Source organism: Mesorhizobium sp. KACC 23794 (assembly GCF_052180275.1).
Lineage (GTDB): Bacteria > Pseudomonadota > Alphaproteobacteria > Rhizobiales > Rhizobiaceae > Kumtagia.
In genome coordinates this window covers 6,160,642-6,274,531 of record NZ_CP197465.1, presented here as the reverse complement: position 1 = coordinate 6,274,531, position 113,890 = coordinate 6,160,642, and the positions used below count along the sequence as shown (strand labels likewise).

General features: G+C 65.0%; 103 protein-coding genes (1 of these 103 cut by a window edge). 36 read left to right on the top strand and 67 right to left on the bottom strand.

Going from position 1 to position 113,890, the window contains the following annotated elements; genetic code table 11:
* Positions 1-1,070: the 5' portion of a hypothetical protein gene (locus tag ACSBOB_RS30350; protein WP_442579740.1), read on the bottom strand. It extends 760 nt beyond the left edge of the window; only the first 1,070 of its 1,830 coding nucleotides appear in the window; its start codon is at positions 1,068-1,070; its stop codon lies off the left edge, out of view.
* Positions 1,060-1,842: a hypothetical protein gene (locus tag ACSBOB_RS30345; protein WP_442579739.1), complete on the bottom strand. Its 783-nt coding sequence runs from the start codon at positions 1,840-1,842 to the stop codon at positions 1,060-1,062. Before ACSBOB_RS30345 ends, ACSBOB_RS30350 begins: the two co-directional genes overlap by 11 nt.
* Before the next feature lie 145 nt (positions 1,843-1,987).
* Between ACSBOB_RS30345 and ACSBOB_RS30340 the strand changes: the two genes are divergently transcribed.
* From ACSBOB_RS30340 to ACSBOB_RS30320, 5 genes are all read left to right on the top strand, one after another.
* The gene (locus ACSBOB_RS30340) at positions 1,988-2,632 is read left to right on the top strand and encodes a hypothetical protein (protein WP_442579738.1); all 645 of its coding nucleotides are present in this window, start codon (positions 1,988-1,990) and stop codon (positions 2,630-2,632) included.
* Positions 2,629-4,629: an MFS transporter gene (locus ACSBOB_RS30335; RefSeq protein ID WP_442579737.1), complete on the top strand. Its 2,001-nt coding sequence runs from the start codon at positions 2,629-2,631 to the stop codon at positions 4,627-4,629. Before ACSBOB_RS30340 ends, ACSBOB_RS30335 begins: the two co-directional genes overlap by 4 nt.
* A 1-nt stretch (position 4,630) precedes the next feature.
* Positions 4,631-5,641: an ABC transporter substrate-binding protein gene (locus ACSBOB_RS30330; RefSeq protein ID WP_442579736.1), complete on the top strand. Its 1,011-nt coding sequence runs from the start codon at positions 4,631-4,633 to the stop codon at positions 5,639-5,641.
* Positions 5,642-5,750: 109 nt separating this feature from the next.
* A complete protein-coding gene (locus tag ACSBOB_RS30325) occupies positions 5,751-6,428 on the top strand; it encodes a GNAT family N-acetyltransferase (RefSeq protein WP_442579735.1) in 678 nt (225 codons plus the stop codon).
* Complete coding sequence (locus tag ACSBOB_RS30320) at positions 6,425-7,564, top strand: alanine racemase (protein ID WP_442579734.1); 1,140 nt, start codon at positions 6,425-6,427, stop codon at positions 7,562-7,564. Before ACSBOB_RS30325 ends, ACSBOB_RS30320 begins: the two co-directional genes overlap by 4 nt.
* A 9-nt stretch (positions 7,565-7,573) precedes the next feature.
* On the opposite strand, the gene ACSBOB_RS30315 is transcribed toward ACSBOB_RS30320, so the two are convergent.
* The 4 genes from ACSBOB_RS30315 to ACSBOB_RS30300 form a co-directional block, all read right to left on the bottom strand.
* Positions 7,574-7,909 carry an STAS domain-containing protein gene (locus tag ACSBOB_RS30315; protein ID WP_442579733.1) on the bottom strand — a complete coding sequence of 112 codons (336 nt, stop codon included), beginning with the start codon at positions 7,907-7,909 and terminating at the stop codon, positions 7,574-7,576.
* A 25-nt stretch (positions 7,910-7,934) separates the two neighbouring features.
* Positions 7,935-8,360, bottom strand: a complete 426-nt coding sequence (locus ACSBOB_RS30310; protein ID WP_442579732.1) for an ATP-binding protein — start codon at positions 8,358-8,360, stop codon at positions 7,935-7,937.
* Positions 8,361-8,370: 10 nt separating this feature from the next.
* Positions 8,371-9,585, bottom strand: coding sequence for an adenylate/guanylate cyclase domain-containing protein (locus tag ACSBOB_RS30305; protein WP_442579731.1), 1,215 nt, complete (start codon positions 9,583-9,585; stop codon positions 8,371-8,373).
* A gap of 283 nt (positions 9,586-9,868) precedes the next feature.
* Complete coding sequence (locus tag ACSBOB_RS30300) at positions 9,869-10,141, bottom strand: DUF4242 domain-containing protein (protein WP_442579730.1); 273 nt, start codon at positions 10,139-10,141, stop codon at positions 9,869-9,871.
* A gap of 135 nt (positions 10,142-10,276) precedes the next feature.
* On the opposite strand from ACSBOB_RS30300, the gene ACSBOB_RS30295 reads away from it, so the two are divergent.
* A complete protein-coding gene (locus ACSBOB_RS30295) occupies positions 10,277-12,805 on the top strand; it encodes an ATP-binding protein (RefSeq protein ID WP_442579729.1) in 2,529 nt (842 codons plus the stop codon).
* Between the two features lie 257 nt (positions 12,806-13,062).
* On the opposite strand, the gene ACSBOB_RS30290 is transcribed toward ACSBOB_RS30295, so the two are convergent.
* Positions 13,063-14,520 (bottom strand): TrkH family potassium uptake protein, encoded by a 1,458-nt coding sequence (locus tag ACSBOB_RS30290; RefSeq protein WP_442579728.1) that lies wholly within the window; start codon positions 14,518-14,520, stop codon positions 13,063-13,065.
* A gap of 460 nt (positions 14,521-14,980) precedes the next feature.
* Between ACSBOB_RS30290 and ACSBOB_RS30285 the strand changes: the two genes are divergently transcribed.
* The 5 genes from ACSBOB_RS30285 to ACSBOB_RS30265 all read left to right on the top strand — a co-directional run bounded on the left by ACSBOB_RS30285 (position 14,981) and on the right by ACSBOB_RS30265 (position 19,606).
* Positions 14,981-16,015 carry a sulfate ABC transporter substrate-binding protein gene (locus ACSBOB_RS30285; protein ID WP_442579727.1) on the top strand — a complete coding sequence of 345 codons (1,035 nt, stop codon included), beginning with the start codon at positions 14,981-14,983 and terminating at the stop codon, positions 16,013-16,015.
* Positions 16,015-16,878: a sulfate ABC transporter permease subunit CysT gene (gene cysT / locus ACSBOB_RS30280; RefSeq protein WP_442579726.1), complete on the top strand. Its 864-nt coding sequence runs from the start codon at positions 16,015-16,017 to the stop codon at positions 16,876-16,878. Before ACSBOB_RS30285 ends, cysT begins: the two co-directional genes overlap by 1 nt.
* Positions 16,868-17,779: a sulfate ABC transporter permease subunit CysW gene (cysW, locus tag ACSBOB_RS30275; protein ID WP_442583877.1), complete on the top strand. Its 912-nt coding sequence runs from the start codon at positions 16,868-16,870 to the stop codon at positions 17,777-17,779. Before cysT ends, cysW begins: the two co-directional genes overlap by 11 nt.
* A 67-nt stretch (positions 17,780-17,846) precedes the next feature.
* On the top strand, positions 17,847-18,959 hold the full coding sequence (locus ACSBOB_RS30270; RefSeq protein ID WP_442579725.1) for a sulfate/molybdate ABC transporter ATP-binding protein: 1,113 nt from the start codon (positions 17,847-17,849) through the stop codon (positions 18,957-18,959).
* Between the two features lie 200 nt (positions 18,960-19,159).
* Positions 19,160-19,606, top strand: a complete 447-nt coding sequence (locus ACSBOB_RS30265) for a hypothetical protein (protein WP_442579724.1) — start codon at positions 19,160-19,162, stop codon at positions 19,604-19,606.
* Between the two features lie 178 nt (positions 19,607-19,784).
* On the opposite strand, the gene ACSBOB_RS30260 is transcribed toward ACSBOB_RS30265, so the two are convergent.
* The 6 genes from ACSBOB_RS30260 to ACSBOB_RS30235 form a co-directional block, all read right to left on the bottom strand.
* Entirely contained in the window at positions 19,785-20,336 is a 552-nt protein-coding gene (locus ACSBOB_RS30260; RefSeq protein WP_442579723.1) for a gluconokinase, read from the bottom strand.
* Positions 20,337-20,339: 3 nt separating this feature from the next.
* Positions 20,340-21,323 (bottom strand): ABC transporter permease, encoded by a 984-nt coding sequence (locus ACSBOB_RS30255; RefSeq protein ID WP_442579722.1) that lies wholly within the window; start codon positions 21,321-21,323, stop codon positions 20,340-20,342.
* Entirely contained in the window at positions 21,320-22,324 is a 1,005-nt protein-coding gene (locus ACSBOB_RS30250) for an ABC transporter permease (protein ID WP_442579721.1), read from the bottom strand. The genes ACSBOB_RS30255 and ACSBOB_RS30250 overlap by 4 nt, the downstream gene beginning before the upstream one ends.
* The gene (locus ACSBOB_RS30245; protein WP_442579720.1) at positions 22,321-23,874 is read right to left on the bottom strand and encodes a sugar ABC transporter ATP-binding protein; all 1,554 of its coding nucleotides are present in this window, start codon (positions 23,872-23,874) and stop codon (positions 22,321-22,323) included. Before ACSBOB_RS30245 ends, ACSBOB_RS30250 begins: the two co-directional genes overlap by 4 nt.
* 69 nt (positions 23,875-23,943) lie before the next feature.
* The gene (locus ACSBOB_RS30240; RefSeq protein WP_442579719.1) at positions 23,944-25,068 is read right to left on the bottom strand and encodes a sugar ABC transporter substrate-binding protein; all 1,125 of its coding nucleotides are present in this window, start codon (positions 25,066-25,068) and stop codon (positions 23,944-23,946) included.
* Positions 25,069-25,293: 225 nt separating this feature from the next.
* On the bottom strand, positions 25,294-26,325 hold the full coding sequence (locus tag ACSBOB_RS30235; RefSeq protein ID WP_442579718.1) for a LacI family DNA-binding transcriptional regulator: 1,032 nt from the start codon (positions 26,323-26,325) through the stop codon (positions 25,294-25,296).
* Between the two features lie 400 nt (positions 26,326-26,725).
* On the opposite strand from ACSBOB_RS30235, the gene rpsO reads away from it, so the two are divergent.
* Positions 26,726-26,995, top strand: coding sequence for a 30S ribosomal protein S15 (gene rpsO, locus ACSBOB_RS30230; protein WP_442579717.1), 270 nt, complete (start codon positions 26,726-26,728; stop codon positions 26,993-26,995).
* Positions 26,996-27,323: 328 nt separating this feature from the next.
* The gene (gene pnp, locus ACSBOB_RS30225; protein WP_442579716.1) at positions 27,324-29,465 is read left to right on the top strand and encodes a polyribonucleotide nucleotidyltransferase; all 2,142 of its coding nucleotides are present in this window, start codon (positions 27,324-27,326) and stop codon (positions 29,463-29,465) included.
* 202 nt (positions 29,466-29,667) lie between these two features.
* Here the strand turns inward: pnp and ACSBOB_RS30220 are convergent, their stop codons facing one another.
* The gene (locus ACSBOB_RS30220) at positions 29,668-29,967 is read right to left on the bottom strand and encodes a hypothetical protein (protein ID WP_442579715.1); all 300 of its coding nucleotides are present in this window, start codon (positions 29,965-29,967) and stop codon (positions 29,668-29,670) included.
* A gap of 75 nt (positions 29,968-30,042) precedes the next feature.
* Here ACSBOB_RS30220 and ACSBOB_RS30215 point away from each other — a divergent pair, with 75 nt between their 5' ends.
* Entirely contained in the window at positions 30,043-30,576 is a 534-nt protein-coding gene (locus ACSBOB_RS30215) for a class I SAM-dependent methyltransferase (protein WP_442579714.1), read from the top strand.
* 7 nt (positions 30,577-30,583) lie between these two features.
* Here ACSBOB_RS30215 and ACSBOB_RS30210 read toward each other — a convergent pair whose 3' ends face one another.
* The 4 genes from ACSBOB_RS30210 to fabA all read right to left on the bottom strand — a co-directional run bounded on the left by ACSBOB_RS30210 (position 30,584) and on the right by fabA (position 34,933).
* Positions 30,584-32,128 (bottom strand): putative bifunctional diguanylate cyclase/phosphodiesterase, encoded by a 1,545-nt coding sequence (locus ACSBOB_RS30210; protein ID WP_442579713.1) that lies wholly within the window; start codon positions 32,126-32,128, stop codon positions 30,584-30,586.
* 118 nt (positions 32,129-32,246) lie between these two features.
* Positions 32,247-33,059, bottom strand: coding sequence for an enoyl-ACP reductase FabI (gene fabI, locus ACSBOB_RS30205; RefSeq protein WP_442579712.1), 813 nt, complete (start codon positions 33,057-33,059; stop codon positions 32,247-32,249).
* A 101-nt stretch (positions 33,060-33,160) separates the two neighbouring features.
* Positions 33,161-34,378, bottom strand: a complete 1,218-nt coding sequence (gene fabB / locus ACSBOB_RS30200) for a beta-ketoacyl-ACP synthase I (protein ID WP_442579711.1) — start codon at positions 34,376-34,378, stop codon at positions 33,161-33,163.
* Between the two features lie 36 nt (positions 34,379-34,414).
* Positions 34,415-34,933: a 3-hydroxyacyl-[acyl-carrier-protein] dehydratase FabA gene (gene fabA, locus ACSBOB_RS30195; RefSeq protein WP_442579710.1), complete on the bottom strand. Its 519-nt coding sequence runs from the start codon at positions 34,931-34,933 to the stop codon at positions 34,415-34,417.
* Positions 34,934-35,173: 240 nt separating this feature from the next.
* Here fabA and irrA point away from each other — a divergent pair, with 240 nt between their 5' ends.
* Together irrA and ACSBOB_RS30185 are read left to right on the top strand one after the other, a co-directional pair.
* Positions 35,174-35,599 carry an iron response transcriptional regulator IrrA gene (gene irrA / locus ACSBOB_RS30190; protein ID WP_442579709.1) on the top strand — a complete coding sequence of 142 codons (426 nt, stop codon included), beginning with the start codon at positions 35,174-35,176 and terminating at the stop codon, positions 35,597-35,599.
* Positions 35,600-35,658: 59 nt separating this feature from the next.
* Entirely contained in the window at positions 35,659-35,979 is a 321-nt protein-coding gene (locus ACSBOB_RS30185; protein ID WP_442579708.1) for a DUF4260 domain-containing protein, read from the top strand.
* 9 nt (positions 35,980-35,988) lie between these two features.
* Here the strand turns inward: ACSBOB_RS30185 and ACSBOB_RS30180 are convergent, their stop codons facing one another.
* Entirely contained in the window at positions 35,989-36,549 is a 561-nt protein-coding gene (locus tag ACSBOB_RS30180; protein WP_442579707.1) for an SH3 domain-containing protein, read from the bottom strand.
* Between the two features lie 162 nt (positions 36,550-36,711).
* On the opposite strand from ACSBOB_RS30180, the gene ACSBOB_RS30175 reads away from it, so the two are divergent.
* Both ACSBOB_RS30175 and ACSBOB_RS30170 read left to right on the top strand, forming a co-directional pair.
* Positions 36,712-37,713 (top strand): 2-hydroxyacid dehydrogenase, encoded by a 1,002-nt coding sequence (locus ACSBOB_RS30175; protein WP_442579706.1) that lies wholly within the window; start codon positions 36,712-36,714, stop codon positions 37,711-37,713.
* 85 nt (positions 37,714-37,798) lie between these two features.
* Complete coding sequence (locus tag ACSBOB_RS30170) at positions 37,799-38,788, top strand: MBL fold metallo-hydrolase (RefSeq protein WP_442579705.1); 990 nt, start codon at positions 37,799-37,801, stop codon at positions 38,786-38,788.
* Positions 38,789-38,839: 51 nt separating this feature from the next.
* On the opposite strand, the gene ACSBOB_RS30165 is transcribed toward ACSBOB_RS30170, so the two are convergent.
* The 24 genes from ACSBOB_RS30165 to rimP form a co-directional block, all read right to left on the bottom strand.
* Positions 38,840-39,268 carry an aconitase X swivel domain-containing protein gene (locus ACSBOB_RS30165; protein WP_442579704.1) on the bottom strand — a complete coding sequence of 143 codons (429 nt, stop codon included), beginning with the start codon at positions 39,266-39,268 and terminating at the stop codon, positions 38,840-38,842.
* Positions 39,265-40,521, bottom strand: coding sequence for an aconitase X (locus ACSBOB_RS30160; protein ID WP_442579703.1), 1,257 nt, complete (start codon positions 40,519-40,521; stop codon positions 39,265-39,267). Before ACSBOB_RS30160 ends, ACSBOB_RS30165 begins: the two co-directional genes overlap by 4 nt.
* Entirely contained in the window at positions 40,518-41,000 is a 483-nt protein-coding gene (locus tag ACSBOB_RS30155; protein ID WP_442579702.1) for a GNAT family N-acetyltransferase, read from the bottom strand. The genes ACSBOB_RS30160 and ACSBOB_RS30155 overlap by 4 nt, the downstream gene beginning before the upstream one ends.
* Positions 40,997-41,755 (bottom strand): molybdopterin-synthase adenylyltransferase MoeB, encoded by a 759-nt coding sequence (locus ACSBOB_RS30150; protein ID WP_442579701.1) that lies wholly within the window; start codon positions 41,753-41,755, stop codon positions 40,997-40,999. Before ACSBOB_RS30150 ends, ACSBOB_RS30155 begins: the two co-directional genes overlap by 4 nt.
* 43 nt (positions 41,756-41,798) lie before the next feature.
* Positions 41,799-42,863, bottom strand: a complete 1,065-nt coding sequence (locus tag ACSBOB_RS30145) for a hemolysin family protein (RefSeq protein ID WP_442579700.1) — start codon at positions 42,861-42,863, stop codon at positions 41,799-41,801.
* Between the two features lie 27 nt (positions 42,864-42,890).
* On the bottom strand, positions 42,891-43,397 hold the full coding sequence (ybeY, locus tag ACSBOB_RS30140; RefSeq protein ID WP_442579699.1) for an rRNA maturation RNase YbeY: 507 nt from the start codon (positions 43,395-43,397) through the stop codon (positions 42,891-42,893).
* 18 nt (positions 43,398-43,415) lie between these two features.
* Entirely contained in the window at positions 43,416-44,411 is a 996-nt protein-coding gene (locus ACSBOB_RS30135) for a PhoH family protein (protein ID WP_442583876.1), read from the bottom strand.
* A gap of 68 nt (positions 44,412-44,479) precedes the next feature.
* Positions 44,480-45,883, bottom strand: coding sequence for a tRNA (N6-isopentenyl adenosine(37)-C2)-methylthiotransferase MiaB (gene miaB / locus ACSBOB_RS30130; protein ID WP_442579698.1), 1,404 nt, complete (start codon positions 45,881-45,883; stop codon positions 44,480-44,482).
* 55 nt (positions 45,884-45,938) lie between these two features.
* On the bottom strand, positions 45,939-46,739 hold the full coding sequence (locus ACSBOB_RS30125) for a lysophospholipid acyltransferase family protein (RefSeq protein WP_442579697.1): 801 nt from the start codon (positions 46,737-46,739) through the stop codon (positions 45,939-45,941).
* A 304-nt stretch (positions 46,740-47,043) separates the two neighbouring features.
* Complete coding sequence (gene rimI / locus ACSBOB_RS30120) at positions 47,044-47,538, bottom strand: ribosomal protein S18-alanine N-acetyltransferase (protein ID WP_442579696.1); 495 nt, start codon at positions 47,536-47,538, stop codon at positions 47,044-47,046.
* Positions 47,538-48,230, bottom strand: coding sequence for a tRNA (adenosine(37)-N6)-threonylcarbamoyltransferase complex dimerization subunit type 1 TsaB (tsaB, locus tag ACSBOB_RS30115; RefSeq protein ID WP_442579695.1), 693 nt, complete (start codon positions 48,228-48,230; stop codon positions 47,538-47,540). Before tsaB ends, rimI begins: the two co-directional genes overlap by 1 nt.
* Positions 48,231-48,516: 286 nt before the next feature.
* Positions 48,517-50,691 (bottom strand): malate synthase G, encoded by a 2,175-nt coding sequence (locus ACSBOB_RS30110; protein WP_442579694.1) that lies wholly within the window; start codon positions 50,689-50,691, stop codon positions 48,517-48,519.
* A 105-nt stretch (positions 50,692-50,796) separates the two neighbouring features.
* Positions 50,797-51,117 carry a hypothetical protein gene (locus ACSBOB_RS30105; protein ID WP_442579693.1) on the bottom strand — a complete coding sequence of 107 codons (321 nt, stop codon included), beginning with the start codon at positions 51,115-51,117 and terminating at the stop codon, positions 50,797-50,799.
* A gap of 34 nt (positions 51,118-51,151) precedes the next feature.
* On the bottom strand, positions 51,152-53,164 hold the full coding sequence (locus tag ACSBOB_RS30100; protein ID WP_442579692.1) for a hydantoinase/oxoprolinase N-terminal domain-containing protein: 2,013 nt from the start codon (positions 53,162-53,164) through the stop codon (positions 51,152-51,154).
* On the bottom strand, positions 53,161-53,367 hold the full coding sequence (locus ACSBOB_RS30095; RefSeq protein WP_442579691.1) for a hypothetical protein: 207 nt from the start codon (positions 53,365-53,367) through the stop codon (positions 53,161-53,163). Before ACSBOB_RS30095 ends, ACSBOB_RS30100 begins: the two co-directional genes overlap by 4 nt.
* 121 nt (positions 53,368-53,488) lie before the next feature.
* Complete coding sequence (corA, locus tag ACSBOB_RS30090; RefSeq protein WP_442579690.1) at positions 53,489-54,577, bottom strand: magnesium/cobalt transporter CorA; 1,089 nt, start codon at positions 54,575-54,577, stop codon at positions 53,489-53,491.
* Positions 54,578-54,598: 21 nt separating this feature from the next.
* On the bottom strand, positions 54,599-55,570 hold the full coding sequence (gene truB, locus ACSBOB_RS30085) for a tRNA pseudouridine(55) synthase TruB (protein ID WP_442579689.1): 972 nt from the start codon (positions 55,568-55,570) through the stop codon (positions 54,599-54,601).
* Positions 55,570-55,977 (bottom strand): 30S ribosome-binding factor RbfA, encoded by a 408-nt coding sequence (rbfA, locus tag ACSBOB_RS30080; RefSeq protein ID WP_442579688.1) that lies wholly within the window; start codon positions 55,975-55,977, stop codon positions 55,570-55,572. Before rbfA ends, truB begins: the two co-directional genes overlap by 1 nt.
* 121 nt (positions 55,978-56,098) lie before the next feature.
* Positions 56,099-56,410: a YcxB family protein gene (locus tag ACSBOB_RS30075; protein ID WP_442579687.1), complete on the bottom strand. Its 312-nt coding sequence runs from the start codon at positions 56,408-56,410 to the stop codon at positions 56,099-56,101.
* Between the two features lie 275 nt (positions 56,411-56,685).
* Positions 56,686-57,246: a hypothetical protein gene (locus ACSBOB_RS30070; RefSeq protein WP_442579686.1), complete on the bottom strand. Its 561-nt coding sequence runs from the start codon at positions 57,244-57,246 to the stop codon at positions 56,686-56,688.
* 12 nt (positions 57,247-57,258) lie between these two features.
* Complete coding sequence (infB, locus tag ACSBOB_RS30065; RefSeq protein ID WP_442579685.1) at positions 57,259-60,066, bottom strand: translation initiation factor IF-2; 2,808 nt, start codon at positions 60,064-60,066, stop codon at positions 57,259-57,261.
* Positions 60,063-60,713, bottom strand: a complete 651-nt coding sequence (locus tag ACSBOB_RS30060) for an RNA-binding protein (RefSeq protein WP_442579684.1) — start codon at positions 60,711-60,713, stop codon at positions 60,063-60,065. The genes infB and ACSBOB_RS30060 overlap by 4 nt, the downstream gene beginning before the upstream one ends.
* A 35-nt stretch (positions 60,714-60,748) precedes the next feature.
* Complete coding sequence (gene nusA, locus ACSBOB_RS30055) at positions 60,749-62,338, bottom strand: transcription termination factor NusA (protein WP_442579683.1); 1,590 nt, start codon at positions 62,336-62,338, stop codon at positions 60,749-60,751.
* A gap of 37 nt (positions 62,339-62,375) precedes the next feature.
* Entirely contained in the window at positions 62,376-62,996 is a 621-nt protein-coding gene (gene rimP / locus ACSBOB_RS30050; RefSeq protein ID WP_442579682.1) for a ribosome maturation factor RimP, read from the bottom strand.
* Positions 62,997-63,343: 347 nt separating this feature from the next.
* On the opposite strand from rimP, the gene ACSBOB_RS30045 reads away from it, so the two are divergent.
* Together ACSBOB_RS30045 and ACSBOB_RS30040 are read left to right on the top strand one after the other, a co-directional pair.
* A complete protein-coding gene (locus ACSBOB_RS30045; RefSeq protein WP_442579681.1) occupies positions 63,344-63,847 on the top strand; it encodes a hypothetical protein in 504 nt (167 codons plus the stop codon).
* Between the two features lie 199 nt (positions 63,848-64,046).
* A complete protein-coding gene (locus ACSBOB_RS30040) occupies positions 64,047-64,205 on the top strand; it encodes a hypothetical protein (RefSeq protein ID WP_442579680.1) in 159 nt (52 codons plus the stop codon).
* Positions 64,206-64,235: 30 nt separating this feature from the next.
* Here the strand turns inward: ACSBOB_RS30040 and ACSBOB_RS30035 are convergent, their stop codons facing one another.
* The 4 genes from ACSBOB_RS30035 to ACSBOB_RS30020 all read right to left on the bottom strand — a co-directional run bounded on the left by ACSBOB_RS30035 (position 64,236) and on the right by ACSBOB_RS30020 (position 68,602).
* On the bottom strand, positions 64,236-65,780 hold the full coding sequence (locus tag ACSBOB_RS30035) for a tripartite tricarboxylate transporter permease (RefSeq protein WP_442579679.1): 1,545 nt from the start codon (positions 65,778-65,780) through the stop codon (positions 64,236-64,238).
* A 7-nt stretch (positions 65,781-65,787) separates the two neighbouring features.
* A complete protein-coding gene (locus tag ACSBOB_RS30030; RefSeq protein WP_442579678.1) occupies positions 65,788-66,276 on the bottom strand; it encodes a tripartite tricarboxylate transporter TctB family protein in 489 nt (162 codons plus the stop codon).
* Complete coding sequence (locus ACSBOB_RS30025; protein WP_442579677.1) at positions 66,273-67,217, bottom strand: Bug family tripartite tricarboxylate transporter substrate binding protein; 945 nt, start codon at positions 67,215-67,217, stop codon at positions 66,273-66,275. Before ACSBOB_RS30025 ends, ACSBOB_RS30030 begins: the two co-directional genes overlap by 4 nt.
* Before the next feature lie 317 nt (positions 67,218-67,534).
* On the bottom strand, positions 67,535-68,602 hold the full coding sequence (locus ACSBOB_RS30020) for an ABC transporter substrate-binding protein (protein WP_442579676.1): 1,068 nt from the start codon (positions 68,600-68,602) through the stop codon (positions 67,535-67,537).
* Between the two features lie 74 nt (positions 68,603-68,676).
* Between ACSBOB_RS30020 and ACSBOB_RS30015 the strand changes: the two genes are divergently transcribed.
* Entirely contained in the window at positions 68,677-69,354 is a 678-nt protein-coding gene (locus ACSBOB_RS30015; RefSeq protein ID WP_442579675.1) for a response regulator transcription factor, read from the top strand.
* A complete protein-coding gene (locus ACSBOB_RS30010; protein ID WP_442579674.1) occupies positions 69,351-70,778 on the top strand; it encodes a sensor histidine kinase in 1,428 nt (475 codons plus the stop codon). Before ACSBOB_RS30015 ends, ACSBOB_RS30010 begins: the two co-directional genes overlap by 4 nt.
* A gap of 195 nt (positions 70,779-70,973) precedes the next feature.
* Here the strand turns inward: ACSBOB_RS30010 and trmB are convergent, their stop codons facing one another.
* Entirely contained in the window at positions 70,974-71,675 is a 702-nt protein-coding gene (gene trmB, locus ACSBOB_RS30005) for a tRNA (guanine(46)-N(7))-methyltransferase TrmB (RefSeq protein ID WP_442579673.1), read from the bottom strand.
* Positions 71,676-71,691: 16 nt separating this feature from the next.
* Positions 71,692-72,957 (bottom strand): methionine adenosyltransferase, encoded by a 1,266-nt coding sequence (gene metK, locus ACSBOB_RS30000; RefSeq protein WP_442579672.1) that lies wholly within the window; start codon positions 72,955-72,957, stop codon positions 71,692-71,694.
* 646 nt (positions 72,958-73,603) lie between these two features.
* Between metK and ACSBOB_RS29995 the strand changes: the two genes are divergently transcribed.
* On the top strand, positions 73,604-78,202 hold the full coding sequence (locus ACSBOB_RS29995; RefSeq protein ID WP_442579671.1) for a beta strand repeat-containing protein: 4,599 nt from the start codon (positions 73,604-73,606) through the stop codon (positions 78,200-78,202).
* A 116-nt stretch (positions 78,203-78,318) separates the two neighbouring features.
* Here ACSBOB_RS29995 and ACSBOB_RS29990 read toward each other — a convergent pair whose 3' ends face one another.
* The 3 genes from ACSBOB_RS29990 to lnt all read right to left on the bottom strand — a co-directional run bounded on the left by ACSBOB_RS29990 (position 78,319) and on the right by lnt (position 81,011).
* Positions 78,319-78,735 (bottom strand): hypothetical protein, encoded by a 417-nt coding sequence (locus ACSBOB_RS29990; protein WP_442579670.1) that lies wholly within the window; start codon positions 78,733-78,735, stop codon positions 78,319-78,321.
* A 155-nt stretch (positions 78,736-78,890) separates the two neighbouring features.
* Positions 78,891-79,310, bottom strand: a complete 420-nt coding sequence (locus tag ACSBOB_RS29985; RefSeq protein WP_442579669.1) for a helix-turn-helix domain-containing protein — start codon at positions 79,308-79,310, stop codon at positions 78,891-78,893.
* Between the two features lie 111 nt (positions 79,311-79,421).
* The gene (gene lnt / locus ACSBOB_RS29980; RefSeq protein ID WP_442579668.1) at positions 79,422-81,011 is read right to left on the bottom strand and encodes an apolipoprotein N-acyltransferase; all 1,590 of its coding nucleotides are present in this window, start codon (positions 81,009-81,011) and stop codon (positions 79,422-79,424) included.
* A 222-nt stretch (positions 81,012-81,233) separates the two neighbouring features.
* Between lnt and ACSBOB_RS29975 the strand changes: the two genes are divergently transcribed.
* Together ACSBOB_RS29975 and ACSBOB_RS29970 are read left to right on the top strand one after the other, a co-directional pair.
* Positions 81,234-83,330 (top strand): oxidoreductase, encoded by a 2,097-nt coding sequence (locus ACSBOB_RS29975; RefSeq protein ID WP_442579667.1) that lies wholly within the window; start codon positions 81,234-81,236, stop codon positions 83,328-83,330.
* 9 nt (positions 83,331-83,339) lie between these two features.
* Positions 83,340-84,878: a trimethylamine methyltransferase family protein gene (locus ACSBOB_RS29970; protein ID WP_442579666.1), complete on the top strand. Its 1,539-nt coding sequence runs from the start codon at positions 83,340-83,342 to the stop codon at positions 84,876-84,878.
* Between the two features lie 22 nt (positions 84,879-84,900).
* Here ACSBOB_RS29970 and ACSBOB_RS29965 read toward each other — a convergent pair whose 3' ends face one another.
* From ACSBOB_RS29965 to ACSBOB_RS29935, 7 genes are all read right to left on the bottom strand, one after another.
* Positions 84,901-85,575, bottom strand: a complete 675-nt coding sequence (locus ACSBOB_RS29965) for a TetR/AcrR family transcriptional regulator (protein ID WP_442579665.1) — start codon at positions 85,573-85,575, stop codon at positions 84,901-84,903.
* A 43-nt stretch (positions 85,576-85,618) separates the two neighbouring features.
* On the bottom strand, positions 85,619-87,181 hold the full coding sequence (locus tag ACSBOB_RS29960) for an ABC transporter substrate-binding protein (protein ID WP_442579664.1): 1,563 nt from the start codon (positions 87,179-87,181) through the stop codon (positions 85,619-85,621).
* Complete coding sequence (locus ACSBOB_RS29955) at positions 87,153-88,211, bottom strand: oligopeptide/dipeptide ABC transporter ATP-binding protein (RefSeq protein WP_442579663.1); 1,059 nt, start codon at positions 88,209-88,211, stop codon at positions 87,153-87,155. Before ACSBOB_RS29955 ends, ACSBOB_RS29960 begins: the two co-directional genes overlap by 29 nt.
* 163 nt (positions 88,212-88,374) lie before the next feature.
* Positions 88,375-89,340 (bottom strand): ABC transporter ATP-binding protein, encoded by a 966-nt coding sequence (locus ACSBOB_RS29950; protein ID WP_442579662.1) that lies wholly within the window; start codon positions 89,338-89,340, stop codon positions 88,375-88,377.
* A complete protein-coding gene (locus tag ACSBOB_RS29945) occupies positions 89,337-90,224 on the bottom strand; it encodes an ABC transporter permease (RefSeq protein ID WP_442579661.1) in 888 nt (295 codons plus the stop codon). Before ACSBOB_RS29945 ends, ACSBOB_RS29950 begins: the two co-directional genes overlap by 4 nt.
* Positions 90,208-91,158, bottom strand: coding sequence for an ABC transporter permease (locus ACSBOB_RS29940; protein WP_442579660.1), 951 nt, complete (start codon positions 91,156-91,158; stop codon positions 90,208-90,210). The genes ACSBOB_RS29945 and ACSBOB_RS29940 overlap by 17 nt, the downstream gene beginning before the upstream one ends.
* Before the next feature lie 15 nt (positions 91,159-91,173).
* Positions 91,174-93,180 carry a CocE/NonD family hydrolase gene (locus tag ACSBOB_RS29935; RefSeq protein WP_442579659.1) on the bottom strand — a complete coding sequence of 669 codons (2,007 nt, stop codon included), beginning with the start codon at positions 93,178-93,180 and terminating at the stop codon, positions 91,174-91,176.
* Between the two features lie 302 nt (positions 93,181-93,482).
* Between ACSBOB_RS29935 and ACSBOB_RS29930 the strand changes: the two genes are divergently transcribed.
* Complete coding sequence (locus ACSBOB_RS29930) at positions 93,483-94,433, top strand: GGDEF domain-containing protein (protein ID WP_442579658.1); 951 nt, start codon at positions 93,483-93,485, stop codon at positions 94,431-94,433.
* A 29-nt stretch (positions 94,434-94,462) separates the two neighbouring features.
* On the opposite strand, the gene ACSBOB_RS29925 is transcribed toward ACSBOB_RS29930, so the two are convergent.
* Both ACSBOB_RS29925 and ACSBOB_RS29920 read right to left on the bottom strand, forming a co-directional pair.
* Complete coding sequence (locus ACSBOB_RS29925) at positions 94,463-95,380, bottom strand: SMP-30/gluconolactonase/LRE family protein (RefSeq protein WP_442579657.1); 918 nt, start codon at positions 95,378-95,380, stop codon at positions 94,463-94,465.
* 230 nt (positions 95,381-95,610) lie between these two features.
* Positions 95,611-95,757, bottom strand: coding sequence for a hypothetical protein (locus tag ACSBOB_RS29920; protein WP_442579656.1), 147 nt, complete (start codon positions 95,755-95,757; stop codon positions 95,611-95,613).
* A 229-nt stretch (positions 95,758-95,986) separates the two neighbouring features.
* Here ACSBOB_RS29920 and ACSBOB_RS29915 point away from each other — a divergent pair, with 229 nt between their 5' ends.
* From ACSBOB_RS29915 to recF, 7 genes are all read left to right on the top strand, one after another.
* Complete coding sequence (locus ACSBOB_RS29915; RefSeq protein WP_442579655.1) at positions 95,987-97,231, top strand: phosphopentomutase; 1,245 nt, start codon at positions 95,987-95,989, stop codon at positions 97,229-97,231.
* Positions 97,224-98,117 carry a bifunctional DNA-formamidopyrimidine glycosylase/DNA-(apurinic or apyrimidinic site) lyase gene (gene mutM, locus ACSBOB_RS29910; RefSeq protein WP_442579654.1) on the top strand — a complete coding sequence of 298 codons (894 nt, stop codon included), beginning with the start codon at positions 97,224-97,226 and terminating at the stop codon, positions 98,115-98,117. The genes ACSBOB_RS29915 and mutM overlap by 8 nt, the downstream gene beginning before the upstream one ends.
* Before the next feature lie 29 nt (positions 98,118-98,146).
* Positions 98,147-98,920, top strand: a complete 774-nt coding sequence (locus ACSBOB_RS29905) for an enoyl-CoA hydratase (protein ID WP_442579653.1) — start codon at positions 98,147-98,149, stop codon at positions 98,918-98,920.
* A 169-nt stretch (positions 98,921-99,089) separates the two neighbouring features.
* Positions 99,090-99,356 (top strand): 30S ribosomal protein S20, encoded by a 267-nt coding sequence (rpsT, locus tag ACSBOB_RS29900; RefSeq protein ID WP_442579652.1) that lies wholly within the window; start codon positions 99,090-99,092, stop codon positions 99,354-99,356.
* An 868-nt stretch (positions 99,357-100,224) separates the two neighbouring features.
* Positions 100,225-101,685 carry a chromosomal replication initiator protein DnaA gene (gene dnaA / locus ACSBOB_RS29895; protein WP_442579651.1) on the top strand — a complete coding sequence of 487 codons (1,461 nt, stop codon included), beginning with the start codon at positions 100,225-100,227 and terminating at the stop codon, positions 101,683-101,685.
* Between the two features lie 186 nt (positions 101,686-101,871).
* Entirely contained in the window at positions 101,872-102,990 is a 1,119-nt protein-coding gene (gene dnaN, locus ACSBOB_RS29890; RefSeq protein WP_442579650.1) for a DNA polymerase III subunit beta, read from the top strand.
* Between the two features lie 22 nt (positions 102,991-103,012).
* Complete coding sequence (gene recF / locus ACSBOB_RS29885; protein ID WP_442579649.1) at positions 103,013-104,161, top strand: DNA replication/repair protein RecF; 1,149 nt, start codon at positions 103,013-103,015, stop codon at positions 104,159-104,161.
* A 132-nt stretch (positions 104,162-104,293) separates the two neighbouring features.
* On the opposite strand, the gene ACSBOB_RS29880 is transcribed toward recF, so the two are convergent.
* The 3 genes from ACSBOB_RS29880 to ACSBOB_RS29870 all read right to left on the bottom strand — a co-directional run bounded on the left by ACSBOB_RS29880 (position 104,294) and on the right by ACSBOB_RS29870 (position 107,785).
* Entirely contained in the window at positions 104,294-105,859 is a 1,566-nt protein-coding gene (locus ACSBOB_RS29880) for a DHA2 family efflux MFS transporter permease subunit (protein ID WP_442579648.1), read from the bottom strand.
* Positions 105,860-105,873: 14 nt separating this feature from the next.
* Complete coding sequence (locus ACSBOB_RS29875; protein ID WP_442579647.1) at positions 105,874-107,004, bottom strand: HlyD family secretion protein; 1,131 nt, start codon at positions 107,002-107,004, stop codon at positions 105,874-105,876.
* 61 nt (positions 107,005-107,065) lie between these two features.
* The gene (locus tag ACSBOB_RS29870; protein WP_442579646.1) at positions 107,066-107,785 is read right to left on the bottom strand and encodes a helix-turn-helix domain-containing protein; all 720 of its coding nucleotides are present in this window, start codon (positions 107,783-107,785) and stop codon (positions 107,066-107,068) included.
* Between the two features lie 442 nt (positions 107,786-108,227).
* On the opposite strand from ACSBOB_RS29870, the gene ACSBOB_RS29865 reads away from it, so the two are divergent.
* The 3 genes from ACSBOB_RS29865 (at position 108,228) to ACSBOB_RS29855 (ending at position 110,801) form a co-directional block, all read left to right on the top strand.
* Positions 108,228-109,664, top strand: a complete 1,437-nt coding sequence (locus tag ACSBOB_RS29865) for an ATP-binding protein (RefSeq protein WP_442579645.1) — start codon at positions 108,228-108,230, stop codon at positions 109,662-109,664.
* A complete protein-coding gene (locus tag ACSBOB_RS29860; protein WP_442579644.1) occupies positions 109,664-110,314 on the top strand; it encodes a response regulator transcription factor in 651 nt (216 codons plus the stop codon). The genes ACSBOB_RS29865 and ACSBOB_RS29860 overlap by 1 nt, the downstream gene beginning before the upstream one ends.
* Positions 110,315-110,432: 118 nt before the next feature.
* A complete protein-coding gene (locus ACSBOB_RS29855) occupies positions 110,433-110,801 on the top strand; it encodes a response regulator transcription factor (protein WP_442579643.1) in 369 nt (122 codons plus the stop codon).
* A 138-nt stretch (positions 110,802-110,939) separates the two neighbouring features.
* Here the strand turns inward: ACSBOB_RS29855 and ACSBOB_RS29850 are convergent, their stop codons facing one another.
* From ACSBOB_RS29850 to ACSBOB_RS29840, 3 genes are read right to left on the bottom strand one after another with little or no spacing between them, the layout of a single operon-like run.
* A complete protein-coding gene (locus tag ACSBOB_RS29850; protein WP_442579642.1) occupies positions 110,940-111,722 on the bottom strand; it encodes a MetQ/NlpA family ABC transporter substrate-binding protein in 783 nt (260 codons plus the stop codon).
* A gap of 35 nt (positions 111,723-111,757) precedes the next feature.
* A complete protein-coding gene (locus ACSBOB_RS29845) occupies positions 111,758-112,423 on the bottom strand; it encodes a methionine ABC transporter permease (protein WP_442579641.1) in 666 nt (221 codons plus the stop codon).
* Positions 112,413-113,579, bottom strand: coding sequence for a methionine ABC transporter ATP-binding protein (locus ACSBOB_RS29840; RefSeq protein ID WP_442579640.1), 1,167 nt, complete (start codon positions 113,577-113,579; stop codon positions 112,413-112,415). The genes ACSBOB_RS29845 and ACSBOB_RS29840 overlap by 11 nt, the downstream gene beginning before the upstream one ends.
* Between the last annotated feature and the right edge of the window lie 311 nt (positions 113,580-113,890).

Below are 113,890 nucleotides of genomic sequence, written 5' to 3'. Positions count from 1 at the left end.
GTGCGGCACCAATAGGTCGCGCCGAGCGCCACGGCGAGCGCTATGCCGCCCAGCGCCAGCAGCGCGCCGGAGCGGCCCGCCCGTCCGGTGCCGAGCATGGCGCCGGCAAGTGCCGCGGCAAGTTCCGCCAGCAGCGGCATGACCGGCACCCAGGGCAGCGCCACCACCTCGGACTCGCGGTCGATCGCGAAATTGGCGACATAGGGGAATGCAGCCGCGTAGATGGCCAGCAGCAGCGCGACGCGCCATGCCGCGCCGCTGCCGTTCGAAAACGCCTCCGCCGGCGCGTCGTCGCCGGCGTCGGCAAAGGTGTAGCGGCGGTCGATCGGCAGCAGGATGGCGTCGACGCGGCGGCCGAGGCTGCCGTCGAAGTCGATGGCGCGGATGGTGGCGACGGCCTCGACAAGGTTGCGCCGCGCCGCCTTGACCCGCTCGATGTTGCGGGCGAGGGCCCGCGACGCCGAAAACAGCGGGCCGCGATCCTCGCTATACGGATGTGCGCTGAAGTCGCCCGCCGAGACGCGCTCCATGTCGCCGAGCAGCCGGGCCTGCGCCGGATAGAGGTTGAAGGCGACGAAGAAGGCGACGATGCCACCCGCCACCGCCCCGGCAAGAAGCGCCGTGATGGCGAGCGCGATCCGCACCTGCGAAACAGCCTGCTCGATCAACGGCGATTCGCCCTCGACGACCAGCGTAGCCGACACACCGCCGCCGCCGATCGGAAAACGTTCGCCCGTTACGTTTCCGCCGGTCGTGGCAACCGTCTTGCCGGCGCTGTCGATGATCTCCAGCCCGAGCACCTGCGGCGAATCGTCGGCGATGCGGTGAAGATAGGGTTCGATGCCGGGCAGCTTGTCGAGCGGGATGCCGAGTTGCAGCGCGTGCGAGAACTGTCCGGCGACCGCCATGCCGACCGCGGCGGCGCCGGTTCGCGTCGCCTGTTCCAGCGTCGGCGCGCTGCGCCTCAGCCCGGCGTCGAGCAGCAGGAAGGCCGAGAGACCGACCGCCACGGCCACCACCGCCGCGATGATGGCTGCCGGAACCCAGGCCCGGGCGCGTTCAAGCTGCATTGCGGTCGTCGCTCTCGTCGACTTTCAGCACCGCGGCGGTGGCCCTGTCGAAATCCGAGACGGCACGGTCGACGGACAGTTTCACCCCGTCCGCGCCGGCGAGATAGCGCGCCGGCATGACGCCGTCGCCTGCCGGCGGCGCCTCCGGCGCGAGCCGGTCCGCCAGCCGCTTCAACGGGCGGCCCGAAAGGTCGAGCAGCGCGACCGACACGATCAGCAGGACCAGCAGCGCACCGGGGATGACCCAGGCGGCGCGCGAGCCCAGCCCGGCCAGCACGTTGCGGGCGAGGGCGGCGCGCCCCTCGCCGGAAACGGTGATGGCGAGATGCCCGATCGTTTCGCCGAAATCGTTGCCGATGACCTGCCCCACCACGATGTTGCCGAACTCCTCGACGCGCCAGCGTTCGTTCTCGACGCGGTAGCGCACCGCCGTCTGCCAGGCCGACGAGATGGTCTCGCCGATACTGCCGCGGTCGGTGTTGAACAGCGAGACGCCGTCCGGAGAAAAGACCTCGACGGCGACCACCTGCGGGTCCGTCGCCTTCGCCCTCTCGATCAGGTCCTGAACGACGCGCACGTCGGAGAGCGGCAGGCCGAGGCCCGCATTGGCCTCGATCGTGTCGCGAAGCTGGGTGAGCAGGAAGTCGACATTGGCCTCGGCGGTCCGCAGCGCCACGCGGTCGAGGCTGCCGAAAACCAGCGCCGCGCACAGGGCGAGGCCCGCGCACGTGACGCCAAGGATAGCCAGGATGATCCTCGTACCGGGAGCCATGGGCGGGTTGTATGAGTCGGAATGGAGTGTGGCAACGGTATTCGAGCCATACCCCACTGTCATCCGACAAAACCTATCGATTATAATAATATTCTGCTAATCTCGCGGTGCTCCAATGGGCGACCGATCTCTCAGTGATTCCCAGATGATACGGCTAGCGCTTCGCACAGTACCGGTCTTTGCCGTCATCATCGGCTTCGCCATGTTCCTCGCCGCCTACATGAATTTCAGCGGCGTGCGCTCGGCCTATCTCGACCTCATCCGCTCGCGCATGGCAATGACCGCCGACGGCATCGGCAACGACATTTCCACCGCCTCGACACTGGGCATCAGGCTGACCGAGCAGACCACTCTGCCGGGCCTGTTGGCGCGCCAGGCGGCGACCGATCCGCTGACGCTGTCGATCGACGTCGCCTCCGACGACGGCACGGTGGTGTTCAGCAGCGATGCCAAGCGGGTCGGCGCGAACGACGCCGCCGGCGGCGATGCCAGCGCCTTTCGCCAGGAGGACCACATCGTCAACGACATCGGCGCGCCGGTGGGCACGGTCGTGGTACGGCTGAACCGCTCGGCGATCGATGCCGAGATCGACCGGCTGCGCTTCGACATCCTCAACGGCGCGGTGCCGGCCGGCCTTTTCGCCGTCGCGGCGGGAAGCCTGATCTGCCTGCTGCTGCTCACCAATCTGCACCGGCGCGCCCGGCGATCGGCACTCGGCCAGTCGGATGACGATCCGATCGGCCGCGCCGCGCGCGAGATGAAAAAACTGCAGCCGGAAACCAACGCATGAACAGCTTGCGCGTCCGCCTTTCGGTCACCGTGCTGGCGGTGCTCATCGTGGCGCTGGTGTTCCTGTCGTTCCAGACCGCGGAGCGGGCGCAGTCGATCCTGCAGCCGGAGCTCGAGCGCAAGGCGGCGACCGTCGCCGGTTCCACTGCCTCGCTGATCGGCCGGGCGCTCGAGGTCGGCATCCCGCTCGACCGGCTGGAAGGGCTGGACGCCTATCTCCAGCGCATCCTCGCCGGCAACCCGGACCTGTCCTTCATCGCCGTGCGCGACGCCGGCGGCGCGACGCTCTATCAGGCGGCCACCGGCGACACGGCGGCGGGGGCGGCAGCCACGGCCGATGCGGCACAGAGCGTCAGCGTGCCGATCGCCGTGCAGGGCGGCCAGACGGAAACGCTCGTCGTCGGCCTCGACCCGGCCTATGCGCGGCAGGTCGTCTCGACGCTTTGGATCGATCTCGTGATCGTCATGTTCGTGACGGCGGTGGTGGCGTTGGAACTGGTCTATGTCGGTTTTGGCGCGGGGCTCTACGGCGCGATCGAGGGCGTCGAGAGAAGGCTGAAGACCATCCGCAAGGGGGATCTGCGGCTGCATCCGCCGGTGGACACCGGCAGCGAGTTCGGCAGTTTCGCCCGCTCGCTCGACGAGCGGCTCGGGCGGCTGCATTCCACCTACGCGACGATGCGCCAGACCATAGCCGAGCGCGGCGACCAGATGTCCCAGCAGGCGCTGGACATGATGCGCGGGCGTTTCGGGCTGGGCGAGGGGGTGATCGCGGCGCCGGTGCAGGTCATCGCCATGCGCGCGCCGCTGTTCGTGTTCATGCTGGCGGAGGAACTGACCCGGCCGTTCCTGCCGGTCTATATCCGCTCGCTGGCGACGCCGATCCCCGGCCTGTCGCCGGAATTCGTCATCAGCCTGCCGATGATCACCTTTCTCGTCGTGGTGGCGCTGTCGCAGCCGCTGCTCGGCAACCTCACCGAGCGCATCGGCCGCCGCAACTGCCTGATGGCCGGGGCACTGTTCGGACTGATCGGCTACTGCGCCTCCGCCTTCGTCGGCGACCTGATCGGGCTGACGCTGGCGCGGGCGATCTCAGGCCTGGGCTTCGCGCTGGTCTTCGTCAGCGCGCAGGGGTTCGTCATCGATTCCACCGACATCCGCCAGCGGTCGAGCGGCATGGCGATGTTCATCAGCGCCATCCTGGTCGCCGGCCTGTGCGGCCCGCCGATCGGCGGCATCCTGGCCGATCGCATCGGCATTCCCGGCACCTTCGTCATCGCCGGCCTGTTCGCCCTTTGCAGCCTGGTGCTCGCCTGGCTCTGCATGCCGGCGACGGCGTCGCGCCTGTCGCAGGGGCCGGCGATCCGCTGGCGCGACTTCGGCCCGATCATCGCCTCGCCGCCGCTGGCCGGCCTGCTGTTCCTGTGTGCCATGCCGGCAAAAATCATCCTCGTCGCCTTCTGCTTCTTCCTCGTCCCGTTGCAGATGGAGACGATCGGCGCGACGCAGGCGACGACGGGCCGGATGCTGATGATCTACCCGATCGCCATGGTACTGCTGGTTCCCTTCTTCGCCTCGCTGGCTGACCGCTGGAACATGCGCGCGCAGTTTGTGGCCTTCGGCGGGTTGGTGGCAGGCGTCAGCGCCTTCGTCGTCTTCTTCGGCGGCAGCCAGATCATGCCGATCGCCTTGATGCTGCTCGGTCTCGGATTGGGGCAGGCGATCAGCATCGCGCCGCTCTCCGGGCTGGTCGGCGAGATGGGACGGGCGTTGCCCGGCAATGTCAGCGAGAACTCGGTCTACGGCATCTTCCGGCTGGTCGAGCGCACCGGCAATGCGCTGGGCCCTCTGGTCGGGGGCGTGCTGCTCGGCATATACGGTTTCTCGACGACGGTGATGATCATCGGCGGCGGCATGGCGTTCTGCGCGCTGCTGTTTTCCGCAATGCTCGGGTCGCGGCGCCAGCCGAAACTCGAACTGCCTGCCAGGGGGGCCTGATATGCTGCGACGGCGCACGTTTCTCGGAATGGCGGCGGGCAGCGTCGCCGGCGTGCTGGCGCCCGGCCTCGCCGGCGCCCAGGCAAAACCCTATCGCATCTACCGCATCACCTATCGCGGCCGCACCGAGGTGGAGGACGGTTTTGACGACTATCTGGCCAGCAACGGCATCGCCGCCGAGTTCATCGAGCGCGATGCCGAGCGCGGCGTGGCCAAGCTGCCGGGTTTCGTCGAGGAGATCCGCGCGCTGAAGCCGGACCTCGTCTACACTTGGGGCACGCCGGTGACGCTGGGCATCGCCGGCCGCTACGACGCGCCCGACAAGGCAAAATTCATAACCGACATCCCCATCGTCTTCGCGCTGGTGGCCTCGCCCATGGCGGCCGGGCTGGTGGCCGACCGCATGGCGCCGAACCGCAACCTGACCGGCGCCGTGCATGTGGTTCCGACCGATACCCAGCTGCGCGCCATGCATTCGTATCGGCCGATCACAAAACTCGGCGTGCTCTATACGGCGACCGAGCAGAACTCGGTGTCGATCGTCAAGGAATTGCAGGGCCTGCAGCAGCCGATGGGCTACAGCCTGATCGAGCGGCAGTTCCGCGCCGGCGCGGACGGGCGGCCGGTGCCGGACGGCATCGAGGACCTGATCGCCGAGATCAAGCAGGAAGGCGCCAACTGGCTCTATCTGCTGCCCGACACCTTCCTCGGCACGCAGTATGACAAGGTGACTCCGGCGGCGATGGCCCAGGCGCTGCCGACATTCGGCGCGGCCGAATTGGCGATCCGTCAGGGCGGTGCGCTGGTGGCGCTGATCAGCCGCTATTATTCGGTCGGCCAGTTGGCCGCGTCGAAGGCGGTGAAAATCCTCAGGAAAGAAACGCCGGTAGCCGAAATCCCGATCGAGACGCTGAAGCGCTTTTCGCTGATTATTAACATGCCTGTGGCAAAAAAACTCGATCTGTATCCGCCGATCGACATGTTGAACTATGCGGAAGTCCTTACGGGCTAAGGTCTCTCGCTACTCGCGCTCCGAAGGCCTGTAACTCAAGAAGCCGCCGGCTTTCGGAACCTGACGATCGACAGACGATGAACCGCATCCGGGACCGGGGGGTCGCCGAATGATAGAGATCAAGGACGCGCCCGGCACGAAGGGGCGCCAGGTCCGCCTCTCCGTGTCGGACCTCGATGCCGTCTACCGCCTGCATCTGGCGGCGACGGGCGCGGTCGGCCGTCCCGAGCTGATCAAGCCGGAATCGCGCGATTTCTTTGAGCGCATTCTCGGCGGCGGCGGCAGCATCGTCGGCTTCGTCAGCGACGACGCGCTGATCGCCTATGGCGTGCTGCAGTTCGACCTGCCGCCTGCCGAGGACGCCCGCCCGCTGCTCGGCCTCGGCGCCGGCGACCGGCTGGCGAAGCTTGCGGGCGCTTCCGTCCTGCCGGAGGCCTGGGGCGGCGGGCTGCATGACGAACTGATCCATCTGCGCGTCGACGAGGCGCGCCGCGCCGGCATCCGCCATCTCTATGCGACCTCGGCGCCCGGCAATCTGCGCAGCTGGCCGAACCTGGTGGATGCCGGCTTCGCGGTACGCGCCATCGTCGAGAAATACGGCGGACACCTGCGCTACATCCTCCATCGCGATCTGGAGACCGCCGGGCCGCAAGAGACCGGCGGCGCCTGGTGCCCGGTCGAAGACATCGGGCGCCAGCGTGCGCTGATCGCCGCCGGTTCCGCCGGCATGCGCTGGCGCAGGCGCGCCGACGGCGGGCGCGATCTCTTTTACCGGGGCGTGGCGTGAACCCGCTTCCGAAGCTTGCAAGACCCAGGGAGGTGAACGCCACGTCGCCCGAGAACGCACCGTCATTGCGCATCGACCTCGCCGCCGTCCGGTCCAACTATCTGGAGATGCGGCGGCGCTATCGCGGCCAGGTGCTGTCCGCCGTCCTCAAATCCGACGCCTATGGCGTCGGCCTGGAGCCGGTGGCGCGCACGCTGGCCGCCGCCGGCTGCCGCGATTTCTGGGTCAACGACCTTGAGGAGGCGGCGCGTGTCCGGCTGAACGCCCCGGCTGCGACTGCCTATACGCTGATGGGCCTCGCCGGCGCCCATATCGGCGATTTCGAGGCGCTGGGCGCCGTGCCGGCGGTCGCCACCCTTGCCGAACTGGAACATTGCGCGCGCCACGCGATGCTCGACCGGCGCAGGATCGCGGTCGCCGTGCAGATCGATACCGGGCTCGGCCGGCTCGGCCTCTGCGAGGAGGAACTGGTCTTCCTCGCCGGCCAGCCCGACATGCTGGCGCATCTCGACATAAGACTGTGGGTCTCGCACCTCGCCGCCTACAACCTGCCGGAGGACCCGGAAAACGCCGAGCAGCGTCGCAAGCTGCGCGACTGGGTGTCGGCCCTGCCGCATGCGCCGGTCAGCCTCGCCGCTTCGTCGGGCGTGTTCATGCCGCCGGACTGGCATTTCGAAATGGCGCGCGTCGGCAGCGCGCTCTACGGCGTGCAGACGTCAGCGGTCTGGCAGGACGGGCTGATCCCTTGCTACGAACTCAGCGCGCCGGTCATCCGCATCGCCGAATTCCCGGCGGGACGTCATCTCGGCTATCGCGGCACGACGGAGTTGAAGCGCCCGTCGCGCATCGCCACCATCGCCATCGGCTATGCCAACGGCCTGCCGCAGCGCTTCGCCGAGATCGGCACGGTGCGCTTTGCCGGGATGCCGGTGCCGCTGGTCGGCGGCATCGCCATGAACATGACCATGATCGACCTGACGGATGTTCCCGAAGGCGACATCGTCGACGGGGCGAGGGCGGTGTTCCTCGACCGCGCCCAGCCGGTCGAACCGCTTGCCGAGCGCCTCGATTGCGCCCCCAACGTGCTGTTGACGCAGATCGGCGCGGGGACCCGCAGGGTCTATTTCAACGATTGATGTGCCGCGTCACGCCTTTCCAGCCGCCAGCGCCTCGGCGCGATCCGCGTGGATCTGGAAAAGCTTTGCAAAGCCGCTGATCTTGAACACCTCGTCCACCGGCTTGCTCATGCCGGCGAGCGAAAGCGGCAGGCCGGTGGCCTTGCTTCGCCGCGCGGCGAGCAGCAGCACGCGCAGCCCCGCGCTGGAGATGTAGTTCAGTTCGGCGAAGTCGACCAGCACCGGCTGGCCTGCGTCGAACAACGGCAGCAGGGCGTCCTCGACCTCGCGCGCCGAATTGCTGTCGACGCGGCCGACCGGCGTCAGCACGGTTGTCCCCTCGATCGTCTCCTTGCGGATGTCCACTGTGCTCTCCTGTGCTGCGCCACGCTCAGCGCGTGGAAAATTTCGTCAATGTCAGCTGGTTGTGCCCGTCGACGCGGGCATAGCGGACCTCGTCCATCATCGCCCGCACGATATGGATGCCGAGCCCGCCGATCGGCCGGTCGTCGAGGTCCAGATCGAGATCGGGGTCTCCGGCCTGCGTCGGATCGAAGGCGATCGCGTCGTCGCGCACGGTGACCGTCGCCCGGTCGCCCGAAACTTTTACGACGATGTCGATCGAATGGCGCGCGCCGTCCTCGTAGCCATAGCTGATCGTGTTGGTGAGAAGCTCGTCGAGCGACAGATTGATCGCGTGCGCGATCTCCTCGCCCACGCCCTCCCTCGCGCAGAAATCCTCGATGACGGTCGCGATGCGGCCGATCTCGGAAAGATCGTTGGCGATGGTGAGGTTGAGCGCGGGCAGGCGGGACATCCTTGGCGTTCTATCGCTCGGCGTCGGCGGCGGGCAGGATTCGATACAGCGCTTCGCTGCCGAAATGCTTCGGCAGTTTCACGCGGCCAACATACTCCACCCGGTAAGGCCGTCGATAGTCCGAGCCCGTCAATCTCGCCTCATGCTGAAGAGAGTCCATCTCGGCCCATAGCAGGGCGACGAAATGCTGCGAGGCATAGGCCTCGCCGGGTGCGGCGACCGTCTCGATGCGCGCCGCCCGGTTGACGTGGTGACCGTAGACCATGCTGCGCCCGGTCAGCGGATGCAGCCCGACATAGACCGGCCCGGCATGCAGCGCGACGCGGAAGCGCGGCCGGTTCGCCAGCCCGAAAGGCTCGGGATCGAGCGTGGCGATGGCGTCGACCAGGGCGAGGGCATAGCCGGCGAGGTCCAGCGCGGTCTCGGCCGCCGCGTGCACGGCGTCTCCCCAGGTGTTGATGAGGATCGGCGGTTTTGCCCGCGCCTCCACCTCTTGCTGCACCTCCGCCAGGAAATCCCAGAGCAGCGGCACCTGCTGGTCGCTGAAGGAGGTGTAGGTCGCCATGTCGGCAAACAGGATCGCCCGCACGACGAGCGGGCTCAGGCCGATCGCCAGTGCATCGAGCCCGCCGAACAGGTCGGCGGCCAGGCCGCCGCTGTCATCCCCGGTGCGCTGGCGGATGTCGTCGAGATCGATCAGCGACAGATGCTCGAGTTCCGGCCACTGGTCCATGAAATCCGCCGGGCTGCCCGGATCGGCCGGCGCCTCCGGGCTCCAGACGACGAGCAGCCTCGCATGGCCGCCAAGGCGCTCGGCATGGATGCGCGCCATGCCTTGCAGGACCTGGTTGTTGAAACGCAGCAGCGTGTCGTCGCCGGTCAGCCGTTCCTCGCAGCTTATTTCGACTTCCGTGGCCGAGGCGACGAGGCTGCGGAACCGCGCCATCCATTCCTCGCCCGCCGGCGCGACATACTGTTCGGCGAAATCGTCGCGCGGGCAGGGCAGGAAGACATGCAGTTCGCCGGAGCGCGCCAGAACTTCCTCGCCGAAGATGATGTCCGCCCCCGCCGACGCCGAGACATAGCCGACGGCAATCTCGTGCCGCGCCAGTTCGTCGCGGATCTCCTCCCGCAGCGCCGCCAACGCCTCCGGGCTCACCACACCGGCCGAAGCGGCGTCGAGCCGCTGTCCGGCGCAGAGCATGATTGCGGCTTCGGATTTCAACCCGGCTCCTCTCGATCCGCCGGGGATTGTACGGCGTTTTGGCAACCATGCACGATCGAACTTGCGGATAGGTGAATGGAATGAGGAGTAGTCGGCCCATTGATGTCAGGTTTCGACTCCATTCTCGCCGTTCGGAGTACTTCCAAGGTTACCCGAAGCCTACCGTTCGTTCAGGTCCCGCCAATCGACAGAGTCAGGGCTTGCCGCTGTCTGACATGTTGCCGCGAAGATGCGGTCCCAGATAGGCGGGCGACCCGAGGACGGCCCGCCACGCCGTCAACCCTCAGTGGTAGAAATAGGGGTCGAGCACACGGACCTCGGTGATCTTGTCGACGGGCAGATCGCTGCGCTTGGCTGCGCTGCGGATCGCCTCCGGCGACGGAGCATCGTAGATGCAAAAGGTCTGCCTCTTGTCGGGCGACACATAGGAGTGCACCCAGGTCACGCCGCCTTCGGCATTGCGCAAAACAACGCCGCCACAGGCTTCTGCGCCGTCCGGGTTGGTGGGAATCGCGAGTCCGTTCGGGAAGGTTCTTTCAACGAGGTATCGTGGCATTCCAAGCTCCTTCGGTTGGGTGACATCGCGAGGTTGCAGCGATCCCGCAGTTGCCGCATCGGAGGAGTTCCCCAAGGATGGTGCGTTGAATCCCTATATTTGACTCCTGCGCTTAGGTGGTTTCACCTGAAGGAGATGCCGACCTTGCTCCTTGAACGTGAGGACCAGATAGAACGCCTCCGGACGCTGCTCACCCAAGCGAGCGCTGGTCGGGGCTCTGTCGTCGCCTTGGTCGGAGAAGCGGGTGTTGGTAAAACCAGCCTCGTGGAATCGTTTGCCGCCACGATAGAGGGACGCGCGCGCGTGCTGCGCAGCGCATGCGAGGACCTCTCTATTCCGGAGCCGTTGGGGCCGCTGTACGACCTAAGCCGCGCTCTCGGCCCTCTGCTTCCTGTCGCCGGTGTCGAGGTCCCACGTCTACGGCTGTTTTCGGAAGCGCTGCAGCTTTTCGACAAGGCTGGACTGGCGACCCTCCTCCTCATCGATGATGTACACTGGGCCGACGATGCGACCCTCGATCTGATCCGGTTTTTGGGACGGCGGATCACCGGAACGCACGTATTGCTGCTGCTCACTGCCCGCAACGACGCCACCGACGGACAGCGCCGACTTAGGCGGGCGCTAGCCGAGATACCCACCCAGTCGCTGGTCCGGATGGAGGTTCCACTCCTGAGCGAAGGTGCCGTCGCGGGTCTCGCGCTATCCGCCGGACTAGATCCCCGTTCCCTGTTTCGCCTTACGGCCGGCAATCCGTTCTTCACCAGCGAACTGATACGGGCCGGAGTCGCCGATGTCCCGCCGGTGAGTGTCACGGATGCCGTCCTGCGCCGAGTGGAGCGGCTTGCACCAGCAGCACGGCACTTCCTCAACATCGCCGCCGTTTTCCCTCGGCGTTGCGAGACGGAGGTACTATTGGAAATCGCTGGTGCCGAGGGCGTTGAAGCGCTTGCGGACTCTCTCGGGGCGGGCCTCTTGAACGCAACGGAAGAATACGTGCAGTTTCGCCACGAAATCGCTCGCCGCGCGGTCGAGGCCGCGATGTCGGAGCGTGATCGCCGCGTCATCAACGGAAGGGTGCTTGCGGCTTTGCGCAAGCTGGCATCGGTGCCGGCTGCCCGTCTTGTCCACCATGCCCGGCAGGCAAGAAACGTCGCAGTGCTTCGAGCGCTTGTGCCGCAGGCCGCGAGCGAAGCCTCGGCGCTCGGCGCCCACCACGAGGCCGCCGATATGCTCGCGGCGATTCTCGAAGACCAGGACGGCTCTGACTTCCCCGAGCGGGATGACCTGTTGGTGAGGCTCGCCATCGAGCACTATCTGCTCGGTCGAACAAGGGCGGCACTGGATCGCCTTGAAGAAGCACGCGTCGGCTTCGCCCAAAAAGGCGATATCCTTCAGGAGGGTGACTGTCTGCGCTGGCTTTCGCGCCTGAACTATCTTGATGGAAACCGTGTCTCGGCAGAGCAGCAGGCCACGGCCGCGGTCGATCTGCTGTCGCTAGGCAAGCCGGGTCCGGAGCTTGCGATGGCGCGGTCCAACCAGTCCCAGCTCGCCATGTTGGCAGACAGGATCGACGACACCGTACGCTTTGGACAGGCGGCAATTGACCTCGCCACGGCACTGGGCCGTAACGACATCGTCGCCCACAGCCTCAACAATCTGGGCGCCGTCCACCAGTGGCTCGATCTCGGATCGGCCCGCGATCTCCTGTCTCGAAGCCTTGGTCTGGCCCTCGAATTCGACCTCCAGGAGCATGTTGCCCGCGCATACACGAATTTGGCCTGCGTGCTGATCAACTGGCGCGCGCATGCCGAAGCCGAGGCAACCCTGAATGCCGGCATCGCTTACTGCATGGAACGCGATCTCGATACCTGGCGGGACTACATGCGGGCATGGCGGGCCGAACTCCTCCTGAGGACCGGCCGCTGGGATGAAGCCGGCTCCAACGCCATCGCCGTGCTCGACAATCCGCAGGCAACTCCGCTGGCCAGGTTCCCGGCCGCGGTTGCGCTGGCCCGCCTGCGGATCAGGCGTGGGGACGACGCAGACGCGCTCTTGCGGCAACTCGAAAGTTACCTCGTCCGCGGGAGTGAGCTCCAGCGCTGCGCGCCCTACGCGGTGCTGCGGGCGGAAGCGGCTTGGATCGCCGGCAGCGGCCACGTCGAGGCGCTCCAGCTCCTCGAACAGTCCATTGCCATGTTGCCGAACGGCAAGCTCATGCCCGAACTCTTCTTCTGGCACGAGAAGTTCGGTGGCCTTCCTTCCGGCGCACACGCCGCCGTGCCCTTTGCTGCCGAAGACATGCAGTTCGAGCGGGCGGTAGAACTGTGGGACGGGGCAGAGGACGATCGGGTCGTCGCAACATCCTTGATGAAGCGACTTGGTGCCGACGCAGTGCTGAGACGGCTCGGCACAAACCTGTCAGCATCCGGGCGCCCGCCGCGCGGTCCGGCCAAGACCACCCGCAATAACCCGCATGGCATGACCACTCGCGAGCTAAACATCCTGTTGCTACTGTGCCAGGGGCTTAGCAACAAGGCCATCGCCCGGGAGCTGGCGATTTCTGCAAAGACTGTGGATCATCACGTCTCCGCAGTTCTCGGGAAGCTCGACGTGTCGTCGCGCCTGGAGGCCGCGACAAAAGCGCGTGCGCTTGGACTGGCATAGAAGCGATCCGCGCGACCCTATTGCGTGGTCCCCTCGGATTACGACTTTCAGTGATATGCGGTGCTTGATAAGCGTGAACGGCAGCTTTCCCCACGCAGCTACCTGAGACCTGCTGGGCCGCTTTCCACCCTACAACAGACGGAAGCGGATTCGGTCAGAGTTCGTCGATGCCGAGCACGATCCTAATCCGCATTCCACCCGGTGGGGCCGAGAAACTTGCCGATTGAGACGACCTGACAGCGAGCCGTCCCCGGATTTCACCGCGTCCAGAAAGCCGGTGTGAACATCACCAGCACCGCCAGGATTTCGAGGCGGCCGAGCAGCATCAGGAACGAAAGAATCCACTTCGACATATCGGGCAGCGACGAGAAATTGCCGACCGGGCCGATGATCGGCCCCAGCCCCGGCCCGACATTGGTCAGCGCCGTCAGCGCGCCGGTCGTGGCGGTGACGAAGTCGAGCCCGGTGGCGCCGAGCAGGATCGTGCCGATCCCCCAGATGACGAAGAACGAGGCGATGAACAGCACCACCATGTGCTGCATCTCAGACGACACCGTGCGGTCGCCGTAGCGCACCGGCAGCACGGTGTGCGGATAGATCAGCCGGCGCAGGCCGTTGCCCAGCAGTTCGAACAGGATCAGGAAGCGATACGCTTTTATGCCGCCGGTGGTGGAGCCCGAGCAGCCACCCAGGAAGGTGGCGACGAAGATGCAGGCCACCGCGAACGGCCCCCACAGTGTGTAGTCGTCGCTGGCGAAGCCGGCGGTGCTGATGATCGACATGAAGTTGAAGGTGGAATGGGTAATGGCGTCACCGAACGGCATGTCGAGTTTTACGCGCAAATAGATCGCCACGGCGACCGAGAAGACGATGCAGTAGCCGGCAAAGACGCGGATCTGCGGATCGCGCAGCGCGTCGAGCCGGCCGCGCACCGCGAACAGGATCATGATGGAGAAGGGCAGGCTGCCGATGAACATGAAGATGTTGCCCGTCCACAGGATCATCGGCATGTCGGCATAGCGCAGGAACGAGGTGTCGTGCGTGGAGAACCCGCCGGTCGCCACTGTCGACATGGCGTGGTTGACGGCATGGAACGTCTCCATGCCGCCCGCCGCGTAGCCGATGGTGCAGGCCACCCAGAGGGCGCCATAGATGCCGATCAGGCTGATGGTGAACGTCTGGAACCGCTCGAACGGCCGGTCCTCGATATCGGAGGATTCGATCTTGAAATAGCTGACGCCGCCGATGTTGAGGAACGGCAGCAGGAACAGGCCGAGCACGATGACGCCGAGGCCGCCCATGAAGCAGAGCAGCGAGCGCCAGAGCAGCAGGCCGGGCGGCGCGCTGTCGAGGCCGTTGATGACCGTGGCGCCGGTGGTGGTGATGCCGGAAACCGCCTCGAAGAACGCGTCCGTCGGGCTGAGCTGTATCGACGACAGCATCAGCGGCACCGCGCCGGCCACCGCCATCGTCACCCAGAGCAGATTGACCAGCAGGAAACCGAAACGGGTGGTCACCGTCGGCGGCTTGCCTTGCGTCGCCAGCGCCACGGCCAGCGCGAAACCGCCGACGAACAGCGCCGAGAAGGCGAAGGCCTTCCAGTCGGGATTGCCGTAATAAAGATCGGTCAGCGCCGGCGCGAGCATGGCGACCGACAGGTAGATCGCGAAGACCGCCGCGACATGCACCGCGGCGCGGACTGCCGATCTGTTCACGATATGCCGACCCTATCCATTCCGCATGCGATGGACGGCGTCTGCGCCCTGTCCTGTCGCGATAATGGCTGCTAGGCGCGGCGGTGACAACAGCGGGCGCCGATGGTCCCAAGAATCGTCGCCTCGGCCGGCGGCGGGGCGCGTCCGCTTCAGTTGCCGCCGCGAAGGGGCCGGCTTACCCGTGCTTGAGGAAATGCCGCGTCAGGCCGACAAGCAGCGCCATGTCGCGGGCGGCGTGCTCCCGCAGGTTGACCACCGGCGCGCCAACCTTAGCCCCGCCTTAGCCCCGAAACCGCTCGCCCAAGGTACGGACCGGATTTGACCGCCGGAGAAAAAAATTTCCACATTTCTCCGACGACAGCGTGAAAAATGCGGAACGAAATCCAAGTTTGGGGATTTTGCTACGCCCGTAATGTCTACCCAGCAGATAGAGTAAGTTCGTTATCAAACGGAGGCAGACATGAACCTCAATCGCAGATCCCTGTTTCTTTCGGCGCTTATCGCAGGTTCGGTCCAGTTCGGTGGGCTTGGATTCGCTTTCGCCGATACGACGATCCTCAACGTGTCGTACGATCCGACGCGCGAACTCTACAAGGAATACAACGCCGCCTTCGCTGCCCATTGGAAGAAGGAGACCGGCGAGACGCTCAACGTCCAGGTCTCGCATGGCGGCTCCGGCAAGCAGGCCCGCGCGGTGATCGACGGGCTCGACGCCGACGTGGTCACGCTGGCGCTGGAAAGCGACATCAACGCCATCGTCAAGAACGGCGGCAAGATCAATGCGGACTGGCGCGGCAAGTTCGAGCACAATTCCTCGCCCTACACCTCGACCATCGTCTTCCTGGTGCGCAAGGGCAACCCCAAGGGCATCAAGGACTGGGGCGACCTGGTGAAGGACGGCGTCGAGGTCATCACGCCCAACCCGAAGACCTCGGGCGGCGCCCGTTGGAACTATCTGGCGGCCTGGGCCTGGGCCAACAAGGAATATGGCGGCGACGAGGCCAAGGTGAAGGAATATATCGGCGAGCTGTTCCGCCACGTTCCGGTTCTCGACACCGGCGCGCGCGGCTCGACCACGACCTTCGCGCAGCGCCAGCTTGGCGACGTTCTGCTCGCCTGGGAGAACGAGGCGTTCCTCGTCGGCAAGGAATTCGGCGCCGACCAGTTCGATACGGTGATCCCGCCGCAGTCGATCCTGGCCGAGCCGCCGGTGGCGGTGGTCGACGCCAATGTCGACGCCAAGGGCACCCGCAAGGTGGCGGAAGCCTATCTCCAGTACCTCTATTCGGAAGAGGGCCAGCAGATCGCGGCGCGCAACTTCTACCGTCCCTCCAAGCCGGAGCTCGTGCCGGCGGCGGAACTGGAGCGCTTCCCGAAACTCAACCTGGTGACGATCGACGATCCGCAGTTCGGCGGCTGGGCCAAGGCGCAACCCTACCATTTCGGTGACGGCGGCATCTTCGACCAGATCTACAAGCCGGCATCGTCGAACTGATGAGCCTGACCACCGCGACAAGGTCGGGGTGGCATTTCCGCAGGCCGAGCGTCATCCCGGGATTCGGGCTGACGCTCGGCTTTACGGTTGCCTACCTCACGCTGATCGTGCTCATCCCGCTGGCCGGCGTGGTGTGGCGCACGAGCGAGTTGGGCTGGGCTGGCTTCTGGGCCATCGCCATGGATGAGCGCACGCTCAGCGCCCTTAAGATATCCTTCGGCACGGCGCTCATCGCCGCATTGGTCAATGTCGTCTTCGGCGTGATCATCGCGTGGGTGCTGGTGCGTTATCGTTTTCCGGGCCGCCGCATCGTCGACGCGGTGGTCGACCTTCCCTTCGCGCTGCCGACGGCGGTGGCCGGCATCGCGCTGGCCGCCATCTATGCGCCCAACGGCTGGATCGGCCAGTTGCTGGCGCCGCTCGGTCTCAAGGTGGCGTTCACGCCGCTCGGCATCGTCGTGGCGCTGATCTTCATCGGCCTGCCCTTTGTCGTGCGCACCGTGCAGCCGGTGATGGAGGAGATCGACAAGGAGGTCGAGGAGGCCGCCGCCACGCTGGGCGCCACGCGCTTCCAGACGATCTCGCGGGTGATCCTGCCGGGGCTGGCGCCCGCCGTGCTGACCGGCTTCGCGCTGGCATTCGCGCGCGCCGTCGGCGAATACGGCTCGGTGATCTTCATCGCCGGCAACATCCCCTATGTCTCGGAGATCGCGCCGCTGCTGATCGTGATCAGGCTGGAGGAGTTCCACTACGCCGGCGCAACGGCTATCGCGGCGCTGATGCTGGTCATCTCCTTCCTCATGCTTTTCGTCATCAATCTGATCCAGGCGTGGAGCCGCAGGAGGTATGGCTATGGCGGTTGAGGCGCTGAGCGGCCCTTTGCGGGGCCGGCCAAGGGCTGGTACTGTCGGCCCCGTGAGCAGGCCCGTGCGCGCGACGACGGAAACCACCGCCACCAAGGCGGTGCTGATCGGCGTCGCCCTGATTTTCATGGCGCTGTTCCTGATCCTGCCGCTGGTCTCGGTGTTCGTCGAGGCGTTCCGCAAGGGTGGCGGCGCCTTCTTCGAGGCGCTGGCCGAGCCGGACACGCTGTCAGCGATACGCCTGACGCTGACCGTGGCCGCTATCGCGGTGCCTTGCAACCTGGTCTTCGGCATCGCGGCGGCCTGGGCGATCGCGAAGTTCGAGTTCAAGGGCAAGGCGTTCCTGACGACGCTGATCGACCTTCCCTTCTCGGTCTCGCCGGTCATTTCCGGTCTGGTCTATGTGCTGCTGTTCGGCGCTGGCTCGGTGCTCGGCCCATGGCTGAAGAGCCATGGCATCGAGATCCTGTTCGCGGTGCCGGGCATCGTGCTCGCCACCATCTTCGTCACCTTCCCCTTCGTGGCGCGCGAACTGATCCCGCTGATGCAGGAGCAGGGAACGGGCGACGAGGAAGCGGCGATCTCGCTGGGCGCCAGCGGCTGGCAGACCTTCTGGTACGTGACCCTGCCCAACATCAAGTGGGGGCTGCTCTACGGCGTGCTGCTCTGCAACGCCCGCGCCATGGGCGAGTTCGGTGCGGTCTCGGTCGTCTCCGGCCACATACGCGGCCTGACCAACACCATGCCGCTGCATGTCGAGATCCTCTACAACGAATATAATTTCGTCGGCGCCTTCGCCGTGTCGACGCTGCTCGCCGCGCTGGCGCTGGTGACGCTGGTGCTGAAATCCATCCTCGAATACCGGTATGGCGACGAGATCGCCGCGACCGCCAAGCATTAGCATGACCCCGAAAAGTTGCATACTTTTCGAATAAGGTCTGCGTGACACAAAGCAGAGCCAGGAGCCCATGGACGTTTCCATCCGCCATGTCCGAAAAGAGTTCGACCGGTTCCCGGCGCTGCGCGACGTTTCGCTCGATATCCGCTCGGGTGAACTGATCGCGCTGCTGGGGCCGTCCGGCTCGGGCAAGACCACGCTGCTCCGGCTGATCGCCGGGCTGGAGCGTCCGACCGACGGCGCGATCTTCTTCGGCGACGAGGATGCCTCGCATCGGTCTGTGCAGGAGCGCAATGTCGGCTTCGTCTTCCAGCATTATGCGCTGTTCCGCCACATGACGGTCGCCGACAACATCGGGTTCGGCCTGAAGGTCCGGCCCGGCGCGTCGCGCCCGGCGACGTCGGAGATCCGCCGCCGCGCCACCGAACTGCTCGACCTCGTCCAGCTTTCGGGACTGGAGAAGCGATATCCCAACCAGCTTTCCGGCGGCCAGCGGCAGCGCGTGGCGCTGGCGCGGGCGTTGGCCATCGAGCCGAAAGTGCTGCTGCTCGACGAGCCGTTCGGCGCGCTTGACGCGCAGGTCCGGCGCGAACTGCGCCGCTGGCTGCGCGAGATCCACGACACGACCCAGCACACCACGGTTTTCGTCACCCATGACCAGGAGGAGGCGCTGGAGCTTGCCGACCGAGTCGTCGTCATGAGCCAGGGCCGCATCGAGCAGGTCGGCACCGCCGACGAGGTCTACGACACGCCCAACTCGCCCTTCGTCTACGGCTTCATTGGCGACTCCAGCGCGCTGCCGGTGCGCGTCGAGGCCGGCCAGCTCTGGCTGCAGGACCGTGCGCTCGGGCTGTCAACGACAGGTATTCCGGATGGCGAGGCCACCCTCTATTTCCGACCGCACGAGGTGGATCTGGTCGAGGGCTGCGGCGGCTGCATCGCCGGCACGGTTGCCGCCAGCCGCCGGGTCGCGGGCACAAGGCGCGTCGAACTGGAGATCGGCGGCGACAGGCACCGCGTTGAAATAGAGCTGCCCATCGAGCACCCCGCCGCCAACAAGAACCGCGTCGCCTTTCGCCCGCGCCGCTGGAAGGTGTTTCCGAACGGCGATGCGGAAAGCCATTCCGGCATCGTCCGTCATCAGCCGGAAGAGGCTCTGCCGCTGGCGCTGACGGGAAGCTGATCCTGCTTGCTCGGCGTATCAGGTTTCCTGCTGCTGGCCGGCCCGTAGTACCAACGGCGTTTGAATTTGACCGCCGCCGATATCGGGCTGCCAGGTCTTCCGTGCTGATACGATGCGATGCTGGAGGGGAAATGAACTAGGAAAATAATCCTTGTTCTTTTCCGCCTGTCTGCTATTGTGTGCCTCGAACGGAGGCTGGAATGGACCGCGCGGAACGCGAAAATGAGCAGGAGACGCTGAAGGGCATCGCAGCGGTGCTGCTCAAGCTGGCCGTTCTGGCCGAGTTCCTTTGCGTCCTGCCGCTCTGGATTCGCGTTCCGGTGCTTTCGCTGCTGCGGCCGGCCGAGGCTGTCGCGCGGGCGTTTGCCATTGAACTTGCCGGCGCCGCGCTTGCCTTGCCCCCGGCTGCGGTCGGCGGGGCGGACGGTGATGGCTGCGCCGAGGCTTTGCATCTTGCCCGCTGCTTTCGCACGCTGGCCTTCGTCTTCGGCGGCTTGCAGGGTTTTTTCGCCAGGTGGCGGCTGTTTCGCGGCGGGCCGAACGGGCATCTTGCGCACCGCGCGCCAGCGATGGCGTGGCGGTATCACGCAATGGGAGCACGGCGCGCAATGGCTTGCGGCGCCGCGGGGTGCATCGATACGTCATGACCGCCCGACGGTATGTCGGGTTGACTGGTTGAGGATTCGAACGCCATCCGCCTGGTGCGCCTGGCGGTGGGGGCGTTATGCCAGTGGCCCTGGAAACTGACCTGCGCCCAATGTCTTGAAGTAATGGATGCGACTACGCGCTTGTCGTTTCCATCACTTCGCGAAACTGGACACAGGTCTAGGCCCGTTGGTATGATTGTATGACGGCCTGCTCGGCGAGACTGTCGACGGGCTCGCTCCCATCCAGCGATATGGCGTCCTCGTCGTCTTGTGGCGGTTCGAGCGCGGCGAACTGGCTTTCGACGAGGCTCGCCGGCATGAAATGGTGCTTGCGGCTACTGACGCGCTGCCAGGCGGTTTCCCGGTCGATGCTCAGATGGACGAAGAGGATGTCGGGCTGGAACGTGCGGAGCCGGTCTCGGTATTTTCGCTTGAGGGCTGAGCAGGCGGCCACCGCGCCGTGGCCGCCGGCAAGCGTTTCCGCGATTGACGCGCCAATGGCGTCCAGCCAGCCCTCGCGCAGCGCGTCGGTCAGCGGCCGGCCGCTCGACATATGCGCAATGTTTTCAGGGGGATGCAGGCGATCGCCCTCGATGAAATGCCAGCCGAGACGCGCCGCTATCACTTCGCCGACGACCGTCTTGCCGCAGCCGGCGACGCCCATCACGACGATTGCCGCGACGGGTCCGTCCGGTCCTGGCCGACCGGGCAGGGCCTCTTCCTTCCCCATCGCTCAGCGGCTCGCCGGGCTGCGGCCGTAAAGCAGCAACATGCCAACAATAACAACGCCATAGATGACTTGGCGCCCGGCCTCCGGCATCTGCATCACCGACAGGATGGACTGCAAGAGCGTGATCAGGATGACGCCGGCGATGGTGCCGAGATACGATCCACGCCCGCCGAGGATCGACGTGCCGCCGAGCACGACCGCGGCGATCGACGGCAGCAGGTAGGTGTCGCCCATGGACTGCGCCGCCTTGGAGGCGTAGCCGGCGAGCAGCACGCCGCCGAAAGCGCTAAGCGCGCCGGAAATCGCGAAGGCGATCAATACGATGCGACGGGTGTCGACACCCGACAGATAGGCCGCGCGCTCCCGGTTGCCGATGGCGTAAACGGAACGCCCGAAGGTGGTTCTGGTCAACAGGAATACCGCGCCGGCGCCGATGACCGCCCAGATGATGACGGCGTTGGGCACGCTAGGGATCAGTTCGCCGGTGGCGATCTCGCGCATGGCGGCAGTCGCCGAGTCCTGGGGCGAGAAGCCGCCTGTGTAAACCACCATCAAGCCTTGAGCGACGGCGTTGGTGGCGAGCGTGATGATCATCGACGGGATGCGCAGATAGGCGACGCCGATGCCGTTGACCACGCCGATCAGCGCGCCGCACAAGATGCCGAAGGGAATGGCCAGCGCCACGCCCATCGGCCCGAAAGCCGCGGCGGCGCAGGCCATCATGCCGCCGACCGCGACCGACCACGGAACCGAAAGATCGATTTGTCCCAACAGGATAACGATCATCATGCCAGTCGCGATGACGCCGAGGAACGATGCCACCTTCAACTGCTGCAGGAGATATTCCGGCGACAGGAAGCTGGTCGAATAGAAGCTTCCGAAGACCAGCAGCAGCACGATGCAGGCGAAGGCGGTGGCGACGGCCGGATCGACGCCGCGGAAGAATTTCGGGAGGCGCGCCATGGCCGGCCTTGTCATCTCGCTCATTGGAACCACTCCAGCCGGTTGCGGACCCGGAAGAGTGCGAAAGCGCCGAGGCTGACGGCGACGAGCAGGACGACGCCCTGGAACAGCGGCTGCCACAGCGGATCGAAATCGAAGACGAACAGCAGGTCGCCGATGGTGCGGAAGGCAAGCGCGCCGAAGATCGCGCCGATGGCGCTGCCCTTGCCGCCGAACAGCGACACGCCGCCGAGCACGACGGCTGCGATGGAAAACAGCGTATACGCGTTGCCGCTGGCGAGCGCCGCCTCGCCCGTATAGGTGAAGAAGGTCAGGAACAGGCCGCCGATCGACGCGAGCAGGCCGGAAAGCGTGTAGGCGAGGAACTTAGCCTTTCCGATCGGTATGCCCGACATATAGGCAGCGGGTTCGGAAGACCCGGAGGCGTAGGCGGTGCGGCCGAGCAGCGAGCGGCTGAACGGCACCCAGACCACCAGCACCACGACGGCGAGTACGACGAGGCTGGAGGGGATGAAGCCGAACAGCCGGCCGGTCAGGGCGTCCGCCAAATCCTCGTTGACCGAACCGCCGGGATAGGGCCGCAGCATCAGCGCCAGGCCGAAATAGATCGAGCCGGTGGCGATGGTGGCGACGATCGGCTGCAGTCGCCCGACAATGACGATCAGCCCGTTGAGCGCGCCGCACAACAGGCCGACGCCGAGCACGACGATCACGCCGAAGGCGGTTTCCAGCGGCGTGCCGACGACCAGCCACGAGGCGAGGCAGTTGGTGAGGATGAAGATCATGCCGACGGACAGGTCGATGCCGGCGGTGATGACCACCAGCGTCTGCGCCATGGCGACGAAGGCGAGCAGCACCGCCTTGTTGGCCGCGGTCTGGCTGACATTGGAGACAGCTTTGGCCGTGAACCCGTTGCCCTCGATCGCCGGATGGTTCAGCAGGTAGATCATGAACATCAGCGCGAAGATGCCGATGGCGAGCAGCGTGCCGCGGTGCTCGGCGACGATATAGCGCCACTCCTTCACGCCGCCTCTCCCTTGGTAACCGATCCGTCGATGTTGAGCGCACTGGCGATCAGCGCGTGCTCGGTGATGCCTTCGCCTTCCAGCGTACGCACCACACGGCCGTCATAGAGCACCAGAACCCGGTCGCAGCAGCCGATCAACTCGTCATAATCCGTCGAGTAGAACAGGATCGAAGCGCCGGCGTCGGCCAGGCGGCGCAGCAGCAGGTAAATCTCCTGCTTGGTGCCGACGTCGATGCCGCGCGTCGGGTCGTTGAGCAGGATGATGCGCGGCTGGCGCATCAGCCATTTGGCGATGACCACCTTCTGCTGGTTGCCGCCGGAGAGCGCGCCGACGGGAATGTCGACGCCCGCGGTCTTGATGGCGAGCAGTTTCACCATCTCGTCGATAAGCCGGTTTTCCTCGTCACGGTCGATGATGCCGGCGCGCGATATCCGGTCGAGGACGGCGAAGGACAGGTTCTCTCGCACCGTCATCGGCAGCATCAGGCCTTCGGTCTTGCGGTCCTCCGGGATGAGCGCCATGCCGACGCCGCTCTTGCGGGCCTCCGCCGGGCTGGAAATGGACACCGGCTTGCCGTCGACGAGAACCTCGCCGGAGCAGCCGCGCAGCACGCCGAACAGGGCGAGCAGCAGTTCGCGCTGGCCCTGGCCGTCAAGACCGCCGAGACCGACCACCTCGCCGCGCCCGATGGTCAGCGAAATGTCGCGCAGCCGGTCGGTCCAGCCGAGCTTGCGCAGTTCCAGCATCGGCGTCTCGCCGAATGCCGAACGAACCGGCTTGGGCGGAAACACGTTGCTGTATTCGCGGCCGATCATCATCTCGATGACTTCGGTGTCGGTCCTTGTGCCGGCCTCGTAGGTCGCGACCTTGCGGCCGTTGCGGAAAACGGTGCACTCGTCGGCAAGTTCGGCGATCTCGTGCATGCGATGCGAGATGTAGAGCAGCGCCAGACCCTCCGAGCGCAGGCGCTTCAGAACGGAAAAGACCTTGGTGACGTCCGCCGCCGTGAGGGCCGAAGTCGCTTCGTCGAGAATAAGGATGCGCGGGTTGCGCGCCAGCGCCTTGGCGATCTCGACCATCTGGCGCCGCGACAGCGGCAGGTCCTTGACCAGCGTGCGCGGATGGATGTCGCCGGCGCCGGCGCGCGCCAGCGCTTCCATGGCGATACGCCGCTGGGCGCGGCGGTCGATCAGGCCGAAGCGGCGCGGCGGGTCGGAAATCGCGATGTTGTCGGCGACGCTGAGGTCAGGGATGAGCGACAGTTCCTGGAAGATGCAGGCGATGCCAGCCGCATTGGCTTCGGCGGGCGATGCGAAACGCACCTCGCGGCCGTCGAGCATTATGCGCCCCTCGTCGGGGGCGACGACGCCGGCCATGACCTTGATCAGCGTCGATTTTCCGGCGCCGTTCTCGCCCAGGATAGCGTGGATGCGGCCGGCGGTGACCGGCAGATCGGCATTCTCCAGCGCGCGAACGCCACCGTAACGTTTCGAAATGCCTTCCATGCGGAAGAGCAGCCCGGCTCCGCCTTCAGACTCGGCTTCCATTTGCGCCCCGATGTTCCAGCCGGAAGTAACGCCGCGGGAAATCTCCCGCGGCGTGACAGCTTCGAAAGCTTACTGGTTTTCCTTCGACTGGCCCATGATCTCCTGCGCGGTGAAGTTGATGCCGCAGGTCGGGAAGGAGTTGCCGACGAAGAAGTTATCGGACTGGTCGGGGAAGAAATCCTGGCCTTCCTTGAAGTCAGGATCGGACACGATGGCCAGCGGCAGCTTGACCGACTGGGGAACGACTTCGCCTTCAAGCGCCGCGATTGCAGTCTTGATTGCGACCGCAACCTGGGCCGGACCGGTGCCTGCGGACGTACATTTCAGGCCGTCGACAGCATGCGCCGCGCAGAATTTGCGGAAACCGTTTTCGGTCTCGCCGCCAAACGGCACGAAGGCATGCTTTGCGTCGATCATCGCCTGCACGACGCCGGTGTCGCCACCCTGCGCGGTGATGCCGTCGAACTTCTTATGAACGGCGATGGCATCGGCGGTCGCCTTCTGCGCGGTCGGATCGTCCCACTTGCCGAGCACTTCGACGACGTCCCACTTTTTGCCCGAGGCATCGAGCGCCTCGTGGATGCCGTTGTGACGGTCGGTGTCGACCGACGTGCCGGCGACGCCACGGACTTCGAGAACCTTGCCGCCGTCCGGAATGTGCTTGACGAGCCAGTCGCCCCAGAGCGTGCCAAGGCCCTTCTGGTCGACGTTCACGTTGATCGCGTCCTCGGTGTCCAGAATATTGTCGAAGGCGACGAGGATGACGCCGGCGTCCTTGGCGCGCTTGATGACGGGCGCGAAGGCCGTCGGGTTCTGCGCGTTGACGACGATGGCGTCATAACCCGAATCGATGAAGTTGTTGATCGCCGAGATCTGTGCCGGCACGTCCTCGCCGGTCGACACAACCTTGAATTCCTTCAGCTTTGCCGCGACGTCCGGCTGGGCTGCATAGGCCTTGGCGGTCTGGATCATCTGGATGCGCCAGGTGTTGGCGATGTAACCATTGGCGAGTGCGATGCGGTAGGGGCCATCCTTCTTCGGGAATTTGAAGAACTTGGTATCGGCAGACCAAGGTGCGAAGCAGCCGGCATCGGCGGCGGGGCCGCTGACGATTTCCGGCTCGGCGAAGGCGACGGTCGAGGCAAGCATAAGCGCGGTGGCAGCGACGATGCCGCCGACGAGTGACTTGATCATAGAATTCCTCCCAGAATTGATGAACGGCCACGACGGGAGACGTCCGCGTTCCATGCGCCTTGCCGGGGACGGATGCCTTGAGGCATTCTCATCGCCTGCCTTGCTTTGGGTCGCCGACGAGTCCTTGGTCGGATGCCGGCCGATGGTTCCTCCCGAAAGCCAGCATCAATGAAGATGTTAGCGCTACCACATTCGCCTGTAAAGTCACATTTTAGATGTAACGACTTATCCTGGGCCGGCTGTGCTTTCGCGGATCTTCAATTCAAAGCCGAGGTCGAGCAAACCCGGCTGCACGTTGTTTCCGCTGAGTCTTTCCAGGGCAAGCCGCACCGCGCGCCGGCCGATCTCGTAGCGATGGGTGCGCACGGTGGTGATCGACGGGAAGGCGACATGCATCATTTCGAGGTCGTTGAAGCCGCAAATGCCGATCCGGCGCGGCACATCGATTGCGGCGCGGTTGCATTCGAACAGCACGCCGAGCGCCAGGTCGTCATTGTTGCAGAAAATGGCGTCGAGCGCCGGCATCCGGGCGAGCGCGTCGCGCAGCAACTCGCAGCCGAGCGAAACGCTGGAGGGCGCCGGCGTGGTGGTTATCAGGCGGGGATCGTAGAACCCTGCCGCCTCGACGGCGGCGCGATAGCCGGCAAGGCGGCGTTGCGAACGCGGATCCATGCGTGCGCCGATGAAGCCGATGCGGCGATAGCCCCGGTCGATCATGTGCTGGGTCGCAGTTCGTCCGCCGTCGAAATGCGAGAAGCCGATCATCATGTCGATCGGCTCGTCGCCGATATCCATGATCTGGACGACCGGACACCCCGCCGTTTCCAGCAGCTTGCGGGCGCCCGGCGTCTGGTCCCGTCCCGAAACGATGAGCGCCGCCGGACGCTGGCCGAGGAAGACCTGCAGCAGGCGCTCTTCCTCCAGGCCCGAATAATGCGTGTTGCCCATCTGGATCTGGAAACTGCGGTCGCCCAGTCCGTCATAGATGCCGCGCACCACGTCGGCGAAGACGTTGTTGGTGAGCGACGGCACCAGCACGCCGATCACGTCGGCGCGGGCCGAGGCCAGCGCCCGCGCGTTGGGATCCGGCACGTAGCCCAGCGTCTCGACGGCGGCGTCGATCTGGCGCCGCAACTCTTCCGACACGCGCCCCGGCTCGCGCAACGCCCGCGACACGCTGATGGCGCTGACGCCGGCGAGCTTGGCGACATCGGCGATGGTCGGGCGTCCGCCACCGCGGCGGGACCGGCTCCTCATGGGAAAATCTTTCTCATTCCTCAATCGGCGCAAGGCGAAACAGCGCTCGGGTAGCGCTAACATATTCCGTTTTTGCCTGAAAGGCGTGCATTCTCCGCCGGGTCGGAAGGAGCATCGAGGCGACCGGGCGGCGTGCTGCGTAGCCGCCCGACTTCGCCCCTTCATATTCCGGCGCCGGCGAACCAAAGGCGGCTCCATGGGCCGCCGCCGTCTCTATCGGCCAGCCATGCAAATTCGCCTAAAGGCTCCCAAAACCGCGCAATGCAAGGGGTATGGCTTTTGCAAAGGAATTGCCCTATATGCGCCGCATCGCACGAAAACGAGCGACGATAACGGCCCCTGCTGGACGACATCCCGGCTGTGGGCATCCTGTTTCCTCAAATGATAAAGGAAAAACGCGATGTCGATCACTGCTGATCGCAAGAAAGAACTCATGACGGAATACGCGACCAAGTCGGGCGACACAGGGTCTCCCGAAGTGCAGGTCGCCATTCTCTCGGAGCGGATCAAGAACCTGACCGAGCACTTCAAGGGCCATGTGAAGGACAACCATTCCCGCCGCGGCCTGCTCGCTCTGGTGTCGCAGCGCCGCCGCCTGCTCGACTATCTGAAGGGCAAGGACGAAGGCCGCTACGCGACCCTGATCGAAAAGCTCGGCTTGCGCCGTTGACGAACTGACCGGCGGGCTTTCCCAGCGAAAGCCCGCCGGTCGCGCATTCGGGACACGATCGTTCGTGCCCCGCCGGACCGTGAAGCAGCCGCCGCAAGGGCTGGAGGCGTCGAGGTCCACCACCGGCTCGATCCCGAGGGCAGGATCGAAACCGCTCATGGACAGGTCATGGGGCAGGATTGCAGGACGCCCGGAGACGCCGCCACGCCCGCGTCGATGATCCGGACCTCCCGTTGTCTTGCCCGTGGCTCGTCCGACCCGCAGCCAATAGGGATGCGCCGACGGCAATGAGGCCGGTCCGGCGCTGCCCGCACAGCAAGGACAAGACATGTTCAACCATCACAGAATAGAAATCGAATGGGCTGGCCGCCCGCTGATCCTCGAGACCGGCAAGATCGCCCGCCAGGCCGACGGCGCCGTGCTCGCCACCTACGGCGAGACCGTGGTTCTCGCCACCGTCGTGTCGATGAAGGAGCCGAAGCCCGGCCTCGACTTCTTCCCGCTCACCGTCAACTACCAGGAAAAGACCTACGCCGCCGGTAAGATCCCGGGCGGCTATTTCAAGCGCGAGGGCCGTCCGAGCGAGAAGGAGACGCTGGTCTCCCGCCTGATCGACCGCCCGATCCGCCCGCTCTTCGCCGACGGCTACAAGAACGACACCCAGATCGTCGTCACCGTCATGCAGCATGACCTGGAAAACGATCCGGACGTTCTGGCGATCGTCGCCACCTCGGCCGCGCTGACGCTGTCGGGCGTGCCGTTCATGGGCCCCGTCGGCGGCGCCCGCGTCGGCTACGTCAATGGCGAATACGTTCTCAACCCGCATATCGACGTGATGCCGGAATCCAAGCTCGACCTCGTCGTCGCCGGTACCGGCGATGCCGTGCTGATGGTCGAGTCCGAGGCGCAGGAACTGTCCGAAGACGTCCTGCTCGGCGCCGTCATGTTCGGCCACAAGGGCTTCCAGCCGGTGCTCGACGCGATCATCCAACTCGCCGAACTGGCCGCCAAGGACCCGCGCGACCACAAGGTCAAGGATCTCAGCGAACTCGAAGCGACGATGCTCGGCCTGGTCGAGGACGAGTTGCGCGCCGCCTACAAGATCATCGACAAGCAGGCCCGCTACGCCGCGGTCGACGCCGCGAAGGCGAAGGTCAAGGCAACGCTTCTGCCGGAAGGCGCCGATGACACCGTCTGGTCCAAGGAAGAGGTCGGCGGGGTGTTCAAGGACCTGCAGGCCAAGATCGTCCGCTGGAACATCCTGGACACCGGCTCACGCATCGACGGTCGCGACCTGAAGACGGTCCGCAAGATCGTCTCGGAAGTCGGCATCCTGCCGCGCACCCACGGCTCGGCGCTGTTCACCCGCGGCGAGACGCAGGCGATCGTCGTCGCCACGCTCGGCACCGGCGAGGACGAGCAGTATGTCGATTCGCTGACCGGCATGTACAAGGAGACCTTCCTCCTTCACTACAACTTCCCGCCCTACTCCGTAGGCGAGACCGGCCGCATGGGTTCGCCGGGGCGCCGCGAGATCGGCCACGGCAAGCTCGCCTGGCGCGCCGTGCATCCGATGCTGCCGTCCGCGGAGCAGTTCCCCTACACGCTGCGTGTCGTCTCCGAGATCACCGAGTCCAACGGCTCGTCGTCGATGGCGACGGTCTGCGGCACCTCACTGGCCCTGATGGACGCCGGCGTTCCGCTGACCCGTCCGGTCGCCGGCATCGCCATGGGCCTGATCAAGGAAGGCGAGCGTTTCGCGGTGCTCTCCGACATCCTCGGCGACGAGGACCACCTCGGCGACATGGACTTCAAGGTGGCGGGCACGGCCAATGGCATTACCTCGCTGCAGATGGACATCAAGATCGACGGCATCACCGAGGAGATCATGAAGGTGGCGCTCGGCCAGGCCAAGGACGGCCGTCTGCACATCCTCGGCGAGATGGCCCATGCGCTGTCCGAAGGCCGCAAGGAACTCGGCGAGTTCGCGCCGCGCATCGAGGTCATGCACATCCCGACCGACAAGATCCGCGAAGTGATCGGCTCGGGCGGCAAGGTGATCCGCGAGATCGTCGAGAAGACCGGCGCCAAGATCAACATCGAGGACGACGGCACGGTCAAGATCGCCTCTTCCAACGCCAAGGAGATCGAGGCGGCGAAGAAGTGGATCCACACCATCGTGGCTGAGCCGGAAATCGGCGAGATCTACGAGGGTACCGTGGTGAAGACCGCCGATTTCGGCGCCTTCGTCAATTTCTTCGGGCCCCGCGACGGTCTCGTCCACATCTCGCAGCTCGCCAGCGACCGCGTCCAGAAGACGACGGACGTCGTCAAGGAAGGCGACAAGGTCTGGGTCAAGCTGATGGGCTTCGACGAGCGCGGCAAGGTGCGGCTTTCCATGAAGGTCGTCGACCAGAAGACCGGCAAGGAACTCGCGCGCGAGAAGAAGACCGAGGAAGACGCCGCGTAAGCAGCTTCACCAAGGAATCTGAAACGGGCGCGCCGCTGCGGCGCGCCCGTTTTCTTTTGTTCCTCCGTCAATCAGCCGGGTATGATCCGATATGTCGACCGAACCGATGAAGACGCTGTTTTATCCTTTTGAGGCTGGCGTTCTCGTCCCACCCGGAAATGGAACCCGTGTCGTATTCTTCGGCGCCGAACCCGGCTTTCGATTACCGGACGGGTTCGAGGCTTCCCTGCATCTCATCCAGGGCTTTCGCCCGTATTTCCGCGCGCTTGAACGAACCGGTTTTGCAATAACGCCGCAAGCCGAAGGCGAAAACTTCGATGCGGCGCTCGTGCTGACGGGCCGGCATCGTGGCGAGAACGAATTGCGCATCGCCGAGGCGCTCGTCCGAACCAGGTCGGATGGACAGATCGTGGTTGCGGGCAGCAAGGACGATGGTATCGCGTCCTTGCGTAAACGCATGGCCGACATCGTGGATATCGAGGGGCATCTCCCCAAGTACCATGGGACCGCCTTCTGGTTCCGGCGCCCGCAGGATGCAGCCCGGATCGCAGGGGAATTGCGGGCCGGTGCGCAGACAGTGAGCATCGAAGGCCGCTTCCGCGCCGCCCCGGGCATGTTCTCGCACGACCGCATCGATGCTGGTTCAAAACTGCTCGCCGAAAGCCTGCCCGACAATCTTGCGGGCCGCGTCGCCGATTTCTGCGCCGGCTGGGGTTATCTCGCCCATGAGGTCGCGGGACGCTTCCCGAAAGTGAAGGCGCTCGATCTTTACGAAGCCGATTTCGCCTCGCTCGAAGCCGCGAAGGCCAATCTCGCCGAAATCGGATCACCGCCGGTGCGTTTCTTCTGGCACGATCTGGCCGGCGAACCGGTGGCGGAGCGCTACGACGCGATCGTCATGAACCCGCCGTTTCATCTTGGGCGCAGGGCGGAGCCGGAGCTTGGGCAGGCGATCATCCGCACCGCCATCTCTTCGCTGAAGTCCGGAGGGCGGCTGTTTTTGGTGGCGAACCGCCAGCTGCCTTATGAAAAGACCATGGCCGACGCCGTTTCCGAAGTGCGGGAGATCACCGGCAACGGCACTTTCAAGGTTTTGGCAGCAAGACGCTGAGAATACTTCAGGCGACCTGACGCGCGCTGGCCAGTCCGCCCTGAACGACCGACAGAGCCGGCCTCGTCCCCAACGGAGCCGGCCGGCCGAACAGAAAACCCTGCACTTCCTGGCAGCCCGCAGCGCGCAGCATCGTCGCCTGTTTTTCGGTTTCGACACCCTCGGCGATGGTCTTCACGCCAAGTGCGTGAGACAGGCTGACGATGGTCGAAACCACGGCGTTCGAGCTGGAATCGGTTTCGATGCGGCTGATGAACGAACGGTCGATCTTCAGCTTGTGGAACGGGAAATCGATCAGATAGCTGAGGTTCGAATAACCCGTGCCGAAATCGTCGACAGCCACCGAAATTCCCATGTCGCCGAGTTTCCTGAGCAGGACCGCTGCGTAGACGCGATCCTGCATCATCGCCGATTCCGTCACTTCGAGTTCAAGGCGCCTGGGATCGATGCCGGACGTCCGCACCGCGTCGGCGACCACATCGAGGAAGTCGCGAGCCATGAACTGCACTGGCGAGATGTTGACGGCGATGACGCAGTCGTTCGGCAGATGTCTGGCATCCTCGCAGGCCTGCCGCAGCACCCATTCGCCGATCGGCACGATCATGCCGGTTTCCTCGGCGATCGGAATGAACTCGACCGGCGGGATCATGCCGCGTTCTGCGTGCTTCCAGCGGATTAACGCCTCGTAGCCGACGATGCGGCCGTTGGCGAGGTCGAGCTGTGGCTGATAGTCGAGATGGAAATCGCCATGCTGGAAGGCTGTGTGCAGTTCCGACTCGACCCACTGGCGATATTCTGCAACTCGGCCCATCTCCGGCTGAAAGACTGCCCATTCGCCGATGCCGCTGGCGCGCGCATTCTGCAGCGCAAGACTGGAACGCCGCAGGATGAGCACCGGATCGACTCCGTCCTTCGGCATGGCGACGATCCCGACCGACAGGTTGACCGTCTGAAGATGGGTCTTCAACTGATAGGGTTCGGTCATGCGCTCGATGAGCGTGTCGATAAGTGCGTCCAGGCGGTCTTTCGCGACGCGGTCCGGCACGAGCACGGCGAATTCGCCGGCGCCGATCCGGCCGATGGTCACGCCGCGCGGCAGATTTTCCTTCAGCCGGGCGGTGAAGGCGCGGATCAGGTCGTCGCCTTGGCTGTAGCCGATCGAATCGTTGATGTGCTTGAAGCGGTCGATATCGATGTCGACCAGGAAGATCGGTTCCCCGGTCCGCACGGCCGCCGATGCCGCCTCTGCGATCTTGCCGACCATCGCCGTGCGGGCAAGCAGGCCCGTCAACTTGTCGAAATGGGTCTCGTTGTAGACGTAGCCGGCCGACTCATCGACGCCCGCGAAGAACGACAGGGCGGAGCCCGCAGCGACGAGCGCGCACAATGCAGCGACGATCGCCCCCACCGTGTCGCCGGAGAGGCCTGCCATGTCTTCCCCGAAGCCGTAATTCAGGCCCCAGAGACCGAGGATGAAGCTGCAAAGCCCGGACGCGCCGATCGTGATCAGCCTGAACATGGGGCCGCGTCTTGGATTTACGGCTGACGCCATGCGCAGAAAGTCCTCGGTTGCCGGCAGATCTACCTTGGATGTCCTTAAGACGCCTTTCCGCCTATGGATGGTATTTTAGCGTGTTTGGCAGAATCAAGCGCTGATCGTCAGCTTGCCGTCATTCGCGCCCGGTGTCACCCTGCTTCAACTCGTCGAGCGTCGGCATCGAGACGATATGATAGCCTGAGTCCACATAGTGAATCTCTCCGGTGACGCCTGACGAAAGGTCGGAGAGAAGATAAAGCGCCGATCCGCCCACCTCATCGAGCGTCACCGTGCGCCGCAGCGGCGAGTTCCGTTGCTGGTAGGCGAACATGTAGCGGGCATCCGAGATGCCTGCGCCGGCCAGTGTGCGCACCGGCCCGGCCGAGATCGCGTTGACCCTTATGCCACGCGGGCCAAAATCGTTGGCGAGATAGCGCACGCTCGCCTCAAGCCCGGCCTTGGCCACGCCCATGACGTTGTAGTTGGGCATGATGCGGACCGACCCGGCATAGGTGAGCGTCAGCATCGACCCGCCTTCGGACATCAGGGCAGCGGCGTTACGGGCAACCTCGGTGAAGGAATAGCAGGAGATCACCATGGTGCGGATGAAGTTCTCGCGGCTGGTGTCCGCGTAGAGCCCCTTCAACTCGTTCTTGTCGGAGAAGCCGATTGCATGCACGACGAAATCGAGCTTGCCCCACTCGTTGCCAAGCGTCTCGAACACGCTGGCGACCGATACACTGTCCTCGACGTCGCAAGGCAGGACGAGCGATGCGCCCACCTTTTCCGCCAGCGGCTTCACGCGCCTTCCGAAGGCGTCGCCCTGATAGGTGAAGGCAAGTTCGGCGCCATGTGCGGCAAGGCTGCTGGCGATGCCCCAGGCGATCGAATGATCATTCGCAACCCCCATGACGAGGCCGCGCTTGCCTTGCATAAGTGGGGTCATCGTGAAGGATCCTCGATAAAGCGAATAGCGAATAGCGAATAGGGAGTAGCGAATAGAATCGCAATTTCTTCCCTATTCGCTACTCACTATTCGCTATTCGCTCAACTGTAGCGCTGGAAGACCAGCGTCGCGTTGGTGCCGCCGAAGCCGAAGGAATTCGACAGCACCGTATCGATCTTCGCATTGTCGATGCGCTCGCGAACGATCGGCATGCCTTCGAATTCTGGATCGAGCGTCTCGATATGGGCGCTCTTGCCGATGAAGCCGCCCTGCATCATCAGGATCGAATAGATCGATTCCTGCACGCCTGCGGCGCCGAGCGAATGCCCGGTCAGCGACTTCGTCGAAGTGATGTAGGGCATCTCTGTGCCGAACACCTCGCGGATCGCGCCCATCTCGCGGGAATCGCCGACCGGCGTGGATGTGCCGTGGGTGTTAATGTAGTCGATAGGGCCGCTGACCGTGGCGATCGCCTGCTTCATGCAGCGGACAGCGCCTTCGCCGGACGGTGCGACCATGTCGTAGCCGTCCGAAGTCGCACCATAACCGACGATTTCGGCGTAGATCTTCGCGCCGCGCGCCTTGGCGTGCTCTAGTTCCTCCAGCACAAGCACGCCCGCGCCACCGGCGATGACGAAGCCGTCACGGTTGACGTCATAGGCTCGCGAGGCGGTGGAGGCGCGGTCGTTGAATTTTGACGACATGGCGCCCATGGCGTCGAATAGGTCGGACATGGTCCAGTCGAGATCCTCGTGGCCGCCGGCGAACATCACGTCCTGCTTGCCCCACTGGATCATTTCGGCGGCGTTGCCGATGCAATGCGCCGAGGTCGAGCAGGCCGACGAGATCGAATAATTGACGCCGTGGATCTTGAACCAGGTGGCGAGAGTGGCGGACGCCGTCGACGACATCGCCTTCGGCACGGCGAACGGGCCGATGCGCTTGGGGCTGTTGTTCTTCAGCGTCGTTTCGGCGGCTTCCACGATCGTCTTGGTCGACGGCCCTCCCGAGCCCATGATGATGCCGGTGCGCTCGTTGGTGATGTCGCTCTCTTCCAGTCCGGCATCGACGATCGCCTGCTGCATCGCCACATGGTTCCACGCGCCGCCCTTGTGCAGGAAACGCAAGGCGCGGCGGTCGACCATTTCGGACGGATCGAGCGTCGGCGCGCCCCAGACCTGGCAGCGGAATCCATGTTCGGCGAAGGAATCCGAAAAGCTGATGCCGGATTTCGCGTCATGCAGCGATGCCTGCACTTCATTGGCGTTGTTGCCGATCGAGGAGACGATCCCCAAGCCCGTGACGACGACACGTCTCATGATGCGATCCTCGCTAAACCTAATGCGTCCGGCCGATCAGGCGGCGGCGGACTGCTTGGACAGGCCGACCTTGAGGTCGGTTGCCGCGTATATGGGCTCGCCATCGGCTTTCAACCAGCCGTCGGCGATGCCTAGCACCAGGCGTCCCCGCATGACTCGCTTGAAGTCTACGCCGTATTCCACCTTCTTCACCGAAGGCGTGACCATGCCCTTGAATCTGACCTCGCCGGTCGACAGCGCCATGCCCTTGCCGGGCTCGCCCAGCCAGCCGAGATAGAAGCCGGTCATCTGCCACATGGCGTCGAGGCCCAGGCAACCTGGCATGATCGGATTGCCGATGAAATGGCAGGCGAAGAACCACAGGTCGGGCTTGATGTCGAATTCGGCGCGGATGAAACCCTTGTCGAATGCGCCGCCGGTCTCGCTGATCTCGGTGATGCGGTCGAACATCAGCATCGGCGGGTAGGGCAGTTGAGCGTTGCCCGGGCCGAACAGGTCGCCGCGCGCGCAGGCCAGCAGGTCATCATAGTCGTAGCTGGATTTCGCCGCTGCCATCAGTTTCCGCCCTTACTCATCTCTGGCGCCCGGCTGCACCTTTGTCGTTTACAGAAGCGGCATCACGAACCGTTTCAACCCGGAAATCGACGTTAGCGATTAGCCTGCCGGCTTTGCCCGGTCAATGCACGGCTATTGATCGAACGCGGACAACCGAATATATGCTCTTAAGGGATTTGTGCGCATATCAGCCACTTTCGCGAAATATGCGTGGATTACCGGGGTAGAATTGGCGGGACGATGAAGTCGTCGAACAGCACAATAAGCGTAGATGAACGTGTGCGACGGGCAGGTCTTCGCCCGACGCGACAGCGAGTCGCGCTTGCCGATCTGCTGTTCGCCAAGGGTGATCGCCATCTCTCCGCCGAGCTTCTCCATGAGGAAGCGCTCGCGGTCGGAGTCCCGGTTTCGCTGGCAACAGTCTACAACACACTGCATCAGTTCACCGAGGCCGGGCTGCTCCGCATCCTCGCCGTCGAAGGGTCGAAGACCTATTTCGACACCAATACCTCGGACCATCACCACTTCTTCATTGAAGGCGAGAACACCGTCTTCGACATCATGTCCGGCCCGATCAAGGTCAGCGATCTTCCCGAGCCGCCGGAAGGCATGGAGATCGTCAACGTCGACGTGGTGGTGCGCCTGCGCCGGAAAAGCGACGCCTAGCCTCTAAAATGCAGCTTCCCCGCTGGATGGACGTCACGCTCAGGGTCGAGTGGGTGTGAGTGGCGTTGGCGGCGGCCGTGGTCTTCGCGATCGTGGGCGGGGCATGGCTGCTGTTCGCGGTACTGGTGCTGGTACCCGACCTTTCCATGCTCTTCTATCTGGCGGGGCCACGCATCGGCGCCTTCGCCTACAATCTGGTGCACATTCTGATAGGACCGTTCATCCTTGCCGCCCTCGCCTGGGCAACGGACAGCGTCATCGCCAAGCAGATCACGCTGATCTGGGCATTCCACATCGCCGTGGACCGCGCGCTCGGCTACGGCCTCAAGTTGCCGACATCATTTCAGGACACACATCTCGGCCGAATCGGACGGGGCTGAACCCGACGGTCAATCCTTGATCGTCTCGCCGGGATAGGCGCCCCATACCAGTGTCTGGTTGAGCCAGCCGGTATGGCCGGCAAACGTCATCCGGCACCAGTCGCCATTGCATTCCTTGATGATGCCGACCACGCCGGGCTCGATCACTGCCACCTTGCCCGCGTCATTCCTCGGTTCGGAGAGCAGGTCGATCGTCGCGTCTTTGCCGCGCTGCCACGGCGCGGCGATCGCCGTGCGCTTTCCGGAAAGCAGCGACTGGTTGACCCACCCCTCGGAGCCGTCCGAATCGCGGACGCGCCGCCAATTGTCGTATTCCTGGATAATCTCCATCGGCAGGCCTGATTTCAGATACATCCAGTCGACGGGGTAGTTCACGCCGGGTCCTATACGGGAATTCACCCGCCCGGACTTGAGGCTGACGAATCGCGGCAACGGCAAGCCGCTGGCGCCCTGCGATGCGCTTTGAAGGACGGCTCCCTGCGCCAGCGCCGTGTCGCCTGCGGGCGGCAGCAAAGACAAGGCAAGCAGTGCAGCCACGGCGGCGGCGCGAAACGACACTGGACCAGACACTCTCGTACCTCTGCATGCGGCGCCGGCACGCTTGCCGCGCGGCGCCTTTTTCTTTGTCATCGGCCCGACCGCTTGTTACACAGGCTGCAGCGCCTCGACCGGCATCAAGTTTCGCCCGTCTTGGTTAAAGAGGTCTCAACAGGATCCGGATTCGAGGAAACAATGGCGGGCAAGAAAAGGCCTCTCGTCGTGATCACCCGCAAGCTGCCCGATCAGGTCGAGACGCGCATGCGCGAGCTTTTCGACGCGCGGCTGAACGTCGATGATCGCCCGCTGACGCAAGCGGAACTGGTGGCGGCGATGAAGGAGGCGGACGTGCTTGTGCCGACCGTCACCGACCGCATCGACGCACCGCTGATCGAGCAGGCTGGCAAGAATTTCAAGCTGATCGCCAATTTCGGCAACGGCGTCGACAAGATCGACGTGGAGGCTGCGACCAGAAAAGGGATCACCGTCACCAATACGCCCGGCGTGCTGACCGAGGACACGGCCGACATGACCATGGCGCTGATGCTGGCCGTTCCGCGCCGGCTGACCGAAGGCGCCAACATTCTGGAGCATCCGGCGAAATGGGCCGGCTGGTCGCCCACCTGGATGCTGGGCCGACGCTTCACCGGCAAGCGGCTCGGCATCATCGGCATGGGCCGCATCGGCACCGCGGTGGCGCGCCGCGCAAAGGCATTCGGCCTTTCGATCCACTACCACAACCGCCACCGCGCACTGCAAAGCATCGAGGACGAACTGGAGGCGACCTATTGGGAAAGCCTCGACCAGATGCTGGCGCGCATGGACATCATCTCGATCAACTGCCCGTCGACGCCAGCGACCTTCCACTTGCTGTCGGCGCGCCGCCTCGCATTGATGCAGCCGACCAGCTATCTGGTGAACACCGCGCGCGGCGACCTGATCGACGAGGAGGCGCTGATCAAGCTCTTGCACGACGGCAAGATCGCCGGCGCAGGGCTCGACGTCTTCGAGCACGAGCCCGCCGTCAATCCCAAGCTCGTCAAGCTCGCGGCCAAGGGAAAGGTCGTCATCCTGCCGCATATGGGCTCGGCCACCATCGAGGGCCGCATCGACATGGGCGAGAAGGTGATCATCAACATCCGGGCCTTCATCGACGGCCATCGCCCGCCGGACCGCGTGCTGCCGAACCGGACCTGACGTCGGAGTCATTTGCCGCCGCCCTACACCATCGCGTCATGAACGCGCGCTATGTGCGCGGCATCACAACCGGGAAGAGGTCTCGATGAAACGGACGGCATTGCCCGCCCTCGCGGCATTTCTGGCGCTCTCTGCAGTGGCGCAGGCCGACGAAGGCTTCGACGTCGTGACGCTCGGAGCGCGCGGCGGGATCGAGGACGGCAATCTCAGCGCCTACCTGATCGCGCCGCATGGCGATCCGCGCGCCGTGACTTGCGATGCTGGCGCACTGGTCGCCGGGCTGCGTGTCGCGGACGCCAAGGGCGCCTTGGACGGTCTGACCGTGCCGGACGATTCGCCGTATACGAAGGTCGGCTACGCGCTGGTCGAGCAGATCAAGGGTTATCTCATCAGTCATGCCCATCTCGACCACATCGCCGGCCTGATCGCGGCGTCGCCCGACGACGGCAAGAAGCCGATCTACGCGCTGCCCTCGGTCAACGCAGACATCGAGCAAACCTATTTCAACTGGGAAGCCTGGCCCAATTTCGGCAACCGGGGCAAGCAACCGCAGCTCAAGAAATACGAATATCGCGACCTGCCGGCCGCCGGTAAGGTCGAGATTACAGGGACAGGCATGAGCGTCACCGCCTTTCCCCTCAGCCATGGCGGTGTGGAATCGACGGCCTTCCTGATCGAGAGCGGCAATGACGCGCTGCTCTGCTTCGGCGACACCGGGCCGGACGAGGTCGAGAAGTCGTCGAAGATCGCCGATGTCTGGGCCGCCGTCTCCGACAAGGTTCGGCAGAAACAGCTCAGGGCCATCATCATCGAAGTGTCCTATACCAATGCCCAACCGGACAAGTTTCTGTTCGGCCATCTGACGCCGGCATGGTTGCTGAAGTCATTGCGCGGGCTGGAGGACAAGGCTGGAGAAGGCAGCCTCAAGGACCTGCCCGTGGTGATCAGCCACATCAAATATTCGCTGAAGAAGGGACCGCTGCCGCAGGAGGATATCCTGAGGGAACTCCAGGCGGAGAACGATCTCGGCGTCAACTTCATCATTCCCGAGCAAGGGATGAAGTGGCGGTTCTGAGGAAGGCGCGAGAGATTGGCGAGGGGTCTGCGGCCCTTCAGGTCACGACGATCAGGCTGCAATCACGCCGTCTTCGCCGACACAGACTATCAAGCCGCGAAACGCCTCGAACCGCTTGCGCTCCAGCTTGACCGCCATTGGCGTTTCCCAACCCATTTCACGCGCCACGATGAGCCCGAGCAGCAGGATCGCGTCGGGTTCGTGCAGCACGATCGCCGCCGGCTCGTAGCCGGCATGCACCAGTTCAAGCAGCACGGCGGACGCCGAGGACGAACCGATCGTGCCCGGCAGGAACAGCACCTTCCCGGCGATCGACAGGCCATGCTGGGGATGGCGGACATCGGCGATGCGGCCGCTTGCCGGGTCAACGCCGCCCCAGAAACTGATCGGCGCCGTCAGAAGCAGCGCCTCGCCCTGGCCGGCGGACCCGGCAACCAGCACCTGACCACGAGCGAAAATCTTCTCGCGCGGCGGCGTCATGATCGGAACCCGAACACCGGCCGGCCAGCAACGGCGCTTTCGACGCAATCGGCCATCGAGCCGTAGAGCACGGCATAACCGGTATTGCCCGGCGCATATTGCGCGAATTTTCCGGAATTGGTCATCAGCACGCCGTCCTTCCTGTCTGGCAGGATCGGCGTGACAACGATGCAGGTGTCGGCGACGATAACGACGCCTGCCTTTTCCAGCGCCTTGCGGCGGCCATCCTTTTCCAGCGCGGCGAGCACGTGGCGACCCGTGCAGGCATAGAGCGGCACGGCGAGTTTTCGCCCGGCGATCAGCGCTTCAAGCCGCTCGACTTCGGCCGCCGAAAGATGCGGGCTACCGATCGCAACCGCGTCAACGCGATCCGCACCGGCCGCCGTCGAGAGTCGCGCCTGCGCCGCCCGCACCATCTGTTCGGTCACAACGATGGTCGTTTCTGCAGGCATATTTCCCAGTGCTTTGGCAAGGTCAGGCGCCTCGGGCGTCACGCCGGCGATGTGGAAAAGTCCGACAGCGCCGGTCGAAGCCGCCGCCGCGCCAAACGCCTTCAGCGCGTCCTCGCCGGGATGACCTTCGACGCCGGCCACGATACCGATCGTGTTGCCGACTTCGCGGCCATAAAGGCTGCCCAGCACCGGCCATGCGATTTCCGACTTCATGAATGCCGGCGAAAGCCCGCCGACATCGAATACCAGCCGTGCCTTCCGATTCTGCACCCAGTGTAGCCCGCAATCCGGCGCTCGGCCTGCAATCGCACAGGCGATGTCCAGAAAATCGCCATACCGATTGGTGCGCGCGCCGAGCACCGAATTGCAGAAGACCACGGCGTTTGATTCGCCCCATGCCACATTCGCGCCGAAGGCCGGCCGATGTCCGGCCTGATAGGGCGCGCAGGTCCAGCTCGGTTCGCAGCCCAGCCTGCGATAGGCGTTCATCATGCGCCGCGCCATGCCGCGCGCCGGCTCTTCCAGCCGCACGCGCGAACAGCCCATGAGGTCCAGCGCGCCGACATTCAGGGTCGAACGCACCGTGACTTTCGCATCGCCCTCCACCAGTCTTTCCGCGAACAATGTGCCGGAATCGCCGTGATAGAGCGCGCCGTCTATGTGGGCCGAGGCAATCGGGATAAGGCGCGGGGCGCCAAGCAGACGGGCGCTTTCGGCGACGATGCGCATCGCCATCGCGGCACCTTCGCCGTTCCGCCCGACAGCGATTGCCTGTTCTTCGTCGGTCAGGACCAGGCTCATGCCAATGTCTTGCGCATGGTGATCGATGTCGGGCGGTCGTATCCGGGATGGGCGGTGCGCGCGGTCTCGACGAAACCCAACCGCGCGAAGGTTTTGTGGTTGCCGGTCAACTCGACGCGCGTTTGAAGCTCGATCATTGGCCGGCTCTGGGCGCAGGCGAACTGCTCTGCGGCATCCAGCAGGCGGCGGCTTATGCCACGGCCCTGAAAATCGGGTTCTACCGCCAGCTTGCCGAGATAGAGACGGTCGCCGCGATCGTCGAGCGCAACGCAACCGACGAGCAGCTTGCCTTGAAATGCGAGGAAAATTGTCTCGGCCTGCGCCTTCTTGCGTAGCAGCGCCGGTGTCAGCAGATGCGCCGAAGACGGCGGGTCGATAACACCGTCCATATAGGCGAAGGCGCGGCGGATGAGCGCCAGCAGGCCCTGCCAATCCCCGAAATCCGCCGGCAGTTGCGAGACGGTGATGTCGCCGCTCATTGAGAAGCTTTGTAGCGGATCGTGTCGAACTGCGCGGCCAGCCCGTCATAGAGCAGCAACCGGCCGACCAGCGGCTCACCGATGCCCGTGATTAGCTTGATCACCTCCACCGCCTGCAGCGTTCCCATGACGCCAGTCAGCGCGCCGAGCACGCCAGCCTCGGCGCAGGAAGGCACCATGCCCGCGGGCGGCGGCTCGGGAAACAGATCACGGTAGGATGGATTGCGCTGCCCGTCGCCGCCGCTCTCGAATGGCTTCAGCACCGTCAGCGAGCCGTCGAACCGGCCGACAGCGGCATGCACCAGCGGCTTTTCTTCGGCCGCGCAGGCATCGGCCACTGCGTAGCGCGTGTCGAAATTGTCCGAGCCGTCGGCGACGACATCGTAGCGGCGCACCAGTTCGCGGGCGTTGTCCGTTGTGATACGGAAATCGTGGACCTCGACTGCCACATTCGGATTGATGCGGGCGATGGAGCGCGCCGCACTTGCATTCTTGGCCTCGCCCACCGAGCCGGTGTCGTGGATGACCTGGCGTTGCAGGTTGGAGAGCGACACCGTGTCGTCGTCGACCACGCCCAGCGTGCCGACGCCCGCCGCCGCCAGATATTGCAGCACCGGCGCTCCCAGCCCGCCGGCGCCGATCACCAGCACACGGGCGCGCTTCAGTCTCTGCTGCCCGGGTCCGCCGACCTCCGGCAGCACGATGTGGCGCGCGTAGCGTTCGAGTTCGTCGGGCGTGAAGGCTGCTGGGGTCATCGGTGGAAGATAGACCGGCGCTGGCAGGATTAAAACCGATCGACTACTCGGTCGGCTCGGTCTTCGCGGCACGCCGACGGCGCTCGCTTTTCACTTCAACGATGCGCACGCGCTTGACGCGGCGCGGATCGGCATCGAGCACGTGGAACTCGTAGCCGGGCACGGCCTGAACCACCTCGCCGCGCGCCGGCACACGGCCAAGCGCATTGAAGATCAGGCCGCCGATCGTGTCGACATATTCGCCATGCTCGCCCGGCGCGAAATCGCTGCCGATCATCTTGGCGACGTCATCAATCTCGGCCTTGGCGTCGACGACATAGACGCCTTCGCCGGCCTGGGTGATCAGCGGTTCTTCCTCGTCGTGCTCATCCTCGATGTCACCGACGACCATCTCGACGATGTCTTCCAGCGAGGCGAGCCCGTCGGTGCCGCCATATTCGTCGATCACCAGTGCCATCTGGGTGCGCGCCGCCTGCATGCGCGCCATCAGGTCGGAAGCCAGCATCGAGGGGGGCACGAACAGCACCGTGCGGATCAGGTCGAGTTCGCCGATCGAGCGGCCGAGTTCGACATTCGCCAGGTCCAGCGGGCCGGCGGCTGCCACCGGCGGCTTTCGTGTTGTTCGGGTTTTCTTGGCGCGGGCCGAGCGCGTGATATGCGCCAGCACGTCGCGGATGTGGACCATGCCGCGTGGATCGTCGAGCGTCCCGGAATAGACCGGCATGCGCGAATGCCCGGATTGCTCGAATATGTTCAGCAGTGCGCCGAGCGTGGTCGATATCTCGACCGCCTCGATGTCGGCGCGTGGTACCATCACATCCTCGACGCGAACCTCGCGCAGCCGCAGGATGTTGTTGAGCATCGCGCGTTCTGCCGGCGAGAACGCCTCGGCGTCGGCCTCGCTCTCGGCAAGCGCGTCGGTCAGGTCGTCGCGCAGGCTGTTGCCGTTGCGTTGCCTGAACAGCGTCGACAGCCATTCTATGAAGGAGGTGCGTTCCGGCGGCGCCGGCGCGGTGGTACTCGGACTCGGGCTTTCGTCGGCCTGGTCAGAAATCTTCCTGACGCTGCCCGTTTCGGGGCCGGCGGCAGTCTCGGGGGTGTCGTTCATCTCGTTCCGGTCGTTGGACGCTTTCTGTTACGCGTAGGGATCGGGAATGGCAAGCCTCGCCAGCACCCGGCGCTCCAGCTCCTCCATCACCTCGGCTTCCCCGTCCGTCTCATGGTCGTGCCCCATCAGATGCAGCAGGCCATGGACGATGAGATGGGTGATATGGTGCTCGAAGGGTTTTCCTTCCAGCGCGGCTTCGTTCTTCACCGTCTCGAAGGCCAGCACGATGTCGCCGAGCATCGGCGGCAGCGCAGCGCCTATCTTCGCCGGAAAAGCTGGAAAGGACAGCACGTTGGTCGGCTTGTCCTTGCCGCGCCATTCGGCGTTCAGCGCCTGGATATGCGCATCGTCGGTGAACATCAGGCTGAGCTCGACCGGTTGCGCCGCATGGCCGCCGGCTTCCGCGATCGCCGCCTCGGCAGCGTGCGCCGCCAGCATGCCCAGCAGTTCCTCGGATGGCCAGCCTCCCGCCTCGATGGAGACATCGATGGTGATTGCGACTTCCGTCCGATTTTGCTTGGCAGTCTTCGCCATGGGGCTATCGGATACGGCTCAGTTCTCGCCGACGCCGAGACCGCGCGACAGTTTGGCGTCACGGTCGTAGGCGCGCACGATCTCCGCCACCAGCGGATGGCGGACGATGTCGACATCGTTGAAGCGGACGATGACCGACCCCGTGACGCCGTCGAGAATGCGCAGCGCCTCGACGAGCCCGGATTTCGTCTGCGGCGGCAGGTCGATCTGCGTCGGGTCGCCGGTTACGATCATGCGCGAGCCCTCGCCGAGACGGGTCAGGAACATCTTCATCTGCATCGGCGTGGTGTTCTGCGCCTCGTCGAGGATCACCGCCGAATGCGCCAGCGTACGGCCGCGCATGAAGGCCAGCGGCGCGATCTCGATGACGCCCGCGGTCAGCGCCCGCTCGACCTTGTCGGCGGGCATCATGTCGTAGAGGGCGTCGTAGAGCGGCCGAAGATACGGGTCGACCTTTTCCTTCATGTCGCCGGGCAGGAAGCCGAGCCGCTCGCCGGCCTCGACCGCCGGCCGCGACAGGATGATACGCTCGACCATGCCGCGCTCCAGCAGCATCGCGGCATGCGCCACCGCCAGATAGGTCTTGCCCGTGCCCGCCGGCCCGATGCCGAACACCAGTTCCGAGCGCTCCAGGGCGCGCATATAGGCATCCTGGTTGAGCGAACGGGCGTAGATCGTCTTCTTGCGGGTGGCGATCTGCGCGGCAGCCATCTTGCCCTTGCGCTCCAGTGTCGGCAGCGTGAGTTGGTCGTCGCCGGCAATCGCCATGCGGATCGCGCCGTCGACGTCCGACTGGGCGATGTTGGCGCCCTTCTGCAGGATGCCGTAGAGATTATCCAGCGCCCGCTGTGCCTGCTCGGCGGCGGCAGCACTGCCCTTGATGGCAACCTGGTTGCCGCGCGAGCGGATGTCGACGCCGAGCTTTTGTTCCAGCCGAGCCAGGTTCTCGTCGAACTGGCCGTAAAGCGCGCTGGCAAGCTTGTTGTTGTCGAAGGTCAGGACGATGTGCGCCATATCCGACGCCCCGGAAGGCGCCTGCTTCAGATCTGCGGTGGCGACCAAACGTCTCTCCTCTCTGGAACCTACAAAACCTCGGCGAAAAGCGTGGTGCCTTCCATCCGGGCGATTCGCACCGGAACAATGTCGCCTATTTCGCCGGCGGTTTCATCAACAATGACCGGCTGCAGCCAAGGCGACCGGCCGGCCTTCTGGCCGGGCCGGCGGCCGGGCTTTTCGATCAGCACGTCGAAGCGCATGCCGACGCGGCTTTCGGTGAACGCCTGCTGATGTTCGGCGAGCAGCGCCTGCAGCCGCTGCAGCCGTTCGTCCTTCACATGCTCCGGCAGATGCCCCTTCATGTCGGCGCCGGGCGTGCCGGGGCGCGGCGAATATTTGAAGGAGAATGCCTGCGCGTAGCGCACCGACCGGACCAGATCGAGCGTCGCCTCGAAATCCGCGTCGGTCTCGCCGGGAAAGCCGACGATGAAATCGCCCGACATGGCGATGTCTGGCTGCACGGTGCGGATACGGTCGATCAGCGCCAGATAGTCGGATGCCTTGTGGCGGCGGTTCATCGCCTTCAGGATACGGTCGGATCCCGACTGCACCGGCAGATGCAGATAGGGCATCAGTTCAGCCAGGTCGCGATGCGCGGCGATCAGCTCGTCATCCATGTCGCGCGGATGGCTGGTGGTGTAGCGCAGCCTCGCCACGCCGGGGATTTCCGCCAGCCGGAACAGCAGGCGGCCAAGCCCCCATTCCGCGCCGTCCGGACCCTCGCCATGCCATGCGTTGACGTTCTGGCCGAGCAGCGTGATCTCGCGCACACCAGCCGCCGCCAGTCTTTCGGCCTCGGCGACGATCTGCCGGACCGGGCGCGACACTTCCGAACCGCGCGTATAGGGCACCACGCAGAAGGTGCAGAACTTGTCGCAGCCTTCCTGCACAGAAAGAAACGCGGTGACTCCGCGCTTGGCGATTTCCGCGCGGCGCGGCTGCGGCAGATGCTCGAACTTGTCCTCGACGGCGTAGTCGGTCTCCACGACCTTCTCGCCGGATCGCGCCTTGCGCAAGGCGTCGGGCAGGCGATGATAGGTCTGCGGCCCGATCACCAGGTCGACGACGGGCGCGCGGCGAATGATCTCGCGGCCTTCGGCCTGGGCGACGCAGCCGGCGATGCCGATCATCATCTCGCCGCCCGCTCTCTCGCGCTCGCGCTTGACCTCGCGGATGCGTCCAAGTTCGGAATAGACCTTTTCGGCCGCCTTCTCGCGGATATGGCAGGTGTTGAGCAGGACGAGGTCGGCGTCCTCCATGCGGTCGGTCGCGGAATAGCCGTCGGCGGCCAGCGCATCGGTCATGCGCTGGGAGTCGTAGACGTTCATCTGGCAGCCATAGGTCTTGACGAAGACCTTCTTGCCGCCCTGCGCGTTCGCGTCGGCCCCGGTTAACGGTTCGGCCGCGCGGTCGATCTCGATATGCTCCATTGCCCGGCTTCTAGCGCCTTTTCGTGACGAAGGACAGACCGCAAGCGCTGGTGGTTCAGGGTCGCGGCGCTGGATTGGTCAGCGCCGCCGACAGCATTTCGCGCACCCGCGCCTCGACCAAGCGAGCAACCTCCTTGCGGTTGCTTTTGGCCGTGAATGAAACCGGCTCGCCAAAATGCACCTCTACATCCATCGCGCCCTCGCGCAGCACCGCGCTCAGATGAGGCACCAGATCCTCGTCGCCGATCCAGGCCGCCAGGCCGCGATACTGCCGCCCCATCGGCAGACCCTGCAGCCTCGTATAGGCAAGCGCGACAGGCTGGATCCACATCTCGTCATGCTTGCTCGCCGACAGCATCATCGACGCGGCGCCGAACAGCGTGGTCTTGAACGGCAGGATCTGGTTGCCGTCGCCGGTCGTGCCCTCGGCGAACAGCACCATCACGTCGCCTTCGGCCAGTCGGCTGGCGATCTCGCTGGCCTGGTCGCCGGATTTGCGGCGGCGTTCGCGCTCGACATAGACGGAACGCTGCATGCGCGAGAACCAGCCGAAGATCGGCCATGCCGACATTTCCGACTTGGCGATGAAGGAAACGTCGGCAATCGCGGCGAGCACGGTGATGTCGAGCCAGGAGACGTGGTTGGCAGCAATCATCAGCGGCCGGCCGGGCGCCGGGCCTCCGAAGACGCGGATGCGCACGCCGAGCATCCTGGTGGCTATCTTGTGCCAATGCCGCAAGACGCGGCGTCCACGGCAAAGGCCGGTCTTCAGGCAGAGCATCTGGAGCGGCGCAAGCACAATGGTCGTCAGCGCCACGACCGCCAGCGCCAGAACCGTCCGGACCGTCCCGATCATAGCACGCCGCTGCTCCGTCGGATTGCAGCCGCAGCGGCTGGAAGCCCGGTACCGGACCGGACGCAATTCGACGATCCAGGGCCGGGAAAAATGCGATGCGGGCGGTGCAGAGCCTAGCCGAAGCTGTCGTCAAACCATTCGCGAGGCAGAAAACCCGGCCAAGAAAGGCTTGTGTCGAAAAGCTTCAGGTCAGGAATGATGGCCTCGGCTTTGACGACGCCCGGAGGCGGGTTTTGCGGCTGAGACCAAAAGTCCTGACAGGAACCAACGCGACAGAATTGTGTCCGATCCGGCGTTGGAAGGCTTAACGAAGATCACGGCGCATGACAAGCGCACCCGCGGCGGGGCCTTTTTCGTTGGCGTAGTAGTTGGGCCGGCGCCCAACCTGCAGGAAACCCAGCCGGCGATAGAGCGCGATGGCAGCCGCGTTCGATTCATCGACTTCCAGGAACAGCGCATCGGCGCGCCGCGCATGAAGCTCGCGCAGCACCGCGTCCATCAACTGCCAGCCGAGGCCGAGCCGCCGGTGGGAGCGTGCGACGGCCACCGTCAGGATCTCGCCCTCGCCGGCCGCCAGCCGCGCCAGCACGAAGCCGACCGGACCCTCTGCCCCATGACCAACTTCGCGCGCGGCAAAGCCGAAGACGGTATCCTGCGCCAGCAGCCCCGCAAATTCGCCGTCACCCCAGGGACGAGAAAAATCCTCGCGATGGATCGCCGCGACGGCGGCCAGATCCGCGGACGAAAGCGGCGCGATCGAGAACTCGCGCTGGCGTGGCGCCAGGAACGGGATACGCATCACTCCTCCCGCCGCGGCAGGACAAAACCCGCCTGCGGCTTTGCGTCGGGCTCGCGGAGGTAGAGCGGGCTCGGCTTGCCGCCGGAAGCGCCTTTCGCCGACGCAATCCGCGCATAGGTGGCGATGTCGGCGGTAGCGCTTTCCAGCGCTATGGCTAGACGACCCTCCGAGAGGTCAGCGACCGCCCGCGCGGCAGTGCCGGCCAGCGCCGCCCCGCTCCGCAATGCCAGTTCCGCTGCTTCCCCCGCACCCATGATCGAAGGAGCATACACCTCGTGTCCGAATTCATCGTAAACGGCCGTCTGGACTGTCGCCGGGGCATTTCCCGCCGTACCACCAAGCACCGCCATGACCGTCCCGGCGCCGGCTTCCGCCCTTGCCTCCATTGCCAGCGCTTCCAGCGTGTTCACGCCGATCGCCGGAATGCCGAGCGCCAGCGCGAAACCGCGCGCCGCCGACACCGCGACGCGGATGCCGGTGAACGAGCCAGGCCCGACCGCGACGGCAATAGCGCCGAGGTCGGCATAGGTCTTGCCGGCGGCGGCAAGCGCCGCGTCGATGACGCCGATGAGGTGCTCGGCGTGCCCCTTGCCGAGATCGAGTACCGAACGGTCAAGCTCGCGGTTCGCCGAAGTGTCGTAGATGCAAGCGGCGCAGAGGCTGGCTGAACAGTCGATTGCGAGGACGATCATGGGCGGCAGGCCAGTTTGACATGCGGCCGATATGAGCCAACCCTTCGGTGGGTAGGCCGGCGTTCCTTCGCACCCCCCTCTGTCCTGCCGGACATCTCCCCCTCAAGGGAGGAGATTGGCGGTTGCGACCCCGGCGCCTTCCCTACGACGCTGGCGATTGGCGAAACCAAAGCGGTCGGCCAATCTCCCCCCCTGAGGGGGAGATGTCCAGCAGGACAGAGGGGGGTGCGAAGGAATGCCATCGGTACAACGATACGGGATATGTTTCCCGCCGATAAGGTCTCGCTCAGGCTGAAGCCTTCGCCTTCAACTCCAACCGCCGCGCATGCAGCACCGGCTCGGTATAGCCGTTCGGCTGCGAAACACCCTTGAACACCAGGTCGCAGGCGGCAAGGAAGGCGATCGACTCGTCGAAATAAGGTGCCATCGGGCGGTAGTGCGGATCATGCGCGTTCTGGCGGTCGACGACGCCGGCCATGCGCTTCATCGTCGCCATCACCTGCGACTGCGAGCAGACGCCGTGATGCAGCCAGTTGGCGATGTGCTGGGACGAGATGCGCAGCGTCGCGCGGTCCTCCATCAGGCCGACATCGTTGACATCGGGTACCTTCGAGCAGCCGACGCCCTGGTCGATCCAGCGCACGACGTAGCCCAGAATGCCTTGCGCGTTGTTGTCCAACTCGTGCTGGATTTCTTCCGGCGTCCAGTTCGGGCGAACGGCGACCGGCACCGAAAGGATGTCGTCCAGCTTTGCGCGCGGCCGGCTCTTCAAAATCTCCTGCACGGCATGCACGTCGACCTTGTGATAGTGCGTGGCGTGCAGGGTGGCCGCCGTCGGCGACGGCACCCAGGCCGTGTTGGCGCCGGCCTTCGGATGCGCGATCTTCTGCTCCAGCATCGCCGCCATCAGGTCGGGCATCGCCCACATGCCCTTGCCGATCTGGGCGCGGCCTTCGAGCCCGCAGGCCAGCCCGATATCGACGTTCCAGTTCTCATAAGCCGAAATCCATGGCGCCTGCCGCATGTCGCCCTTGCGGATCATCGGCCCGGCTTCCATCGAGGTATGGATCTCGTCGCCGGTGCGGTCGAGGAAACCGGTGTTGATGAAGACGACGCGGTCCTTCGCCGCGCGAATGCATTCCTTGAGGTTGACGGTGGTGCGCCGCTCCTCGTCCATGATGCCCATCTTGATGGCGTTTTCGGCCATGCCGAGAAGCTTTTCGACGCGCGAAAAAATCTCGACGGCGAAGGCGACTTCCTCCGGCCCGTGCATCTTCGGCTTGACGATGTACATCGACCCAGCGCGCGAGTTGGCGCGGCGGCCGTTCGGCCCGATGTCGTGCAGGGCGATGAGCGCGGTTATGGCTGCGTCCATCATGCCTTCCGGAACCTCGCGGCCATCGGAAAGCAGGATCGCCGGATTGGTCATCAGGTGGCCGACATTGCGCACCAGCATCAGCGAGCGGCATTTCAGCGAAAAACTCGATCCGTCGGGCGCGGTGTAATCGAGATCCGGGTTGAGTTTCCGGGTGAAGGTCTTTCCGCCCTTGGTCACCTCTTCGGCTAGGTCCCCCTTCATCAGGCCGAGCCAGTTGCGGTAGACTAAAACCTTGTCCTCGGCATCGACGGCGGCAACGGAATCCTCGCAGTCTTGGATCGTCGTCAGCGCCGATTCCAGCCAGACATCCGAAATATGCGCCGGATCGTCCTTGCCGATCGGCGAAGTTGCATCGACAAGCACCTCGATAAACAAGCCGTTGTTCCTGAGCAGGAATTGATGAGGCGCGGCCGGATAGCCGAGATAGCCCGCGAACTTTTCCGCATCCTTCAGGCCGGTGACGCGGCCGTCCAGCAACGTCACGACGAGCCTGGCATCCTTCACTGCAAACGCCTTGGCATCGCTCCAGCTTGCGCCATCAAGCGGCAGACTCTCGTCCAGAAACGCCCGCGCCCAGGCGACCACCTTGGCGCCACGCTTGGGGTTATAACCCTTGCCCTTCTCCGCGCCGTCCGTCTCGGGAATGGCGTCCGTGCCGTAGAGCGCGTCATAGAGCGACCCCCAGCGCGCATTGGCGGCATTCAGCGCATAACGCGCGTTCATCACCGGCACGACCAGTTGCGGCCCGGCGATCTCGGCGATCTCGGGATCGACGTTCCCGGTCGAGATGCTGAAATCCGGTCCTTCCGGCAGCAGATAGCCGATATGGGTCAGGAAGGCGCGGTAGGCGGCAAGGTCGGCCGGCGCGCCATTGTCGCGATGCCAAGCGTCGATCCTGTCCTGAAACGCATCACGCCTCGCAAGCAGCGCGCGATTCTTCGGCGCGAGATCGTTGGCCAGCGCCGAAAACCCGTCCCAGAACGCGCCCGCCTCGACGCCGGTACCCGGCAGCGCCTCGTCAGCCACGAAATCGTGCAGAAGGCGGTCGACACGCAGTCCGGCGACCGGGATGAAATCCGTCATCTCAAAAAGTCCTCACGGTCCGTTTTCGTCTTGGGTTTCCGGGCTTTGGCACGCCGCAACCGGATGGTCAATTCACCAAGCGGTTGACGTGCTGGCGCCATGAGATCAGTGCGGGTCGTTGAATATGTACACGCACTGCGTTTTGTCGATTTTTGCGATTGTCACCTGGGGTACGGACGATACCAGGATGTCATGGAACCGTGGCGAGCGCCGAAAATGCTCGCACTGGCCCTTGGTCATTTTCCGATTTGCTGGATTTGAAACGGTCATGGCAGCACCTTTGCCGTCCGCAAGCGTCGCATAAACCCCCACGACGACGCGGGCCGCGGATGAATCTACGCTGCGCGACGCACAGGCTGTCGACCCGATCAACACGTCGGCGAGCAGCAGTAACCGCAAGCCGCATTCTGCTGAGACGACACGCACTTGTCGGAACTCCACATGGTGACGCCGGCCAAGGCTAGCTCGCGATCCTTGGCCGGCCGCTGGCAACCGCCACAACGCGCGCCTCTATGAACATTCGTTGACCTTCGACGGTCGACGTACGGATGTCCTGCGAAACAACGATTTCTGCGGCATCGGTGCCGGCGGCAAGTGCGCGCAGTGCAGCAAATTCCCGCACACGAATCACTGCTGCGTTGAGCGCAGCATTCTCGTCGGTGAAATCACGCATGATGTCCCCCGCCGACAACCGGAAAAGCCCTTCCTTCGGCTGGCTGACCAGCGCTTCCGCCGAGACGCGCACTTGGCCGACCACGGCACCGAGCGCGTTGGCGACATCGGTGTCCTCCGGCACGATGCAGCGATTGCCGACAAGGCCCGGCAAATCCGCATAATGCAGCGGTGCCGACGCGCCGAGCCCGATCACCGGACGGTCGAGCGCCACGCTGAACCGTGCGATGCCGTCGCGGCCGTCCACGGCGCGCTGTACCAGCGCATGCGCCACCGTCGCCGCCCCATCAAGACCGTCCTCGGCAAAGGCAGTCTCCAAAATCACCTCGGCGGAAAGCCGGGTCACTGCTGCCAGCACCCGCTCCGAAAGCGCCTCCGGCGTCTCGGCGATCGGCTGCCCACGCCCATCGCGGCGGCGGGCGAAAAGTTCGGCGCCAAGGCGCGCCGAAACGGCATCCCAGTTCGCCTGCCGCCCGAGCGTATGGGCGGCATCCGAGGGGGTGAAACCGCAGACATGGACCAGGCCGCGCGAAACGAGGCGGTTCAGCGTCGCCATCTGCGCCGTCGAACTCAGCAACTGGTCGAGCGGCAGAGGCGCCATGCCGATTGCGTCGTAAAGTTTCTGCTCGGGTGTGGTCAGCCCCGCCGCCAGCCGCTCCGGCACGCCGGTGCGCATGGCGAAGCGGCCGTCCATGCGGCCGGGATTGGGCGCCCGCAGCTGTCGCTCCAGATGTTTCGTGACGGCCTCGCCATGCGCCTGCCCGGCTAGCGCCAGCGGCACGAGGCGGCGCGGTCCAAGTAATATCTTCGGCGTGAGGGCTCCTTCCTCCAGCCGCACCTCCGAATCGCCGCCGAGGCCGAAGGTGCGCATGGCAACCGCCTCGACCATGGTGCGGAAACCGCCGACCGTGGCGCCCTCCGGGTCGAGCCGCGGCCGGCCCTTGTCCAGCACCGCGACATCGGTGGTGGTGCCGCCGATGTCGGAGATGACGGCATTGTCGAGGCCGGTCATGTGGCGAGCACCGACGAGGCTGGCGGCCGGCCCGGACAAAATCGTCTCGATCGGCCGTTGCCGCGCGAAGGCCGCCGAGACCAGCGCGCCGTCGCCGCGCACCACCATCAACGGCGCGACAACGCCTCGCTCGTCCAGAAAACCCACAGTGGCCGCCACCAGCCGGTCGATCATCGAGATCAGCCGTGCATTGAGCAGCGTCGTCAGCGCGCGGCGCGGTCCTCCGAGCTTCGACGAAAGCTCGTGGCTGGCGGTGACCGGCAGGCCGGTCCGCTCGCGGATAAGGTCGCGCGCCAGAATCTCGTGGGCTGGGTTGCGTGTGGCGAAGTAGGCGCAGACGGCGAAGCCGGAAACCGTGGCCGACAGCGCAGGAAGCTCGGCTTCGAGGTGGGCAAGATCCAGCGGCCTGGCATTCCCATGGACGTCGTGGCCGCCGTCGCAGAAGATCACCGGATCTCCGCCAAGCGCCTTTTCCAGCCCGTCGCGCGCCAGGTCGGCGGGCGTGAAACCGATCATCAGCAGCGCCACCCGGCCGCCCTGGCCTTCGACCAGCGCGTTGGTGGCAAGCGTCGTCGACATTGAAACCAGCTTGACCGATTTCGGATCGGCTTTGGCTTTCTCCAGCACGGCATCGACCGCGCCGCCGATTCCCACCGCCAGATCGTGGCGGGTGGTCAGCGCCTTGGCCTTGGCGGCGACGCCGGTCGTCTCCGACCAGAGCACGGCGTCCGTGTAGGTGCCGCCGGTATCGATGCCGAGATAGAGCGCAGGCGCTGCCGTCGATGTCATTGCGCGATCATTTCTTCCTGCTCGACCGTCAGCGGCTTGACGCCGGGCGGCAGCGGCTCGGGTTTCTCCTCAGGCGCGTCACCCTGAGCGACAGGCACGTTTCCGGTCGGCGCCGGGTCGGGCGTCTTCCCCGCACAGCCAGCCTGCAATGCGCAGAGAAGGGCGAGCACGAGGATCGGAACGACACGGGAGACAAAGGACATCAGGGGCGATCGGTCGCGCGGCAGGGAAGGACGGCGGGCTTTGCAAGGCGATGCCCGCTTCGTTGCGTGCCGGCTTCTATCCCATTCCGTTTCGCGCCGCCAGCCTGCGCAACATCAGACGTCAAAGCCATTTTCGCCAGCGAAAGAACAGCACCAATGCGACGGCGATCACCAGCATGAGCCCGAGCGCCAACGGGTAGCCGTAGTAGGACAGCAGTTCCGGCATGTTCCAGGGTGACTTTTCCGGATCGAAATTCATGCCCCATATGCCGGCGAGGAAGGTCAGCGGGATGAAGATCGCCGACACGATGGTGAGGAAGCTGATGATGTCGTTGGTGCGCGCCTGGCTGAGCGACAGGTGCATGTCGATCAGGCCGGTCAGCATGTCGCGATTGGTCTCGCCGCTTTCGATCAGTCGCATACAGTGATCGAGCGTATCGTTGAGGAAGACCTTCGTCTCCTTGTGGACGAAAGGCACCTCGGCGCGCTCCAGGCCGGCCACGGCGTCGCGCAATGGCCACAGCGCGCGCTTCAGATTGATCATGCCGCGCTTCAATTCGTGCATCTGGCGGACCTGCCCCTTTTGCGGTCCGGCGAGCATCGCATCCTCGATCCGGTCGATCGCGTCGGCGGTGATGTCGAGGATCGGGAAATAGCTGTCGACGATGGCGTCGACCAGCGCGTAGGCGAGATAGTCGGCGCGGCGGTTGCGGATGCGGTGCGAGGTCGGTGCGGCGATGCGCTTGCGCACCGGCTCGAACGGATCGCCTTCGCGTTCCTGGAAGGTGATGACGAAATTTTCGCCGAAATGAACGGAGATCTGCTCGTAGCGCTGCGTCGCCGCGTCGTCGATCATGCTGACGACGACGAAGGCATGGTCGTCGAAGAAGTCGACCTTTGGCCGCTGGCTGGTGTTGACCGTGTCTTCCAGCGCCAGCGGATGCAGGCCGAAACAGGTTCCGATCGCCGCAATCAATTCGACATTGGCCAGACCGACGCAGTCCAGCCAGACCAGCGGCCATTCAGCGCGATTGGTCGCCACATCCTGCAGAGCGGCATCCGCGATGACGTGATGCGTGTCCGGCGCGATAAGCGTCAGGGTGAGCCGCGACGGCAGCGCGCCCGGGTCGGCAATCAGTGTGCCGGGCGGCGCGCCGATTGGCGAGCGTTTTGACCGCGAGGACGCCGGATTGACTGGCTGCGCGGCCATGCTGCCCTCGTTCAGCGCCGGTCAGCCGGCAAAAACCCGCTTCGGCTTGAACATGCCGGCCTCGATGGCGCCGATCGCCACCAGCCTGCCGCGCACGGTGGCGCAGGCCTCCTCGGCTTGCAAGGGGGCGTCGCGGCCCCGCAGGATGATCGAATTGCCGAGCCTGAGTTTTGCCGCCGCGTCGTCGGTGATGACCACCTGCGGCAGGCAGTCGAGGGCAGCGCCCGTATCCACCAGGAAGGCATCGATCGCGGCGTAGCGCTCGGCCTGCGAGACGAAGGGGCGCGCCTCGCCTTCGGCCTCGGCTTCCTCGCGCTTCGGCGCGGCGGCTTCAAGGTCGGTCAGCAGCACGAAATCCTCGGGCGTGAACGGGTCGACCTCGGTGCGCCGAAGCTCGGCTATGTGGCCGTAGCAGCCGAGGTCGCGGCCGAGATCGCGCGCCAGCGAGCGCACATAGGTTCCCTTGCCGCATTCGACCTCCAGCACGGTGTGGTCGCCGGTATGCTCGATGATTTCCAGCCGCCCAATCTCGACCTCGCGGGCCGGTATGTCGACCGTCTCGCCCTCTCGGGCGAGATCGTAGGCGCGCTCGCCGGCGATCTTGATCGCCGAGAACTGCGGCGGCGTCTGCATGATCACGCCGGTATAGTTCGGCAGCAACGCCTCGATGTCGGCTTGCGTCGGGCGCGTGTCCGAGCTTTTGGTCACCGGCCCTTCGAGGTCGTCGGTCGAGCGCTCCTCGCCCCAGGCGATGGTGAAGCGGTAAACCTTTGCGCCGTCCTGCACATAGGGGACGGTCTTGGTCGCCTCGCCGAGCGCGATCGGCAGCATGCCGGACGCCAGCGGGTCGAGCGTGCCGGCGTGACCGGCCTTCTCGGCCTGGAACAGCCACTTGATCTTGGAGACGGCGTCGGTCGATCCCATGCCGACCGGCTTGTCGAGGATCAGCCAGCCGGAGATCGGCCGGCCCTTTTTCTTGCCGCGACGGCCCATCAGTCTTCTTCTTTCTCGTCTTTTGCCAGGTCTCGCGCCACTTCGGGCGAACGCAGAAGCTGGTCGATTTTTGACATGTTGTCGTAGCTGGTATCGATGCGGAAGCGGAACTCCGGCATCGAGCGCATCTGGCGCAGCGCGCCCGAGACGCGGCCGCGGATAAACTTTGCGTTTTTCGCCAGAGCCTTGATCACTGCGTCGTGGTCGGCCGCACCCAGCGGCGAGACGAAGGCGGTGGCGATCTTGAGGTCAGGCGACATGCGCACCTCGGAGATCGAGATCACGGTGGATTCGATGACGTCGTCGCGCACTTCGCCGCGCGCCAGAACGTCGGCCAGTGCGTGGCGTACCTGTTCGCCGACGCGAAGCATGCGCTGGGAAGGCCCAGCCGAGGGTGTCTTGGACATGGAAAACTCGTGTTTATATGCGGGTTCGAACCGCGCCAGGCCGCTCCATAGCGATGTTGCGCCGGCTTGGCTACCCCGTGGCCGATTTCTTGGCGTCGTGCGGACGTGGTGCGCTCGGAAATCATGTGACCGCTTCCTCGCTGCGCCGGTCTATTTCTGCGCCGAAGGCCTGCATCTCCTCGGCGTCCTCGAACGCCCGCAACGGCACGATCGCCGGGCCGTCATGAAACAGGATGAAGACGTGGCTGTCGGTTGAAATCACCTTGCCTATCTGCTCGTAGGCCAGATGCCGGGTTCCGGCTAGCGAACGGATGACGAGGTGGTCGCCCCACTCCTCGATCTCCGTCTGTCCATGCCGCGCGGCGAGCCCGCGGGCGCGCCGGTGCATTTGCCAGTTGTAGATAGACAGCCCGGCAATCGCCCACAGCAGCACGAGGCCACCGACCGACAGCCACCACCAAGCGCGCGGCCAATCCTCGATCAGGCCGGAAAATGCACCGATGGCGATCAGCGGGACAAGGGCCGCGATTTTCCGCCGGCCTGACCATTCGCCCGGCAGGCGTTCATAGGCCAGGGCATCGACGAGTGTCAGGCGGTAGCGGTAGACGGCAAGGGGTTTGTGGATATTATTGCGTATCGCCCAGATCCTTGGTCAAACTCTATACGCCCATCGCGAACCAGAGAGGACCCGACAATGGACGATTTTATCTAGCTTATGAATTCAACAAGAGCATCGAATTGCACATGATCGACAACCCTTCTGGGCAAATACACGAACCTCTTTTCTTCTTCAATCATCATAAAAAGATAGGCGGAGTTAAATTTTACGCCCTCAACATGTCGTCTCGATATTTTGGTTGCATCGACAAAGGATACATCTTTATTTGTGTATATTCTAACTAAGCCCTGGATAATCTTGTTTTTCTTAGTTTTCAGGCGAGCTAAATATAAGTATCTCAATGAGAGAAAAATAGACAGAATTACAAGAATTGAAGACGCGGCCGACAGGCTCCAATGGAAGTCCTGAGAATAAGAGTCCGGAAGCAGTCGTTCGGAAAGCTTGCCTGCCCATGCGCTTATCCACCATACGATAGGCCAGAATGCCACCGCCAGCACCAGGCCGACGGCATATCCAAATCGATAAGTACGGTTTCGGGGGCTGATCTTCCGAAAGCTCGCTGCTGCCTCTTCACGTTCACGCTCATTGGATTCATATAGAAACTCCCATCGGACTTCATCAGAGTCCGATGGGAGGCTGTCGACAACCATCCAAGTCGAGTCTTACAGCGACCTGGTCACCATCTCGACCCGGAAGCATTCGATGACGTCGCCGACGCGCATGTCCTCGTAGTTCTGGAAGGCCATGCCGCACTCCTGGCCGACCGGAACCTCGGACACTTCGTCCTTGAACCGCTTCAGCGTCTTCAGCGTGCCCTCGTGGACGACGATGTTGTCGCGGATCAGGCGCACGCCCGCGCCGCGTTCCACCTTGCCTTCGGTGATCCGGCAGCCGGCGACCTTGCCGAGCTTGGTAATGTCGAAGATCTCGAGAATCTCCGCATTGCCGATGAAGGTCTCGCGGCGTTCCGGCGACAGCATGCCCGACATCGCCGCCTTCACGTCATCCACGAGATTGTAGATGATGTTGTAGTAGCGGATCTCCAGCCCGGCCTGGTCGGCCGCCTGCTTTGCCTGCGGGTTGGCGCGCACGTTGAAGCCGATGATCGCCGCACCCGACGTATCGGCCAGGGAGATGTCGCTTTCCGTGATCGCTCCCGCGCCGCTGTGCACGATGCGAGCCCGCACCTCGTCGGTGCCGAGCTTTTCGAGGGCGACGATAATCGCCTCGACCGAACCCTGCACGTCGCCCTTGATGACCAGCGGGAACTCCTTGATGCCGGTCGCCTGAAGCTGCGACATCATCTGTTCCAGCGAGCCGCGCTGGCTGACATGCTTGGCTACGGCCTTGTCGCGCGCCTTGCGCTGGCGGTACTCGGTGATCTCGCGGGCACGGGCTTCCGAATCGACGACGGCGAAACGGTCGCCCGCCATTGGCGTGGCCTGGAGACCGAGCACTTCGACCGGCTGCGAGGGCAGGGCACCTTCGAGCTGTTCGCCGCGGTCGTCGAGCAGGGCGCGGACGCGGCCCCATTCGTTGCCGGCCACGATGATGTCGCCGACCAGAAGGTCGCCGGTCTGCACGAGCACGGTGGCCACCGGGCCGCGGCCCTTGTCGAGCTTGGCTTCGATGACGACGCCCTCGGCGGTGCGGTCCGGGTTGGCTTTCAGGTCGAGCACTTCGGCCTGCAGCAGGATCGCTTCCAGCAGCTTGTCGAGGCCGGCTCCCGTCTTGGCCGAAACCTCGACGTCGAGAACTTCACCGCCCATCGATTCGACGAACACTTCATGGCGCAGCAACTCGCTGCGCACCTTCTGCGGGTCGGCCTCGTGCTTGTCGATCTTGTTGATCGCCACGATGATCGGCACGCCGGCCGCCTTGGCATGGCTGATCGACTCGATCGTCTGCGGCATGACCGAATCGTCGGCCGCGACCACCAGCACCGCGATGTCGGTCGCCTGTGCGCCGCGGGCGCGCATCGCCGTGAAGGCGGCGTGGCCGGGCGTGTCGATGAAGGTGATCTTCTGGCCGTTCTTCTCGACCTGGTAGGCGCCGATATGCTGGGTGATGCCGCCTGCCTCGCCGGAAACGACGTTGGCGTTGCGGATGGCGTCCAGCAGCGACGTCTTGCCGTGGTCGACGTGGCCCATGATGGTGACCACCGGCGGGCGCGGACGCAGATCCTCCGGATTGTCGGGGCCGCCGAAGAAGCCTTCTTCGATGTCGGATTCCGCGACGCGGCGCACGGTGTGGCCGAATTCGGACGCCACCAGTTCGGCGGTGTCGGCGTCGATCACGTCACCAGGCTTCAGGATCTGGCCCTGCTTCATGAAATACTTGACGACATCGACGGCGCGCTCGGACATGCGCTGCGCCAGTTCCTGGATGGTGATGGTTTCCGGCAGCACGACCTCCCGCGAGATCTTCTCGCGCGGCTCCTGGTGCATGGCGCGCTTGAACTTCTCCTGGCGGCGGCGCATCGACGACAGCGAGCGTGCGCGCGCGTCCTCGTCGCCCGTCGCCGAGCTTACCGTCAGCTTGCCGCGGCGCTTGTCCTCGTCGCCGCGCGTCCTGGTCGGCTTGGCGACCTCCGGCGTCGCCGGCCGGCGCAGGGGAGTGCTGCGCAATGCGCCGACGCTGCCGCGCGGGCGGGCTTCGGATTCATCGTCGCGGGTGGCGACCTCGAGCTGCGGAGCCCTGCGCCGCGCCTCTTCCTCGGCGCGGCGGCGTGCCTCCGCTTCCTTCTGCAGGCGGGCTTCTTCCTCGGCCTGGCGGCGGGCGGACGCATCGCGTTCACGCTTGCGCTGCTCTTCGTCGTCCTGACGGCGCTTGGCCTCAACGAGCGCGCGCTGCCGGTCTTCCTGTTCACGCGCCTTCGAACCTTCGAGCGCGCGGCGGCGGGCCTCGATCTCGCCGGTGGAGAGTTCGTTCAGCACCATTCCGCTGCGCTCGGGGCGCGGTGCCTGCTGCGGCCTGCCGACAGCAGGCTGCGGGCGCGGCGGCGCCGGTTGCGGTCGGGCGGCAACGGGCGCCGGGGCCGGCTGCGGCCTTGCCACGGCAGGCTGAGGGGCTGGCTGAGGTCTGGCGGCCACCGGCTGGGGGGCGGCGGCGACCGGAGCCGCGGGAGCCTGCGGCCTTGGCGTCGGCGCAGGCGTTGGCTGCGGCGTGGCCGCCACGGGTTGCGGAGCGGGCTGCGGCCTCGCGACCGTGGGCTGGGGCGCGGCGGTTGGGGCCGGAACAGGCGCCGGCTGTGGCGGACGCGGTGCCAACACCGGGGCCGGTGCAGACTCCGGGCGATCGCCGGGCATCGAGAATTTGCGTTTCTTGGTCTCGACGACGACCTGCTTGGTGCGGCCATGCGAGAAATTCTGGCGCACAATGCCCTGCGTGACGCCGGCCGGCTTCAGGCTCAGCGTCTTCTTGGTGTTGACGGTCAACGTATTGTCGTCGCCGGATTTCGTATCGCTCATTCCATATCCTCTGCGGCTGTCTCGTCTTCGGCGATCGCCGCAAACATCGCCTGATCTTCCGGGGAGCCGCCCCGGTAGCGGTCGAGCGCCATAAGGCGCTTTTCTGCCGCCTTTCCCGCCTCCTGCGCGAGAACGGCAGCATGTATCACATTTGTCCCGCCCAATGCCAAACTCAATTCGGCTTCCGAAAAAAGTTTATAGGCATGGATTTCCGGCCCACCGAGATGGGCGGTCGCCCGTCTGGCCTGGGTAATCTTGCGGACGCCGTCTTGCGAGGCGTCCATGGCATGGGTGACGCAGAGCGCCTCGCCACTGCGCACCGCATTGTCGACCTTCGCGGCGCCCAATGCAACCGCTCCGGCCTTGCGCGCCAGCCCGACGGCGCCCAGCGCGGATTTCACCATGATCTGGTCGATCTGGTCCGCAAGGTGAGGGGAAACGTCGACCTGCCGCTTGAAGGCGCGCGCGAACAGGTTCTTCGCGACAGCCTTCTCCACATGTAGGCGGTCGGCGCTCACCCAGCAACCGCGGCCGGGCAGTTTTCTCTTGAGGTCTGGAACGACCGCGCCGTCGGGACCGACGACGAACCGGATCAGTTCATCCGGCTCGCGCCGCTCGCGCGAAACGATGCAGGTGCGATCGTTCATCTCGTCTGTGAGGGACTGGCTGGCGATGGGTCACCTCACGCATCCGCCGGCTCGGCGGGCTCTTCGGCGACGACTTCGTCCTCGGTGATCCAGCCGGCCTTGAGGCGGGCGGCAAGCACCATCTGCTCGGCATCGGCCCGCGACACCTCATGAGAGGCAAGCACGCCGGGGAACATCTTGGTCTCGCCGTCCTTGCGCTCCTTCCAGCCGACGAGGTCGTCGACGGCGTAGCCGGCGAAATCCTCGACCGTCTTCACGCCGTCCTCGCCGAGCGTCACCATCATCGCGGTGGTCAGGCCGGGGATCTCGCGCAGTTCATCCTGGACGCCGAGCTGCTTGCGCTTCTCGTCATGCTCGGCCTCGATCTTCTCAAGATAGTCGCGGGCACGAGACTGGATCTCGCTTGCCGTGTCCTCGTCGAAACCGTCGATCGACGAAATCTCGTCGGCATCGACGTAAGCCACTTCCTCGACCGAGGTAAAACCTTCCGACGCCAGCACCTGGCCGACCATCTCGTCGACGTTGAGGGCGCTCATGAACAGGTTGGAGCGTTCGACGAATTCCTTCTGGCGGCGCTCGGACTCTTCCTGCTCGGTCAGGATGTCGATGTCCCAGCCGGTGAGCTGCGAGGCCAGCCGCACGTTCTGGCCGCGGCGGCCGATGGCCAGCGACAACTGGTCGTCGGGAACCACCACCTCGATGCGCTCGGCATCTTCATCGAGCACCACCTTGGCGACTTCGGCCGGCTGCAGCGCGTTGACGATGAAGGAAGCCGCCGACGGCGACCACGGAATGATGTCGATCTTCTCGCCCTGCAGTTCGGCAACGACCGCCTGCACGCGGCTGCCGCGCATGCCGACGCAGGCGCCGACCGGGTCGATGGACGAATCGCGCGAGATCACCGCGATCTTGGCGCGCGAACCGGGGTCGCGGGCGACCGACTTGATCTCGATGATGCCGTCATAGATCTCCGGCACTTCCATGGTGAACAGCTTTGCCATGAACTGCGGATGGGTGCGGCTGAGGAAAATCTGGGGGCCGCGCTGTTCGCGCCGCACGTCATACACATAGGCGCGGACGCGGTCGCCATATTTGTAGTTCTCGCGCGGGATCAGTTCGTCGCGGCGGATGATCGCCTCGCCACGGCCGAGATCGACGATGACATTGCCATATTCGACGCGCTTGACCGTGCCGTTGACGATCTCGCCGATGCGGTCCTTGTATTCGTCGAACTGCCGGTCGCGCTCGGCCTCGCGCACCTTCTGGACGATGACCTGCTTGGCCGACTGGGCGGCGATGCGGCCGAAATCCATCGGCGGAAGCTGCTCGGCGATGAAGTCGCCGAGCTCCGCGTCGGGGTTGCGCTCGCGGGCCGAGGAGAGCGCAATCTGCGTCGCGTAGTCCTCGACCTTTTCCACGACTTCCATCAGCCGCTGCAGCTTCATCTCGCCGGTATTGGCGTTGATGTCGGCGCGGATGTTGGTTTCCTGGCCGTAGCGCGAGCGCGCCGCCTTCTGGATCGCGTCCGCCATTGCGGCGATCACGATCGACTTGTCGATCGACTTTTCGCGCGCGACCGCATCGGCGATCTGCAGCAGCTCGAGCCTGTTCGCACTGACTACCATTTTTATCTCCCTGAACCTCGCCGGCTATGCCGGGCGCTCATTCACTTTCCGTTGTGTCTTCTTCGTCGGTCTCGCCGCGGCGCTTGCGCGCCTCCTTGCGGGCCCGGTTGTCCTTCGACAGCGCGTCGCGGATGAGATCGTCGGTCAGCACCAGCCGCGCCTCGGCGATGGCCTCGTAAGGCACCCGCACCGTCGGCTCGACGCCATAGGCCGGCATGTCCCGCTCGATCAGCACATCGGTCTCGCCCGCCTCGGCGATCTTGCCCTTGAAGCGCTTGCGCTCGGCGACCATGATGGAGGTTTCCATCTTCACCTGATGTCCGGTCCAGGTGACGAAATCCGACTTGCGCACCAGCGGGCGATCGATGCCGGGCGACGACACTTCCAGATGATACGCCTTGTCGATCGGATCATCCACGTCCAGCGCCGGCGAAATCGCCCGGCTGACCTCTTCGCAATCCTCGACGGTCATGGTCCCGTCCTCGCGTTCGGCCATGATCTGCAAGGTCAGGCCGTTCTGGTTCATCAGGCGCACGCGCACCAGCCTGTAGCCGGTCGCACGCATCACCGGCGCGATGATCGCCGCGACCCGCGCTTCCGTTCCGCTCTCGCGGATGATGCGGTCGTCCATCGGACGTTCGCTTTGTTCGGCCGTCATTCGGTCTCCAGCGGTCCGGGTAATAAAAAAGAGCGGGACCGGGTGGACCCACTCTTCGTCATACCGACCAAGAATTTGAAGTCGATATAGAAGGAATGACGGGGGAATGCAAGGGCGCGGTGGAGGGCGACTTCGACACGTCAGATTGTGAATGGCCGCTTCCGGCCCCGAGGCGGTCACTCGGATTTGCGCTGAAAGCTCGCTCGATTTGGCTTAACCGCGCATAGTAATAGGCTTGGAATTGGGGCCTTCCACACCTATGCAACACGACGTCGGACCGTCATAGGAATTATTTCCTTGAGTTGCTTCCAGCTCTTTGCTATTGTTTGCTCCGAACGGAGGCTGGAATGGACCGCGCAGAACGCCAGGGTGAACGGGAGACTCTGATTGGCATAGCATCTACGCTGCTCTCGTTGGCCGTTCTGGCCGAGTTCCTTTGTGTTCTGCCGTTCCGGGTGCGCTTGTCTGTGCTGTCGCTGCTATGGCCGGCCGAGGCTGTCGCGCGGGCGTTTGCCGTCGAATTGGCCGGCGGGGCGCTTGCCTTGCCCCCGGCAGCGGTTCCCGGAACAAATGATGATGGCTGCGCCGAGGCATTGCGGCTCGCCCGCTGCTTCCGCGCATTGGCCGCCGTCTTCGGCGACTTGCAGGGTTTTGCCGCTAGGCGGCGGCTGTTTCGCCGCGGGCCGAACGGGCGTCTCGCGCACCGCGTGCCGGCGATTGCGTGGCTGGGCCAAGCAATGAAGACGCCGCGCGCCCAGACACGAAAAAGCCCAGGATTGGCGGCTGGTGCGGAGTTTTTCCGCCCCGTGACGGCGATCCGTGCTGTCAGCGATCAGGAGCGTCGGCAATAATTCGTTGCCCGCCCTTGTCGAGGCTTCGAGCCATTTACCCTTGAGCGGGATTCTGCTCGCCACCGCCGGAAGGACGGCGCGTCCTACAGTCTCATACAGCTGTGCTGCCCTTGCATGCCTGCCGTGCGGTGCTGCCCCTACCGCTTTCGCAGTTGCGATCCTACTTTTGCTGCATCGCACAATGCGAAAGGACAAGACAATGTCGACCCGCACCCGCGCCACCATTGGCGAATTGTTTGGCATCTTCGGCAGCGCGATCGCCGCTGCTTCGGCTGTCAACCATGGCCGCCAGCCGAACGCGCGAGATCTCCGAGCCCTTGGCATCGATCCCGAGCGCTTCCGCGAAATTCGTCGCTAACAGCACTTAATCACTTGCTGCGGACGAGGATCAGTCCTCGTCCGTGCCGAATTGCGTCAGCACTTTGCCCTTGCCGCGATAGCGGAGATAGAGCGGCAGCAACACCGCTGTCAGCGCCAGCAGCCAGAGCACGATGGCGATCCAGGAATGGAACAGCGTCATCGGGTCGCCCTGGCTGATCTGCAAAGCCTGTCTCAGGCTCTTCTCAGCCATCGGCCCGAGGATCATACCGACGACGACCGGCGCGATCGGATAACCGAACCTTCTCAGCAGATAACCCAGCACGCCGAAGGCGAGCAGCAATCCCAGTCCGAACGAAATCGGCACCGGCCCGATATAGGATGTCGAACCATCGGCACCGATCGTGCCGAGCGTGGCGAACACCAGGATGCCGGCATAGAGCCACGGGCGTGGAATGGTGAGCAGCTTTACCCACAGGCCGATCAGCGGCAGGTTCAGCACCAGCAGCATGAAATTGGCGACGAGCAGGCTGGCAATCAGGCCCCAGACCAGCGGAGCGCTGGTGACGAACAGCAGCGGGCCGGGCTGAAGCCCGAACTGCTGGAAGCCGGCGAGCATGATCGCGGCGGTCGCCGTGGTCGGCAGACCGAGCGTCAGCAGCGGCACCAGCGTTCCTGCGGCGGACGCATTGTTGGCGGCTTCCGGCCCGGCGACGCCCTCGATGGCGCCCTTGCCGAACTCTTCCGGATGTTTCGAAAAATTCCGCTCCGCCGAATAGGACAGAAAGCTCGAAACGTCCGCGCCGCCGGCCGGCATGGCGCCGATCGGAAAACCGATCGCCGTGCCACGCAGCCACGGCATCCACGAGCGTTTCCAGTCCTCGCGGGTCATCATCACCGACCCCTTGATCGTCTCGATTTTCTCGCCGCCGAAGGCGTGCGTTGCCACCACGGCCAGCGTCTCGCCGATGGCGAACAGCGCCACCGCCAGGGTCGTCACCGAGATACCGTCGAAGAGATTTGGCAGGCCCATGGTCAGCCGCGCCTGCCCGGTCAACTGGTCGATGCCGATGAGGCCGAGCGCCAGGCCGATGACCAGCGAGGTCAGGCCACGCAGCGTCGAATCGCCGAAGGCTGCCGACACCGTCATGAAGGCGAGCAGCATCAGCGCGAAATATTCGGACGGGCCGAACGACAGCGCGAATTTCACCACCGAGGGCGCGATGAAGGCGAGGCCAAGCGTAGCCAGTAGGCCGGCGACGAAGGAGCCGATCGCGGCGGTGGCCAGCGCCGGCCCCCCACGGCCGGCCCGCGCCATCTTGTTGCCTTCCAGCGCGGTGACGATCGAGGCGCTTTCCCCCGGCGTGTTGAGCAGGATCGACGTCGTCGAGCCGCCATACATGCCGCCGTAATAGATGCCGGCGAACATGATCAGCGAGCCGGACGGGTCGAGCTTGTAGGTGACGGGCAGCAGCAGCGCCACGGTCAGAGCCGGCCCGATACCGGGCAGCACGCCGACGGCGGTACCCAGCGTCACGCCGATGAGGGCGTAGAGCAGGTTCGACCATTGCAGGGCGGTGAGCAGACCCTGGCCAAGCAGTTCGAACGTGTTCATTTTGATCTCACTGGAAGAGCCGTTCGAGCGGGCCCGCGGGCAAGGTCAATTGCAGGCCCTTGGCGAAAAGCAGCCAGACCACGAAGGAAAAGACGATGCCGATCGGGATCGTCTTCCACAGCGGCCCCTTGCCAAACCCCTTTGCCGTGGCGGCGAACAGCAGGCCGGTGGCAATGGAGAAGCCGACGCTCTTCATCGTCAGCAATTGCACTGCGAGCCCGCCGATGATCCACAGCATGGGCGGAAAATCCTGCCGCTCGCGCTCGGGGAAATCGCCGCGCATGGCCGCAACCGCTGTCAAGGCACCTAAGATCACAAGCGCGCCGGCGATGATATAGGGCACGGTCTTCGGCCCGACCGGCGTGCTCATCGAGACGCCGCCCGATGTGAAGGTTCCCCAGCCCATGCCGAGCCCGGCGATGATCAGCACGATGGCAATGACGAGCGCCGCCCGGTCGGGACGGCGCTCTCCAGTCGGTTGGCCGCCGAGGCTCATTTCACCAGGCCGATGTCCTTGAGGATCGCGCCGGTCGCCGCGGTGTCCTTCTTGAGCTGTTCGGTGAAGGCGTCGCCGGCGAGATAGGTGTTGGCCCAGCCCTTGTCGGCAAGCGTCTTCGTCCAGGCGGCCGAGCCGTTCAGCTTCTCGATGTCGGCCAGGATCGCGGCCTTCTGCTCGGCGGAGATGCCGGGCGCGGCGGCGACCATGCGCCAGTTCTGGATCGAGACGTCGACGCCGCCTTCCTTGAAGGTCGGCGCGTCGATGCCGGCGACGCGTTCGTCGCTGGAGATGCCGATGATGCGCAGGGTGCCTGCCTGGATCTGTGAGGCGAACTCGCCGTAACCGGAGATGCCGACCGTCGTCTGGTTGCCCAGCACCGAGGCGAGCGCCTCGCCGCCGCCGGAGAAGGCGATGTAGTTGACCTTGGTCGGGTCGACGCCGACGGCCTTGGCGATCAGGCCGGCCGTGATGTGGTCGGTGCCGCCGGCCGAGCCGCCGGCCCAGGAGACCGCGCCCGGATCGGCCTTCAGCTTCTCGACGAGGCCGGCCATGTCCTTGATGTCGGAGGCGGCGGGAACGACGATAGCCTCATATTCGCCGGTCAGGCGGGCGATCGGCGTGACCTGCTCGAGTGTCACGGGCGAGGCGTTGGTGAGGATCGCGCCAACCATGACGTAGCCGCCGACGATGAGCTGGGTCGGGTCGCCGTTCGCCTGGTTGACGAACTGCGCGAGGCCGATCGTGCCGCCGGCGCCGGGCACGTTGGTGACCTGCACGTTGCTGGAGATGCCTTCGTCCTGAAGGGCCGCCTGCATCGAGCGCGCCGTCTGGTCCCAGCCGCCGCCGGGAGCGGCAGGCGCCAGAATCTTGTAGTCCGCGGCCTGCGCCGGCAGGGCGAGCAGCCCGGTCAGAAGCGTTGCGTAGACGAAATGTTTCACGAAAATTTCCTCCTTTGTGTTGCGCGACCGCGATGCGCGGCCGCGCCGAAATGGCGTTTTGGGGCGGCCGCCCGGCCGACACGGTCACGCCCCATGGATGGAATGGAACGATACCGGCGTCCTGCGCCGGTCCCGCACTGCAGGGCGATTGCCCGCGATCGATGTCCGAAGTCCTCCCGAACTCCCTGTGCCGTCGAATAGTTGTCGCAGACCCCTCAGCCTGCCGCCTCCACGGCCGCATAGAGGTCACGTTATAGTGCCAAGCTGTCATTTAACTGACGCCGGAGCGATATCATGCCCGACATCGCCAGGCATTTCTACTGTTCGCGCAAAGCCTCGTTCCAGCGCTTGATCAGCCGTGTACGCTTCACCTGGTCGAGATAGACCATCAGCCCCGGCGTGACCGGAACCGGCCGCAATTGTGCGCCCATCGAGGCCTGCATGGAGTTCGCGGTATTGTCGCCGGAAACGTCGGGATTGACAGCCGCGATCTGCAATTCGCGCGCCATGATGCTCTGGCCTTCGCCCGACATGAAATAGTAGAGATATTTGCGGCCGAGGTCGGGCGCGTTGGCCGCCTTCGGCACAAGGCCGATCCGCGACATGACGATCGTATAGTCCTTCGGCAGCACGATGCCGACATCTGGATTGTGGGCGGCCCAGTCGGCGGCGTAGGAGCCGAGGATATTGTAGCCGAGCACGAAGCGGCCGTCGGCGATGCGCTCGAGGATGGCGGAACTGGTCGAATAGAGCTTTACGCCGGCCCCGCCCATGGCCCGCACCACCGACCATATGTCGGGAAACTGCTCCTGGTCGCGCGACAGGAACATGAAACCGACGCCGGAGCGCTCGATGTCGTAGGTGGCGATGCGGCCGAACGCCTTGTCGCCTTGCGCCTTCAGATAATCCACGAACTGGCCGCGCGTCGCCGGCGGAGGTGCGTCGCGGAAACTCGGTCTGTGATAGACGAAGACGGCCGGCTCGAAGGTCAGCGCATAGGCGGTGTTGCGCCAGTTCGCCCAGCGCGGCCAGCGCGCGCTCATCGCAAGGTCGCTCTGCTGCGCGTAGCCGTCATTGGCGAGCTTGATCTGCAAATCCATCGCCGAGGAGAAGGCAAAGTCGGCAGTGCGTTTGCCAGCGTCCGTCTCGGCGACGATGCGGTCGTAAATGTCGGACGTCAGCAGTTCCTCGTAGCGCACGGCGATTTCGGGATTGGCCTTCTGGAAGCCGGCGATCATCGGCCTGGCGATCGGCATGTCCAGCGACGAATAGACGGTGAGCGTGCGGGCGCCCGCGTCGCCGTTGAGCGCTGGAAACACAAGCGCCTCGGCGAAAGCCGGCAGGCAACTGAGGAGAAGGGCAACGATGCCGGTCGCGGCGCGCATGGGGCGAACCATGCATCAGGGCGGCCTTGTTCACAACCTTCACGTGGCTGGCTAAGATGTGGCAGGGAGGCCGGATGCGCATTCTTGTAGTGGAGGACAATGCAGCCCTGACGCGCGGGCTGGTGACCGTGCTCAAGGGCGGCGGCTACGCGGTGGATGCCGTTGGCGACGGAGCGGCGGCGATGGCCGTGCTGGTCGCCGAACGCTTCGATCTGGTCATCCTCGATCTCAACCTGCCGGACATGGACGGCCTCGACGTTTTGCGCGCGCTGCGCGCGCGCCAGAACGGCGCCAGCGTGCTGATCCTCTCGGCGCGGGGCCAACTGGACGACCGGGTGCGTGGCCTCGACCTCGGGGCTGACGACTACATGACAAAACCGTTCGACGTGGACGAACTGGAAGCCCGCGTCCGCATACTGCTGCGCCGACGGGTCGGGCTCAAGGCGACGACCGTCTCGGTTGGGGAGGTGACCCTGGATCTCAACGCGCGCTCGTTTTCGGCCGGCGGCACGCCGATCGATCTTCCGGCGCGCGAGCGGACCTTGCTGGAGACGCTGTTCCTGCGCTCGGGAAAGGTCGTTCCAAAACAGGCGATCATCGAGTCGCTCGCCGGTTTCGACGACGATCTCAGCGCCAACGCCATCGAGCAATATGTCAGCCGCTTGCGAAAAAGGCTTGCGCCATATGGGCTCACGGTCAGGGCGGCGCGCGGCATCGGTTATTACCTCGAACGGTCGAAACCTGCCGGATGAGGCCGTCCGCCGCCTATTCGCTTCGCCGCCGGCTGCTTGCCTGGCTGCTCGTGCCGCTCGTGCTGGCCGGCCTGCTGGCGCTCGCTGACACTTATCGCGAGGCGGTGGTCACGGCCAACACCGTATCCGACCGGGTGCTCGCCGGCTCGGCGCTGGCGATTGCCGAGCGGGTGGTCGTCAGCGAGGACGGGGCGCTGGAGGTCGATATCCCTTATGTGGCCCTGGAAATGCTTACTTCTGCAGCTCAGGACCGGGTTTTCTACAGGGTTGACGGACCGCCGGGGACCTTTATCACCGGCTACGAGACACTGCCGACGATCGACCGAGTACCAAGAGAAACAACAGTTTACGGCGATGCGACGTTTCGCGGGGACCCGATCCGACTGGCTGTGCTAGCGCGGTCGGCTTCGACCGGCGTGAACTCCATTCCCTTCGTCGTGACCGTAGCCGAGACGACGATCGCCCGGACCCAGCTGGCGCGGGCGATCCTGCTGCGATCGACCTTGAGGCTTGCCGCGCTGATCGCCGGCGCGGCGCTGATCGTCTGGTTCGCGGTCACCGCCTCGCTGCGGCCGCTGTACCGGTTGCGGGATGCGATCGCCGAGCGCAATCCCGGAGATCTGCAACCAATTCAACAGGTTGTGCCACAGGAAGTACAGGGTCTGGTGGACACGGTGAACTCGTTCATGGCCCGGCTGGACGCCGCGCTTGGGGCGATGCGGCACTTCACGGGCAATGCCAGCCACCAGTTGCGGACGCCGATGGCGATCATCCGCACCCAGCTTGCCCTGGCCTCGCGGGCCGGCTCGCTGGACGAAGCACGACACGCCGCGAAGGCCGGCGATGAGGCGGTGGCGCATGCCGAGCGGGTCCTTGCGCAATTGCTGCTGCTGGCGAAGATCGACGAGGCGATGTCGGAAAAGCTCAAGGCGCTCAATGGCTTGGACCTGACCGAGCTGGCGCGGGACATCACCGCCGAGCAGATCATGAGGGCGAGTTCGGCCGGCATAGACCTCGGTTTCGAAGGCGGCGAGCCGCTTTTCATCCGCGCCGATGCACTGCTCGTCGGCGAACTCATCCGCAACCTGATCGACAACGCGATCGTCTATGCGTGGGGCGGCGCGGAGATCACGGTGCGCGTTTTTACCAATGATTCCGTGGTGTTGGAGGTCGAGGACAGCGGGCCGGGACTGACGGCCGACGAGATCGTGCTGGTGCGGAGGCGCTTCGCCAGAGGCGGTGGCAAGGCGAAACCGGGGGCCGGCCTCGGTCTGCCGATTGTCGAGGAAATCGCAACGCTTTTCGGCGGGTCGCTCAACCTGTCGAAAGCCTCTGGAGGCAAGGGGCTGAGCGTCAAGGTGTTGTTTCCACAGGTCTTTTCGGAGGCCGGTACAATGGCCGGCGATACCGGCGGTGTCGCATGAACGGCTGCGCTGGCCTGTGCCGCGAAGCACGTGAAGTCCGGAAGATTGAGATATTTCAGATGGTTATGGAAAATCCAACGCGAAAGGAGCGTGGTGGGCTTCACGTCGACCGTCAAAAATGCGGGTTGACCGTGTTTTTCCGGTGTTTTGCGTTGACGGCTATGGCGTTTCGATGCGCGCGTCGGACGTGAAAAATCATCTCCGCCGAAAACGCAGATAGGCCGGCCGCCGGTTCTCGCGGATGGCCTTGGCTTCGTAGCGGGTGCCCGGCCAGCCGGCGAAAGGCTGGTGCCAGTCCGACGCCTCGCCAGCCAGCCATTCGAAATCCGCATGCGCCCGGCAGTGCTGCAAGGTCCAGTTGACATAGGTGTCGATGTCGGAGGCGAAGCGGAACAGGCCGCCGCTTTTCAAGACGTGGGCGAAGCGGTCGAGATTGACCGGGCTGACGAAACGCCGCTTCCAGTGTTTCTTCTTCGGCCAGGGGTCCGGATAGAAAAGGTCGATCTGGTCGATGCAGTCCGGCGGCAGCCACTCCAGCACCCGGATGGCGTCGTCGTCATAGATACGCAGGTTGGGCCGGGGCTCGGCCTCGATCCGCGCCAGCATTTTTGCCATGCCGTTGACGAAGGGCTCGACGCCGATGAAACCGACGCCGGGTTCGGTGCTGGCCGCGTGCAGGAGATGTTCGCCGCCGCCGAAGCCGATCTCCAGCCGGATGGCCGAGACCGGGATCGGGAAGAGCGCGGCCGGATTGGCGGGGCAGGGGGCGGACAGGTCGAGGCGGTAGCGCTGCAAGCCGTCGGCCAGAGCAACAGCCTGCTGCGACCCGACCGGCCGGCCGCGGCGCCGCCCGAAAAAGCCCTCGGTGGCGCGGCTCGGCCGTTCCGCTCCGGTCATGTCCTTCAGGTCGCGATCAGGCGGCCAGCGCCTGCTTCAACGCCTTGGTCAGGTCGGTCTTTTCCCAGGAGAACGAACCGTCGCGGCCGGGCTTGCGGCCAAAGTGGCCGTAGGAGCTGGTCTTGGCATAGATCGGCTTGTTCAAGTCGAGATGCTTGCGGATGCCGGAGGGCGACAGGTCCATGACGTGGCGCAGCGCGTCCTCGAGCTTCGCCTCGTCCACCTTGCCGGTGCCGTGCAGGTCGACATAGACCGACAGAGGCTGCGCGACGCCGATGGCGTAGGCAAGCTGGATGGTGCAGCGTTCGGCGAGGCCGGCGGCCACGACGTTCTTGGCGAGGTAACGCGCGGCATAGGCGGCCGAGCGGTCGACCTTGGTGGTGTCCTTGCCGGAGAAGGCGCCGCCGCCATGCGGGGCCGCGCCGCCATAGGTGTCGACGATGATTTTTCGGCCGGTCAGGCCGGCGTCGCCGTCGGGACCGCCGATCACGAACTTGCCGGTCGGGTTGATGTACCAGTTGCAGTCGTCGGCGATCTTCAGGTCGCCGAGCGCCTCGCGGATGTAGGGTTCGACGACCTGCCGCACCTTTTTGGAATCCCAGCTGTCGTCGAGATGCTGGGTCGAGAGCACGATCTGGGTGACTTCCGCCGCCTTGCCGTTCTCGTAGCGCACGGTCACCTGGCTCTTGGCGTCGGGGCCGAGCTTGCCGGCTTCGCCCTTGCCTTCGTGGCGGGCGGCGGCGAGCAGCTCCAGGATCTTGTGGGAATAATAGATCGGTGCCGGCATCAGGTCTGGCGTCTCGGTGCAGGCATAGCCGAACATGATGCCCTGGTCGCCGGCGCCCTCTTCACCCTGCTTGTCGGCGGCGTTGTCTACGCCCTGGGCGATGTCGGCGGACTGGCCGTGCACCAGCACGTCGATCTTGGCCGTCTTCCAGTGAAAACCGCTCTGCTCGTAGCCGATGGCGCGGATCGCCTTGCGGGCGACCGAGCGGAACTTCGACGGGTTGATGATCGGGAATTCCTTGGCGTCCTCAAGGACGTTGCCGTCCTTGTCCTGCTTGAGCAGGGATTTCGGCACGCGAACCTCGCCGGCGATGACGACGCGGTTGGTGGTGGCCAGCGTCTCGCAGGCGACGCGCACATCCCAAGGGTCCATGCCGGACTTCTTGGCCTCGCGGTAGACCAGATCGACGATCTCGTCGGAGATGCGATCGCATACCTTGTCGGGATGTCCTTCCGAAACGGATTCCGACGTGAAGAGATAGTTCTGGCGCGCCACGGGTGTCCCCTCTAGAAAGGCCGGTCCGGCAGGATGCCGGAGCCGCAACCCGATAGCGAAGCGGGACGCAAGGCGTCAAGCCCGCGCGGAGTTGGCGAAGTGGGCCAGCTTGAAATTAGATGCCTTGACTCGGCCGGAAACGAACAGGACCGACGCCGAAGCGCGCGAGACCGCCGCCCCGGGGAGACGGTCCAATCGGCAGACCAAGAAAATCGGCTTCGGTGAGTCCCCAAACCTATGAATGCATCGGGATGCCGGCGCTGGATCGACTGCCACTCTTGCGCGAGAACCGTTTGCGCATGCAGACGACCTTGCCGCTAGTTACGGATGCAGCAAAACATCCTTAATTTTGTTCATTGCCGATCCTATGATTATTTGCAATATTCATACGGGGTGTGCCGGCCGGTTTTGGCCTTTGGGGGTGCATGTATTTCCAGTGATGTTGGCGAATGCCGCGAACGCGGAGTTGGTCGGGCTGGTTTATTCCGGCTGGGACAGACTGTATCCGGCTCTTATTTCGTCTAGACCGGCGTTCCGGGCGCCCTGGAAATTTCTGGCACGTTTAAGTTTGACCTTACTTCGCATGCCGTGCGCCGCAGGGGCGCGAGGGGCAGCCAGCAGACGATCGTCTTGAGGGGGAATTCACATGGCATTGGTATTTATTGGCAATCCGTTGACCGGGACCGAGGACGCGGATGTCATCATCGACTCTCCCAACAATGCCCCTGACAACACGCTGTCCGGCCTTGGCGGCGACGATCTGATTCTGGCCGATCAGGACTTTTTCTTCAGCTCGTTCGATGGTGATTTCGGCGCAACGGCCGGCGCCGCCTTTAAAATCACCGGTAACCTCTTGCCCTGGAGCACGGCCGAGAATTCCGAAATCGTCAATTCCACGACAATCCCGCATACCTCCATCTTGTTTTCCGGCCAGCATGGCGGCCAGGCGTTCTGGTCCGTCGACGTGGCCGCCGGCGCGGAAATCACCCTCGACATCGATTTCGGCGATGATGAAAATACCGGCAGCACCGACACGGTCGTCGAGATCTATTCAGCGGACGGGAAGACGCTTCTGGCGAGCAACGACGACGGCGTTGCCGATATCGGTTCGCTTAGCAGTCTGGACTCGTTCCTGCAGCACACATTCGCCGACGCCGGGACGTACATCATCAAGGTGCGGGAATTAAATGACGGCGTGAACGAGACATTAGAGGCCGACGACGACTTTATCCTCAACGTCTCGCTGACCGGACAGGCGGTCACCAATGCCGACCCCGTCAGCGGCAACGATACGCTGATCGGCGGCGCGGGCAACGACCAGATGTCGGGCTATGGCGGCGACGACACCTTCGTCTTCACCAATTTCGACGGCGATTTTTCCGAATACGCCAATGGCGGCAGCGGCACCGACACGATCTTCGCGACCGGCAATGGCGGCGACTACGTCGCCGATGTCACCAGCGTTCAATTCCACTCGATGGAGGTGCTGAAGTTCGACGACAAGGGCGCGCCGGCAAGCGGCGAGATTCAGATCGTCGCCGGGCAGATCGGCGCCGGCATCGACTCCAAGGCGACGGTGGTGTTCTCCAACCTGGCGGGTGTGAGCGAGACGCTGAAGATCTTCATGGAAGGCGCCAATTTTGTGGACCTTTCCGGCTTCAAGTTCGAGCAGATCAATGTTGCCGAGGACTCCGTTCTCGTCGAAGGCGACGGGTCCGATGAAACGATCGTCGGCTCCACCACGAATGACGGTATCAGCGGAGGCGCCGGCAACGACACGATCGAGGGTGGCGCGGGCGCGGACACGCTCGACGGCGGCGACGACATCGACACCGTGAGCTATGCCGGCTCGGATGCGGGCGTATCCGTCACCCTCGGTATCAACGCGAGCGGCGGCCATGCCCAGGGCGACACGCTGAAGAACTTCGAGATCCTCGTCGGCAGCGCATTCAATGACGTCCTCTCCGGAGTGGGGGGCGACGACGAGTTGCGAGGTGGCGCCGGCAACGATGCTGTCTTCGGCTACAAGGGCGTGGACAAAACGTATGGCGAAGCCGGTATTGACGAGTTGGGGTTTGCCGCGGGGCAGTTCTTTGCCGGCGAAGTCTATGACGGTGGCGCGGATCGTGACCGCCTGTCGGTCTTCGGCGACGGCGACGATGTCTTCGACCTGCGCATCGTGACCGTCAACGACCTGGAGAATCTCGGCTTCTCCAGCTCCTTCGGCGGCGGGGCCACGGTGCAGATGTCGGCGACACAGTTCAAGACGGGCTTCGACGCATTCGTGTCCAACGCCAAGGCCGGGCAGTCGACGATCGTCGAGATATTCATGGAGGGCGAGATCGACCTCGACCTTTCGAAGGTGACCGTCACCGGCTTCGATGAGCCCGGCGACGTGGTCATCGTGCGCGGCGATGGAATTGGCAATACGATCGCCGGCACGGTTATCGGCGACCTGATCGAAGGCGCGGCCGGCAACGACACGATCGAGGGCGGCGCCGGTGCGGACACGCTCGACGGCGGCGACGACATCGACACCGTGAGTTATGCCGGGTCGGACACTGGCGTGACCGTCGATCTCGATCTCTCGACGGTGAGCGGCGGCCATGCGCAGGGCGACAAGATCAGCAACTTCGAGAATTCCATCGGATCGGCGCACGGGGATGTGCTCTTCGGCAGTTCTGGCGACAATGTCATCCGCGGCGGCGACGGGGGCGACTTCATCAATGCATGGTATGGGCTCGACACCGTCTACGGCGAGGGCGGCGACGACATTTTGAGCGACAATGATGACGATGATGACGCCGGGCAGACCTATGACGGCGGCTCGGGCGACGACCGATTGGAGTTTGGGTATAGCGATGGGCTGAGAGATTTGACCAACGCCACCCTGGTGGACCTTGAGTATCTCAAATTGTACGGCGCCGGCAGCCTGGAAGTCCGCATGACCGCCGGGCAGTGGAACGATGCCGGTTTCGTCGAACTGATGACGGATGCGCACAGCGCCAGCAACATCTATACGGTGACCTTCGACATGGCCGGCGGGAACGTTCTCGACCTGTCCGGCGTCAAGATTTCCAGCGGCTGGAACGCCACCGACCGCATCAGGATTTTGGGCGGGATCGCCGATGAAACGATCACCGGTTCGTCCCGCCGCGACCTCATCAGCGGCGGCGACGGGGCGGACACGCTCAACGGCGGCTTGGGCGGCGACGTGCTGTCGGGCGGCCTCGGAACGGACAGGGCGAGCTACGCGAACGCCGCGGCCGGCCTGACCGTCAACCTGTCGGACCCGACGAAGAACACCGGCGAAGCGGCGGGCGACACCTATAATTCCATCGAGAACCTGACCGGCTCGGCCTTCAAGGACAATCTGACCGGCACCAATGCCGGCAACAGCATCATCGCCGGAGCGGGCGACGACACGGTTTTCGGCCTGAACGGCAACGACAGCATGTTCGGCCAGGACGGCAACGACGTGCTGAATGGCGGCGTTGGCGCCGACGCGCTCTCCGGCGGCCTCGGCTCGGACCGCGCTACTTATGAGAATGCCGCGGCAGGCGTCACCGCCGCGCTGCTCAGCCCGGCGACGAACACCGGCGAAGCGGCCGGCGACACCTTCACCTCGATCGAAAACCTGACCGGCTCGGGCTTCGACGACACGCTGAAGGGCACGAACAGCACCAACAGCCTGATCGGCGGCGCCGGCAAGGACACGATCTTCGGCCTTGGCGGCGACGACAATCTGTTCGGCCAGGACGGCGACGACGTGCTGAATGGCGGCGCCGGCGCCGACGCCCTGTCGGGCGGTCTCGGTTCGGACCGCGCAACCTACGAGAACGCAACCGCCGGTATCATTGCCGCGCTGCTCAGCCCCGCGACCAACACCGGCGAGGCCGCCGGCGATACCTTTACTTCGATCGAGAACCTGACCGGTTCGGCATTCGACGATACGCTGAAGGGCACGAACAGTACCAACAGCCTGATCGGCGGCGCGGGCGGAGATGCCGTCTTCGGCCTTGGCGGCGACGACAATCTGTTCGGCCAGGACGGCAACGATATGCTCAATGGCGGTCTCGGGGCGGACGCACTGTCGGGCGGCCTCGGCTCGGATCGCGCGACCTACGAGAATGCGACGGCCGGCATCGTTGCCGCGCTGCTCAGCGCGGCGACCAACACCGGCGAGGCCGCCGGCGACACCTTCACTTCGATCGAGAACCTGACCGGCTCGGGCTTCGACGACACGCTGAAGGGGACGAACAGCACCAACAGCCTGATCGGCGGGGGCGGCAAGGACACGATCTTCGGCCTTGGCGGCGACGACAATCTGTTCGGCCAGGACGGCGACGACGTGCTGAATGGCGGCACCGGCGCCGATGCGCTGTCCGGCGGCGCGGGGACCGACCGGGCGACCTACGAGAGCGCGACGGCGGGCGTCACCGCGGCGCTGCTCAGCCCGGCGACCAACACCGGCGAGGCCGCCGGCGATACCTTCACGTCGATCGAGAACCTGACCGGCTCGGCCTTCGACGACAAGCTGACCGGCACCAACGGCATCAACAGCCTGATCGGCGGCTCCGGCAAGGACACGATCTTCGGCCTCGGCGGCGACGACAATCTGTTCGGCGAGAATGGCGACGACATCCTCGCCGGCGGAACCGGCGCGGACACGCTTTCCGGCGGCAACGGCCTGGACACCGCTTCCTACAGCACGGCTGCGGCCGGCGTCGTCGCCAGCCTGACCACATCAGCCGCGAATACCGGCGATGCCGCAGGCGACATCTATTCGTCGATCGAGAGCCTGACCGGTTCCGGGTTCGGCGACACGCTGACCGGCAACGACGGCGTCAACGTGCTGGCTGGCGGCAATGGCGACGATACGCTGAACGGCCGGCTGAACAATGATGTGCTGACCGGTGGAGCGGGGAAGGACAGCTTCCTGTTCGACACGGCGCTTGGCGTGACCAACATCGACAGCATCACCGACTTCACCGTGGTCGACGACACGATACGGCTGGAAAACGCCATCTTCACCGCGCTGACCACGACCGGGGTGCTTTCAGCGGCCTTCTTCAAGGATAATTTCCTGGCGCCGAGGGATGCCGACGACCGCATCCTCTACAACTCCAACACCGGCTCGCTGTTCTACGACGCGGACGGATTGGGTAACGCCTTCACCGCAGTCAAGTTCGCCTCGCTGGCAGCGGGCCTCAGCCTTACCGCCGCCGATTTCGTGGTGATCTGACCACGGGTGGCCCCGGATGGCCGGTGGCTCGTCGGGGCCATCGCGCTGCCCGATACTCGGCTTGGTCCGACGCCAGACAGCGATGCCGCAGCCGGCCAAACTCGATGGCGCCGCTGCTAGCTGAACACATCAGCCAAATCTTGTTCGACGCTTCCTGGCTCGAACAGCCGGCTGACGGGCGACCAGTAGGCGGCTGCGAGGACCGCGCCCGTCAGCAGGGTCGACAGTTCATAGATCGCTTCCGCGAGGGGAGCAGTTGGATAGGAATTGTCGGTGAAAACAGACATGGCAAGCCCGGCTATCGTCAGCCATAGAGCCGTGGGTCTGGACCATCGGGTGAAAAGGCAAAGGCCGATCGTCATGGCGACCAGGGCCACGATGAGCAGCAGGAATATCCCGGCAAGGATGCCCTGGTACATCGTGAAAGGTTCGGCATTCGGCGTACCCGGTGAGTGTGCGATCTCGACGGCGAGGCCGATGAACGGAACGACTAGATTCGCCACAACCAGTTGCCGAAATACCGACGGCGTCATTACGATCTTCAAAACCCCTCCTCGCCGCTTACAGCGGCGAGGAGGATAGGTGCGTGAGAAGCCATTTGTCCATCGCACAGGACGGTCATTGCGCGTGATCCGCGCGACGCTCAGAGTAGTGCGGATGGTCCGATCCCCGCCGCCTGCTCGCGCCGCTACTCTGGATCGTCGGCCGCCAGCGCCTTGACCAGATCGATGACCTTGCGCCGGATCTTGGGATCGGTGATCCGCACGAAGGCGCGGTTGAGCTGCAGGCCTTCGGTGCTGGTGGCGAAGTCGAGGGCGAGCGTGGCCGCCGAGTCCTCGGCGAAGCCGCGCGCCGCGCTCTCGTGGCCGGGCGCGTCCTCGAACAGGAACGATACCGACACGCCGAGAATCTCGGAGATCGCCTGGAGCCGGCTCGCGCCGACGCGGTTGGTGCCCTTCTCGTATTTCTGGATCTGCTGGAAGGTGATGCCGAGCGTTTCGCCCAGCTTCTCCTGGCTCATGCCCAGCATGTTCCTGCGCAGGCGAATCCGGCTACCGACATGGATGTCCGTCGGGTTCGGTTTTTTCTTGTTCTCTTTGCCGTCCATGTCTTCCTCGCCGTTCCGCGGCTTGTGTTTGTTGGCGGTCTCCGGACCATGCCATGCGGACGAAGCCATGCCCGGATGTCATTACAGTATGAGTTTCTAATATACGCTCTGTCAATTCGACTTGATACGCCGTATCGCGATGGAAGCGGCGGCGATCAGGCCGAACAATCCGACGATGGCAAGGCCGACCGCGCCATACGGCAACGTCTGGCGGCTGGCGCGCACCGGTACCGGGAGGTCGACATCGATGAAGGCTCGTGCATCGATCGCCAACGCGTCGATGACGCGGCCATTCGGATCGACGGCACCGGAGATTCCCGTGTTTGCGGCGCGCACGACTGGCAGTCCTGTCTCAACGGCCCGGACCTGCGCCTGACGGAAATGCTGGTAGGGACCAGGCGTATTTCCAAACCATGCGTCGTTTGTGACATTCACAATAATATCACTGGATGCAACGTCAATGGCGACAAGGTCAGGAAAGATGATTTCATAGCAAATAAAAGGTGTGGAAAGCAGGCCGCCGGGCAAAGCGATGGCCTTGCGAAGAGTTCCCGCGGCAAAATTCATGGGTCCTGCTACCAACTGCTTCAGTCCGATGCGTTCGAGGACATCCGCGAACGGCAGGTATTCGCCGAAGGGCACGAGGTGAATCTTGTCGACGGCGTCGACGATCTCGCCGCCTGCATCGATCGCGACGACCGAATTGTAGTAGAGCGTCGCCCGCTGCGAGCCGTCTCCTTCGGAGCGGACCGCCCCGGCCATGAGCATCTGGCCGTCGGTCAGCATGGCGCCGATGGCAGCCAGCGCGTCGGGGCGGTCGGTGAACAGGAACGGCACCGAGGTTTCCGGCCAGAGGATGAGCTGCGGCTTGGTGTGGCCTGCCGCCGGCGGTTCGGCGCTGAGGCGCATCAGGTCGCCGAACACCCTTTCCTCTTCCGCCGGGTTCCATTTCTGCGACATGTCGACCGATGGCTGGACGATGCGCACCGCGAGCCTGCGTTCGCCGTCGCCGGCGGGCCGCGACAGCTGGTACAAGCCGAAGCCGGCATGCAGCAGGCAGAGGATCGCGGCAACCGCCAGACCGGCGCGCCGGTGGCGGGCGGACGACAGCATGGCCGGCATGGCGAAGACGAAGACGGCAAGCGCGTTCATGCCGATCAGGCCGACGACGGAAACGCTCTGCATCAGCAGAGGGACCGGCATGGCGGCGTAGCCGATCTCGTTCCACGGAAAGCCGGTGAACAGGAAGATGCGCAGCCATTCGGCGACGCCGAAGCCGAAGGCGAGCGCTGCAATGCGGCCTATGCCGTCGCTCCACAGCAGGCGGGCGAGCACCGTCGCGAATCCGTAGTAGAAGGCGAGGAGGATGGGCACGCCGAGCACGGCGAAGGGCAGGGCCCAGGCAAAGCTGTCGGCCTCGACCAGCAGTGCGCTGCCGATCCACCACAGTCCGGCGAGGAAGTAGCCGAAGCCGAACCACCAGCCGACCGCGAAGGCCGGCCGGAGGCGGCCCAAGACGCTGGCCGATGTCGGCGCTGTGGCCCCGTCCAGCAGCCAGGCCAGCACGGGAAAGGAAACGAAGCCGGCAGCGAAGAAATCGTAGGGCGCCTGCGTCAGCACGAGCAAGGCGCCGGCGAGAAACGCAGCCAGGGACCGGCGCCAGCCCCACAGCAAGATTATCCGCCCTGATAGGCGCTCCATGCGCGGTCCCCGTCGCGAATCACCCAAGGCAGGTTTACCAGCATGGCGCCGGCTTCGCGAATGCCAAAGGATTTGGCTGCGGGAAGCCGTCGCGAGAGCGCGCGTTCGGGCTGGATGGTGCGGCCCTTGCCAGCCGCCGTCCCCATAGTCACGCGTCGCGGCCCATTGTGTTCGCAAAATCCTTGTTATACGATCGTTCAACAAGCATTTTCGCGTGGTTCGATGGGCTGCAATCCCCGCTACGAAATCCTGTTCGAGCCGGTGCGGATCGGCCCCGTCATCGCGCCCAACCGCTTCTACCAGGTGCCGCACGCCAGCGGCATGACCAACACGCTGCCGCGTGTGCGCGCCGCCTTCCGCGAGGCCAAGGCCGAGGGGGGCTGGGGCGTGATTTGCACCGGCGCCTGCTCCATCGATCCGAGTTCCGACGATGCGCCGCTGCCTTTCGCCACCATGTGGGACAACAACGACATCCGCGCCCATGCGCTGATGACCGAGGCCGTGCACCGCCATGGCTCGCTGGCCGGTGTCGAGTTGTGGCACGGGGGCGCCTCGGTGATGAACAGGACCAGCCGGCTGCTGCCGCTGTCGCCGTCCGGCATCCCCTGGATGGCGACGCATGTCGGCTTCATGGGCAATTTGCGCCCGAAGACCATGGACAAATCCGATATTCGCGACGTTTTGAGGTGGCAGGCGGAAGGCGCGCGAAAAGCGCGGACGGCGGGCTTCGATGTCATCTATGTCTATGCCGGCATGGGGTATCTCGGCTACGAATTCCTGCTGCCGGAATACAACCACCGCACCGACGACTATGGCGGCTCGATCCAAAACCGCGCGCGTTTCGTGCGCGAGATGATCGAGGTGACGAAGGACGCCGTGGGAAAGGACTGCGGCGTGGCGTTGCGTGTCAGTTTGGAAGAACTGCGCGCTCGGCCAGGGCGCAACCAGCCGTCGGAGGCGCATGAGCTGATCGAGCTGCTGGCGGATGTGCCGGACCTGTTCGACGTGAAGATGGATTCCAGCCCGACCGATTGTTCGGCATCGCGCTTCACCAGCGAGGGCAGCCACGAGCCGGTGATCGATTTCGTCAAGTCGTTGACCAAGAAGCCGGTGGTAGGCGTCGGCCGCTTCACGTCGCCTGACACGATGGTCTCGCAGATCAGGCGGGGCGTGCTCGATTTCATAGGCGGCGCACGGCCGTCGATCGCCGATCCGTTCCTGCCGAAGAAGATTCTTGAGGGCCGCGAGGACGAGATCCGCGAGTGCATCGGCTGCAACATCTGCATTTCGAGTTGGCATGACGGCGTGCCGGTGCGCTGCACGCAGAACCCCACCGCCGGCGAGGAATGGCGGCGCGGCTGGCATCCGGAACGGGTTGCACCAGCCGCGAAGCCGGAAAAGATCCTGATCGTCGGCGGCGGGCCGGCGGGGCTGGAATGCGCGCTGACGCTCGGCCGCCGCGGCCATGAGGTGACGCTGGCGGATTCGGGGCGCGCCTTCGGCGGGAGGCTGGCTTATGAGAAGACGCTGCCCGGTCTGTCTGCCTGGAACCGCGTGGTCGACTATCGGCTCGGCCGGCTGAATAAGATGTCGAACGTCTCGCTCTATCTGGAAAGCGCGCTCGGGGTGGACGAGATCATCGATCTGTCCCCGGACCGTATCGTTCTGGCGACCGGGGCGCGCTGGACGAGGATGCTTTATTCGGCGATCGAAATCCCGGTCGGGCAGCTCGATGACCGCCAAGTCTTCACCCCCGACGACATCGCCGCCGGGCGGCTGCCCGAAGGACCGACGCTCGTCTTCGACTTCGACAATTATTACATGGGCGGCGTGCTGACCGAGCACCTTGCCGCGCAAGGCATTCCGGTCATCTATGTGACGCCTGCGGGCCAGGCATCGGCCTGGACCATAATGACCAACGAGCTGCCGCTGGTGCATCGCGCGCTCTCCAAGCGCCATGTGCCGGTCACGACCTTGCACCTGCTCAAATCCTTCGACGGCGGGGCGGCTACGCTGGCGCATGTCTTCACCGGCGAAGAGACGCGCGTGGCTTGCCGCTCGGTGCTGATCGTCGGGCTCAGGCTACCGCGCGACGAACTGCACGAGGCGCTGACGGCGCGCGCCGGCGATCTTGCCGCCGTCGGCATCCGCAGCGTCGACCGCATCGGCGACGCGCTGGCACCGGGCGCGATCGTCCATGCCGTGCACAGCGGCCACAAGTTCGCGCGTGAACTTGGCGCGGCTGTACAGCCCTACCGCCGCGACACGCCGATCGTCGATGCCGAGCCGGGTTTCGAGATACGAACAGCAGCCGAATAGGGGAGCGATATGGAACGCAGTTCGCCACGTCGCAGGCCCGGCCGTCCGCTGCGCGAGGCGGGCAGCATCCAGCAGCGTCCCTGGAAGCAACTCACGCGGCCCTATCCGCCGATCGAACCGCTGTCGGCCGACCATGTGCGGGTGATCCATGAGGCGGGCCTCACCATCCTCGAAGAGATCGGCATGCGCGTGCTGCAGCCGCAGGCGCGGCGGCTCTACCGCGAGGCCGGCGCGGACGTCGATGAGGGCGAGATGCGCGTGCGTTTCGACCGGGTTTTCGTGATGGAGCGCATCGCCACTGCGCCATCGTCCTTCGATCTGCGCGCCCGCAATCCGGAGAAGAACGTTAGGGTGGGCGGGCCGCACTGCATCCTGTCGTCGGTCGGCGGCCCCGCCTACGTCATGGACAACGACCGCGGCCGGCGGCCCGGCACCTATGCCGAGATGTGCGACTACCTCAAGTTGATCCAGTCGTTCAACGTGCTGCACCAGGAAGGCGGCGGGCCGTTCGAACCGCTCGACCTGCACCAGAACACCCGGCATCTCGATCTTTATTACGCCGAGATCACGCTGCTCGACAAAAACTGGCAGCCGCAGACGCTGGGCAAGGGCCGCGCCATCGACGCGCTGGAGATGGTGGCGATCTCGCTCGGCACGACGCGCGAAAACCTGTGGAACGAGATGCCAGTGTTCACCGGGATCATCAACACAAACTCGCCGCTGCAGCTCGACGAGCCGATGGCCGAGGGGCTGATTGCATTGGCCGAGCATGGCCAGGTCAACGTCATCACGCCGTTCACGCTGGCCGGCGCGATGAGCCCGGTAACGCTGGCCGGCGCGCTGTCGCAGCAGCACGCGGAAGCGCTGGCCGGGATCGTGCTGACACAGATCGTCCGGCCCGGCGTGCCGGTGATGTATGGCGGCTTCACCTCGAACGTCGACATGAAGACCGGTGCGCCGGCCTTCGGCACGCCGGAATACACGCAAGCCGCCCAGATCACCGGCCAGCTCTGCCGGCTGATCGGCGTGCCGTTCCGCTCCTCCAACGTGACGGCCGCCAATGCCGTCGACGCGCAGGCCGCCTATGAAAGCGCCATGTCGCTGTGGGGCTGCCTAATGGGCGGCGCCAATCTGGTTTTGCACGCCGCCGGTTGGCTCGGCGGCGGGCTCACGGCGTCGTTCGAAAAGCTGGTGATCGACTGCGAGATGCTGCAGATGATGGCGGCCTATTTCGAGCCACCGGTCGTCAACGTCGACACGCTGGCGCTGGACGCCGTGCGCGAGGTCGGCCCCGCCGGCCATTTCTTCGGCGCGGCGCACACGATGCAGCGTTACGAGCGGGCGTTCTATTCGCCGCTGGTCTCCAACTGGGACAATTACGACACCTGGATGGAGCGCGGGCAGGTGACGGCGCGCGAACGCGCCAACACGATCTGGAAGCGCATGGTCGCCGACTACGAGCAGCCGCCAATCGACCCAGGCGTCGACGAGGCCCTGAGGGACTACATGGCGCGCCGCAAGCTGGAAGGCGGTTCGCCGCTGAACTGAATGTCCCTCCTGTAGAACGGAGTCACCGCAACGCCCCGACCTGCGCTTCCAGCATCTCGAAGCCGGCGGCTTCGGCGTCTTCCGGCGTCACGACGCTGGCATCCAGGCACCATTCGAGCCAGAGGCCGTCGACCAGGGCGATGAAGTTGCGGGCCAGCGCCGGCGCGTCGACATTTCTGCCGCGCGATCGGGCGACGGCGGCGATGTCTTCCGCCAGTTCGGCCCGGTAGGCGTTGTAGAGTTCGCTGTGGGCGGCCTGCAGGCGCGGGTTGACCGCGATCTCGCCCCACAGCGACAGCCAGAGCAGCAAATTGGCGCGGCTGAAATAGACCGGCGAGAAGTTGGAACGCACCAGCGCCACCAGCGCCTGCTGCGGCGGCCAGTCGGCATTCATGGCGCGGCGCTGCCTGGCCTCGGCGATATGCGCGTTGACGCTGGCGTAGAGCGAGGATTTGTAGACTTCGACAAGCAGCGCATCGAGGCTGTCGAAATGATGGTTGATCAGCCCGCGCGACACGCCGGCCTCGCGGCAGATGCTGTTGATGGTGAAGGCGCCGATGCCGCCGCGCGACAGGCAGCGCGCCGCGGCCTCGATCAGCATGGCGCGCCGCACATCCGCCTGCTCGCGGCTGAAGCGCGGCGCCGGTTTCCTGGCGCCTCGTTTCCGCTTTTCGATTGCCGGTTCGTCTTCGGTCACGGGTTCCAGCTAGCCGATGCCGGCCCGGCTGTCACTTCTCGCATCATGCCTTCTTCTTGAAAAGCACGGGATTGGGATGCCCGTCGGGATAGATCACCGGCGTGAACGTATCCTTGTGGATCACCACCAGCGGCTGGTGGCAGATGAAGATGAAGCCACCGGATTCCTCCATCAAATCCTCCATGCGGTTGGAGAGTGCGACGCGCTTCGCCTCGTCCGTCTCGGTGACCAGTTGCTGGTAGCTGCTCTCGAATTCCGGGCTGTCGAAACCCGACCAGTTGTAGACGCCGATCTGGTCGGGGCGGAACCACACCAGGTTCTCCGACGGGTCGACGCCGCCCGCGAAATCCATCAGCGCGAGATCGATGTTCTTGTAGCCGTCGCCCTGCGTCTTGTCGCCGACGCCCCAGTAGGCCGCCTCGTCATAGGGCTGGATCTCGACCTTGATGCCGGCCTGCTCGAGGCTTGCCTGGATGATCTGCGCCACCGCCGTGCGGGTGGAATCGTTCATCACCGTCAGCGTCAGGGACAGGTCGCTCACGCCCGCTTCCGACAGCAGCGCCGCGGCCTTTTCGTAGTCCGGCGCATCGATCAGGTTCTTGGCGCGGGCAAATTTGGTGCCGGGCTGCAGCACGCCGGTCGAGCGCGGCACGAGGTCGTCATAGACGCCGGTCAGAATCTGGCTGACGTCGAGCGCGTATTGCACGGCCTGCCGCACCTTGGCGTCCTGCAGACGCGGGCTCAGCATGTTGATCGACAGCCACTGGTAGCGCGTCGACTGCGCTTCGATGACGCTGGTCGCCGCCGGCGGGCTTTTGCGCACCGCTTCCGCCGCCGATACAGGGATCTTGGTGTAATCGAAGGCATCCGCCTCGTAGGCGAGCTGTGCCGCCTGGTCGTCGGCGACGATGTAGATCTCGACCTTGCCGAAATCCGGCTTTGGCCCCGGCCAGTCCGGGTTGGCGGTCAGTGTAACCTTCTGCTTCTGCTCCCAGCTGGTCAACAAATACGGCCCGCAAGTGGCGGGAACCTCGGTCGTGTACTTGCCGCCGGCCTTTTCCGTCCCGGTTTTCGAAATGATGTGGCCGCCATAATAGGGCAGCGTCACCACATAGATCGGCTGGTAGGGCTTCTTGAGGTGGATGATGCCGTTGCGCGGGTCGATCACCTCGACGCGATCGAGCTGCTCGAACTGATAGGCCCAGGGCGAGGCGTTGTTGGGATCGGCGATGCGCTCGTAGGAGAATTTCACGTCCTCCGCCGTCACCGGGCCAAAGCCGTTCGACCATTTGAGCCCGTCGATCAGGGTGAAGGCGATCTGCTGCGGATCCTTCTGCTCGAGCTTTTCCGCCCCCCACGGGAACCACGGCGCACCGTCCCGCAAATCGCCGAGGCGGTTCAGCGAGACATAGATGCCGCGCATGATGATGTCCTCGATGCCGCCGATCATGAAGGCGGGGTCGAGCGACTGGATGTCCCCGTCGACGCGGATGCGCAAAGTGTCGCCGTCCGCCGACCAGGCAAAGCCCGGCCGCATCATCGCGGCGGCGCCAAGCGCGCCCGCGGCTTTCAGAAAGCTACGCCGGTCGGTGTTCCATCTGATCATGTCTGTTTCCCCTGATGTTGGGGGAAGCGCGTGAAAAGGCTTCCCGTTCTTGCCCGCCCGTTTCGAGCGGGAAATGACAGCGCACCATGCGGCCGCCGGCCATGCGGCGATAGGCCGGCGCCTCGGTCCGGCACGGCGCGCGCGCGATCGGACAGCGCGTGTGGAATTCGCAGCCCGGCGGCCGGCTGAAGACGCTCGGGATCTCTCCCTTGATCGCCAGTTCGGCACGGCGCTGGCGCGGGTCGGGCACCGGCTCCGACTGGATGAGCGTCGCGGTGTAGGGATGCATCGGCGCGGAAAACACGTCCTGCGTCGGCCCGGTCTCGACCAGGCGCCCGAGATACATGATGGCGAGGCGGTCGCTGACGTGGCGGATCATAGCCAGATTGTGGGTGACGATCATCGCGGCGAAGCCAAGCTCGCGCTTCAGTTCGGCGATGAGGTTCAGCACGTCGCCCTGCACCGACACGTCAAGGCCGGCGGTCGGCTCGTCTGCAAGCAGCAGGTGCGGCTTCACCGAAAGCGCGCGGGCGACGCCGACGCGGCGCGCCTGGCCGCCGGAGAGTTCATGCGGAAAACGGTCGGCGAAGGATGCCGGCAAGCCAACCTGCGCCAGCAGCGCTTTGGCGACCGCGCGGCGATCCTGCATCGGCTCGCCGTGGATGACCAGCGGCTCGGTGAGCAGCGTGCCGATGCGCAGGCGCGGGCTGAGCGAGGCGACAGGATCCTGGAACATCATCGCCGATTGGCGGCGCATGGCGCAGAAATCGGCCGGCGTCCGCACCTCCTTGCCCTCGAAGACGATCCGCCCGGTCGCCGCCTTGACGATGCCGAGCATGGTGCGCGCCAGCGTCGTCTTGCCGGAGCCGGATTCGCCGACCAACCCCAGCGTCTCGCCCGGCATGAGCGACAGGGTGACACCGTCTATGATGTTGAAGGCCGGGAGCGGGACGGGGTCGAGCAGCCGGCTGATCCAGTTGGTGCGTGTGAAGGTGACCGACAGGTCTTCGACGGCGAGAAGCGGGGTCATGGCTTTTTCCCTCCCCCTTGAGGGGAGGGTGGCCGCGAAGCGGCCGGGTGGGGTCCGCGCGGCAGTGCTCGGCGCAAAGAGACGTTGGAGTTTGGCCGCACCGACCCCACCCCCGGCCTGCGGCCGGACCCTCCCCTCAAGGGGGAGGGAAACGCTGGCGCCCTCATCGCATCACCGCATGGCAGCGCGCGGCGTGCCCCGGCGAGACGATCGCGTTGGGCGGCGGTGTTGCGCGGCACGGCGCGAAGGCGCGGTCGCAGCGGGCTTCGTAGACGCATCCGGCGGGCGGCGCCATCAGGCTCGGCAGCGAGCCCGGGATGGTCGGCAGCCTGTCCAGCCTGTCGTGAAAGCGCGCCGGGTCGCAGGCGAGCAGCGCCTGCGTATAAGGGTGGCGCGCGTCGTGGAAGATCGCGTCGACGTCGCCGCCTTCCACCACCTCACCGGCATACATGACATAGACCCGGTCGCAGAGCTCGGCGATCACGCCGAGATGGTGCGAGACGACGATAATGATGCCGTTGAAGGCGCGCCTGAGCTCCCGCAGCAGGTGGATGATCTGCGCTTCCATGGTGACGTCGAGCGCCGTGGTCGGCTCGTCGGTGATCAGCAGGCCGGGATCGGTGAGCAGCGCGGCCGCGATGGCGACGCGCTGGCGCATACCGCCCGACAGTTCGTGCGGATAGCTCGCCATGCGCCGCTCGGCGTCCGATATGCCCACCTTGCCGAGCATGTCGGCGATGCGGGCCTTCTTCTCACGGCGGCTCAGGTCGCGGCGGTGATGCTGGAAATCGACGAGCTGGTCGCCGATGGTCAGCACAGGGTTGAAGGCTGTCATCGGGTCCTGGCCGACCAGCGCGATCTCGTCGCCGCGCAGCATGCGCTGGCGGTGGGCGCCGAGCGTTACCAGGTCGACGCCGTTGTAGAGGATCGAGCCGTCGACGCGCGCATTGGCCGGCAGCAGGTTTGCCAGCGCGGTTACGAGCGTGGACTTGCCGCAGCCGCTCTCACCGACGATGCCGATGACCTCGCCGGGGCTGGCCGCGATGTCGACATGGCGCAGCGCATGCACGTCGCCGTTGGGCGTATGGTAGCGCACGCTGAGGTCGCGGGCGGCGAGCGAAGCGGTCATGCGGGCCGCCCCGCTTTCAGCCGCGGGTCGAGATAGTCGCGCAGGCCTTCGCCGAGGAAGGTGAAGCCCAGCGTGGCGAGCACCAGCGGCAGGCCGCCGAAGATGACCATGAAGGGCGCCGAGTGGATCGAGGTGTAGCCGTCATAGAGGATGGAGCCCCAGGACGGCGTCGGCGGCCGCACGCCGAGGCCGAGGAACGACAGCCCGGCCTCGACCATGATCACCACGGGAATGTCCATCGACAAAAGGATGATCAGCGGGCCGACGACATTGGGGAGCAGGTGGACTAAGATGATGCGCGCCGGTCCGGCGTCGAGCAGCCGTTCGGCCATGATGTAGTCGCTGTTCTTCAGCGCCAGCGTCTGGGCGCGGATCAGCCGGGCGTAGTTTGGGAACGAGGTCGCGGCGATGACGATGATCAAGGTGCCGGTGCCGGCGCCGAGCACGGTGATGATGGCCAGCGCGAACATGATCGTCGGCAGTGAGTTCAGGCTGTCGAAGGTCAGCACCAGGATCGCGTCGAGCCAGCGCGGCCCGTAGCCGGCGATCAGACCGAGCAGCAGCCCGATCATGCCGGCGATCGCCACCGAGACCATGGCGATCAGCAGCGCCGTGCGTGCGCCGTAGATGACGCGGGAAAGCAGGTCGCGGCCGAGATGGTCGGTGCCGAACCAATGTGCTGCCGACGGCGGCTGCAGCTTGTGCAACACGTCGATCCTGGTCGGCGAATAGGGCGCAAGCCATGGCGCGAAGGCTGCGGTGACCAGGAAGGCGACGACGAGGACCAGCGCGATGCCGGTGATCGGATCGGCCAGCAGCGCGCGCAGCACCGGAAACCGTCGCCGGCCGCTGTAGGAGGCGCCAACCTCAGCCACGGAAGACATCGCGCACCCTCGGGTCGAGCCGCGCGATCAGGAGATCGGCGGCGATGGTGATCGAAACGTAGATGGCGGTCATGATCAGCACCGTGCCCATCACGACCGGATAGTTGCGGGTGTTGACGGCATCGGTGATCAGCTTGCCGATGCCCGGCCGCGCGAACACCGCCTCGACGAACACCGCGCTGGACAGGATGGCGCCGAGGCCGACGGCGACCAGCGAGATGGTTGGGATGATGGCGATGCGCAGCGCATATTTGGAGACGATCTTCCATTCCGGCAGGCCGAAGGAGCGCGCCGTGCGGATGTGCGGCTCGCCCATCACCTCCATCATAGAGGCCCGCACCATGCGTGCGATGTAGCCGATCCAGCCGAGCGCGATGGCGAGCGCCGGCATGATCAGCGCCTTGGCCTGGCTGACGAAGTTGCCGGCTTCGCCCGCTCCAATCGCCGGCAGCCAGCGCAGCGTGACGGCGAAGAGCAACAGCGAATAGATAGCGACGAGGAAGGACGGCACGGCGATGACCGCGACGGAGGCCACGCCGATCACCGTGTCGGCGGCGGTGCCGCGCCGCATCACCGACAGGCAGCCGAGCGGCACACCGATGATGAGCGCGGTTGCGAGTGCCGCCACGCCGAGGATCAGCGTGTTGGGGAGCGCCTCCATCACCAGTGTCGAGACCGGCCGGTTCGACCACACATCATAGCCGAGATTGCCGGTCAGCGCGTTGCGGAAGAACTGGAAGATCTGCACCCAGACCGGCTGGTCGAGGCCCATGCGCTCGGTCAGCATCTGCTTGAGTTCGGGCGTGGCGCGAGGACCGAGCGCGACGGTCGCCGGATCGCCGGGGACGAGGAAAACGGCCGCATACATGGCGACCATGACGAAGACGAGGATCAGGAGACCGAGGCCGATGCGCTTGACCGCGTAGGTGAGCATCGTCTCCCGCTCCCTTCAGGCGAAGTCGCGCCTGATGCGCTTCGTCGCCGAGGCGCTGTGCACCAGTCTGCCCCGTTCTCGGGCCTCCAGACGCCAGCTCAGAGTGAAATGCGTCTCGTCGGCCGTCAGTTCGGTATGCGCGATGCTTTCCGTGTCGGCCTCCCCGCTGGCGATGGCCCAACGGTACTCCGTCACCAGCGTTGCCGAAAGCGGATCGTCGGCATGGATGCTCATGACGTCGGTGTTGGCCGAGGCCACGGTGATGCCGCGGTCGTCATAGCGCGTTCGGCCGTGATCGGAGGTCAGGGTGATCGTCTGCAGGCCGCTGCCGACGTCGTCGGTGACGATGCGACGGTCGAAGCCTTCCTCGAAAACGGTGGTTGGCACCGGCGGGGCGGTCTCGGCTCCTTCGAAGCGAACCTCTTCGTCGCGCGGCGATGGTGGACGGACGGGCAGCGTCAGCGCGCTTTCTCCGGCCATGACCGTCAGTGTCGCGAGTTTTGGCTGCGGCCAGAGGATCGGCCAGTACTGGTTGGACAGCGCCAGCCTGATGCGGTGACCCTTCGGGATCGTGCGGCCGAGATCGTTGAGTTTCAGCCGGACGCGGAACGGGGTGCCGACCGGGCACGGCGTCGGATGCTCATGGCTGTCGCGGTGGCTGAGATTGAGCACGCCATAGGTCATCAGCGCCGAGGTACCGTCGGGATAGACGTCGCACAATCGGGCCGCGAGATTGACATGCGGCTCATCGACCGTGACGAGGAGGTCAATCTCCGGCGCGCCGAGCAGCGTCAAATCCGCGTCGAGCGGGGGTGTGTCGAAGCACAGCGCCAGCCCGTCCTCGCGGCGCTGGTCGGTCGCCATGTCCGGGCAGCTTCCGCCATAGCCGCCCCAGCGGCCGCAATCGCGCCCGGCCGTGGCGGGCGAACGGATGGAGCGGGTTCCGCCCGCCACAGCCTCTATCTCGAGGCCAGCAGCGTTCAGATGCAGCGTCCGGCGCTCGATGCGCGGCGACGGCCATTCCTCTTCGCCCGCCCAGGAGCCGGCGTGGTCCGGCAGGTAGAAGGGTCTTGGCCGCTCCTCGCCGGTGATCCAGGCGCGATAGAGCGGCTCTTTCATGATGCCGGTGTCCTCGCCGCCGAGCCAGTGCTTCCACCAGCGCAGTGCTTCCTGGAGATAGCCGATCAACGGACCGGGTGCACCGCGGCAGGGATAGGCGTGCGACCACGGCCCGACGATGCCGAGTTTTGGGCCGGGAAGGTTTTCCAACAGCCGCGCGACAAAACTCTTGTAGGAATCCTCCCACCCGCAGACCGCCATGACCGCGCATTCGATCGCTGAAAAATCCTCGCACACCGAGCCCTGCTTCCAATAGGCGTCCCGACGCTGGTGGGTAAGCCAGATCTCCGACAGCGACCGCGTCGTCTTCAGCCGCTCTTCCCACATACCGCGCCAGGTGCCGCCGACGATCTGCGGGTCGGGCGCCATCGACTTCTTCACCAGCATGAAGTTCGACCACATCTCCTGCTCGGTCAGCAGCGCGCCGCCCATGTAGTGGATGTCGTCGGCGTAGCGGTCGTCGGTGGCGCAATGGGTGATGATGGCCTTCAGCGCCGGCGGCCGGCGCGCCGCCACCTGCAGCGCATTGAAACCGCCCCACGAAATGCCGGTCATGCCGACATTGCCGTTGCACCACGCTTGAGCGGCGAGATGACCGATGATCTCGACCGCGTCCTCCTGCTCGCGCGGCAGATATTCGTCGGCGAGGTCGCCACCGGAATCGCCGGCGCCGCGTATGTCGATGCGGGCATAGGCGACGCCGTGCCCGGCCATCCAGGGATGCATGTCCAGGTCGCGGGCCACGGTGCCGTCGCGGCGGCGATACGGCACCATTTCGACCACCACCGGCACCTTGGCCTCGGTGACCGGGCGCCACAGCGTGGCGGCGATCGGCGTGCCGTCTGCCAGCACGATCCAGTGTGGATCGGTCGTCTCGACCTCAAAAGGGAATTCGGTTCGCACCACGGCGGGAATGTCCCGGAAACGCCTTGTTGAACGACCGTACAACAAGGCGTTTCCGGGAGCAACCCGACTTGCGGGGGATTTATTCTGTTTCCCGGCGAAAGGTCGTCGATCTGCCAGTGCCGGCCGGCCTCGCTATGCCAAATCGCCGCAGGCGATCATTGTCAAACAACGGCCGGAGAGGCGATGTAGTCTCCAGGGGACGAGGCCTCACGGCGGTTGATTTTTAAGCAGATGTTAAGGGGCCGACAGGATAGGTTCCGGCATTCCGCCGCGGCTCGTTTTTGCTCCATGAGGCACGGGTGAACACCTCGGACGCTGAGATAGACCCCGGGCTGATGCGCATGCTGACGGCTGCTCTCGGAGCAGGGCAGGCGGGCGTCTGCCTGTGCGACGAGAATGACGACATCCGCTACGTCAACGAGACGTTCCGCAATACGTTCTTTCCCGACCTGCGCGAGTTGCCCGTCAACTTCGTCGACGCCATGGCCGAAGCCATCGCTTCCGGCCGCGGCATCAGGCTACAGTCGATGACCCTCGATGTGTTTGTCCCGCGCATAAAGCAGCGCCGTCGGATCGGGGCGCCGCGCTTCAACTTCTCGGTCGATATCGTCGACGGGTCATGGTGGTGGGTCAACGACTGCCGGCTCGACAATGGCTGGGTCCTGGCGGTGGCTACCGACATCACGACGTTGAAGAACGAGGAAAGCCGGCTGCGCGACGCGCATGCGGACGCGCTGCACGCGGCGGAGACCGACGTGCTGACCGGGCTTCCCAACCGCAGGAGCGGCATGGCGACGGCCGACGCGGCGCTGAACGAGTTTCGCGCCAACCGGCTGCCGCTGACCTTCGCCATTATAGACCTCGACCACTTCAAGTTCATCAACGACACCTACGGCCATGTGATCGGCGACGAGGTGCTGGTGCATTTCGCCAAGGCGCTGGTCGGCAACATGGGCTCTCGCGCCAAGGTCAGCCGGCTTGGCGGCGAGGAGTTCCTGGTGGTGATGCCGGAGACCTCGCCGTCGCGCGCCGCGCAGTTCCTCGACCTCTTCATGCGCTCGCTGCGGCCCTATGAGGAGACGCCGGCGCATCCGGCGGTGCATTACAGCTTTAGCGCCGGTGTGGCCTCGGCCAGTCCCGGCGACGACCTCAAATCGCTGTTCAGCCGGGCCGACCTCGCCCTCTACGCCGCCAAGAAGAACGGCCGCGGCCAGATCCACATCGACCGCGCCGCGTCCAATGTCGCGTAGCGGCGGGCCGCCGCCGCAAGGCGATAGTGCTAGAAGGTCTTGGCGCCGTTGACCATGAGGCGGACCGCGTAGAGCGAGGTCGTGCCGCAGATGTAGAGCACGTTGCGCTTCGGCCCGCCGAACACGCAGTTGGCGACGATCTCGGGCACCTTGACCTTGCCGATCAGGGTGCCGTCGGGATCGTAACAGTGGACGCCGTCGGCGGCACTGGTCCAGATGCGGCCATCGGAGTCGAGGCGAAAACCGTCGAACAACCCCGCCGTGCACTCGGCGAAGACCCGGCCGCCGGAGACCTTTCCGGCCGTGTCGACGTCGAAGACGCGCATATGCGCGGGGTTGTGCGCACCGTGGGTGCGGCCGGTGTCGACCACGTAGAGCTGGCGCTCGTCGAGCGAAAACGCGATGCCGTTCGGCCGCACCATGTCGGTGATGACAGCCTCGACCGCGCCAGTGCCGGGATCGACGCGGTAGACGTGGCAGGCGCCGACCTCGCTCTCGGCCTTGTCGCCTTCATAATCGGTGTCGATGCCGTAGGCCGGATCGGTGAACCAAATCGAGCCGTCGGAGCGCACCACCACATCGTTCGGCGAATTCAGCCGCTTGCCGTTCCACCGGTCCGCGATGGTTGTGACCGAGCCGTCGAACTCCGTGCGGCTCACCCGTCGGCCACCATGCTCGCAGGTCACCAGCCGGCCTTGCCGGTCGACGGTGTTGCCGTTGGTGTTGCCGCAGGGCTCGCGGAAGACGCTGACGCTGCCATCGGTCTCGTCGTAGCGCAGCATCCGGTTGTTCGGGATATCCGACCACACGACATAGCGGCCGGCCGGGAAGTAGGCCGGGCCCTCCGCCCAGCGGCATCCGGTGTAGAGTTTCTCCACCTGCGCGGTACCGTTGAAGAGGCGCGCGAAGCGCGGATCGAGAATTTCGTAATAGTCGGCGGCGGCCATGGTCCCCCCTTTGCTGTTGCGATCGGCGCGATGCGCCAGTCGCCTCTACGGCGACGCTCTCTCCCTGCCTCGCCCGCGAACGGCCAAGGCCCGCAGGATGTTCACGAGATTGGGCCGGCTTGCAAGCGGCAAACGAGACGCGGCAACATCGATTTTCACATCCCCGCGACGCCAGGGGCCGGTGGCGGACGCAGGGCCGCCGAAAGGAACAAGGCCTGGCCGGGCTCCGCTCACAGGCAGGCGCTGCGGACACCGGAATCGCAGAGGTTCATCGCCGTCGACCGCGCCTGGCGGTGGTCGAGACTGACGACCATCGACAGGATGGCGCCAAAGCAGATCACGATCATCAGGACCGCGCCGATACGCAAGGCATACATTGGCATTCCCTCGAATTGGACATGCCTTATTTTCGCCACCGGACCTGAACCGCGGCCGGCCGGCCCGTTCAGCCTCGGTTTAAACACCTTTATGAAAAGTTAAATCGAATGCTTTTGTCCCGCTCCACGCGGTTCCGGCCGGCGGAACACCCTCGCGGAACCGCCATTTGCCATTCCGCGCGCCCGGTCTTATGTCTTGCGGCCAAGTTCCTCCGGGCCGAAACACATCATGGCGCGTGCCTTCCTTTTCGTTCTCGACTCCTTCGGCATCGGTGGCGCGGCCGATGCCGGGCGCTTCGGTGACGCCGGTTCGGACACGCTCGGCCATATCGCGCGGGCCGCGGCTTCCGGCGGCGCCGACCGCGCGGGCCTGCGCAGCGGCCCGCTGGCCTTGCCTGTCATGGCCTCGCTCGGCCTCGGCCATGCGGCCCGCGTCGCCACCGGCGAGGACCCGTTCGCGGCGACTGATGTCGACCTCGCGGACGGCGCGTTCCACGGCTCGGCGCAGGAACTGTCGAACGGCAAGGACACGATCACCGGGCACTGGGAGATCGCCGGAGTGCCGGTGCCCTTCGCCTGGGGCTATTTTCCCGATACCGTGCCTGCCTTTCCGGCTGAACTCGTCGAGGCGATCGTGCGGGAAGGCGATCTTCCCGGCATCCTCGGCAATTGCCATGCCTCCGGCACCGAGGTCATCGAGCGCTTCGGCGAGCAACATGTGCGCACCGGCAAGCCGATCTGCTACACCTCCGTCGATTCCGTCATCCAGATCGCCGCGCATGAGCAGCATTTCGGCCTCGAACGTCTCCTCCAGCTCTGCAAGACCGTGCGAAAGCTGGTCGACCCGCTGAATATCGGCCGCGTCATCGCCCGGCCTTTCCTCGGCGAAACCGCCGCCACGTTCGAGCGCACGCCCAACCGAAAAGATTTTGCGGTGCCGCCGCCGGAGCCGACCATTCTGGACCGCGTCGTGGCTGCCGGCGGCCGCACGCTGTGCATGGGCAAGATCGGCGACATCTTCACCCATCGCGGCGTCAGCGAGGTGAGAAAGGCGGCCGGCAACCTGCGGCTGTTCGACAAGACGCTTGTCGCCATGGACGACGCCCGCGACGGCGATTTCATCTTTGCCAATTTCGTCGATTTCGACACCGAGTTCGGACACCGGCGCGACGTCGCCGGTTATGCGGCGGCGCTCGAGGCTTTCGACCGCCGCCTGCCGGAAGCGATTGCAAAACTCGGGCAGGGCGACCTGCTGCTGCTCACCGCCGACCACGGCTGCGACCCGACCTGGCGCGGCACCGACCACACGCGCGAGCGCGTGCCGATCTTCGGCATGGTGCCGGGCGGTCGCGGCGGATCGGTGGGGCTGCGCAAGACCTATGCCGACATCGGCGAGACGGTGGCCGCGCATCTCGGCCTGGCCGAGGGCCGTCACGGCACCTCTTTCGCGGGGACGATCGCCGCGCATGCCTGAACTGCCGGAAGTCGAGACGGTGCGGCGTGGGCTGCAGCCGGTCATGGAGGGTGCGCGGATCGACAGGGTCGAACTGCGCCGCAAGGATTTGCGTTTTCCCTTCCCGGATCGCTTCGCCAAAAGGCTGGCCGGCCGGACCATCCAGGGGCTCGGGCGGCGGGCCAAATATCTCGTCGTCGATATCGATGGCGGCCCGTCGCTCATCTGCCATCTCGGCATGTCCGGCTCGTTCCGCATCGAGCATGACGGCGACCCGGCGGCCGTGCCCGGGCAATTCCATCACGAGCGCTCGAAATCTGCGCTGCACGACCACGTCGTATTCCACCTCGTCACGCCTTCGGGCCAGGCCGCGCGCGTCATCTACAACGACCCGCGCCGCTTCGGCTTCATGCTGTTCGCCGAGGACGGCGCCGCCAACCATCCGATGCTTTCCGGCCTGGGACCCGAGCCGACCGGCAACGCGCTGCACGGCGCGCTGCTGCGCGAACTGCTTGAGGGACGGATCGCCCCGCTGAAGGCCGCCCTGCTCGACCAGCGCACCATTGCCGGCCTCGGCAACATCTATGTCTGCGAGGCGCTGTGGCGGGCAAGACTGTCGCCGATGCGCGCCGCGGGCACCATCGCCGTGAAGGGCAAGCAGGCGGTTGCGCGCGGCGAGGCGCTGGCCACGGCGATCCGCGCGGTCATCGCCGAGGCGATCGAGGCAGGAGGATCGTCGCTGCGCGACCATATCCAGACGGACGGATCACTCGGATATTTCCAGCATTCCTTCTCTGTCTACGACCGCGAGGGCGAACCTTGCCCGCGTCAAAGCTGTGGCGGCCACGTCGAGCGCATCGTCCAGTCCGGGCGATCGACCTTTTACTGCCGAACCTGCCAGAAGTAGACTGCCAGCCTTACCAACGGAGAACCACCATGGCCTACGAGACCCTCATCGTCGAGACGCGCGGCAAGGTCGGGTTGATCACCATCAACCGCCCCAAGGCGCTGAACGCGCTGAACAGCCAGGTGCTCTCGGAACTTCTGGCCGCGGCGCGCGCGTTCGAGGCCGATCCGAAGATCGGCGCGCTGGTGCTGACAGGCTCGGAAAAGGCCTTCGCGGCAGGGGCCGACATCAAGGAGATGCAGTCCCGCACCTATGTGGAGATGTATCTCGCCGACTTCTTCAGCGGCTGGGAGGATTTCACCCGCCTGCGCAAGCCGGTCGTCGCGGCGGTGGCCGGTTATGCGCTGGGCGGCGGCTGCGAGCTTGCCATGATGTGCGACTTCATCATCGCCGCCGACACCGCGAAATTCGGCCAGCCGGAGATCACGCTTGGCGTCATTCCCGGCATGGGCGGCTCGCAGCGGCTCACCCGCTTCGTCGGCAAGTCGAAGGCGATGGATATGTGCCTCACCGGCCGCATGATGGACGCCGCCGAGGCGGAGCGCTGCGGGCTGGTGTCGCGCCTCGTTCCGGCGGGCGAACTGATCGAGGAGGCGCTGAAGGCTGCGACGAAGATCGCCGGCTTCTCGCTGCCCGCCGTGATGATGACCAAGGAGGCGGTCAACCGCTCCTACGAGACGACGCTGGGCGAGGGGCTGCGTTTCGAGCGGCGGCTGTTCCACTCGCTGTTTTCCTTCGAGGACCAGAAGGAAGGCATGGCGGCCTTCGCCGAAAAGCGCTCGGCAAACTTCCAGAACCGGTGAACGTGCGGGTTTCCGGAAAGCCTGAAGAACGAGCCGAAACGGCGTTGACGGAATTGGAAAGCTCGATTATAAGCCGCGCCAGTCAGGACGGCCTATGGCTGCCCGGAATTTTTTTGTGCTTCGAGCGATCTCGCTCGGGCGCTCATCACTGAGACACGAAAGAGGCATCATGGCCAATACATCTTCGGCCAAAAAGGCTACGCGCAAGATCGCCCGCCGGGCCGCGATCAACAAGAACCGCCGCTCGCGCGTCCGCACCTTCGTGCGCAAGGTCGAAGAGGCGCTGGCCTCCGGCGATCAGGCTGCCGCGGCCGCCGCTTTCCAGGTGGCGCAGCCCGAATTGATGCGCGCCGCCACCAAGGGTGTGCTGCATCGCAACACTGCATCGCGCAAGGTTTCGCGCCTTGCGCAGCGCGTCAAGGCTCTCTCCGCCTGACATAAAGTCATCCTTTCGATCGACGATCCGACCCGGCCTTTCAGGCCGGGTTTTTCTTTGTTCCGAACGCCGCGCCGTGCTGGTGCTCGCATGTGCCGGGGGTTCCCCAGCGGCATGCCCGGGAAGTGCCTTCGTGCGTTTCGATTTTTCCTGCGCCGGCCTGTTCCAGCAGGCCCGTTCACAAATATGAAACAGGCCGATCTTTAAGGAAAATCAATTATTTGGGCAGATGTTATCCACAGGTTGTCCGTATCTGTCGAGCCGGCTTTCGGGCTTGCGTTTTTGTCAAGAAGATTATTTCAGAATATTTCGCCGGCGCGCTGTTTGCAGATCGATTCGGATAAGATTTTGAATCACAAGGCATTGGTTTCGACAATCCACCTGATAGCGCCCCAAAACGGAGTTTTCGTTGCCGGCAAAGTTTAAAAAACAGTTACGCCGTCCCTTGCGAGCCCCCCCTTGGGTTCGGTAATGTCTGCCCATCGACAAGACGGGCTCATAGCCAACCAATCCTGACAGAAGCGGCGGGACTGTGCCACGGGTGTTCTTCGTGGGCCGGGAAGGTGTGCGTCTTTCGAACGACTGACGAGTGGGTTGCACAGGCGTCACAGACGAGTTCGCTCCGGTCCTGGCCGGAGGGAGGTGTTTATTGCCGCGTGGTGAAAGCGCGGAACGGCGGGGCCACGGGCCCCGGCGGCGGAGAAGAAGCGGTAAGCGCGGCGGCGCGCGGACCTTACGAGGAGCGCCGTGTGGGTGAGGGTCCACGCACGGCAGCGAAGGAGACGAGGTGGATCAAATGCACAGCAGCGTCGAAGGGAAGGCCAAGACCGGCTTTCCTTTGCCCATAAATCTCATCGAGGGGAACAAGATGACTGCATCCAGCGGCGTGGACGGCGTGTTCGAACGAGTGAAGACGCAGTTGAAGGCGCGGCTGGGAAGCGATGTCTATTCGAGCTGGTTCGCTCGCATGAAGGTTGCAGAGGCGTCCAAGGGGATCGTGCGCATCTCTGTGCCGACGGCGTTCCTGCGCTCGTGGATCAACGGCCATTATCTCGACCTGGTGCTCGACCTCTGGAAGCAGGAAGACCCGGACGTGCTCAAGGTCGAATTCGTGATCAGGACGGCGACGCGTACGGCGCCGGCGCTGGCCGACGGCGAGGCTGGCGGATCGCGCAAGGCGGCCCGCCAGGTGCATTCCACCCTGTCGGCCGGCACGACCAGCCTGAACATCATGGATCGCGACGCCGGCAAGCGCGTGGCCCCGGCGGATGGCGACGTGAAGAGCAGCGTGCTCGGCTCGCCGCTTGATCCGCGCTATACGTTCGAGTCCTTCGTCGAGGGTCCGTCCAACCGCGTCGCGCTGGCGGCTGCCAAGGCCGTTGCGGAATCGGCGTCACGCTTCAACCCGCTATTCCTGCATGCGTCGGTCGGCCTCGGCAAGACCCATCTGCTGCAGGCGATCGCGGCTGAAGCGGTGCGCCAGAACGGCAAGTCGCGTGTCGTCTATCTGACAGCGGAATATTTCATGTGGCGTTTCGCCACCGCCATCCGCGACAACAATGCGCTGACGCTCAAGGAGCAGCTGCGCGACATCGACCTCCTGATCATCGACGACATGCAGTTCCTGCAGGGCAAGTCGATCCAGAACGAGTTCTGCCATCTGATCAACATGCTGCTCGATAGCGCCAAGCAGGTGGTGGTCGCGGCCGACCGTCCACCGGCCGAACTGGAATCGCTGGAACCGCGCGTCCGCTCGCGGCTCATCGGCGGCGTTGCGCTCGAAATGTCGGCGCCGGACTTCGCCATGCGGCTCGGCATGCTGAAGATGCGGCTTGCCGCGGCAAAGGCGGAAGATCCGGCGGTCGACATCGCCGACGACGTGCTCGACCATATCGCCCGCACGGTGACCGGCAGCGGCAGGGAACTCGAGGGCGCGTTCAACCAGTTGCTGTTCCGGCAAAGCTTCGAGCCGAACATCTCGATCGACCAGATCGACGACATCTTGCGCCATATGTACCGGTCGAGCGAGCCGAAGCGGCCGCGCATCGAGGACATCCAGCGCATCGTGGCGCGCCACTACAACGTGTCGAAGACCGAGCTTCTGTCCAACCGGCGCACCCGCACCATCGTCAAGCCGCGGCAGATCGCAATGTATCTGGCCAAGGTGATGACCCCGCGCTCGCTGCCGGAAATCGGCAGAAGGTTCGGCGGCCGCGACCACACGACCGTGCTGCATGCGGTCCGCAAGATCGAGGGCCTGTCAGGCGACGACAATTCGCTGGCCCAGGAACTGGAACTGCTGCGGCGGCTTATCAGCGACCAGGCCTGACCGGCGGAACGGCCGATCCGGCAAAGGTTTTCCACAGAGCCCGCGGATCGGCCTGCAAGCCGGTTCGCGGGCTTGCCTTTGCAGGTCTTTTGCTGTCAGTTTGAAGCAGATTCCCGCCAAAGTCGGATGGCGTGGGGGATGTTTCCACCGACGTGCCGTTGATAAGAAATTCGAGCCTGTTTCGTCATGCGTGTAATCCTCGAACGTTCCAATCTGCTGAAGTCCCTGAACCACGTGCATCGCGTGGTGGAACGGCGCAATACCATCCCCATCCTCTCCAACGTCATGCTGGTGACCGAAGGCAACAGCCTGGAGATGAAGGCGACAGACCTGGATCTAGAGATCACCGAGGCAACCCCGGCGCAGGTCGAGCGCGCCGGCGGCACGACCGTGCCCGCGCACCTTCTCTACGAGATCGTGCGAAAGCTGCCGGAGGGCGCGGAGGTCATGCTGCGCACCGACGACGACGGCAACGCCATGACGGTGGCGGCCGGGCGTTCCAGCTTCCGCCTGCAATGCCTGCCGCAATCCGATTTCCCACAGCTGACGGCGGGTTCGTTCTCCCACATCTTCCGGATCGACGCCGCGGCGCTGAAGAAACTGATCGACAAGACGCAGTTCGCCATCTCCACGGAGGAGACACGCTATTATCTCAACGGCATCTACCTGCATGCGGTCGAGAGCGGCGGCAAGCTGAAGCTGCGCTCCGTCGCCACCGACGGCCACCGCCTGGCGCGGGCCGAGATGGACGCACCGGCGGGTGCGGAGGGCATGCCCGGCATCATCATCCCGCGCAAGACCGTCAACGAATTGCAGAAACTGGTCGACGTGCCGGACATGGCGGTGGCGACCGAACTCTCCGACACCAAGATACGCTTCACCATTGGCGGCGTGGTGCTCACCTCGAAGCTGATCGACGGCACCTTCCCCGATTATCAGCGCGTCATCCCGACCGGCAACGACAAGCGCCTGCTTATCGACCGCGAAAGTTTTGCGCGCGCTGTCGACCGCGTGTCGACCGTGTCGTCCGAACGCGGACGCGCCGTGAAACTGTCGATCGGCGACGGGCTGGTGACGCTTGCCGTCAACAATCCGGATTCCGGCAGCGCCACCGAGGAACTGGCCGCCGACTATTCGTCGGATCCGATGGAGATCGGCTTCAACGCCAAATATTTGCTCGACGTCGCCGCCCAGCTCGGCGGCGAGAATGCACGCTTCATGCTGGCCGATTCCGGCTCGCCGACGGTGATCCACGACACGGCCGACGAGGATACGCTCTACGTGCTCATGCCGATGCGCGTCTGAGCGGGACCGACCGCCGAACACGATGTCCGACCAACCGGCGCGGGTTCGCCTCACCAGGCTGCGCCTGACAAATTTTCGCAATTATGCGTCGCTCGACCTCGCGCTCGAGCCGCGGCCGGTGGTGTTTTCCGGCGACAATGGCGCGGGGAAAACCAACCTGCTGGAAGCGATCTCGCTGCTGGCGCCGGGCCGCGGCCTGCGCCGCGCCACTTATGAGGAGATCGCGCGCGAGGGCAGCGACGGCGGCTTCGCCGTGTATGCGGTGCTCGACGGCGCTTTCGGAACGTCCGAGATCGGCACCGGAACGGCGGGCTCGCTTTCACCCGAGGGCGGGCGAAAAATCCGCATCAACGGTGCGCCGGCGAAAGGCGCCGATGCCCTGCTCGAATGGGTGCGCGTCGTGTGGCTGACGCCGGCCATGGACGCGCTGTTCACCGGCCCGGCGGCGGACCGCCGGCGCTTCCTTGACCGCCTCGTGCTGGCGATCGATCCCGGCCACGGCCAGCGGGCGCTGGATTATGAGAAGGCGATGCGCGGCCGCAACCGCCTGCTGGCGGAAGACAGCCGCGACTATGGCTGGCTGTCGGCGATCGAGGCGCAGATGGCCGAGACCGGCGTGGCGATCGCCGCCGCGCGGGTCGAACTGCTGGGGCTGCTCGCGGCGATGATCGAGCGCATGCCCGGCGACGGGCCTTTCCCGCAGGCCGACATCGCATTGTCGGGAACCGTCGAGGGCGCCGTTTCGAAAAGCGCCGCCACCGAGGTCGAGGAGACCTACCGCCGGAGGCTGGCCGAAGGCCGCGCCGGCGACCGCGCGTCGGGCCGCACGCTGGAAGGCCCGCACCGGTCCGACCTGCTGGTGCGCCACCGGCAGAACGACATGGCGGCGGAATACTGCTCGACCGGCGAGCAGAAGGCGCTGCTGGTCGGCATCGTGCTTTCGCATGCGCGGCTCGCCGGCGAGATTTCCGGCCAGGTGCCGCTGGTGCTTCTGGACGAGATCGCCGCGCATCTCGACGTCCGCCGCCGCGCCGCGCTGTTTTCGATCCTCGAAGACATCGGCTGCCAGGCCTTCATGACCGGCACCGAAAGCGCCCTGTTCTCCAGCCTCGCCGGTAGGGCGCAGTTTCTGACGGTCGACAAGGGGCAGGTGTTCGAGGCCGAGGGATAGCCGGATTCCGGCGTATCGTTCGCAATGCGCGTCTGCAATGCCGGCCCGCCACCTGACACGGCGGCCTGCCAGGTCCGCCGACCGGGATCGAGGTCACGGCGCGGGCAGCGTCGGGCCCTTCCGCGGTGCACGCTATGCCAGCGGCCGCTTGCGTGTAAGCATCACGGCCACTGCCGCCACCAGCACCACCAGGCCCATGATGTAGAACGTGTCCGAAAAGGCCATGATCAGCGACTGCTGCGCGACGAGTTTTCCGAGCAGGATTTCAGCCTGATGGTGGGCAAGTTCATGGTCGGAAATGCCGTGTGACAGGAAATAGGCCTGCATCTTGGTGAGGAACTGCTGGACGTTCTCGCCATAGGGCGTGACCGACTGGCCGATGATGTTGGAATGGTACTGCTCGCGCTTGCTGATGATGGTGGCGAGCATCGCCGTGCCCACCGCGCCGCCGAGGGTGCGCATCATGTTGAAGACACCCGAGGCGGCGCCAGACATCTCCTTCGGAATGCCGATGGTGGCGATGCCGGCGAGTGGCGCGAGCACGACGGCCTGGCCGAGGGCGCGCACGATGTTCGTGGTCATGAACTGGGGTCCGCCATTGTCCAGGCTGAGATGGGTGTTCAAAAAGAAGCTGGTCGCGAAGATCACCAGCCCGGTGCAGACGATGAGGCGGGCGTCGAAATGCTTCTGCAGCAGCGGCACAAACGGGATGATGAGCAGTTGCGGCAGGCCGGCCCAGGCGAGCACGAGGCCGATCTGCTCGGCATTGTAGCCCTGCACCTGGTCGAGATAGGCGGGCAGCACATAGACCGAACCGAACAAAGCGAAGCCGACGGTCACGTTGGCGATTGTGCCGAGCGCAAAGTTGCGGTGGGCGAGCAGGCGCAGTTGCACGGCGGGCTTCTCGATCGTCAGTTCGATCGCCACGAAGATCGACAGGGCGACGGCCGCAATGATCGACAGCCTGACGATGAATGGCGAGCCGAACCAGTCGTCCTTGTTGCCTTCGTCGAGAACTGTCTGCAGGCTGGCGAGACCGACCACCATGAAAGCGATGCCCCACCAGTCGCCTTCCCTAAGCAAGGCGAGGTTCATCTTCGCCCGTTCGAGGGTTGGGTAGAGCAGTGCCAGCATCAGCGCCCCCGGCACGATGTTGACGAAGAAGATGTATTGCCAGCCATAGTTCTCGGTGAGGTAGCCGCCGATGGTTGGGCCGATGGACGGTCCGAACGTCGCGGTCAGGGCGAAGGCGGCGAGCCCCATCGGCTGCTGGCGCGGTGGCAGCGTCGTCAGCACCCGCGTGAAGGCCATCGGGATCATCACGCCGCCGCTAAAGCCCTGGAGCCCGCGCAGCAGGATCATCTGGCTGAGGTTTTCGGCAAAGGCGCAGGCGATGGAGAAGATCAGGAACAGAATGACGTTGCCGATCAGGAAGCGGCGGAAGGTGAAGACGCGGCTGAGATAGTCGGTCAGCGGGATCATGATGATCTCGCCGATCAGGTAGGAGGTGGAGATCCATGTGCCGTTGTCGGTGCCCGTGCCGATGCCGCCCTCGATCTCCGGCAGCGAGGAATTGGTGATCTGGATGTCGAGCACCGCGATCAGCGCGCCGACCATGCAGCCGAACACCGATATCCATGCCTTCAGGCTGGCTCCGTCCTGGGCCGGAGGCGCGGCCGAATATGTCGTGTCAGCCATGGCCGTGCTCCGGACTATCTAGAGGCAGTCTCTACGGGCGGCTTGATGTCGATCGTCGCCGTCACCGACATGCCGGGAAGCAGCCGGCCGGCCAGCGGGTCGGTGCGGTCGATGGCGATCTTCACCGGTATGCGCTGGACGATCTTGGTGAAATTGCCGGTGGCGTTGTCGGGCGGCAGCAGGGAGAATTCCTGGCCGCTGGCCGGCGCGACGCTGTCGACCGTGCCGCGCACCGAGACGCCGTTGAAGGTGTCGACGTCGATGCTGACCGGCTGGCCCGGCTTGACGTCGGCAAGCTGGGTCTCCTTGTAGTTGGCGACGACGTAGGTCTGGGCGAGCGGCACCACGGCGAGCAATTGCATGCCTGGCTGGACATAAAGCCCGACCCTCAGTTCGCGCGCGCCGACAACGCCATCCACAGGCGCGCGGAGCACCGTGTAGCCGAGGTTGAGCTCGGCCTGGTCGAGCGCGGCCTGATTGTGCTGGAGCGTGGCGTTGGCCTCGGCCAGCTGTGCGTCGAGTGTCTCGATCTCCGTCTGCGCCGCTTCCAGCGCCGCCTTGTCCTTAGCCACCAGCGCGTTGGCGGACGCGATCTGCGAGGCGGCCTGCTGGGCGTCCTGGACCGAGCCGTAGCCGCTCTTGGCAAGGGAGCCGAAGCGCTGGTTGTTCTGTTCGGCATAGACCGCGGTGGCCTGATCGGCCTTGATCGTGGCGTTCGCCTCGTCGATCAGCGCGTTCTGCTCGTCGAGCTGGGCCTTGATGCTGCCGATCGCCGCTTGAGCGACCGCGACATCGGCCTTGGCCTGGTTGACGGCGGCCTGGTAGTCGCGCTGGTCGATGATCGCCAGGACGTCTCCGGCCTTCACGGGCTGGTTGTCGCCGACCGACACGGTGGCGAGATAGCCCGTTACCTGCGGGGCTATGGCGACCACGTCGGCCTGGACATAGGCGTCGTCGGTCGCTTCTTGGAAGCGCCAGACGGTCCAGTATTGCTCGCCGGCATAGGCTGCCGCGCAGAGCGCCAGCGCGGCAGCCGCGCCGAGCAGGATGCGTCGCAGCCGCCGCGGCGGCGCTTGCACGGGCGGAGGAGGAGCGGGCGCAACAGTGCCCGCCTTGAGGCTCGCAGGATGAATGACGACGTTCATGGAACTTCCCCATTGTTTGCTGAATTGCGTGGATGCGAATGCTGGCGTTGAACCGCGCGGCTCATGCGCAGCGGTTGTCGGCACGCCATCGGGCTGGCGTGCTGCCGGCGAATTTCTTGAAGACGGTGGTGAAGTGGGCCTGGGTCTGGAAGCCGACGTCGAGGGCGATGTTGACCAGCGTCTCTTCGGTGCGCGAGAGCAGTTCCTTGGCGCGGTCGATGCGGCGCTGCAGCAGGTAGTCGTGCGGGCGCAGGCCAGTCGCGGTGCGGAAGCGGGCGGCGAAATACATGCGGCTGAGGCCGGCGGCGTGGGCGAGATCGGCCAGCGAGACGGTTTCGCCGAGGTTCTCGTCGATATAGGCGAGCACGCGCTTCAGCCGCCACTTCTGCAGTGCCTCGGTCGATTCTTCCTGCTCACGCGAACGCAGCTTGAGCCAGCGGGCGGCAAGCGCCACGCGGATGGCGTCAGCATAGGCGTCGTCGTCCTCGCTCTCCTCGATGCCAGAGCGGCCGAGTTGATCGAACAGACGCTTCATGACGGGATCGGAGGCCATGGCTTCTGAAGTCGCGGGCACGACGAAGTCGAGGCCGCCGCCATTCACCGCATCGGCCGAAAGCGAAAGCACGACACCCATATGCGGGAGGCCGACCTTGACGGAGGCCCGGGAAGTGCGGGGCGTGGACGGCGTGTCGTCCGCGGCGGGGGCATTCGCAGCCAACAGGCCGGCTGGAACGGAATGGATTGAACCGGTCGAGATGCTGGTGAATGAACTGATGGGCATTTCCGTGATCCCCCAATGATCCTGAGTTGAATTTCTTGGATCTTTCCGACCTGGGTGGCGAAGACGCCTGTCTGCGGACCCTGTTTGGAAATTCCCGGCGATTGCAGTCTCACAATATGTCGGGGGCCGGATTGCTCAATTATACCGGGGTTTTGCGGTCCATCCGATGGGTTGGAGCACCCCAAACCTTGGTATGATGGCTGCTCTGCCAAGGCGTGTCGGGCAGGGGACTGGGCAAGGCCGTGCCTTCGCGAAAGACGTTTCGCGCTGGGCGTCGAAAAGGCAGGTCGAACGCGACGGAGGCAGTGCCGCGGTGAACGCACCGGCCGGCGGGTCCGGTTCGCGAACAATCCGATCCTCCGGAAAGGAGTGACTGTCTGTGGCCGCCTTGCGAGATAGGATGATATCGCGTTTGTTGGAGGGGAAACGCAGGAAGAGCCGCATGCCGATTCATGTTCCCGTGCATGCCGGCTCCACCGCTAAGGGGGTGGCGGCGATCCTGCTGACCATCGCCATCTTCGTGATCGATGCGCTGACCTCGCTGGGCATCGCGATCGCCGTTCTCTACGCGCTGGTCATCATCCTCGGCGCCGCGTCGCTCGACCGGCGCGGGCTGATCGTGGTGTCGGTGCTGTGCGTGGTCTTCACGCTCGTTGCCTTCCTGTTCGGCCACGGTGACAGCTTCGATACCGACGCCGCGATCCGCTGCGCGATCAGTCTCTGCGCCATCGTCGTGACGACGCTGCTGTCGCTGAGGAACCAGGAGGCGACACTGCAGCTCAAGGACCAGGCGGCGCTGCTCGACCTGACCCATGACGCGATCTTCGTGCGCGACGCCGGGGACACCATCACCTACTGGAACCGCGGCGCCGAGCGGCTCTACGGATGGCCGGCCGAGGACGCCGTCGGGCGCAAGGCGACCGAATTGTTGAAAACGAGGTTCCCCCTCGAGTTGGCGGGGCTGCAGGCGGACCTTCTGGAAACCGGACGCTGGGAGGGCGAACTCATCCATACCAGGCGTGACGGTTTCGAACTCACGGTGCTGAGCCGCTGGTCGCTGCACCGCGACCCGCACGGCAGGCCGGTGGCGACCATGGAGATCAACAGCGACATCACCGAGCGCCGCGAGGCCGAGAGCGCCCTGCACAGGGCGCAGGCGGAGCTCTCGCATGTCTCCCGCGTCACCACGCTGGGCGAACTCGCCGCGTCGATCGCCCATGAGACCAACCAGCCGCTGGCGGCCGTCGTCACCAATGGCGACGCAGGGCTGCGCTGGCTGTCGCGGGAACCGCCCAATATCGACGCGGCGCGGATGTCGCTGGAAAAGATGATCGGCAATGCACGGCGGGCCAGTGACGTCATCGCCAGGCTGCGCGCCCTGGCGCGGCGGTCTGAAGCCGAGCATCTTCCGCTCGATCTCAACGACGTCGTCGACGACACGCTGCTGCTGGTGCAGCGCGAACTGGCCGAGCGCCGGGTCGACCTCAACCTGTCCTTCGATCCGTCCGTGCCCGAAGTGCTGGGCGACCGCGTGCAACTGCAGCAGGTCGTCATCAACCTGGTGATGAACGCGCTGCAGGCCATGGACAATGCCGGCGGCCAGCGCAGGCTGCGCATTGCAACCCGCCGCGAGACGCCGGAGAATGGCGGCGGCGCGGTCCTCGAGGTGACGGATTCCGGCATGGGCTTCGATACGGACAAGGCGGGCAAGCTCTTTGCCGCCTTCTACACCACCAAGCCCGACGGCATGGGCATGGGCCTGTCGATCAGCCGATCCATCGTCGAAGCACATCGCGGCCAGATCAGTGCGTCCGCCAACGAGGGGCCTGGCGCCACCTTCACGGTCCGCATCCCCTCACCCCCCGCCGGAGATCAATGATGCCATCTTCGCAAAAAACTCCCAAGGTCGAGGAGCCGATCCGCTCGATGGTGATCGTCGTCGATGACGACGCCGACCTGCGAGATGCGCTCGACAATCTGTTCCGGTCGGTGGGGCTGGAGGTCTCGGTATTCGGCTCCGCGCCGGAATTGCTGCGGGCCAGGCTGCCGGAGGTGCCGAGCTGCCTTGTGCTCGACATCCGCCTGCCTGGCATCAGCGGCCTCGATTTCCAGGGCCAGTTGGGAAAGCTTGGCATCCACCTACCGATCGTCTTCATGACCGGCCACGGCGACATCCCGATGTCGGTGCGCGCCATGAAGGCCGGCGCCGTCGATTTCCTCGCAAAACCCTTCCGCGACCAGGATATGCTGGACGCCGTCGCCATCGCGATCGATCGCGACCGCGAGCGCCGCGCGATACGCCAGACGGCCGGAGCATTGCGCGGCCGCTATGACGCGCTGACGCCGCGCGAGGCGGAAGTCATGAAACACGTGACCAAGGGCCTGCTCAACAAGCAGATCGCCGGCGAAATGGATCTCGCCGAAATCACGGTGAAGATCCACCGCGGCAACATGATGCGCAAGATGGGCGCCACTTCCCTGGCCGATCTCGTCCGCATGGCCGAGAGCCTCGCTATCCATCGGGAATGATGGCAACAAACCAGTGTATACGTTTCGCGAGCGCGGAAATTGCGGCACTCTTTATGAAAGGCCAGCGAGGCCCGGACCGGTGCACGGGCACCGGCGAAGCTGCGAAAGAGTACCAGAAGTGCCGACAATCACCATCATCGACGACGACGACGAGGTTCGCGTCGCGACGGAGAACCTCGTCCAGTCCCACGGGCTGAACGCCCATACTTTCGCCTCGGCGGAGGATTTTCTCAATTCACCGCTCGTCGACCAGACCGCGTGCCTCATAACGGACGTCCAGATGCCCGGCATGAGCGGCGTCGAACTGCAGAGCGCGCTGATCGAGCGCGGCTGCAGCGTTCCGATGATCTTCATCACTGCGTTCCCGGAGGAACGCCTGCGCCGCCAGGTGGAAGCCGCCGGCGCGCTGGGTTTTCTGAGCAAGCCTTTTGACGCCGCGATCCTGATGTCATGCATCGACAGGGCGCTTGCGCCCGCATCTTTTTAACGGCGTAAGCAGGTCGCGGGGCGAAAGCGGGGCGGCCGCCTTTGGTGGCGCAGGGGCAGGGTGTGGGGACCCCCAGTTCAGTTTCCTTGTCCCCGCACCGTCGAGCCGGGCGAAACGACGCCGCTCCGCTGGTTTAATTTACCAGGCGGTGATGACGGCGCCCTTGAAGGTCTCCTGGACGAATGCCTTCACTTCCGGCGTGTGGTAAGCCTTGACCAGCTTGGCGACCCAGGGCGCGTTCCTGTCGGCGGTGCGCACGGCGATCAGGTTGACGTAGGGCGCCTTGGCGCCTTCCTTCAGGATCGGGTCTGCCGCCGGGTTGAGGCCCGCCTCGATCGCATAGTTGGTGTTGACGGCGGACGCATCCGTGTCCTCCAGCGAGCGCGGAAGCTGGGCGGCGTCAAGCTCGATGAAGCTGAATTTCTTCGGGTTTTCGGTGATGTCGGCCGGGCCGACCTTCAGACCCTTTTCAGGGTTCAGCTTGATGTAGCCATTGTCGGCCAGGATGAGCAGGGCGCGTCCGCCGTTGGTTGGATCGTTAGGGATGGCGATCGTCGCACCCTCCGGCAATTCATCGAAGCTTTTCACCTTCTTCGAATAGATGCCCATCGGGAAATTCACGGTCCAGGCGACGTCGACGATGTCGTATTTGCGGTCGGCGACCTGGTTGTCGAGATATGGCTTGTGCTGGAACGAGTTGGCGTCGAGTTCGCCGTCGTTCAGCGCCTGGTTCGGCACGACATAGTCCGAGAATTCGAGGATCTGGATGTCGAGGCCGTCGGCTTTGGCGACTTCCTTCACCTTCTCCAGGATCTGGGCGTGCGGACCGGGCGTGACGCCGATCTTTATCGCCTGCGCCGACGCCGCGCCGACGGACAGGCCGAGCGCAAGGCCGAGCGCGAGCGTGATTTTCGTTAACATGGATAGTCTCCGTTTTCCTGCGGGTTGGATGGATATCAGCGCGGCCGGATGCGCTTGTCGAAACGACGCGCCAGCCGGTCTCCGGCCGACTGCACGGCCTGGACCAGGACGATCAGGACGACGACCACCGCCGCCATCACGTCGGGCATGAAGCGCTGGTAGCCGTATCGTATTCCGAGGTCGCCCAGCCCGCCGCCGCCGATCGCCCCGACCATTGCCGAGTAGCCGATCAGGCTGACGATGGTGAGCGTCAACGCCAGCGTGATGCCGGGCCTGGCTTCGGCGAGCAGCACCTTCCAGACGATCTGGAACGGCGTGGCGCCCATGGCGCGACCCGTCTCGATCAGGCCGGGATCGACCTCGCGGATCGCCGATTCCACGAGGCGGGCGACGAATGGAACGGTGGCGATGGTCAGGGGAACGATCGCGGCGTTCGTGCCGATGGAGGTGCCGGCGACCAGGCGGGTGAACGGGATGATCGCCACGACGAGGATGATGAAGGGGGTGGAGCGCGTCGCATTGACGATCGCGCCGAGGATGCGGTTGGCGACGGGAGCCGCAAACAACTCGCCACGGCCGCTGGTCGCCAGGAACACGCCAAGCGGGACGCCCAGTATCGAGCCGGCGAACGTGGCGATGCAGACCATATGCAGGGTCTGCCCGGTTGCCTTGACGATGAGCCACATGATCTCAGGCGACATGGCCGAGCACCTCCGCATGAAAGCCCCGCGCGTCGAGTGCGGCGAGCGTCCGGTCGATCTGCTGCCCGTGCGGCGCAAGCGACACGACGAACGAGCCGAACGGCTGGCCGCCGATTTCATCGACGGCGCCGGCGAGAATGGAAAAGTCCGGCCCGACAACATCGGCGATGCGCGACAGCGGCGCCTGCCGTGCCGCATCCCCGGCGAAGGTGATCCGGAGCACCGGCGCGGAGCCGTTCCATGGATGCGGCTTCAGGCTTAGCGCCAGCGCCTCAGGCAGGCGGTATCCGGGCAGGCCGGAGAGCAACGCCCGCGTCGTCTCGTGGCGCGGCGCGCTGAAGATATCGAACGCCGTGCCACGCTCGACGATCTTGCCGCGATCGATGACCGCGACATGGTCGGCGATGCGCTTCACCACCTCCATCTCATGGGTGATGAGCAGGATGGTGAGGCCGAGCTCGCGGTTGACGCGCCTGAGCAGGTCGAGGACCGAACGGGTCTTTTCGGGATCGAGCGCCGAGGTGGCCTCGTCGGACAGCAGCAGCTTCGGCTCCGTCGCAAGCGCCCGGGCGACGCCGACGCGCTGCTTCTGGCCTCCCGAGAGTTCGGAGGGATAGCGGTCGCGCTTGTCCGACAGGCCGACGAGGTCGAGCAGCGGAGCGACGCGGGTCTCGATCGCGCCGCGCGACAACCCTGCGATCTCGAGCGGCAGGGCGATGTTGCCGAACACCGTGCGCGACGACAGGAGGTTGAAGTGCTGGAAGATCATGCCGACCGATCGCCTTATATCGCGCAGGCCCGCTTCGCTCAGCGGCGCGACATCGATTCCGTCGACGAGGACGCGGCCGGCGGTCGGCTTCTCCAGGCCGTTGACGAGGCGGATCAGCGTCGATTTGCCGGCGCCCGAGCGGCCGATGATCGCCGTGACGGACCCCTGCGGCGCGGAAAGGTCGATACCGTCAAGCGCCGTGACTTCGGTGCTGGCGCCGCTGGCCGGAAAGGTCTTCGAGACGGCTTCGAGGCGGACGAGGTCCGTGCCGACGGCGGGCAACTCGCCGATGCTGCCCTCGCGAGGCGGCAACGGATCGGGAGCGGTCCGCGTAACGGGTGACCGCCATGCCTGCTCTTGCGTTCGGCGCGGTCCGGTTTCCGGCATGACGGTTCCTTCGTCTCCAGGCGGCTTCCTGTCTGGACGATGCGCTCGAACCGGATGTGGTTCCAACCGGATATTCATTCGCGGCCAGCCCACGGCACGAGCGCCGTTTCGATAAGCCGGATCAGATCAAACATCGGAGACTCTAACTAACCTCGGATAAAACCAAATGGCCCGTCCTGGCAGGGATGACGATGTGCCAGGACGGGCCGGTGCGCGCTTGGGAGGAGTTGCGCATCGAGTTGGGGCAGCAGTTCCGCTCATGTCCGGCGGAAACCCGCGATCCGAGCGTTCTGCCGCGATGAGAATACCGA

What these genes read in the sequence shown, in the direction of transcription:
- ACSBOB_RS29940 (WP_442579660.1), bottom strand. Translation starts at nt 91,158, where the DNA reads ATGCTCACCTACGCGGTCAAGCGCATCGGCCTCGGTCTCCTGATCCTC.
- fabI (WP_442579712.1), bottom strand. Translation starts at nt 33,059, where the DNA reads ATGACCCCACTTATGCAAGGCAAGCGCGGCCTCGTCATGGGGGTTGCG.
- ACSBOB_RS29920 (WP_442579656.1), bottom strand. Translation starts at nt 95,757, where the DNA reads ATGTATGCCTTGCGTATCGGCGCGGTCCTGATGATCGTGATCTGCTTT.
- miaB (WP_442579698.1), bottom strand. Translation starts at nt 45,883, where the DNA reads ATGGAGCATATCGAGATCGACCGCGCGGCCGAACCGTTAACCGGGGCC.
- ACSBOB_RS30150 (WP_442579701.1), bottom strand. Translation starts at nt 41,755, where the DNA reads ATGACCCCAGCAGCCTTCACGCCCGACGAACTCGAACGCTACGCGCGC.
- ACSBOB_RS29865 (WP_442579645.1), top strand. Translation starts at nt 108,228, where the DNA reads ATGCCGATTCATGTTCCCGTGCATGCCGGCTCCACCGCTAAGGGGGTG.
- ACSBOB_RS30245 (WP_442579720.1), bottom strand. Translation starts at nt 23,874, where the DNA reads ATGGAAGCCGAGTCTGAAGGCGGAGCCGGGCTGCTCTTCCGCATGGAA.
- pnp (WP_442579716.1), top strand. Translation starts at nt 27,324, where the DNA reads ATGTTCAACCATCACAGAATAGAAATCGAATGGGCTGGCCGCCCGCTG.
- ACSBOB_RS30015 (WP_442579675.1), top strand. Translation starts at nt 68,677, where the DNA reads ATGCGCATTCTTGTAGTGGAGGACAATGCAGCCCTGACGCGCGGGCTG.
- ACSBOB_RS30010 (WP_442579674.1), top strand. Translation starts at nt 69,351, where the DNA reads ATGAGGCCGTCCGCCGCCTATTCGCTTCGCCGCCGGCTGCTTGCCTGG.
- fabB (WP_442579711.1), bottom strand. Translation starts at nt 34,378, where the DNA reads ATGAGACGTGTCGTCGTCACGGGCTTGGGGATCGTCTCCTCGATCGGC.
- mutM (WP_442579654.1), top strand. Translation starts at nt 97,224, where the DNA reads ATGCCTGAACTGCCGGAAGTCGAGACGGTGCGGCGTGGGCTGCAGCCG.
- ACSBOB_RS29915 (WP_442579655.1), top strand. Translation starts at nt 95,987, where the DNA reads ATGGCGCGTGCCTTCCTTTTCGTTCTCGACTCCTTCGGCATCGGTGGC.
- ACSBOB_RS29985 (WP_442579669.1), bottom strand. Translation starts at nt 79,310, where the DNA reads ATGGACGGCAAAGAGAACAAGAAAAAACCGAACCCGACGGACATCCAT.
- ACSBOB_RS29850 (WP_442579642.1), bottom strand. Translation starts at nt 111,722, where the DNA reads ATGTTAACGAAAATCACGCTCGCGCTCGGCCTTGCGCTCGGCCTGTCC.
- ACSBOB_RS30020 (WP_442579676.1), bottom strand. Translation starts at nt 68,602, where the DNA reads ATGCGCGCCGCGACCGGCATCGTTGCCCTTCTCCTCAGTTGCCTGCCG.
- ACSBOB_RS29955 (WP_442579663.1), bottom strand. Translation starts at nt 88,211, where the DNA reads ATGACCCCGCTTCTCGCCGTCGAAGACCTGTCGGTCACCTTCACACGC.
- ACSBOB_RS29875 (WP_442579647.1), bottom strand. Translation starts at nt 107,004, where the DNA reads ATGAACGTCGTCATTCATCCTGCGAGCCTCAAGGCGGGCACTGTTGCG.
- ACSBOB_RS30220 (WP_442579715.1), bottom strand. Translation starts at nt 29,967, where the DNA reads ATGGTACTTGGGGAGATGCCCCTCGATATCCACGATGTCGGCCATGCG.
- ACSBOB_RS29960 (WP_442579664.1), bottom strand. Translation starts at nt 87,181, where the DNA reads ATGATCAGATGGAACACCGACCGGCGTAGCTTTCTGAAAGCCGCGGGC.
- ACSBOB_RS30240 (WP_442579719.1), bottom strand. Translation starts at nt 25,068, where the DNA reads ATGATCAAGTCACTCGTCGGCGGCATCGTCGCTGCCACCGCGCTTATG.
- ACSBOB_RS30325 (WP_442579735.1), top strand. Translation starts at nt 5,751, where the DNA reads ATGATAGAGATCAAGGACGCGCCCGGCACGAAGGGGCGCCAGGTCCGC.
- ACSBOB_RS30110 (WP_442579694.1), bottom strand. Translation starts at nt 50,691, where the DNA reads ATGACGGATTTCATCCCGGTCGCCGGACTGCGTGTCGACCGCCTTCTG.
- ACSBOB_RS29975 (WP_442579667.1), top strand. Translation starts at nt 81,234, where the DNA reads ATGGGCTGCAATCCCCGCTACGAAATCCTGTTCGAGCCGGTGCGGATC.
- ACSBOB_RS30135 (WP_442583876.1), bottom strand. Translation starts at nt 44,411, where the DNA reads ATGGCGCACATCGTCCTGACCTTCGACAACAACAAGCTTGCCAGCGCG.
- rimP (WP_442579682.1), bottom strand. Translation starts at nt 62,996, where the DNA reads ATGACGGCCGAACAAAGCGAACGTCCGATGGACGACCGCATCATCCGC.
- ACSBOB_RS30295 (WP_442579729.1), top strand. Translation starts at nt 10,277, where the DNA reads ATGCCGACCTTGCTCCTTGAACGTGAGGACCAGATAGAACGCCTCCGG.
- ACSBOB_RS30260 (WP_442579723.1), bottom strand. Translation starts at nt 20,336, where the DNA reads ATGGGGAAGGAAGAGGCCCTGCCCGGTCGGCCAGGACCGGACGGACCC.
- ACSBOB_RS30255 (WP_442579722.1), bottom strand. Translation starts at nt 21,323, where the DNA reads ATGAGCGAGATGACAAGGCCGGCCATGGCGCGCCTCCCGAAATTCTTC.
- truB (WP_442579689.1), bottom strand. Translation starts at nt 55,570, where the DNA reads ATGGGCCGTCGCGGCAAGAAAAAGGGCCGGCCGATCTCCGGCTGGCTG.
- ACSBOB_RS30060 (WP_442579684.1), bottom strand. Translation starts at nt 60,713, where the DNA reads ATGAACGATCGCACCTGCATCGTTTCGCGCGAGCGGCGCGAGCCGGAT.
- ACSBOB_RS30035 (WP_442579679.1), bottom strand. Translation starts at nt 65,780, where the DNA reads ATGAACACGTTCGAACTGCTTGGCCAGGGTCTGCTCACCGCCCTGCAA.
- ACSBOB_RS30310 (WP_442579732.1), bottom strand. Translation starts at nt 8,360, where the DNA reads ATGTCCCGCCTGCCCGCGCTCAACCTCACCATCGCCAACGATCTTTCC.
- ACSBOB_RS30175 (WP_442579706.1), top strand. Translation starts at nt 36,712, where the DNA reads ATGGCGGGCAAGAAAAGGCCTCTCGTCGTGATCACCCGCAAGCTGCCC.
- ACSBOB_RS30155 (WP_442579702.1), bottom strand. Translation starts at nt 41,000, where the DNA reads ATGAGCGGCGACATCACCGTCTCGCAACTGCCGGCGGATTTCGGGGAT.
- ACSBOB_RS30070 (WP_442579686.1), bottom strand. Translation starts at nt 57,246, where the DNA reads ATGGTTGTCGACAGCCTCCCATCGGACTCTGATGAAGTCCGATGGGAG.
- irrA (WP_442579709.1), top strand. Translation starts at nt 35,174, where the DNA reads ATGAAGTCGTCGAACAGCACAATAAGCGTAGATGAACGTGTGCGACGG.
- ACSBOB_RS29870 (WP_442579646.1), bottom strand. Translation starts at nt 107,785, where the DNA reads ATGCCCATCAGTTCATTCACCAGCATCTCGACCGGTTCAATCCATTCC.
- fabA (WP_442579710.1), bottom strand. Translation starts at nt 34,933, where the DNA reads ATGGCAGCGGCGAAATCCAGCTACGACTATGATGACCTGCTGGCCTGC.
- ACSBOB_RS29970 (WP_442579666.1), top strand. Translation starts at nt 83,340, where the DNA reads ATGGAACGCAGTTCGCCACGTCGCAGGCCCGGCCGTCCGCTGCGCGAG.
- ACSBOB_RS29880 (WP_442579648.1), bottom strand. Translation starts at nt 105,859, where the DNA reads ATGGCTGACACGACATATTCGGCCGCGCCTCCGGCCCAGGACGGAGCC.
- ACSBOB_RS29945 (WP_442579661.1), bottom strand. Translation starts at nt 90,224, where the DNA reads ATGTCTTCCGTGGCTGAGGTTGGCGCCTCCTACAGCGGCCGGCGACGG.
- ACSBOB_RS30235 (WP_442579718.1), bottom strand. Translation starts at nt 26,325, where the DNA reads ATGAGGAGCCGGTCCCGCCGCGGTGGCGGACGCCCGACCATCGCCGAT.
- ACSBOB_RS30165 (WP_442579704.1), bottom strand. Translation starts at nt 39,268, where the DNA reads ATGACGCCGCCGCGCGAGAAGATTTTCGCTCGTGGTCAGGTGCTGGTT.
- ACSBOB_RS30285 (WP_442579727.1), top strand. Translation starts at nt 14,981, where the DNA reads ATGAACCTCAATCGCAGATCCCTGTTTCTTTCGGCGCTTATCGCAGGT.
- infB (WP_442579685.1), bottom strand. Translation starts at nt 60,066, where the DNA reads ATGAGCGATACGAAATCCGGCGACGACAATACGTTGACCGTCAACACC.
- ACSBOB_RS30125 (WP_442579697.1), bottom strand. Translation starts at nt 46,739, where the DNA reads ATGATCGGGACGGTCCGGACGGTTCTGGCGCTGGCGGTCGTGGCGCTG.
- ACSBOB_RS29925 (WP_442579657.1), bottom strand. Translation starts at nt 95,380, where the DNA reads ATGGCCGCCGCCGACTATTACGAAATTCTCGATCCGCGCTTCGCGCGC.
- ACSBOB_RS29995 (WP_442579671.1), top strand. Translation starts at nt 73,604, where the DNA reads ATGGCATTGGTATTTATTGGCAATCCGTTGACCGGGACCGAGGACGCG.
- ACSBOB_RS30345 (WP_442579739.1), bottom strand. Translation starts at nt 1,842, where the DNA reads ATGGCTCCCGGTACGAGGATCATCCTGGCTATCCTTGGCGTCACGTGC.
- ACSBOB_RS30270 (WP_442579725.1), top strand. Translation starts at nt 17,847, where the DNA reads ATGGACGTTTCCATCCGCCATGTCCGAAAAGAGTTCGACCGGTTCCCG.
- ACSBOB_RS30095 (WP_442579691.1), bottom strand. Translation starts at nt 53,367, where the DNA reads ATGTCCTTTGTCTCCCGTGTCGTTCCGATCCTCGTGCTCGCCCTTCTC.
- tsaB (WP_442579695.1), bottom strand. Translation starts at nt 48,230, where the DNA reads ATGATCGTCCTCGCAATCGACTGTTCAGCCAGCCTCTGCGCCGCTTGC.
- ACSBOB_RS30045 (WP_442579681.1), top strand. Translation starts at nt 63,344, where the DNA reads ATGGACCGCGCAGAACGCCAGGGTGAACGGGAGACTCTGATTGGCATA.
- ACSBOB_RS29990 (WP_442579670.1), bottom strand. Translation starts at nt 78,735, where the DNA reads ATGACGCCGTCGGTATTTCGGCAACTGGTTGTGGCGAATCTAGTCGTT.
- lnt (WP_442579668.1), bottom strand. Translation starts at nt 81,011, where the DNA reads ATGGAGCGCCTATCAGGGCGGATAATCTTGCTGTGGGGCTGGCGCCGG.
- ACSBOB_RS30335 (WP_442579737.1), top strand. Translation starts at nt 2,629, where the DNA reads ATGAACAGCTTGCGCGTCCGCCTTTCGGTCACCGTGCTGGCGGTGCTC.
- cysT (WP_442579726.1), top strand. Translation starts at nt 16,015, where the DNA reads ATGAGCCTGACCACCGCGACAAGGTCGGGGTGGCATTTCCGCAGGCCG.
- ACSBOB_RS30340 (WP_442579738.1), top strand. Translation starts at nt 1,988, where the DNA reads ATGATACGGCTAGCGCTTCGCACAGTACCGGTCTTTGCCGTCATCATC.
- ACSBOB_RS29860 (WP_442579644.1), top strand. Translation starts at nt 109,664, where the DNA reads ATGCCATCTTCGCAAAAAACTCCCAAGGTCGAGGAGCCGATCCGCTCG.
- ACSBOB_RS30330 (WP_442579736.1), top strand. Translation starts at nt 4,631, where the DNA reads ATGCTGCGACGGCGCACGTTTCTCGGAATGGCGGCGGGCAGCGTCGCC.
- rimI (WP_442579696.1), bottom strand. Translation starts at nt 47,538, where the DNA reads ATGCGTATCCCGTTCCTGGCGCCACGCCAGCGCGAGTTCTCGATCGCG.
- corA (WP_442579690.1), bottom strand. Translation starts at nt 54,577, where the DNA reads ATGGCCGCGCAGCCAGTCAATCCGGCGTCCTCGCGGTCAAAACGCTCG.
- ACSBOB_RS30300 (WP_442579730.1), bottom strand. Translation starts at nt 10,141, where the DNA reads ATGCCACGATACCTCGTTGAAAGAACCTTCCCGAACGGACTCGCGATT.
- ACSBOB_RS29905 (WP_442579653.1), top strand. Translation starts at nt 98,147, where the DNA reads ATGGCCTACGAGACCCTCATCGTCGAGACGCGCGGCAAGGTCGGGTTG.
- ACSBOB_RS30145 (WP_442579700.1), bottom strand. Translation starts at nt 42,863, where the DNA reads ATGAACGACACCCCCGAGACTGCCGCCGGCCCCGAAACGGGCAGCGTC.
- ybeY (WP_442579699.1), bottom strand. Translation starts at nt 43,397, where the DNA reads ATGGCGAAGACTGCCAAGCAAAATCGGACGGAAGTCGCAATCACCATC.
- dnaN (WP_442579650.1), top strand. Translation starts at nt 101,872, where the DNA reads ATGCGTGTAATCCTCGAACGTTCCAATCTGCTGAAGTCCCTGAACCAC.
- ACSBOB_RS29840 (WP_442579640.1), bottom strand. Translation starts at nt 113,579, where the DNA reads ATGCCGGAAACCGGACCGCGCCGAACGCAAGAGCAGGCATGGCGGTCA.
- ACSBOB_RS30160 (WP_442579703.1), bottom strand. Translation starts at nt 40,521, where the DNA reads ATGAGCCTGGTCCTGACCGACGAAGAACAGGCAATCGCTGTCGGGCGG.
- ACSBOB_RS29845 (WP_442579641.1), bottom strand. Translation starts at nt 112,423, where the DNA reads ATGTCGCCTGAGATCATGTGGCTCATCGTCAAGGCAACCGGGCAGACC.
- rpsT (WP_442579652.1), top strand. Translation starts at nt 99,090, where the DNA reads ATGGCCAATACATCTTCGGCCAAAAAGGCTACGCGCAAGATCGCCCGC.
- ACSBOB_RS30030 (WP_442579678.1), bottom strand. Translation starts at nt 66,276, where the DNA reads ATGAGCCTCGGCGGCCAACCGACTGGAGAGCGCCGTCCCGACCGGGCG.
- ACSBOB_RS30265 (WP_442579724.1), top strand. Translation starts at nt 19,160, where the DNA reads ATGGACCGCGCGGAACGCGAAAATGAGCAGGAGACGCTGAAGGGCATC.
- ACSBOB_RS29950 (WP_442579662.1), bottom strand. Translation starts at nt 89,340, where the DNA reads ATGACCGCTTCGCTCGCCGCCCGCGACCTCAGCGTGCGCTACCATACG.
- ACSBOB_RS30170 (WP_442579705.1), top strand. Translation starts at nt 37,799, where the DNA reads ATGAAACGGACGGCATTGCCCGCCCTCGCGGCATTTCTGGCGCTCTCT.
- dnaA (WP_442579651.1), top strand. Translation starts at nt 100,225, where the DNA reads ATGACTGCATCCAGCGGCGTGGACGGCGTGTTCGAACGAGTGAAGACG.
- trmB (WP_442579673.1), bottom strand. Translation starts at nt 71,675, where the DNA reads ATGACCGGAGCGGAACGGCCGAGCCGCGCCACCGAGGGCTTTTTCGGG.
- rbfA (WP_442579688.1), bottom strand. Translation starts at nt 55,977, where the DNA reads ATGTCCAAGACACCCTCGGCTGGGCCTTCCCAGCGCATGCTTCGCGTC.
- nusA (WP_442579683.1), bottom strand. Translation starts at nt 62,338, where the DNA reads ATGGTAGTCAGTGCGAACAGGCTCGAGCTGCTGCAGATCGCCGATGCG.
- recF (WP_442579649.1), top strand. Translation starts at nt 103,013, where the DNA reads ATGTCCGACCAACCGGCGCGGGTTCGCCTCACCAGGCTGCGCCTGACA.
- cysW (WP_442583877.1), top strand. Translation starts at nt 16,868, where the DNA reads ATGGCGGTTGAGGCGCTGAGCGGCCCTTTGCGGGGCCGGCCAAGGGCT.
- ACSBOB_RS30100 (WP_442579692.1), bottom strand. Translation starts at nt 53,164, where the DNA reads ATGACATCGACGGCAGCGCCTGCGCTCTATCTCGGCATCGATACCGGC.
- ACSBOB_RS30040 (WP_442579680.1), top strand. Translation starts at nt 64,047, where the DNA reads ATGTCGACCCGCACCCGCGCCACCATTGGCGAATTGTTTGGCATCTTC.
- rpsO (WP_442579717.1), top strand. Translation starts at nt 26,726, where the DNA reads ATGTCGATCACTGCTGATCGCAAGAAAGAACTCATGACGGAATACGCG.
- ACSBOB_RS30210 (WP_442579713.1), bottom strand. Translation starts at nt 32,128, where the DNA reads ATGGCGTCAGCCGTAAATCCAAGACGCGGCCCCATGTTCAGGCTGATC.